Genomic DNA, 113,614 nt, shown 5'->3' with positions numbered 1-113,614 from the left:
AAGAAGCGCTCCACCTTACCAAGGGCCGTTTGCAATGTCTCCACATGGGGCAGGAAGACCAGGCGGAAGTAGCAGCCTTCTTTGAGGTTAAAGGCACTACCGTGCACCAACAGGACCTTTTCCTGACGAAGTAAATCCAGGATCATCATCTCATCATTTTCAATATTGAAGCGTTTGGCATCTACCTTGGCAAAGCAATACATGGCACCTTGTGGTTTGACGCAGCTGATACCAGGGATCTGATCCAATAAGCGCCAGGCAGTGTCACGCTGCAGTCTTAAGCGGCCATCGGCTTTGACCAAATCATTAATGCTTTGATAGCCACCCAAAGCGGTTTGTACGGCATGTTGGCACGGTACATTGGCGCAAAGACGCATGGAGGCCAACATATTTAAGCCATCGATATAGCTGCGCCCCAGTTTTTTATTGCCACTGACCATCAGCCAGCCGACCCTGAAACCCGCAACCCGGTAGTTTTTGGACAAGCCGCTTAAGGTCACGAAAAAGAGATCATCGGCCAGGGCGGCAATGCATTGGTGCTTAGCATCGTCATATAAAACCTTGTCGTAGATCTCATCGCTGAAGATCACCAGGCCATGCTCACGTGCCAGTTCAATAATGTCTAACAACAGGGCTTTGCTGTAGACCGCACCTGTGGGGTTATTGGGGTTAATCAGCACTATGGCGCGGGTATTAGGTGTAATTTTCTTGCGAATATCATCAATATCCGGCATCCAGCCTGCACCCTCATCACAGCGATAATGCACCGGACGACCAGAGGACAGACTAACCGCCGCCGTCCACAGGGGATAGTCGGGACTCGGCAGCAATACCTCATCTCCGGTATTCAGCAGGGCTTGCATGGCCATAACGATGAGTTCGCTGACGCCGTTACCGATATAAATATCTTCGATATCGATATTTTTTATATTTTGTTGCTGGTAATACTGCATCACCGCCACTCGGGCTGAATAGATACCTTTGGCATCACCATAGCCCTGGGCCGTCGGCAGGGTATGAATAACGTCTTTCAGGATGTCTTCGGGGGCTTCAAAGCCAAAAGGGGCAGGGTTGCCAATATTAAGCTTCAGTACCCGGTGGCCCTCATCTTCCAGCCTTCTCGCTTCGGTCAGTACCGGACCGCGAATGTCATAACATACATCATTCAACTTGCTGGACTTTATTATCTGTTTCATGAAAAAGGGGCGACTTAGTGCTGGCTGTAAAAGGCCTTACAGGTTAATACAGCGAGGGGCCTTTTGTCTGCACGCCGAGGGACAAAATTTGTCTGAATGAGACTTGCTTAACAATGCTTTACATTTGCTCGCTGGGCATACAACTGGATGCGTGCTATTGGTAATTCGGGCATATAAATGCGAGGGAGGAACGATGGCATTACCTCTGTTGTGGCTGGGGGCCGGTGTATTGGCTGTAGGCGCGCTTAGCCAAAAACGTCCCGGTCATGTTAAGCATTATCCTGGCGCAAAACTGGCACCGGTGACGCCAAAAGATGGTGCCGTTGTCTGCTGTGGCATTTATGGGCTTTTCGATCACAGCGGTATTTGGTTGGATGGGCACATTCTGGAGCTAAAGGGCAACGGTCTTATCCGCGCTGTCTCTTCGCAGCGATTCGTTGCCGAGCGAAGTGGCAAACAGATTTATGTGGCCTGTGATGGAAAAGGAGGCGTGTTAGCGGATCCCCAGGCTGCTGAGCGCGGCGCAGCAATGCTTTTTCAGTATCGCCATTATCACGTTCTCAACAATAACTGTCATCGTTTTACCTGGTACTGTCTGACCGGGCGCAATGAGCCGTTGTCTTTTTTTTCAGACCTTAATGCCAAGTTATCCAGGCGCTTTCGGACGGTTTTAAGTTGGCATCCTGCCTCTTGATGGATATTTATTGAGCGATTACCCTAAATTTTGCGTAAGTGTGTAAGTTGCCTGCTATTTTTTAAGGTAGCGGTTGTAAACATTTGCACAATTTCGACCAATAAGCCCAAAGGCATAGAGAAGGTGAGTATATGCTGACGGGTGATCATAACCATTGCCGGAGGTTGTATGTCTCATTCTTTCAAAGAAACGCCCCATAATGCGATTACAGACAGCGGGATTGCCAGGGTGATCCCCTGTAAGGAACTGGATGTTGGGGATCCTATCAAATGGCTGTTGCTCGCTTGGCGTGACGTAACCCGAGCGCCGTTGCTGACGTTTTTCTATGGTGTGGTCTTTGCGACTATCCCTTGGTTTATCACTTACTTGGTCGCGCTTACCGGATGGCATCTGATTATATTGCCTTCCATCATCTGTTTTATGCTGATTGGTCCTTTTCTTGCCGCGGGGCTTTACGACGTCAGTTGGGAACTGGAAAAAGGCCATAAACCAACCCTGTGGCACAGTATTAAAGCGATCAAACGTAATGCCGTGAATGAATGGGCCTTTGGTCTGATGCTGATGATTTTGATGATTTTCTGGTTGCGTGTGGCATCCATCATTCATGCACTCTATCCCCCCTACCTGGAAACCAACTTGGAAAATCTAATGCCCTTTTTGGCCTTAGGAACGGTCGTTGGAGCCGGGTTTACCCTGGTGGTATTTTTTATCAGTGCCTTCACCCAGCCGACGCTGATGGAGCGTAAGGTGGATTTGGCTACCGCAGTATTAACCAGCATGAATGCCATTTGGGAAAATAAAGTACCGATGATGATTTGGGGATTCATTATCGCCAGTGCTGTTGGTATTGGATTTTTAACCGGTTTTCTTGGTTTTATTATCCTAATGCCGCTGATTGGCTATGCCACCTGGCATGGATATATCGATACCATTGAAACTAAGCGTGAGCGACATTACCAATAAACATTTATGAGGGGCTCTCAATGAGCCCCTCTTCACCTTGGGGTGTCTGTCCGTAGACAAGTAATATCTAACTACCGCAGGTAATTGTGATGAAAGATGTCAGTTCGTTGGATATCTTGAATCTCCTTAATCACGCCTACATCGGTGTGGTCATTCATGCTGTTGATACTTCGATTGTGTATGCCAATCCCACCGCCCTTAAATTGCTGCGTTTAACCCAAGCTCAGGTGATTGGCAAAGACGCGATGGATCCGCAATGGCATTTCGTTGATGAACAAGGAAGAAAACTACCTGTAGAGGACTATCCGGTTAATCAAGCTAAATCCAGGAATAGCCCTATAGTGAACGAAGTGTTGGGCGTAATTGATAGCAGTCGTAAAGAAGTTTCCTGGTTCTTGGTCAATGCTTATCAGGAGAATGCACAAAGTGACGAAGATGGATTTATCATCGTTACTTTCAACGACATTACGGAAAAAAAGACTCAATTTTCATTCGAGCATATAGTCGAGAATGCCCAAGATATTATCATTGTCACAGAAGCCTCGCCCATTGACGCCCCGTTGGGGCCGAAAATCATCTATGTAAACAAGGCATTTGAACGTATAAGCGGCTATCGGGCCGATGAGGTGATAGGCGAGACACCCCGGATTTTACAAGGAAAGTTTACCGATAAAGAGACAACGGAAAGGATCCATAACGCTCTTGAGCAGAAGCAGCCCTTGACTGAAACCATCCTCAATTACGCGAAAAATGGCCGTCCGTACTGGTTGGAGATGAATATTATTCCCCTAAAAAATAGCTTTGATGAAGTGACACACTTCGCCGCTATTGAACGGGATGTCACAGAAAAGCGCTTCCATGCTGAGCAATTGGAGTCTCGGAATAAGGATTTGAAGTTATTAAAAGAAAATCTTGAAAAAATGGTGCAGGAAAAGACGGATAAGCTGTTGGAAGCCAATTATCGTCTTGAGCGCATGGCTTATTATGACAGTCTTACTGAGTTACCTAACCGCAGAGCCTTTGAACTGCAATCTGATAAAATTTTTGGACTGGCGGTGCGCAAAAAACTAGCACTGGCCTACGGCATTATTGATGTTGATGATTTTAAGGCTGTTAACGATAACCATGGCCACGACATGGGGGATTTGGTGTTAAAAAGTATGGGGCAAGTGTTTCGCGAGTCTTTTCGTGCTGAGGAAGTTATCGGCCGTTTGGGTGGGGAAGAATTTGCTTTTATCGCTATGCTTGATGAGCCGAATGATTCAGCTCATTTTTGTGAGCGCCTGCTGAAAAAGATCGCACAGATACGTTTGGAAACGCCCAATAGCGAAACGATTAGTATCACTGCCAGCATTGGCGTTTGTGTGTTTAAACCTGAGGTCAAACCGAATATAGAACAATTGTACCGATGCGCTGATGCTGCTTTGTATAGAGCCAAGTCCGCCGGAAAGAATTGTTTTGAGACTTCTTCTCTTTAACAAGGTCGCTATGCCAACCGAATCAGCAAGTTCGATAAGGGCTTGCAACAACAAGGCAGGATCTCATCATCATCGATAAAGGCCAGCGGATCGGTGGCATATTCCACCTGGCCTTCTATTAACTTGGTGCGACAGGCACCACAAAAGCCTTCACGGCAATGGTAGTGAACCTCGACACCCTGCTGTTCGAGACTCTCCAGTAGGGTTTTGCTGGTACAGCCTTGAACGGCAGGGCCGTCTTGCACTTGAATGGTCATGCCAATCCCTGGTTTTTCCATGGGATCAAAGATCGAAATCCCCGAAATCACCGGCGCTGACTTCACTGTCTATCTGGCCGACCAGGTAGGAACTGATCTCAGACTCCTGTGGTGCCACTTGCACGTTGTCAGAGTTGAGATAGTTATTCATCCAGGGCAGGGGATTGGACTTGATCTCAAAAGGCGTATCCAAGCCGATGGCCGCCATACGGTGATTGGCAATAAATTCCACATACTGGCACAGGATGTCTTTGTTCAGACCAATCATTGAACCATGTTGGAACAAATAGGACGCCCATTGTTTTTCCTGCTCTACCGCATTCATAAAGATGGCGATAGCCTCATCCTTACATTCTTCCGCGATAGATTGCATTTCAGGATCGTCCTTACCTTTGGCCCACAGATTCAGAATATGCTGGGTTGAGGTCAGGTGCAGGTTCTCGTCACGGGCAATCAGACGGATGATCTTAGAGTTACCTTCCATCAATTCCCGTTCGGCAAAAGCAAAGGTACAGGCAAAAGACACATAGAAACGAATGGCTTCCAATGCGTTTACAGAGTTCATGCAAAGATAAAGCTTCTTCTTCAACTCACGCATGCTGATTTTATGGCTGATGCCATCTACCACGTGGGTCCCTTCCCCTTGGGTTTGCCACAACTGCGTGGCGAAAATCAGATCATCGTAATAGCGTGAAATATCGGTAGCACGACGCTTAATTTCATCGTTGAGGACGATATCTTCAAATACTGCACTGGGATCGGCAAACAGGTTGCGCAGAATATGGGTGTAAGAGCGAGAGTGTATGGTCTCGAAGAATGACCAAGTCTCAATCCAGGTCTCCAACTCAGGCAATGACACGATAGGCAAAAACGCGATGTTGGGGCTTCTGCCTTGTACCGAGTCGAGCAATGTCTGGTACTTGAGGTTGGAGATGAAAATGTGTTTTTCCTGCTCACTGAGTTTCTGGAAATCCACACGATCGCGGCTGACATCGACTTCCTCGGGGCGCCAGAAGAAGCTGATCTGCTTCTCTATCAGCTTTTCGAAGATGCCGTGTTTTTGTTGGTCGTACCTTGCCACGTTGACCGGATTACCGAAGAACATCGGCTCAAGAAGAGGATTGGTGGCCTGTTGATTAAAAGTGGTGTACTTCATCGTTGTTCATTTATCTCGGTTAGCGCACGGCCCCAATCCGGGACCTGTATCTATTGTTGTTATCATATTCGCCAGTTTGTACGGCGTTTGTGTGCAAAAAGAGCAGGGCAGCCATGGCTGCCCTGTGGATTAGATTTTACAGGCGCCGCCTGCACAATCGTCTTCCTCTTCGATAACGGCTTCGACCACAGGTTTTTTGGCCTGCTTGGTGGCAACCAGCTCTTCCTGACTGTCGGTGGCGCCATCACGGGTGTTGTGATAGTAGAGAGTCTTCACGCCCAATTTATAGGCAGTCAGCAAGTCTTTAAGCAGAAGCTTCATGGGCACCTTGCCACCGTCATACTTACCCGGGTCGTAGCTGGTATTGGCAGAAATGGTTTGATCCACAAATTTCTGCATGATGGCGACCAGTTGCAGGTAACCGTCGTTGGATGGCAGTTCCCACAGCAATTCGTATTGATCTTTCAAACGCTCGTATTCAGGAACAACTTGCTTGAGCACACCATCTTTACTGGCTTTCACGCTGATATGACCGCGAGGAGGTTCAATACCGTTTGTGGCATTGGAAATCTGTGACGAGGTCTCAGAGGGCATCAGGGCCGACAGGGTGCTGTTACGCAGACCGTACTTAACCACTTCTTCACGCAGGCTATCCCAATCCAGATGCAGCGGCTCGGCACAGATCTGATCCACATCCTTTTTATAGGTGTCGGTGGGCATAATCCCTTTGGAGTATGTGGTTTCATTAAACTTAGGACAAGCGCCCAACTCTTTGGCCAGGTTATTGGAGGCCTTCATCAGATAGTACTGAATGGCTTCAAAGGTACGGTGCACCAGGCCATTGGCGCTACCGTCTGAATAGCGCACGCCGTTCTTGGCAAGGTAATAAGCAAAGTTGATCACGCCAATGCCCAGGGTACGACGCCCCATGGTAGCGTTGTAGGCGGCCGGTACGGGGTAATCCTGATAATCCAGCAGGCTGTCCAGGGCGCGTACCGCCAAGTCTGCAAGCTCTTCCAGATCTTCAAGCTTTTCGATGGCGCCAAGGTTAAAGGCTGACAGAGTGCACAGGGCAATCTCGCCATTTTCGTCATTGACATGCTCAAGCGGCTTGGTGGGCAGCGCAATTTCCAGGCACAGGTTGCTCTGACGAACTGGCGCCACGGCCGGGTCGAAGGGGCTGTGTGTATTGCAGTGATCCACGTTTTGCAGATAGATACGGCCAGTGCTGGCACGCTCCTGCATAAACAGGCTGAACAATTCCACGGCTTTTACGCGCTTTTTACGAATAGACTCGTCCTGCTCGTACTGAACATACAGCTTTTCGAACTTGTCCTGATCGGCAAAGAACGCATCATATAGTCCAGGCACATCGGAGGGACTGAATAAGGTGATGTAATCATCTTTGATCATGCGCTGGTACATCAGTTTGTTGAACTGCACGCCGTAATCCAGGTGACGTACGCGGTTTTCTTCCACACCGCGGTTATTTTTCAGCACCAGCAGGGATTCCACTTCAAGATGCCACAGCGGATAGAACAGGGTGGCGGCACCACCACGTACACCGCCCTGAGAGCAGCTTTTCACTGCCGTTTGGAAATACTTGTAGAAAGGCAAGCAACCAGTATGGAATGCTTCGCCGCCACGAATAGGGCTACCCAAAGCGCGGATACGACCAGCGTTGATGCCGATACCGGCACGTTGGCTCACGTATTTAACAATGGCACTGGCGGTGGCATTGATGGAATCCAGGCTGTCACCGCATTCAATCAGCACACAGGAGCTGAATTGACGGGTAGGAGTGCGCACACCTGACATAATGGGCGTTGGCAAGGAAATCTTAAAGGTCGATACCGCGTCATAAAAACGTTTGACGTAGTTTAGGCGGGTCGACTTGGGATAGTTGGCAAACAGGCAGGCGGCGACCAGGATGTACAGGAACTGCGCACTTTCGTAGATTTCCCCGGTCACCCGGTTCTGCACCAGGTACTTACCTTCTAATTGCTTAACGGCGGCATAGCTGAAATTCATATCGCGCCAGTGGTCGATATACTTATCCAGCTCATCCAATTCTTCTTTGCTGTAATCATTGAGGATGTGGGCGTCATACTTGCCCTTTTCCACCATGTTGGTCACATGCTCATACAATGCCGGTGGCTCAAATGTGCCGTAGGCTTTTTTGCGCAGATGGAAAATGGCCAACCGTGCCGCCAGATACTGATAATCCGGACTGTCTTTGGAAATAAGATCAGCTGCCGACTTGATCAGCGTCTCATGAATGTCAGATGTCTTGATGCCGTCGTAGAACTGGATATGGGCTTTGATTTCCACCTGAGAGACAGACACATTGTTCAGTCCCTTGGCTGCCCAGGTAATAACCTTGTGGATTTTTTCCAGATCAATGGGCTCCTGTTCACCGGAGCGTTTGGTAACGAGTAGATGATTGTTCATGCCGGTAGCCGTTATATTTTTTATAGGTTTAGCGCAACGTGCAATAGCGAAATGCGCTACTGCGGGTCCTGTTTTGAGCCATTCGGCGGTCGTCGTTGACCACCCAACCAGACACAAGATAGTGAGGTTTGTGATGTTATGCAACCCAACATCTGGTGGTTTAATGGCCGAACGACACTAGTGCTTGTGTTAGGTTAGTAGCGGCTCACCGAAGAATCGCCACAGTGGCTTGGGTGACAGGAAAGCAAGAGAATTTTTCGTCTAAATCCGTACCTAAATTTTTTTCATCTGAAATGTTTTGTATTTATAGATTTTGGTTATATGTGATTTTATCGCCGGAAAGGACGCTTTTTGATTCAGAATTGATGCTTCTGAATGCCGTGTTCGGACCAATCCCATTAGCTCAACAGCTACTGCCAAAAGAACAAGCTAAACACACATAGCGCTGAAGATGACAGCACCATGGCGCCGCCAAGTGCCGCATTGTCATTCTCGCCTAGCAATAATGTATAGAGATTAACGCCTACCGGGGAAGCTGCCAGCAGTGTGATGGCAGCTACTGCTTCCTGGGGAAGCCAGAATATCAGCGCTGAGAATAACCAAACTAAGCTCGGTAATATCAAGAGTTTCATCATTACAGCCAACCCCACCGGTGCCATTTGAGTCAATCTAAGGCTAGCCAGTTGGCTGCCCAACAGGAAAAGCGCAAAGGGCAGGGCGGTGTGTCCCAACTGACTTATGGACTGTGTGAGTATGAGGGGCAGTGAAATATGACAAAGGTTAAATACAAGGCCACTAAGCAAGCTAAGCACGATAGGGTTGGTCAAGGTTCGCCATACCTTGCGCCAGCCTGCGAGATTGCCACTAAGATAGTACAGGAAGAAAATGATTAAGCTGTGAAAAGCAATTACAGGGAATGCATAGGACCATGCCGATGGACCCAGAAATAGTCCGATAACCGGCAAACCGACTAAGACCGTATTGGAGTACACCGACGCAAAAGCACATACTCGCGCGTCGGATTGGTTGGCGTGTCTTCATAGTATGAGCCCATACAGCAGGCATACTGGCAGGTAGTAAGCTAACAGTAATGTAATAGAGGCTTGCTGCGGCAATCCCTGCTGATAGGTGCCGCTAAATAACAGGCATGGCAACAGCAGATTAGAGGTCAATGTTGCCGTTATTTTCTTCAGCCGGGCTGGCAGTAAATGGTGCTTGCTTAGCCCATACCCAACCAAGGTGCTCCCAACCAGCACCGGTAAATTCAACAACACGTTCATGTGATTATGCTTTTACAACGTATTAGTACAGTGAAGCAGGTAGTTTACATCCACATTCTTGTCCGACAAGTAGTACTGACCGGACAATGGATTTAAGTGCAAACCTTGCATATGGCGGGGCAATAAAGGGGTGTTATCAATCCACCCGATGAGTTCGCTGGGGCGGATAAACTTATTGTGCTGATGTGTGCCTTTTGGTACTAGCCCAAGCACATACTCGGCACCAACAATAGCCATCAGATAAGACTTGATATTGCGATTCAGGGTCGAGAAGAATACCTGACCACCAGGCTTGACCAGTTTGGCACAGGCTTTCACGATAGACTCGGGGTCAGGCACATGCTCAAGCATTTCCATACAGGTCACTACATCGAATTGACCACCCTGTTGCTCAGCGAAATCCTCGGCCGTGATGAGTTGGTAGTCCACTTGGATCCCAGACTCCAACCCGTGCAGCTTGGCCACTTCAAGAGAGTCCCGGGCCATATCTATGCCGGTCACTTTTGCGCCTTGTCGTGCCATGCTTTCGGCCAGAATGCCACCGCCGCAACCGATGTCGACTATCTGTTTACCAAACAATCCATCACTATGCTGAGCAATAAAGTCAAGCCGTAGCGGATTGATCTGATGCAGGGGTTTAAATTCCCCTTCCATGTCCCACCAGCGACTGGCGAGGGCAGAAAACTTAGCGATTTCACTTTCATCGACATTGGCGCTTACCTGCGCCCCTTGCGTTGGCTTTGACATGCAATTCGTTAACCTTGGGAAAATGCGAGGCGCTAGTATAAACAGTGGGACCTGCCACGCCTAGGTGCAACTGCCTGTATTCTGGCCAGTCATTGGCTATTTATTTACGATTTTGGATGGTAGAATCCAGCGGTTAATAAAACTAAATCCCATAAGATCCATTCCGTCCAGGCTTTATGCAATGAAGCAGATAAGAAAGCCGGGCTGAAGAAGTGAACGATAACGAAAGGGACAGGGCTGTATATGACCGACCACGCCAAAGAAATTCTCCCCATTAATATCGAGGAAGAGCTGAAGAACTCCTACCTGGATTACGCAATGAGCGTCATCGTAGGGCGCGCTTTGCCTGATGTGCGCGATGGTTTAAAGCCGGTACACCGTCGTGTGCTGTTTGCCATGAACGAGCTCAAAAACGATTTTAACAAGCCATACAAAAAGTCTGCCCGTGTGGTGGGTGATGTTATCGGTAAGTACCATCCCCATGGTGACTCTGCGGTATATGACACCATTGTGCGTATGGCGCAGCCTTTCTCCTTGCGTTATATGCTGGTGGACGGTCAGGGTAACTTTGGTTCGGTGGATGGCGACTCCGCCGCTGCTATGCGTTATACCGAAGTACGGATGGCCAAGATTGCTCATGAACTCCTGGCCGATCTGGATAAAGAAACCGTTAACTTTGTGCCTAACTATGATGGCACCGAGCAGATCCCTGAGGTACTGCCTACCAAGGTGCCAAACCTGTTGGTCAACGGTTCATCCGGTATTGCGGTGGGCATGGCCACCAATATTCCGCCTCATAACCTGACCGAAGTGGTCAACGGTTGTATCGCCCTTATCAATAATCCTGACCTGAGCATCGAAGAGCTGATTGAGCTTATCCCCGGGCCGGATTTCCCCACTGCCGCTATTATCAGCGGGCGTAAGGGCATTGAAGAGGCTTACCGTACCGGGCGCGGCAAGGTTTATATGCGCGCCAAAGCCGATATCGAAACTGAAGATAACGGCAAAGAAACCATTATCGTCACCGAAATCCCTTATCAGGTGAACAAGGCCAGACTGATTGAAAAAATCGCTGAACTGGTCAAAGAGAAGAAAATTGAGGGGATCTCTGCACTGCGTGATGAGTCTGATAAAGACGGTATGCGCATTGTTATTGAGGTTAAGCGTAACGAATCGGCAGAAGTATTGCTGAACCACCTGTATGCCCAGACCCAATTACAGACGGTGTTTGGTATCAATATGGTGGCGCTGGATAACAACCAACCTAAAGTCTTTAACCTCAGGCAAATGCTTGAGGCCTTTATCCTGCACCGCCGTGAAGTGGTGACCCGCAGAACCGTATTTGAGCTGCGTAAAGCACGTGACCGCGCCCATATTTTGGAAGGTCTGGCTGTCGCACTGGCCAATATCGACCCCATTATTGAAACCATCAAAGCCTCACCCAGCCCGGCAGAAGCGAAAATTGCCTTGGTCGCTCAAGGCTGGGAACTGGGTGATGTGGCCGAGATGCTGGAGCGTGCTGGTGTGGATGCCGCCCGCCCGGATTGGCTGGAGCCGCAATTTGGTATTCGTGAAGGCCGCTATTTCCTGACCGAAGCCCAGGCTCAGGCCATTTTGGATCTGCGCCTGCACAAGTTGACCGGACTTGAACATGACAAGATCCTGGAAGAATACAAAGGTCTACTGGATTTGATTGCCGAGCTGATGCATATCCTTGCCAGCCCTGAGCGTTTAATGGAAGTGATCCGTGAAGAACTGGAAAAAATCCGTGATGAATACGGCGATGCCCGTCGTACCGAAATCACGGCGGCCAGCCACGATATCGATATCGAAGATCTGATTGAGCAGGAAGACGTAGTCGTCACCCTTTCACACGAAGGTTACGTGAAGTATCAGAAGTTGTGTGACTATGAAGCACAGCGGCGCGGCGGCAAGGGCAAGTCTGCTACCAAGATGAAAGATGAAGATTTCATTGAGAAGCTGCTGGTGGCTAACACCCATGATCATATTTTGTGCTTCTCAACCCGTGGCCGCTTGTACTGGCTGAAGACCTATCAACTGCCGTTTGCCAGCCGCAACGCCCGTGGTCGACCCATTGTGAATATTCTGCCGCTGGAAGAGGGTGAGCGTATTACCGCCATTCTGCCTATCAAGGAATTTGAGGCTGACAAGTATGTGCTGATGGCCACCGCCTTTGGTACGGTCAAGAAAACGGCGCTGAGTGAATACTCCCGTCCGCGTTCTAACGGCATCATTGCGGTTAACCTTAACGAGGGCGATAAGCTGATTGGCGTGGCCCTGACTGACGGTCAAAGCGATATCATGCTGTTCTCCGATGCCGGTAAAGTCGTGCGTTTCAACGAAAAGCAGCGTGACAGCGAAACAGGTGAAATCAAGCTCGACCCCGAAACCGGTGAAGAAATGCAGGCGCTGCGCCCCATGGGCCGTACCGCTACTGGTGTGCGTGGTATTCGTTTGCAGGACGGTCAGCAAGTAGTGTCCTTGATTGTCCCAAGTGGCAATGGTGCGATCCTGACGGTGACTGAAAACGGTTTCGGTAAACGTACACCGCTGGAAGACTACCCTGCGAAGAGCCGTGCTACTCAAGGCGTGGTTTCTATCAAAGTCTCTGAGCGTAACGGTGCCGTGGTTGGGGCAGTGCAGGTGGATGAGATGGATGAGATCATGCTGATCAGCGATCAGGGTACTTTGGTGCGCACTCGCGTCAGCGAAGTGTCCATGGTCGGCCGTAACACCCAAGGTGTTCGTCTTATCCGCACCGCCTCTGATGAACATGTGGTTGGCTTGCAGCGCATTGAGGAAGTCGCGTCTGAAGACGACTTCGTCGGTGACCAAGACGACAATCTGCCCGAGGCCGGGAAGCAGACGGATGACGTGACAGCGGATTCCTCTGACTCAGAAGAATAAGTAAAGGGCTTCGGCCCTGAGTATTTTTCGCAACGAGCGGCCAGGCCCACAGGGACTCGCCGCTCGTTTGCCTTTTAAGAGAGCAAACATGAGCAAGGTATATAATTTTTGCGCTGGTCCAGCCATGTTGCCTGTGCCGGTGATGGAACAGGCCCAAGGTGAGTTTTTGGATTGGCGGGGGCATGGCAGTTCGGTAATGGAATTAAGCCATCGCAGCAAAGCCTTTGTCGCGGTGGCCGAGCAGGCTGAAGCCGACCTGCGCGAACTGCTGGCCATTCCCGACAGCTACAAGGTTCTCTTTACCCATGGTGGCGGTCGTGGGCAATTTGCTGCTGTGCCTTTGAATCTCAGTACCACAGATCAAAAAGCCGATTATTTGGTCAGCGGCGCCTGGTCGTCGGCTGCTGTGGATGAGGCGCGCAAATACTTAGATGCCAATATTGTTGCCAGCTATCAGAAGAATGATGGCTTGCTGTGTATGCCAAGTGCAGACACATGGCAGGTCAGCGCTAATGCTGCTTACTTCCATTACTGCCCCAATGAAACAGTGGATGGTCTCGAAATTAATGACATTCCCGTGACTGGCTCGGTGCCATTGGTGGCGGATATGTCTTCTAATATCCTGTCAAAAACAATCGATGTGTCGAAGTTCGGCCTGATCTACGCGGGTGCACAGAAAAATATCGGGCCGTCAGGCTTGTCGGTGGTGATTGTGCGCGAAGATCTGCTTAACGGCGCACGCCAGGAAACGCCTTCGATATTTGATTACAAGTTACAGGCCGAGCAAGGCTCCATGTTTAATACGCCGCCCACTTATGCCTGGTATCTGGCTGGATTGGTGTTTAAATGGCTGAAAGCCGAAGGTGGAGTGGCCGAGATGGAGAAGCGCAACGCCCATAAGGCAGCGCTACTCTACGGCTGCATTGACAAGTCAGATTTTTATCAAAACCGTATTCACCCGGCATTTCGCTCTCGCATGAATGTACCTTTCCAATTGATTGATGCCACCCTGGATAAGATGTTCTTACAAGAGGCCGAAGAAGCGGGACTGACTGCTTTGGCCGGTCATCGCAGTGTGGGCGGCATGCGCGCCAGCATATATAACGCCATGCCTATTGAAGGGGTGCAGGCGCTGGTGACCTTTATGCAGGACTTTGAAAGGAGACGAGGATAATGCAGCAGCTAACCCTTTCGCCTGTTGACCGTGTTGATGGTGTAGTCAACCTGCCTGGATCTAAAAGCTTGTCCAACAGGGCGCTGCTTTTGGCGGCACTCAGTGAAGGTGAGACCCATCTGACCAATTTGCTCGATAGTGAAGATATCCAGCATATGCTCGGCGCTTTGACCCAATTGGGCGTGTCTTATCGCATGAATGAGAGCAAAACCCAGTGTTGGGTAGAAGGATTAGGCGGAGCTTTTAAAGTTGCTGAGAAACAAACCCTGTTCCTAGGCAACGCCGGTACTGCCATGCGGCCACTTTGCGCCGCTCTGGCTGCCTCAGAAGGCGAATTTGAACTAACCGGTGAGCCACGTATGGAAGAGCGTCCCATCGGGGCCTTGGTCGATGCCCTGCGTCAGGCCGGTGCCGATATTCAATATCTGAAGAACAAAGAGTTTCCACCGCTCCTTATCAAAGGACAAACTCTTGGCGGTGGTAAGATCCAGGTAGATGGCAGTGTCTCCAGTCAGTTTCTGACTGCTGTGTTGATGGTGGCGCCGCTTTTTGCAGAGGATACCGACATCGAAATCGTTGGTGAACTGGTATCCAAGCCCTATATCGACATCACCTTAGACACCATGGCACGCTTTGGCGTGAAGGTGGAAAATCACCAATACCAGCGCTTTTTCATCGGCAAAGGGCAGAAATACCACTCTCCTGGTACCTTCCTGGTGGAAGGCGATGCCTCCTCTGCATCCTATTTCTTAGCCGCGGCAGCCATCAAAGGCGGCAAGGTGCGTGTTACCGGGGTAGGGCGCGACAGTATTCAGGGTGACAAAGATTTTGCTCTGGTGCTTAAAGCCATGGGCGCCAAGGTCAACTACGGTCCAGACTATGTTGAAGTAGAAAAAGGGGATTTAAAGGCCGTGGATATGGATATGAATCATATTCCCGATGCCGCTATGACCATTGCCACTACCGCCTTGTTTGCCCATGGCACCACGGCCATTCGCAATATCTACAACTGGCGGGTCAAGGAAACCGATCGCCTGGCGGCGATGGCCACGGAGCTTCGAAAAGTGGGGGCCCATGTGGTGGAAGGGAAAGATTTTATTGAGATAACGCCACCTGCAGAGCTTAAGACAGCGGCCATAGATACCTACAAGGACCATCGCATGGCCATGTGCTTCTCGCTGTTGGCCTTAGGGGATATCCCCATCACCATCAACGATCCTGGTTGTACGGCCAAGACCTTTCCTGATTATTTCCAGCGCCTGGATAGCATCAGTCACCGCAACTAACCTATGCAGGACGATAGTGTTTGTCGTCCTGTTACATTTTGCAAAATGGCCTTGCGTTGCTTCTGGCGACTCAAAGCGTATAATTGCGCCCGATTTTTATCACTGAAACCGATTGGGAGAAGCGATGCAGTTAGCCCCTGTCATCACCATTGATGGACCTAGCGGTGCCGGAAAAGGCACCATCAGCGCGATGCTGGCCGCGAAATTGGGTTGGCATTTTTTGGACAGCGGTGCCATTTACCGTGTCCTGGCTGTGGCCTCAATGCATCATCAGATAGATGCGCTGGATGAAATGGGATTGGTTCCTCTGGCTTCCGGTCTGGATGTGAGTTTTGAAACCTCTGCTGAAGGCACGCGCATTGTGCTTGAGGGAGAAGATGTCACTGACACCATCCGTACCGAGGAAGTGGGTGCCGTCGCTTCTCAGGTAGCGTCTTTGCCAAGGGTGCGTGAAGCACTGTTACGCCGTCAGCGTGCTTTCAGGGAAGAGCCTGGTTTAGTCGCCGATGGCCGCGATATGGGAACTGTGGTTTTTAGTAACGCCCAAGCTAAAATATTTCTGACCGCCAGCGCCGAGGAACGCGCCATCAGACGCCATAACCAGTTGAAAGATAAAGGGCTCGATGTTAGCATTGACCGTCTTTTGACCGATATAAAAGCACGGGATGAGCGGGATACCAATCGTTCCACAGCTCCCTTGGTACCGGCTGAAGATGCGCTGGTTCTGGATTCGACCCACCTGAGTATCAACCAAGTGTTTGATACCATTATGCGTTTTGTCCAAGACAAGCTTAAATAACTGAGTAACTGCTCGACGGTAAGGAAGCCACGAGCCAATACGAACAACCCCACATTAGCGGGATTGCTGAGTGGATGTCAACACGTTAGATCATCAACATTATGACTGAAAATTTTGCCCAACTCTTCGAAGAAAGTTTAAAACAGCTTGAGACCCGCCCTGGTGCCATCGTTAAAGGTACCGTTGTTGCTATCGACAAGGACATCGTCCTGGTTGACGCCGGTCTTAAGTCTGAAAGCGCCATCCCCGCCGAACAGTTCAAAAACGCCGACGGCGTAATTGAAATTTCTGTAGGCGACACGGTTGACGTAGCGCTGGATGCCGTTGAAGACGGTTTCGGTGAGACTATCCTGTCTCGTGAAAAGGCCAAGCGCCATGAAGCCTGGGTTGAGCTGGAAAAAGCTTACGAAGAAAAGGCGACTATCAAGGGTATCATCAACGGTAAGGTCAAAGGCGGCTTTACAGTTGAAGTTAACTCTGTTCGTGCGTTCCTGCCAGGCTCTCTGGTTGACGTACGTCCAGTGCGTGATACTACGCACCTGGAAGGCAAAGAGCTGGAATTCAAAGTTATCAAGCTGGATGCCAAGCGTAACAACGTTGTGGTATCTCGCCGCGCCGTGATCGAAGCTGAAAGCAGCGCCGAGCGCGAGCAGTTGCTGTCCAACCTGGAAGAAGGTCTGGAAGTGAAAGGTATCGTTAAGAACCTGACCGACTACGGTGCATTCGTAGATCTGGGCGGTGTTGACGGCCTGCTGCACATCACTGACATGGCTTGGAAGCGCGTTAAGCACCCAAGCGAGATCGTTAACGTGGGCGATGAGATCCAGGTTAAGGTTCTGAAGTTTGATCGCGATAAGTCACGCGTATCTCTTGGCATGAAGCAAATGGGTAGCGATCCTTGGAGCGAAATCGCCGAGCGTTATCCAGAAGGCACTAAGCTGACTGGCCAGGTAACCAACCTGACTGACTACGGCTGCTTCGTAGAAATCGAAGACGGCGTTGAAGGTCTGGTACACGTTTCTGAAATGGATTGGACCAATAAGAACATTCACCCCTCTAAGGTTGTTAACCTGGGTGACAATGTTGAAGTTATGGTACTGGAAATCGACGAAGAGCGTCGCCGTATCAGCTTGGGTCTGAAACAGTGTAAAGCCAACCCATGGGAAGAGTTCGCTAAGACTCACAACAAGGGTGACAAGGTTAGCGGTAAGATCAAGTCTATCACTGACTTCGGTATCTTCATCGGCCTGGACGGCGGTATCGACGGCCTGGTTCACTTGTCTGACATTTCTTGGAACAAGACTGGCGAAGAAGCCGTTCGTGAATACAAGAAAGGCGACGAGATCTCTGCCATCGTATTGCAGGTTGATCCAGAGCGTGAGCGTATCAGCCTGGGCGTGAAGCAAATCGAAGAAGATCCTTTCAATAAGTATCTGACAGATAACAAGAAAGGTGCTATCGTTGTCGGTAAGGTTACCGCTGTTGATGCCAAAGGCGTAACAGTACAGCTGGCTGATGAAGTAGAAGGCTACATCCGCGCTGCTGACCTGATGCGTGACCGCGTTGAAGATGCTTCTGAAGTGGTTAAAGTCGGCGAAGACATCGAAGCTAAATATGTTGGCGTAGATCGTAAGAACCGCATTGTTAACCTGTCTGTTCGTGCTAAAGACGAAGCAGAAGAGAAAGAAGCTATCGACAAGGTTAATCAGCAGGAAGACGTTGGTTTCACCAACGCTATGGCTGAAGCCTTCAAGGCAGCGAAAGGCGAGGAATAATGAGTCGGAGGCTTCGGCCTCCCTATCATCGGTAACTGTGTGATTTTTCCTTGAAAATGAGGTTGCTATGACCAAATCGGAACTAATCGACAGACTTGCTGATAAAGCCCGTCATGTACCAGCCAAGGACGTGGAGTCAGCGATTAAGGAAATGCTGGAACAGATGGCGCAGACTCTGCAAAAGGGTGAGCGCATCGAGATCCGCGGCTTCGGCAGTTTTTCACTGCATTACCGCGCACCACGGGTTGGACGTAATCCCAAAACCGGTGAAACAGTGAAGCTGGACGGTAAATACGTCCCTCACTTTAAGCCCGGCAAGGAATTGCGGGAAAGGGTCAACGACGGGTTGACTCATTGATTTTTCTTGTTGTAAAAACGGCATTCCTTTTGGAGTGCCGTTTTTATTTATGGCGTCGGAGGACCCGTTGAAGCTCGTTCTCAGTCTACTGGTTGCTGTTGCTATCTTTCTTATTGCTCTGGCCTTTGGGGCGCAAAATGATCACATGGTGACGGTCAGCTATCTTATTGCTCAATCTGAAATCCGCTTGTCGAGTCTGATGGCGTTGATGTTTTTTGCCGGTCTGCTGAGTTGCTTATTTATCTGCCTGTTGTGGTTTGCTGTCTTCAAATGGCGTCACCGTAAAAGCCGATTCAGCGAACCCAGCCGGGGAGCCTAGGCTCCATGCTTGAATTATTGTTTTTGTTACTCCCTGTCGCTGCCGGCTATGGTTGGGTGATGGGGCGTAACAGTGTGCGTCAAGCCCAGCGCAAAGAATCCAGTATTCTGTCCAGACATTACTACAAAGGGCTTAACTTTCTTCTTTCCGATCAACCCGATAAAGCTGTGGATACATTGATCAAAATGATCAATGTGGACAGTGGTACGGTGGAAACCCATATTGCCATGGGCAATTTCTTTCGCCACCGCGGTGAGCTGGACCGTGCTATTCGCGTTCATCAGAACCTGGTAGACAAAGAGCAATTATCCGACAGTGAAAAGCAGCAAGCGCTGAAGGAATTGGGCCGGGATTATTTATTAGCCGGCTTTTTAGAGCGCGCAGAAGCAGCCTTCCTGCAATTGTTAGACAGCGACAAACACTTTCTGGATGCGCAGCAACAGCTGTTTAGTATCTATCAAACCACCAAAGAATGGGACAGAGCCATCGAACTGGCTGAACGCATGGTGGACTGTGAAGGCGCCGGCCCGGAATTATGGGAGCGGGTAGCACATTTTTATTGTGAGCGTGCCGCCGTGCAGCTCAGAAAGCAGCAATTTGAAGCCGCTGAAAAGAGCCTGCAGCAGGCCATTTTATCCGATGAGCATGCGGTAAGGCCTTGGCTGATGCTGGGTGAAATGGCCATTGAAATGCAGGACTATCGCCAGGCGCAGGCGTACCTCAAAGAGGTTCCGGTCAGGGATATCACCTGGCTAAGTGAGGCGGTGCCATTGCTGGAAATTTGTGCCGAACATACCAATGACGACGAAGCATTGGGTGAATTGCTCGAGAATTACCATCAGCAATGTGCAACCGCATACTTGGCTAAGGTAAAGCTGATGGCCAAACAGGGCAAACAAGAGCAGGCGGCACAGTTTTTATTGCAACAATTACGTAAGAAGCCGACCATGCGTGGCTTTGAAACGCTACTGCAGTTATTCAGAGCCCAGCAAGACAGCCAGCAGGTTCAGGAATGTCTGACCATGCTGCAAGAGCTTATCCGCGAACAAATTAATCAACGTCCCAAATACCGCTGTACTTCCTGCGGTTTTTCCGGACGTCAGATCCATTGGTTATGTCCCTCCTGTAAGAAGTGGGGGGCGGTTAAGCCCATAAAGGGCTTGGACGGAGAGTAAAGAGTGAAGAACGATCCTAAAGTGGTTATCGCCTTGGATTTTGATAGTGAAAGCAAAGCCATGACCTTTGTGGATGCTATCGATCCCAGCCAATGCCGTCTGAAAGTGGGCAAAGAAATGTTTACCTACTTTGGTCCGGTATTTGTAAGAAGGCTGATCGGCAAGGGCTTCGATGTGTTTTTGGATCTGAAGTTTCACGATATCCCCACGACCGTTGCTAAGGCTTGTGTCGCGGCGGCTGACATGGGCGTGTGGATGGTCAACCTGCATGCCAGTGGCGGTACCAAGATGATGGAAACCAGCCGTGAGGCATTGGAAGCTTTTGGTACGGATAAACCTTTGTTAATCGCGGTAACCGTACTGACCAGCATGTCCGCCTCTGATTTATCAGAAACCGGCATTGCCTTAAGCCCGGAGCAACAGGTACTGCATTTGGCCAAGCTTACCCAAAACGCCGGTTTGGATGGGGTGGTGTGCTCAGCACAGGAAGCGTCTCTATTGAAGAGTCAATTGGGCCAGGCGTTTACATTGGTTACTCCGGGGATCCGTCCTGCCGGCAGTGATAAGGGCGACCAGCAACGGATCATGACTCCAGAGCAGGCTATCGCGGCTGGCGTTGACTACATGGTCATTGGCCGTCCAATTACTCAGGCTGAAAATCCAGCGCAGGCGCTATTAGCTATTAACCGCTCTATTGGACTTGCCTGATAAACTGAAATCTCATAATAAAAAAGGCCGCGATATAGCGGCCTTTTTAGTGACTTGGCTTTTATGCCAGACTTTGTGGCTTAGTCGCCGGTGCTTCTACCTGACGGCTGTAGCTTTGTGCCGCAGCAGCCTTGCCCGAAATCTTCAGGGCTGGGCGTTGGGCAATATCAATGGAGCTGATCTGAATATCGCTAAACTCATCATTCAGGCTAACAGGCTTAGCCATGGGGTGATTGATAAAGCGGAACACAGGCCCTTTGAACTGCACTTCTGAAACGCTTAGCTTCTGTTTAGGGGCTTCAGCTTTTACCGTTTCTGCTTTGACAGGTGCAGATTCGGCGGTTACAGCAACCTGCTCGTCACCCTGGGGCTCTTTTTTCTCGTCTGAAGCTGCTTCATCCAAGGCGATTTCCACTTGTTGTGGGGCTTTGGTGCGGCGTCTGCGTTTAGGTTGGCTCTCTTCGTCCTGGGGGGCTTCGGATTGCTCTTCCGCCACTTCTTTAGCTACCACCTCGGCCGATGCTGGTTCATCCTGTACCAACTCAGGCTGAGTTGTCTCGGTCTGAATGGTCTCGGTCTGAATGGACTCGGCTTCTTGTGATGACTTTACAGACACCTCAACAGGCTGCTCATCGCTAACATCCAGCGCAAGTTGGTCCTGCTGGTTGGTGTTAGCTTCCACATTTTCCTCTTCCTGCTCGCGGCGACGCTTCTGACCAGCAGCACGAATATGACGAGGAGAACGGCGGCTGCGGTTGCGGCTAGTTGAGCCGGTGTTTTCATCTTCCTGATTGTCACTCTCAGTGCTGACCACGTCTGACGGAAGATTTTCGTCGGCTACCGATTTCACAGGTGCAGGGGTTGGATGACGCTCAGCAGTCGTGTCTTCCGCCGCGTTTACAGCCTGAGCAGTTTCTACTGCATTGGTATCCTGAACGCGTACACTGCGGCGACGATCACGGCGCTGGCGTCTTTGCGCCGTTTGCTCCTGACGGGCGCCGGCTTGTTGTTCGCCCTCATTTCTGTCCATGGACTCCGTTTCTTCACGCCTTGGCTTTTGGCGATCGCCACGAGTGTCTTTGCGGTCAGTACGCTGATCCTCGCGTATTTCATTGCGGCCCTGATCCTGACGCTTGTCTTGGCTACGAGGACGGCGATCGCCACGGCCACGCGAACTGTCAGCTCTGCGTCCGTCTTCACGGCGTGCATCTTCACGGGCGCCTTCGGCTCTGTTATCGCGATTTCCCTCGCTGCGACGTCCGCGACCACCTTGTTCATGGCGAGGCTTACGACGTGAAGACTGCTGGCGCTCTGAAGAGGCCTTCTTCGGTTTTTCTTCTTCCTGCTTAAACAGGTCGCCCAGCCAGTTACCGATACGTGCAAACAAAGATGGCCCCTGAACGACCTCTTTCGCTACAGGTGCGGCCTTGGCTGGCGTGGCCAACGTCTGCAGAACTGGCACTTCTCTTGGCGTAGGCTCTACAACATTGCGTACACTGTTATCTTCCGCTTTTTCATCCAGGCTAACCTGGTAGCTGACTTCGAATTGTTCGTCATCCAGCTTGTGGCGGGTTACCCGATAGGCCGGCGTTTCCATATTGGGATTGGGCAGAACCAGCAATCTCACACCATGGCGTTCTTCGATACTGCGTACCGCGCGGCGTTTTTCATTCAGTAAATATGTAGCAACACTGACTGGTACCTGTGCTTCGACCAGGTTGGTATGCTCTTTAATTGCCTCTTCTTCCATGATACGCAGCACGGAAAGGGCCAACGATTCTGTTCCACGCACTGTGCCATGGCCGTTACAACGAGGGCACACATGGTGAGCAGACTCACCCAGAGAAGGACGCAGACGTTGACGAGACATTTCCAACAGACCAAAGCGGGAAATGCGGCCAAGTTGCACACGGGCTCTGTCATGACGTACGGCATCGGCCAGGCGTTTTTCTACTTCGCGCTGATGACGTACCGGGGTCATATCAATAAAGTCGATAACCAACAGGCCACCTAGGTCACGCAGACGCAATTGACGGGCAATTTCATCGGCAGCTTCAAGGTTGGTGTTAAGTGCCGTTTCTTCGATGTCACCGCCTTTGGTCGCCCTGGCGGAGTTAATATCGATAGAGGTCAGCGCTTCGGTCTGATCGATTACGATAGAGCCACCAGAGGGCAATCTTACTTCGCGCTGGAAGGCGGATTCGATCTGAGTCTCAATCTGGTAATGGCTGAACAGGGGAACATCACCCTTGTAAAGCTTTACGCGGCTGGCAAAATCGGGGCGAATAAGATCAATATGCTGCTTAGCGAGATCAAAAATCTCGGTATCATCAATCAGGATCTCGCCGATATCGCGACGCAGATAGTCACGAATGGAGCGCACGATTACATTGCTTTCCTGATGGATCAGGAAAGGGGCAGGGCGGGTTTTGGAGGCTTCTTCAATGGCCTGCCAATGGGTCAGTAGTACCCCTAAGTCCCATTCCAGCTCTTCATAAGATTTACCCACACCGGCGGTGCGTACAATCAGGCCCATGCCGTCAGGCAGGCTCAACTGATTCAGGGCGCTCTTGAGTTCAGTGCGCTCGTCACCCTCAATACGACGGGAAATGCCACCTGCACGGGGATTATTGGGCATCAACACCAGATAACTGCCGGCCAGACTGATAAAAGTGGTTAAGGCCGCGCCTTTTTGACCACGTTCTTCTTTATCTATCTGAACAATAACTTCCTGACCTTCCTTAATGGCGTCTTTGATATTGGGACGGCCTTCGAAGTTGTATCCTTTGGGAAAGTAGGTGCGGGCGATTTCTTTGAGGGGGAGGAAGCCGTGGCGGTCAGCGCCGTAATCTACGAAGGCCGCTTCTAAGCTGGGCTCTACCCTCGTGATTTTACCTTTATAGATATTGGCTTTTTTCTGTTCGTGTCCTGGACTTTCGATATCCAGATCGTAGAGTTTTTGGCCATCTACTAGGGCCACACGCAACTCTTCATGCTGAGTTGCGTTGATCAACATTCTTTTCATATTGTGACTCGATAAACATATCGATCACTATCGACGGACAGAGCGCCACCAGGTTTGCGGTGAGCATTCTGCAGTCTCCCGACTGTAGGCTTGCCTAGGGATGGCTGCGCCATATACAACGTTTACATTTTTTAAATACTAATTTTTACATCTGCACGGCACCTGGCCATGCAGATTTCAAACTGGTCTTTATCTGTGCTTCGATAGCAATCTTTTGAAAATAATTGAGGATGCTGTGGCTCTGCTGTACCTGTCATCACGAACTTTTACACTCTTCGTGGCTGGTGCAGTCGCAGATCGGGAGGTAACTCAAACCGTCTCGCGTTCAGGCCCATGCATCATAATTTTTTGGCTCCTTCTTAGGGCACTTAAAAAGCCATAAAAAGCAGCTGGTTGGATTATCGCACCAAATCTCGCAAACAGGCAAGGTAAACTGGCTGTGAAAGCCTGCCAATTCAACCTTGTTGATGACTTTATTGGCGAATGGGCTTTAAAACCCAATAAATGGCGTAAAAGTGAAGAAAAATCTCGCCCTCACAGGCTGGCTTTGAGGTAGAATGACGCCACTATGACAGAGACCAATCCAACAAAAGTACAGCTTGTACAAGTCGATCCTGAACTTGAAGGGCAGCGTATCGATAACTTTTTGCGCACTTTCCTTAAAGGTGTGCCGAAGAGTCTGATTTATCGTGTTTTACGCAAGGGTGAAGTACGGGTCAACAAAAAACGGGTAAAGCCCGACTACAAACTACAGGCTCATGACGAGGTCAGGATTCCACCGGTGAAGGTGGCTGAGCCGCAGGAATTGCCTTCGGTGAAGCTCAATAAGGTGGCAAACCTTGAGCAATATATCCTGTTTGAAGACGACCAACTGATTGCCATCAATAAACCGTCAGGCATGGCCGTTCATGGTGGTAGTGGCCTGAGCTTCGGGGTGATTGAGGCTTTGCGCGCCCTGCGTCCAGAACAAAAGTTCTTGGAACTGGTTCATCGATTAGATCGTGATACCTCCGGCTGCCTGTTGGTCGCTAAACGCCGCTCAGCATTAAAGTCTCTGCATGAACAATTACGTGAAAAGCAGGTCGACAAGCGCTACCACGCATTGGTGAGTGGACACTGGCCCGCCAGCCGCAATAAAGTCAAAGCTGCATTAAGAAAAAACATTCTTAAATCAGGCGAGCGCATGGTCTCGGTGGCTGAAGACGGTAAGGAATCGGAAACCCGCTACCGCGTGTTACAAAGCTTTGAGCAGGCCACTTTGGTTGAAGCCTTTCCGGTGACCGGGCGTACTCATCAAATTCGTGTGCATTGCCAGTATGCCGGTCATTGCATCGGCGGCGATGATAAGTACAACGACGAGGTTTTTAACCTTGCTATGCAGGAAAAAGGATTACACCGACTGTTTTTGCATGCCTACAGTTTGTCATTTATGCACCCCAAAACCGGTGAGAGACAAACATTGATCGCGCCGTTAGATCCGCAGCTCTCCCAGGTACTGAAAAATCTCAGCCATGCATAAGTTGGTCATCTTCGATTGGGACGGAACCTTGATGGATTCCGGTGCACGTATCGTTTCTGCTATGCAAACTTCTGCCCGTCGCGCAGGCTTGCCTGTGCCTTCAGAAGCAGCGGTAAAGGATATTATCGGTATCAGTTTGCAGCCGGCGATGGTCAGATTATTCGGTGCACTTTCAGAGACTCAAGCCGCTTTGTTGTTGGATTGTTACCGTGAAGAATATGTGGAGCGGGATAGCACCCCAACACCCATGTTCGCAGGCGCTTATGATCTGCTGGATAACCTCAAAAGCAAAGGGGTCTTGATGGCGGTGGCGACCGGTAAGGCGCGACGCGGCTTACATCGGGTATGGCAGGAAACGGCTACCGGCCATTACTTTGTGACATCCCGTTGTGGCGATGAAACTGCTTCTAAGCCACATCCTCAGATGTTATCGGAGATCTTGCTGGAGACCGGGATTGATGCCCGGCATGCGGTGATGATTGGCGATACCACATACGATATGCAGATGGCCGAACAACTTAAAATGGATCGTATTGCAATGAGTCATGGCGTCCATGAAGAGGCCAGACTCGCCGCCCATAGTCCTTTAACCATTGCCGATTCGCTGACCGAACTGCAAGCCTATTTACTGGGTTAGAGGATCGACACCGAAGCGCGCCAGCAGGTCGACTAACCCCATCAAAGGTAAGCCAATCAAGCTATTGGGATCACGTCCCTGCATTTTTTCAAACAGGCAGATCCCCAGCCCTTCACTTTTAAAGCTGCCCGCACATTGATAAGGCTGCTCACGCAGCAAGTACTGTTCTATTTGCTGTTCGGTCAATGGGCGAAAGGTGACCTCAAAGGGCTCTACTAAAATTTGTTGCACGCCGCTTGTGGTATCCATCACACAGAGTCCGGTATGAAACTGCACAGTATTGCCACTGGCAAGGCGTAACTGTCGCAGCGCATTTTCATGAGTATGAGGTTTGCCGAAGATTTGCCCGTTTAGCTCGGCCACTTGATCAGAGCCTATAACCAATGCGCCGGATACTCTTGCTGCCACGGCTTCGGCCTTGAGTCTTGCCAACCGGGCAACCAACTGATCTGCAGGTTCCTTCTCTTTTGCAGTTTCATCCACCTCTGGAGATACACATCTAAATGGTATTCCCAAACGGCTTAATAGCTCGCGTCGAAAAGGGGAGGTAGAGGCAAGAATCAATTCCATGGCAAGGTCTCGACGATATCATGGGGTCATTTTATCGATAGATTTGAAGAGGATAAAAGCCTGCTGACTGATGAGGCTTCAGAAAAAGTCGTTTCAATCGTATTTTTGCATGGTTTGTTTAAAAACCATGGCGGAGGCCTATAATCACCCAGATTCAAGGCGTTATAGGGCCTGGCGCTATAGAATTTCTTTGACTCAAGGCCTAAGTGGCTATATCATGCGCGCCCTATGCAGAAAGTGAAACTGCCCAAGCAGCTCGATCCTATCAAAAATGCTATCAAACGCTCTTATTTCAGGGGTGTGATGATGACATCAGATATGGAACGGTTGCAGCAAGTAGTGGCTGCAGTGGACGACGAAGTCAACGTTGAACTCCGGTTCGATAAAGACGCGCAGGGACTGGTTTTCTTCGAAGGCAACTTGTCCACCACAGTATCGCTTATCTGTCAGAGATGTAATGAGTCCTTTGTTCATTCTTTGGACGTCTCCTTCAGCTTCTGCCCCGTCAAAGCCGAAGAAGATATTGATGAACTACCGGAAGCTTACGAACCGGTCGAGGTTAATGACCATGGAGAAATCGATCTCCTCCAGCTTTTCGAAGATGAGCTGATTTTGGCACTGCCTATTGTAGCCTTCCACGCAGAAGAAGATTGCAAGCGAAATAGTGACGAAATGAGTTTTGGAGAGATTGAACCGGCCGTTGAGCGTCCAAACCCCTTTGCGGTGTTGAAAGAACTTAAGCGAGAGCAGGAGTAGGTAATGGCGGTACAACAGAATCGTAAAACCCGTTCTAAGCGTGGCATGCGTCGTTCACATGACGCCCTGACTGCGGCAACTTTGTCTGTAGATTCCACCTCAGGCGAGACGCATCGTCGTCATCACGTCACAGCAGACGGTTTCTACAAGGGCAAAAAAGTCATTTCTCTGTAACCCTCGGGTTGGCGGATAGACTTTGTCCAATCTAACCATAGCGTTAGATATGATGGGGGGCGATAATGGCCCCCCTGTTACTATTGAAGCTGCAATTCTTGCGGTAAAAGAAAACCCAAATCTTAAATTGTTGCTTTGTGGCGATCAGCACATGCTGGCGGCAGAGCTGCAACGTTATCCCAATGCCCCACTTAAACGCATGCAAATTGTGCATACCGATCAAGTGGTGGGCATGAGTGAAAAACCCAGTTCAGCCCTTCGCAATAAATCCCATTCTTCGATGCGTAAAGCGTTGGAGTTAGTGGAAGAAGGTGATGCGGATGCCTGTGTCAGTGCCGGTAATACCGGTGCCCTGCTGGCCATGGCCTATTACGTGCTCAAAACCTTACCCGGCATCGATCGTCCCGCGCTGATATCTTCATTACCCACCACCAGTCATAAAAAAGTTTTTTTGCTGGATCTCGGTGCCAATGTCAGCTGCGATTCTGAAATTTTATTCCAATATGCGGTGATGGGCTCGGTCATGGCGGAGTCCGTAGAAGGCATCGACAAACCCCGGGTCGCACTGCTTAACGTGGGTGAAGAGCAGATCAAAGGCAATGACCAGGTCAAGAATACGGCACAGTTACTTAGCGCTGTCCCCAGTATTAACTACATCGGTTATATAGAAGGCAATGATATTTTCACCGACAAGGCCGATGTGGTGGTTACCGACGGTTTTGTTGGCAATATTGCCCTGAAAGCTTGTGAGGGCTTGGGTAAGCTTATCATTAACGAAGTAAAACGGGTGTCGCAGCAGAATTTGCTGTCAAAGCTGATGGCGCGCATGGCGCTTCCCATACTGCGGAAGATCTATGGCAGGGTGAACCCCGACCAGTACAACGGAGCGAGTCTGATAGGATTGCGCGGAATTGTTGTAAAGAGCCATGGAAATGCCTCCTCTGAGGGATTTTTATACGCCATCCGAGAGGCCACGCAAGAGGTTTCCAGGCAGGTTCCAACCAAAATAAAGCACCGAATAGAAAAACTTCTAATGGAAAGGCCTTAACCCATGTATTCGAGAATTATAGGCACCGGGAGTTATTACCCAAGCCAAGTGCGCACCAATGCCGATTTAGAGCAAATGGTGGAGACCAATGACGAATGGATCACCGATCGCACTGGCATTAAAGAAAGACGTATTATCGGCGCCGACGAGACTGTCGCGACCATGGGCGCTGAAGCTGCCAGAAAAGCCATTGAAGCGGCTGATATCGATCCTAAAAGCCTGGATATGATTATCTGTGCCACCACCAGCCATGAAAAAGCCCTCCCCAGTGCCGCCTGTGATATCCAGAAATTATTGGATCTTGACGGAATTCCTGCATTTGATGTGGCGGCGGCTTGCGCTGGTTATTGCTTTGCCCTGAGTGTGGCCGACCAGTACATCAAGACCGGTATGTGCAAACGTATTCTGATCGTCGGCTCCGATTGCTTAACTCGTCTGGTTGCGCCATTTGATCGCACCATGGTTATTCTGTTTGGCGATGCCGCTGGGGCCACTATTATTGAAGCCAGCGAAGAGCCCGGCATCCTTTCCACCCATATCCATTCTGCCGGCTCCTTTGGCGATTTGCTGTACGTGGGCAACCCGACCCGCGGCGTGGCCGAGTCGGTGCATGAAAACTGGGGCGTCATGAAAGGCAATGAAGTCTTTAAAGTAGCGGTAACCAAACTCAGCGAAGTGGTTGAGCAGACCCTGGCCGCTAACAATATGCAAAAATCCGATTTGGATTGGCTGGTTCCTCACCAGGCCAATTTCCGCATTATCAAAGCCACGGCCAAGAAGCTGGATATGCCCATGGAAAGGGTGGTGCTGACCTTACAACACTTTGGCAATACCTCGGCAGCCACAGTGCCAACAGCACTGGACACAGCCATCCGTGACGGACGCATTCAGCGCGGGCAAAATCTGCTGCTTGAAGCCTTTGGCGGCGGCTTTGCCTGGGCCTCAGCCCTGGTGCGCTACTAACTCTCTATAACGGAGCGAATAAAGCCTTATAGAAAACAAAGGCCGGCCCAATTGATCTGGCCGGGCCTTTTGTTTTGGCAATGGCTGCTATTATTCTGTTTTTCTTCTATCCCATTCGCTCCTCAATAACAAAAGAACATCTAACAGGAGAACAATAATGGCGAATTTGGCGTTTGTATTTCCCGGTCAAGGCTCGCAAAGTGTGGGTATGCTTTCTGAGTTGGCCGAGACATTCCCCATCATTAAACAAACATTTGATGAGGCAGGCGAAGCCCTGGGTTACGACCTGTGGCAGTTGGTTCAGCAGGGGCCTGAGGCTGAGCTGAATGCGACTCACAGAACCCAACCTGCGTTGTTAGCTGCCAGCGTTGCCCTATGGCGTTTATGTCAGGCCCAAGGCGCAGCGCAACCCCAAGTGCTGGCCGGGCACAGCCTCGGAGAATACTCTGCTTTGGTTTGCGCTGGTGTGATGAATTTTGTGGATGCGGTGAAACTGGTTGAGCTGCGCGGTCAGCTAATGCAGGAAGCCGTGCCTATGGGCGTTGGCGCCATGTCTGCCATTATTGGCCTTGATGATGATAAGGTGATTGCCGCCTGCGAAAGTGCCGCACAAGGGCAAGTGGTCTCTGCGGTTAACTTTAATTCCCCTGGTCAGGTGGTCATTGCCGGTAATAAAGACGCTGTGGAGCGCGCCGGTGAAGCCTGTAAAGCCGCCGGTGCCAAGCGCGCCTTGCCGTTGCCGGTAAGTGTGCCGTCGCACTGTGCGCTGATGAAACCTGCAGCCGACAAACTGGCCAAAGCACTGGCTGATATCCAATTTAATCAACCTGTCATCCCGGTGATTAACAATGTTGATGTGGCCATGAACAATGATGCCACTCAGATCAAGGATGCTTTGGTTCGTCAGCTCTATAGTCCGGTTCGCTGGACACAAAGTATCGAGAAAATGGCTTCCATGGGCATCACAGAGGTGATGGAAGTGGGGCCAGGTAAGGTGCTAAGTGGTCTGATTAAGCGCATTGATAAGAATTTAAATGCGGATGCCATCAATACCCCGGCATCTTTGCAATCTTTTATGGAAAAAGGTGAGTAAATGACAAATTTCAACGGCAAAGTCGCTCTGGTGACCGGCGCAAGCAGAGGCATAGGTAAAGCCATCGCGCAAATGCTGGCAGAGCAGGGCGCCAAAGTAATTGGTACCGCTACCTCTGAAAATGGGGCCCAGGCGATCAGTGATTATCTGGGTGAACATGGTGCCGGTCGGGTGCTGAATGTGACCGATGTGGCGCAGATGGAAGCCTGTCTGGATGAAATCAAAGCCACCTTCGGTGATATTGACATTCTGGTGAACAACGCCGGGATTACCCGCGATAACCTGTTGATGCGCATGAAAGACGACGAGTGGCAGAGCATTCTGGACACTAACCTGACCTCCGTATTCCGTCTGTCAAAAGCCATGCTGCGCAGTATGATGAAAAAGCGTTATGGCCGTATTATCACCATCGGTTCGGTGGTGGGCAGCTCCGGTAACCCCGGACAGGCCAACTATGCAGCGGCGAAAGCCGGACTAATTGGCTTTTCCAAGTCCCTGGCTCGTGAAGTGGCTTCTCGTGGCATCACTGTCAACGTGGTCGCGCCTGGCTTTATCGATACCGATATGACCAAAGCCCTGACCGACGAGCAGCGCGAAGCCATTTTCAAGGATATTCCGGCCAACAGGCTGGGCGATCCCAAGGAAATTGCTGCGGCAGTGGCTTTCCTGGCCTCCGATGGCGCGGCCTATATCACCGGTGAAACACTGCATGTGAACGGTGGTATGTTGATGGCCTGATTTGGATCAGGCTTTAGTAATTATGTCGCTATCTTCGTTGAACAGACGAAGATATGAAGTGAAAAGTTGAAAAATTTTTATTGTTGAAAAACTGTGCTAGATTGTGGTTTGACCAGAGAAAAACTTGATGGTCTTGCTTGCAAGGCCTGAAGTTGCTGAATACACTACTCGCAAATTTACATCTAGCCTCACTAATAAGGGAAAACTAGAATTATGAGCAACATCGAAGAACGCGTAATAAAAATCATCGTAGAACAATTGGGCGTGAAAGAGGAAGAAGTCAAGCCTGAAGCGTCCTTCGTTGATGATCTGGGTGCAGATTCTCTGGACACTGTAGAGCTGGTGATGGCGCTGGAAGAAGAATTCGATACCGAAATTCCAGACGAAGAAGCTGAAAAAATCACTACAGTTCAATCTGCCATCGATTATATCAACGCCCACAAAGACGCCTAATTGGCGGCAAAATCAAGCACTCGCTTGATTTCGCTCGGGTTGTTATTAATCCGGTTTGAAAAGTTGAATTAGCAGAACTTAAACGGCTCTTTATGGAGCCGTTTCTTTTCCTGCCTATTAATTATTCCTCGCGGAGGCCATTGTGTCGAAACGTCGTGTTGTTGTAACTGGTCTTGGCATGCTATCGCCACTGGGACTTGATGTTGATTCCACCTGGAAAGCCTTGCTTGCCGGTGAGAGCGGCATTGGCAATATCGATTCCTTTGACGTCAGTCAGTTTTCCACCCGTTTTGCCGGTGCAGTAAAAGGTTTTGATGTTGAGCAGTATGTACCCAAAAAAGAGACCAAAAAAATGGATCTCTTCATCCAGTATGGTATTGCCGCAGGTAAACAAGCCTTGGCAGATTCAGGTATACAGGTGAATGAGCAAAATGCCGGTCGCATCGGTGTCGCCATCGGCTCAGGCATTGGCGGCCTGGGGCTGATTGAAGAGAACCACAGTAAGTTACTCTCTGGTGGCCCACGCAAAATTTCGCCTTTTTTTGTGCCCTCGACCATCACCAATATGATTTCCGGTTTCTTGTCCATTATGGAAGGGCTTAAAGGTCCTAACCTGAATATCGTCACCGCCTGTACAACGGGTGTGCACAATATCGGTGTGGCTGCACGTACCATTGCCTATGGTGATGCCGATGCCATGCTGGCCGGTGGCGCAGAAGCTTCAATTACACCATTGGGACTGGGGGGCTTTGCTGCGGCTCGAGCCCTGTCTTCCCGTAATGACGACCCTAAAGCGGCCAGCCGCCCCTGGGATAGAGATCGTGACGGCTTTGTCATGGGCGAAGGCGCCGGTGTAATGATGCTCGAAGATTACGAGCATGCCAAAGCCCGTGGCGCCAAAATCTACGCCGAACTGGTCGGTTTTGGTATGAGTGGCGACGCCTACCATATGACCTCACCACCGGAAGATGGCTCAGGTGCTGCAGCCGCCATGCGTAATGCTATCCAGGATGCCAAAATCAACCTGGAACAAGTGGGTTACATCAATGCCCATGGCACCTCAACGCCAGCAGGCGATTTGGCCGAGGCCACGGCGGTTAAATCCGTGTTCGGTGCCCAGGCCTATAAGGTACCGGTCAGTTCCACCAAGTCTATGACCGGTCACTTACTGGGTGCTGCCGGTGCGGTGGAAGCCATCTTCTCCGTACTTGCCTTGCGCGACCAGGCCATCCCGCCGACTATCAATCTGGAAAATCCGGGCGAAGGCTGTGATTTGGATTTTGTGCCCCATACCGCCCGCGATGTGAAGATGGAGTTCAGTCTGTGTAACTCCTTCGGCTTTGGCGGTACAAACGGCTCCCTATTGTTTAAGCGTTCTTAATAACTTAACAACTGTTAAAAAGCCTGGTATACCAGGCTTTTTTGTTTTTATTGGCACCCATGGATCCCATTATCAACGGCAAAGTTAGCAACAGCCTGTCGGTGTCTGACAGGGCACTACAGTATGGTGACGGTTTGTTCAGCACTGTTCGTATTGCCGAAGGACAGCCGCAGCTTTGGCCTTTGCATAAAGTACGTCTGCAAAGCGGTCTGAAAAGACTGGATATTGCCTTTGATGACTGGCAGGTCCTTGAGCAGCATGTGCAGGATTACTGCATGCAAGCCAACCACGGGGTGCTTAAGGTCTGGATCAGCCGTGGAGAAGGGGGCAGGGGCTATACGCCGCCCAAACCTTGTCAGCCCAATTGGGCCTTGAGTCTGCATAGCTTGCCTGTGCATTATGCCAAGTGGCGTGCTCATGGCGTGGTATTGGGGTTAAGCCCGGTGCGCTTGGCCAAACAGCCGCTTTTGGCTGGAATAAAACATCTGAATCGATTGGAGCAGGTGCTGATAAAGCAAGATCTGGTTAAACGTGATTGGGATGATGCCCTGGTCTGTGACACCGATGAGATGCTGGTTGAAAGCTCTGCCGCTAATCTGTTTTGGCGCAGCCATGGGCGCTGGTTTACCCCGGATCTTCGTTATGCCGGGGTTGAAGGGGTGATGCGCCAATACCTGCTGCAGCAATTTTCCGAAGCCGGACACAAGGTGGAACAAGTACGCATGAAAGTGCAAGGGGTACATCAGGCCGACAGCTTGTTTATCTGCAATAGCCTGATGGGAATAGTGCCGGTGCGGCAGTTCGACAATACAGAATATGATGTGAAGCTTGCCAAGCAGTTTCAGGAGCAGTGGACTTTTGCCTAAAGCGATTCGAATTGGCCTGTTAGTACTGGTCAGCCTTATTTTTATTGCCGCCCTTAGTGCTTTTTTTGGATATCAGTATTGGACCAAGGAAATTCAAAAGCCCCTGAGTGTTGACGCAAAAACGCTTTTTACCCTGGAAAAAGGGGAAAACGCCCATCAACTGCTAAAACGACTCCAGAAGCACGGCTGGATAGCACAACAGTGGCCCATGAAGCTGCTAATAAAAAGCCAGCCACAGTTGGCCAATATCAAGGCCGGCACCTATGAAATCAGTCCCGGTATGCGGCCTTCAGAGCTGCTTCAGATGTTGGTTGAGGGGCGAGAGAAGCTTTTTGCGATTCCGTTGATTGAAGGTCTGCGCTGGCAAGACTGGCTGGAGCGTCTTCGCCAACATCCGCATTTAGATGCCAGCACCCTATCCACTGAATCCCTGCTTGCCCAGTGGCAGCCAGAGGGACAAAACCTGGAAGGTTGGTTGATGCCTGATACCTACCATTTTCGTAATGGGACCAAGGCTGAAGTCATTGTCAAACAGGCTTACGAACGCCTGCAGCAAGCCTTAGAGGCAAGCTGGCAGGGCAGAGAAAGCGATTTACCCTATAACTCGCCCTACGAAGCGCTGATCATGGCCTCCATTATCGAAAAGGAAACAGCGGTACCTGAGGAGCGGGCAAGGATCGCCGCGGTGTTTGTGAACCGGCTGCGTAAGAATATGCGTCTGCAAACCGACCCCACGGTGATCTACGGCATGGGCGAGGCCTTTGACGGAGATATTCGCAGCAAAGATCTGAAAGAGCCCACCCCCTATAACACTTATGTGATCAAAGGCCTGCCGCCAACGCCTATTGCCATGGTGGGAGTGGCTTCCCTGGAAGCGGCGCTACACCCCCTGCAAAGTGATGAACTTTACTTCGTGGCGCGAAATGACGGCACCCATGTGTTTTCCACCAACCTTGATGATCACAACAAGGCGGTGAGACAATACCAGCTGAAACGATAATGGCATTGGCCCTGGGAAAGAGAGAGGCATGAGCGGTAAATTTATAGTCATCGAGGGCCTGGAAGGCGCCGGTAAAAGCAGCGCCATCGAGGTGGTAAGACAACATATCGCCGCTGCCGGCCATCAGGTGGTCTGTACCCGCGAGCCGGGCGGCACGCCCATGGCCGAAGCCATTCGTGAATGTGTGAAGCAGCCCTGGGACGAAAAGGTCACCATCGAGGCTGAATTGTTGCTGATGTATGCCGCGCGCTGCCAGCTATTGGAGAATGTGATTAAGCCCGGTTTGGCCCAAGGCAAATGGGTAATTGGCGATCGTCACGATCTTTCTTCCCGTGCCTATCAGGGGGGCGGCAGACAGCTGTCCGACAGTCTGCTGGATGCCATTCGCGCCATCAGCTTAAAAGGTTTTACCCCGGATTTGACCCTCTATCTGGATATTGATCCTGCGCTGGGATTAGCGCGCGCCAGAGGGCGCGGCGCACTGGATAGGATTGAACAAGAGAATCTTGGTTTCTTCGAACGCACCCGCGCCAAGTACCTGGCGCTGGCCAATGGTGACAAGCACATTCGCATCGTCGATGCCGCGCAGTCCATGGACAAGGTGCAAGAGGATATTATCGCCATTGTGGATGAGTTTTTGCGATGAATACGCAGCCACAAGCCCAGCTGAAAGTTCAGCTGAAAGCCTGTTATCCCTGGTTTGACACTTTCCTGGGCCAGATGCTTTCGCGTATGGACGCGCAAAAGTGCCATCACGGTATGTTGCTGCTGGGGCCTGAGGGCTTAGGTAAAGCCGACCTGGCTGTGCAGTTAGCCCAGGCCTTGCTATGCAAAACCCCGGGACAAAGAGGCTGTGGTCAGTGCCAGGCCTGTCTTTTGTTTGCTGCCGGCTCCCATCCGGATTTTCATCAGGTGCAAAGCGAGAAGCAGATTGGGGTGGACGATATCCGCCAGGCCATCGAAAAGCTGCAGGGCACCGCGCAGCTATCCGGTGCCAAAGCGTTGATTATCCATCAAGCCGATAGCATGACGGAATCAGCAGCCAATGCGCTGCTAAAAACCCTGGAAGAGCCTACCAGGCAAACTTATCTGATCCTGACCAGTGCCAAGCCACACCGCTTATTGCCGACTATTTTAAGCCGCTGTGAAAAGCTGCTGTTGCCACAGCCCGACAAGGCCGATTGTGGCCGCTGGCTGGCGTCTGAGCAGATTGTGGCTGAGCCTGCCTTGCTGGAGATGTATTACGCCTCTCCCCTGATTCTAAGGCAAATGGCCAATGCTGAAGCGGGCTTAGGGTACCAGGATTTTATTACGGCGCTAGATGGGCTTCGCCAGGGGAGTACCAGCGCGGTGCAGGTGGCCGGTCATTGGCAGGAGCAGGCTGCACGTTTTGTGCATTGGTTACAGCATTGGCTGTTAAGTCAAAGCAAGCCCCCAGGGCCGCAATTCAACCAGTGGTGGCCCTTGTATCAAGCAAGTTTGGTGGCCAGTAAGCAATTAACCCATCCTGGTATTAATAAAGCATTGTTGCTTAGCGGGCTGTTAAGTCAGCTAGCCGGTATTTCGAGTAGGAGTGTTTAGTGTTTGTCGATTCCCATTGCCACTTAGACAGGCTGGATTTGTCCCAAGCCGAGCTGAATAGGGCGGTAGAACGGGCTCGTGAGCGCGGCGTTGAGCATTTCCTCTGTGTTTGCGTATCGGTACGTGAGTTTGATGCCATGGCCGATACGGTGGCAAGCTTTGATGATGTGTCACTCTCCTGCGGCGTGCATCCGCTGCATCAGGAAGATCGCTGCGATTATCAGGAACTGCTGGACAAAGCCGCCCATCCCAAGGTGGTAGCCATCGGCGAAACGGGGCTGGATTATTTCTACAGTGCCGACTCCAAAGCCTTGCAGCATGCCTCTTTTATCGACCATATCAAGGCCGCCAACGAGCTTAGCAAGCCATTAATTATTCATACCCGCGATGCCCGCGAAGACACCATTGCCTTGCTTAAAGCCCATAAAGCCGCCCATACCAAAGGCGTGCTGCACTGCTTCACCGAAACCCTGGAAATGGCCCAGGCTGCTATGGCTATGGATTTTTATATTTCCATCTCCGGTATTGTGACTTTTAACGGTGCCAAAGAGCTTCAGGAGGTGGTCAAAGCCTTACCCTTGGAGCGTTTACTGATTGAAACCGACTCCCCGTGGCTGGCGCCGGTGCCTTATCGCGGTAAGCCGAATGAGCCGGCTTATGTGAAAGAAGTGGGTGAGTTTATTGCCAAACTCAAGGGTATTCAGGTGGAAGAGCTGGCTAAAATCACCACTGATAACTTTTATCGTTTATTCGAAAAGGCCAAAGGCATCGTATGACAGCAGCACAGCAAACCACCTCGACCCTACTGATGGTGCCGCCAGTACATTTTGCGTTTAACGAGCAAACCGGCGAGGACAATAGCTTTCAGCAGCATCTGGATTTGAAAACCCAGGAAATCCGCACCCTGGCCATGGCCGAATTCGACGCTATGGTGGAAAAACTGTGCGCATTGGGGGTGAATATCCTGACGTTGCCAGTGGAAAAAGACGGTCCGAAAACCCCGGATGCGGTGTTTCCCAATAACTGGTTTAGTACCCATGATGATGGCGAATTAGTGCTCTATCCGATGGCGGTGGAAAACCGTCGTATGGAAGTACAGCCACAGCGACTGCGTCAGTGTCTGACCGGGGCAGGCTTTAATATCCAGTCGGTTTGGGATTGCCGGGATAACGCCCAGGACGAGCATTATCTGGAAGGCACCGGCGCCATGGTGCTCGACAGGGTCAATGGCATAGTTTACGCCGCCTTATCCCAGCGCTGTCATGCCGATGTGCTGGAAACCTTCTGTGCCCATCGCAACCTGCGGGCTGAAGCCTTCGATACCCGCATGCAAAATAGCCAAAGCGTGTACCACACCAATGTAATGATGGCTGTAGGCAAACACTTTGCCATTATATGCACCGATGTCATCGTACCGGGTGATCAAAAACGTGTGAAAAAGGCCATCTCTGCAACCCACCAGATCATTGAAATCAGTGAAGCGCAGCTGCATGCCTTTTGCGGCAATGTGCTGGAAGTGCAGAATGACAAGGGCGAGGCGCTGATCCTGATGTCCTCTTCAGCCTTTGCAGCATTTAGCGATGAACAAAAAGCCCAGTTAGAGCAGTTCGGCCAACTGGTGCCACTGGATATCCCTACCATTGAAACCATCGGCGGTGGCAGCGTGCGCTGTATGCTGGCCGAGATTTTTCTGCCCCAAAACCTGACAAAGCCTTAAAAATTTTATGGGATTGGATTAGAATGCGCGCCGAATTGGCAGGTTAACGCCTGTCTGGTGTTTTGCTCTGGTTTTACGTTCCAGATCGCATAGAGGAAAATCTGATGTCATCTTTTGTCGTTTGTGCTCTGTACAAATTCGTCACCCTGGATAATTTTGAGGCCCTGCGCCAACCCCTGTTAAATGAAATGGAAGCCCAAGGTATTAAAGGTACCTTGTTGCTGGCCAAAGAAGGGATCAACGGTACCGTCTCCGGTACCGAAGAGGGTATCAAAGCTTTGCTGGATTGGTTGAATACCGACGAGCGCCTTAACCCCATCAGTTTTAAAATTTCATACGACAAAGAACAGCCTTTTCATCGCACCAAGGTCAAGCTGAAAAAAGAAATCGTTACCATGGGCGTGGAAGGTATCGATCCTCGCCGTGTAGTGGGTACCTATGTCAAACCCAGCGAATGGAATGCGTTAATTAGTGATCCCGAGGTCGTGGTGGTGGATACCCGCAACGACTACGAGATTGAAATTGGTACCTTTAAGCATGCCATCAATCCCAATACCAAGACATTCCGTGAATTCCCACAATATGTGGCCGAGAACCTGGACCCGGCCAAGCATAAGAAAGTGGCCATGTTCTGCACCGGCGGCATTCGCTGTGAGAAATCCACTGCCTATCTAAAAGAGCAGGGTTTTGAAGAGGTTTATCACCTCGAAGGCGGCATTTTGAAGTACCTGGAAGAAGTGCCTAAAGAGCAGAGCCTGTGGCAAGGGGACTGCTTTGTGTTTGATAACCGCGTGGCGGTCAATCACGATTTACAGCGTGGCGACTTTGACCAGTGCTATGCCTGTCGTCTGCCGATTACCGATGAAGATAAGCAAAGCCCGCTGTTTGAGCAGGGCGTTAGCTGTCCTAAGTGCCATGGCACCCATAGCGACGAGCAAATTGCCCGCTTCCGTGAGCGTGAAAAGCAGGTTCGCCTGGCCAAAGAGCGTAACGAAGAGCATGTGGGCAGCGACGCCCATAAGGCCATGGTTAAACGTCGTCAGATGAAACAGGCCGATCGCCGCGCCAAAGATCAGGCTGCCAAAGCCGGGCAAGCCGTCAACTAAGTCAGTTCAGGCTAGACAACCAGGCCCCTGAGAGTAAACTGGGGGCCTAGGAAATTTGCCTTCACCGTAGGATGCAGTATGTCTGAACAAGTATTGAGCGAAAGCCAAGTGGCTGAGGTTCGTAAGGAATTTGATTTTTTCGATACCGATCATAATGGCATGATCGATTTGGGTGAGTTTATTGAACTACTTACCGCCTTATCCCCTAAGACCAAGGTCAAAGTGGTAGAAGAAGCCTTCGCCATGATCGATGAAAACAATGACGGTCATATCGACTTCGAAGAATTCCTGGCCTGGTGGCAACAGGGCTGGTGGGAATACTAAGCCGAAGCGCATCACCGCGTTGCTTTAAATTGTTGAAACGCCAGCCCTTGGGCTGGCGTTTTGCTTTTTGATTGCTGGTTTTTCACCACAGAGACACAGAGAGCACGGAGATTTTAAAGGGTGTATTTTACTACTTGGGCCTTTTGGGTGCTGATTCCATCCTTTGACCACAAAGGGCGCGAATAGGTGCGTTTTTGAAAGTCTCAGACCGTGATACAGACATTGGACTGTTTGGCCTTGCAAGGTAAAGTAACTGCAAGGAACAAGACCTTGTATGGTCGGTATAATAAGTTGTTAGTCGCTAAAGGAAACATCGGATGTTAAATCGAATTCTCTCTCGTTTCGCTTCAGTGTTATATGTGCAGATTTGGGAGAACAGAATCAAGGTAACCGATGTTTCGAACAATGAGAGCTTTGATGATTTACCTATCGTCGTTATTCAGACTGCTGAGAACGGAGCCAAATCAATCACAGGAATTGGCAAGAAAGCCAGCCAGGTTCTGAGGCCTAATGAGGTGGCGGTTAACCCCTTTTCTCATCCAAGGGTGTTACTTTCTGACTTTTACGTGGGCGAAAAATTACTTCAACATGCTTTTAAACAATTAAGCAAAATCAAGTCGTTGCGTCCAAGGCCCAGGGTCATTGTTCATCCAATGGAGAAAACAGAAGGGGGCCTTACAATGATTGAGAATAGGGCTTTCAGAGAGCTAGCAATGGGCGCAGGGGCCATAGAGGTTAAGTTGTATACTGGCAATCCTCTTTCAGTTGCAACCTTCGATTTTGACAAAATCAAAGACGAGTCAGGCTTCACACAAGCAGCGCCTCAAAGCGATAGTTCGGCGTCCAATCTTGTTGTTTTCGCATTCTATCTCGTGGTTATATTTTTGGCGTTCTGGCATTTTGGCAACTAACAAGGGACTGTGGTCCAAAACCAATTATCTAAGCCCAATTTGGCGCTATTGTACTTTGTTTTTTAACAGCGTGATGAAATTCAGAGGTGAGCTGTTGATACCTGTTCATGGTTCATCCTGCTTTCCCAAAAAGCCTAAAATCTGAAGTATGACAGGTTGCGTTGCGCCTATTGTGCGCTGTTGTACCTGGTGTATAAATCCAGTTCTTCACAAAGAATAAGTAGTAGAAAATCGGTCGCTATAAAATCGGCAGCACTAGGGTAACGAAGCAGAAGGAGAGTGCGTAATATGAGTCGTCGCTTTTCGGGTTGGACGATCGCTTCTGGGTTTCCGGGACTGCTCAGCCTATTTAATCTCCAGGCTGCCGATGTTCCGTCGTTTCCCCTAAGCGAAGACGAGACCGTCGTGTTTTTTCCTTCCGATGCCAGCTTTGATGCCAACAGAGATCAGTGGCAGATCCCGATTCACGGTTGGGTCTACCAGAATCCTCAAAGCGTGGCCCGCAAAGCACTGGCGGCAAGCTTGCTTGAGGGGAAGTATCAGCTGCGTCTGACGGCCGAGATCGAGCCCATTTTTTCTGAGCGAATCAATCTGTTGTTTGCCGACAATGAAAGGGGAAAGAGCTTCTGGATTAGGCTTTGCAACAAAGATTTGCCATTGGCTGCGTCGGCGCCAAATGGTCACTTTCAAAGCATGTTGACCATTCCGGCCTATGAAGTTGCCCAATGCGCAAGTGAAGGCTATCTGTCATTCCATCTGCTGACTGCGCCTGATGATAAGCGGCAATTCTTTGGTCGTGTGCGATTACTGGCGCCTTTGGGGACGTCGATAATCAGCGATATCGACGACACGGTGAAAATCACTGAAGTTACAAATCGTGCGGCATTAATGAATAATACCTTTTATCAGCCGTTTCAAGCCGTGCCGGGTATGCCAGAAGCCTATCGGCAATTGGCCCAGTTGGGCCTGCAGTTTCATTTTGTTTCATCCAGTCCCTGGCAGTTGTATCCTGTGCTGGAAGCCTTTCGCCAGCAGTCCATGCTTCCCCCGGCCAGCTACGCACTAAAAAATGTCCGCTTTCGGGATACCGATTTTTTTAATCTGTTCAAATCCGGCAAAGAAACCAAGCCGGCGCAGATCGAATCTATCTTGCAGCGCTTCCCCCAGCGCCACTTCATTCTAATTGGTGACAGCGGCGAACAAGATCCAGAAGTTTACGCACAGATGCTGCGCCGATATCCGCAACAGGTACTTGGCTTCGCTATTCGCTTATTAGATGGAGCGAACCAGCAAGCACGTTTTGATGCCTTGCTGCAGGGGCTGGATACAAGGCGGATACTGTTGTTCAACGACCCGGTACAACTGCCAGAATTTGTTGCCGCTTTGCAACGGTCGTGATGTCGCTTTGGGAGATTGTGCCGTCATTACATCGCTTGGGTGAATTCCCATCACATTTAGATCCGGTGTTTGAATAGACGCCAGCGCGGACACTCTACCTTCACATCCGTTCCATAAGAAACTAGAGTTACCAAACATCAGAGTGTTACCCCGGATGGTGATCAATTCATGAATGAGGTTTGGCCTAAGGCAGTCGCTGTTTTCAGGCAGCTCCTGGGAAAATGTGTAGAGGAACCCATCCTTCAAGTGGCATACGGTCCGCATGGCTCCTGCGTTACGCAGCTGAGACGCCGGGCTTAACCTAATGCTCGCTAACCCCCCTTGCCGATTGCGGCAGCAATCATGACAAACGAGCAAATACTGATACTGATTATCCTGTTCGCCACGGTGGGTATGTTCCTGTGGGGCCGCTGGCGCCACGACATGATAGCCATGGGGGCGCTGTTGGCCTGTGTGTTGGCCGGGTTGGTGCCCTCACATGAGGCGTTTTTGGGGTTCGGTCATCCGGCCGTTGTCACTGTCGCCTGTGTACTGGTGCTTAGCAAAGGCCTGCAGAACTCCGGTGCGGTGGGGGCGCTGACGCGCGCCGTGTTGCCTGCGCAAGCGGGCGTTACGCCAAGCATGGTCGCGCTGCTTGGGCTGGGGGCGCTGCTGTCGAGCTTCATGAATAACGTTGGCGCGATGGCGCTGTTGATGCCGGTGGCCATGCAGTTGGCCGGTCGCCTGGAATTGGCACCCGGTCAGGTGCTGATGCCGCTGGCCTTCGGGACAATCCTGGGCGGTATGACGACCTTGATAGGCACGCCGCCAAACATGATCGTCTCGGCTTTTCGCACTCAGACCGGCGCCGGTACTTTTTCCATGTTTGATTTCACGCCGGTAGGATTGGTTGTTGCCGTGGCCGGAGTGGCTTTCGTCGCCTTGCTTGGCTGGCGCCTGGTGCCAAAGCGTAAGCAAACCGGGGTCGAAGGTTTCGAATCGAGCGCGTACATCACCGAGGCGCATGTGCCCAAAGACAGCAAGGCCGAAGGGATGACCCTGCGTGAGATTGAAGCAGCGCTTGATGAAGTCGATGCGCAAGTCATTGGCATGGTCCTTAATGATGTTCGTCTTACCACACCCAGTCCCTGGCGCAAGGCGCGTGCCGGCGACATCCTTGTGCTCGAGGCTGATGCTGAAACCCTGGCCGATGCGCTATCCACACTGAACCTGACGCTGGAACAATCCGCACAATCGAACGAGCAGGACGACACAGCAAAAAGCCATAGGGAAGACAACAAGAACGCGGGCGAAACGGGCACCAAGGGTGAGAAGGAAGAGGGCGCGACGTCGAGTGAGATTGTGCTACTGGAGCTTGCCGTACTGCCGGGATCCCCGCTGGTTGGGCACTCGGCCAGCGATATCCTGCTGCGCACCCGCTATGGGCTGAACCTTTTGGCCGTGTCACGCCAGGGCCAACTCTCGATGAAGCGCCTGCGCAAGATCAAGTTCAAGTCGGGGGACCTGCTGCTGCTAAATGGCTCGCCCGAAGCGATTTCGGAGTTTGCTGCCGACAACGGCTGCGTGCCGCTGGCCGAGCGCGATCTGCGCATCCCCAACGCCCGCAAAGCCTGGGTGGCGGGCATCATCACGGCACTGGCCCTGGGCTTTGCCGCCTTCAACCTGCTACCAACGATGATTTCCTTCGCCATCGGCGTGCTGGCATCGATGGTGTTTCGGACGGTTTCGCCACGCGCGGTATACAAGGCCATCGACTGGCCGGTGATTGTGCTGCTGGCGGCATTGATCCCCGTAGCCGGCGCGATGGAGTCGACCGGCACTGCCGACCTGATCGCCCACTTTATCCTGACAGAAGTGTCCCAGGGCCACGCCGTTGTCTCCCTGGCGCTTATCTTGATCGTCGCCATGTTTCTCTCTGACTTGATGAACAATGCCGCTACCGCGGCAGTAATGTGTCCGATAGCCATCGGTACTGCGGCGGCGCTGGGGGTTAGCGCCGACACCTTTCTGATGGCGGTGGCCATTGGTGCTTCCTGTGCATTCCTCACTCCTATCGGACACCAGAACAACACCCTTATTCTGGGTCCGGGCGGCTTCCATTTCGGCGATTACTGGAGGCTGGGTCTGCCAGTGGAAATCCTTGTGGTCGCGATCAGTATTCCGCTGCTGCTGATTGTTTGGCCGCTGTGACGGCTTGGCGGGAATACTGAGCTGCTGATATCAAATGGTTGATAGAACGCCAGCCCTGGGGCTGGCGTTTTGCCTTTTTCTTCGCTGGCTTTTCACCACAAAGACGCAGTGGGCTCGGGGAGTTTTGCAGTGCAGCATTGAGCGAATACCGGCTTGTGGCAATAACTCATAATGAAGATTTAGTGCTTTTTGTGTCTTTATTGGTTTCTCACGGTTTAAAACACAATACCCAAAGAGGCACTGACCAAATCCAGCCCCTCATTCGGAGGGGAGATGTCAAAGTTAGAGTAATGGGTATAGTCCAAGGAAAGGCGATACTTATTCTGATAAAGAAAGCCAAAGGAAAGTCTGTCCTCAAACTGGAAGCGGCTACCATAATCTCTGTACCAATAGGGTTGGCTTTGTATTTTGCTGTCTGAAAAATAGGAAATGCCGATACCTAATTCGGCAAAGGGCGCTAGGCCATTGGCAAAAGGCTCCCGGCTAAAGCGAAAAACAGGCGTGGCTGCTATCCCGGTAAGGGTAGAACTTGCGAACTTTCGTTTCACGTCCACATCGGCGAGCAGGCGAATAAGCGAAAATTCAACATGTGCCTTTAACCGCCAGTTTCCATAATGATAAAGGGTATTGTCCCAATCTCTTGTATAACTGACTCTATAGAAGTCCATAGGCACGTGATCACCGCGGCCTACGTTGGTGCCTGCTCCTAAAACAAAGCCTTGCTGAGCATAGAGGTTAAACGGTATGGCCAACACCACTCCAAGCCATGTTTTAGCTCGCATTTCGTTTTCCTGATTATTTTTTGTTTTGCTGAAGATGTGTGCAATTAGCGACAAGATCTCAACTGACTATAGGCAATATTATTAAGTCAGCCAAACTGATAGAGAGTTGAACAGGTCAACATAGTAAAGACCATGAATTGCAACTAGGTACGAATTTATATACCTTCTAAAACGAATTTGTTGGTTAGGATAAAGTGTAAGTGGCTCCCTCCTTGGCAATAATTATTGCTCAGAAGGGTGGAAATAATTTTTTGATAAGGACATTGCTATGCTCGAAGATGAACAGGGATATCAAACGGGTTGCCAACTCGCCGATGAAATACGTTCCACACTGGCAGAACATGCTATTGCAGCAGACAATCCAGAACACCTTTCTTTCCGACTGTTTTTTCAGCGACAGCCTGACAGCCAGGCAGTTGTCGATGAACTTCTGTCCGATGGTTATGAAATTGATGCACAGATTGAAGAAGCCTTCCCCGGGTTATGGTTGTGTGATTTATTTATCCAGCTGATTCCCGCCTCCGAACACATGACGCAATTTGCTGAAGCGCTGTTGCAACTCGCAAAAAAATACGAAGGTGAAGTGGATGGCTGGGAACTTGTCCATTCAGAAGCACCAGACTATCAACAGATAGCGCATAACATCCTTGAAACGGTCAGAAGTGGATATGGGGAGAAGCATGTCCTCATTCAGGCAAATTGCGAAGACTTTGTTGATTTGGATATGGATTTTTATCAGAAAACCCAGCATGAATTTGAGCATCTGGGCTTTGTTTACTTGGCCGATATGGAAGATGAAACCATTAGCCGTAGCGGCGAGGTTCGCACCTTTATTCGTACTATGTATCGGGAAGGGTGCCAGACAATTGGCGCCTTCTACTATGTCCCGCAATTGCAGGCTGGCATTATCGACATAGAGACATTGATGTCTGATGGAACAGTGTTGGTTTCTACAACTTGTGACCAAAAGAATAGTATTTCAGAAAGTCCCAGAATCCTTTCGCAATATTTTGCCTCAGATCTGAGCCCCTCGAGTCTTTACAAGGCGCATTTAGAGCATCTTGATAACGTCTGTAAAGCAAATCCAATGCTACATAGCACCCCTGTCACAACTTTCGATGAGTTGTGCCAAATGCAACATTTGATGCAGGAATATAAGGGTGAGCATCTAAAAAGCATCGGTTGGGTAACACTAGAGCACCTGGTCAATCAGTCGGGGGGTGATAAGGAATTGGCTCTGGGGGTTTATGAGGCGATTCAGGATATTCTTAAGAATGAGTGAATGAGGTTTTGTAACACTCGGTCAGATAGATAGTGAGGATAAATTGCTGGGGATAAGATCGATATCTGGTGTTTTTCGTGTTTTCCTCAGCCTATCGTCTTGCTCTGATAAAGCCAGCCGTGGCGCATCATCCATTTTTCCACTTCTACCACTACCAGTACCAAGGAAGAAACGCCGATACAGCCCAGCATCACATCCAGTGGCAGGGGTTGGGTATAGAAAATATCGTTGAGCATGGGGTGATAGATCACAGCCAATTGCAGCAAGAACGCCGCTGTTACCGCGCCAATCATATACAAATTGCTGAAAAAGCCGATTTGTAAAAGGCTCGCGCGCTCGCTTCTGACCGCCATGGAGTGGAATAGCTGTGACAGGGTCAGAACGGTAAAGACCACGGTCTGCCAATAGGGCATGTCGTTGGACATCGCCCAGGCCTGTGAGGCAATGGAAATGCCGCCCACAAAAAGTCCAAACCAGACAATATGCTGCCACATACCATGGGCGAAAATGCTCTCATCGGGCGGACGCGGACGACGTTTCATCACATCCGGTTCGGCCTTTTCGGCGCTAAAGGCAAGGCCCGGTAAACCGTCGGTCACCAGATTTATCCAAAGGATATGGATGGGTAACAACGGAATAGGCAGGCCCATTAAAGGCGCCAGCAATAGGGTCCATATTTCCCCTGAATTGGAGCTCATGGTGTCTTTGATAAATTTGCGGATATTGTCAAAGATCCTGCGCCCGGTTTTCACCGCCCGCACTATGGTGGCGAAGTTGTCATCCAAGAGCACCATATCCGCTGCCTGGCGGGCCACATCGGTGCCTTTTTGGCCCATGGCCACGCCAATACCGGCTCGTTTAAGGGCAGGGGCATCGTTCACCCCATCACCGGTCATGGCCACAAATTGGCCCTTGGCCTGTAGCGCTTTGACGATACGCAGCTTCTGCGCCGGACTTACCCTGGCATAGACGCGGATATCCATGACATGGCTGGCAAAATCCTGCTCGCTGAGTGTGTCCAAATCAGTACCTGTGACCACCTTGTCGGTTTCACAGATGCCAAGGCGCTTGGCGATGGCCAGCGCCGTGCCGGGATGATCGCCGGTGATCATTACTGGCTTGATACCAGCAGTAAGACAATCTTGTACCGCATCGGGCACTTCCGGGCGGGGCGGGTCAATAAGGGCCACCAAGCCAATAAACTGAAGCTGCTGCTCGATAGCTGTGGCGTCTTTGTCATCGGGTTTGTGGGTGAATTCCCGACAGGCCAGGGCCAGCACCCGGTAGCCCTCATTGGCCAATTTCTCGGCTTGTTGAAGTGCATCTCCTGCCTGCCAGGCGCCGCCTTGCGCTGACAATAACGCCGATTCACAAAGTGCCAGCACCACCTCCGGCGCCCCTTTGCTATAGGCCACCACTTTCTCACCGTCCTGATGCAAGGTGGTCATCATCTTGCGATCGCTGTCAAAGGGCACCGCGCCAATCCGAGGCAGGCTTTGTTCTAATGACGGGCGGTCATAGCCTTGCTTCTTGGCTGCCTGATACAAGGCAAGTTCAGTAGGCTCTCCTTGTGTCTTTTCATCTTGCTTGGTGACATCGTTGTTCAGTGCCATGGCCTTGCCAAGGGCCTGACCAATATCGTTATCGGGGAAGGCGCTTTGTTCAAAAAGTTGATTGTCGGCAAAGACTTTTTCCACCGTCATTTGGTTAAGGGTGAGGGTACCGGTTTTATCGGTGCAGATATAAGTCACTGAGCCTAAGGTTTCTACCGCCGGCAGATTGCGCACCAAAGCATGGTGTTTGACCAGGCGTCTGGCACCCATGGCCAGGGCAATAGTGATCACCGCCGGCAGCGCTTCGGGAATGGCGGCCACGGCAAGACTAATGGCGGTCAGCAGCATTAACAGCACAGGCTGGCCCTGCAGCAGGCCGGCCACAAACACCACCGCGCAGATGGCTAGTACCGCCAGGGCAAGATGGCGACCAAAGGTGGAAAGTCGCTCCTGAAGTGGGGTTTTGGCTTTTTTCTCTTCGGCCAGCAGGCTGGCTATCTGACCAAATTCGGTCTCACGACCGGTGGCAATCACCACCCCCTCGCCTTTGCCACGGGTGATGAGGCTGCCCTTAAAGGCTAGATTCAACCTGTCGCCTATGGGCAATTCTTTGTCTTTAAGTGCCTCGGTGTGTTTGGTTACGGCCTGGGATTCACCGGTCAGTGCCGATTCATCCGCTTGCAGGGTTTCACTTTGGATCAGACGCACATCGGCAGGCACCAGATTACCGGCTTCGAGTAGCACTATATCGCCGGGTACCAACTGTGATGCTGCGATTTTTTTTACCTGGCCGTTTCGGCGCACCAGGGCTTGCTGGGCGGCCAGGGCTTTAAGGGCTGACAGCGCCTGCTGCGCCCGGTATTCCTGTACCGTGCCGATAATGGCGTTTAATAGCAGGATCACCACAATGGCGAGGGTGTCTTTAAGATCGCCAATCAGGCCCGAGACCAGCGCGGCCCCCAGCAGCACCAAAATCATAAAGTCACTGAACTGACCAAGAATAATGGCACCAAGACCCCGGCGTTTGCCTTCGGGTAAACGGTTTGGACCGTACTGAGTTAGTCGCGCTGCTGCCTCGCTGTCGGCCAGGCCATCCTCACTGCTTTTTAGTTCTTCGAATGCAGTTTTGCTATCCAGGTGAAACCAGCGGGGGTTCTGCATCTTAGTCTCCTGCCAGAAGATAAATCAGCACTACGGTCACCCCCGCCACCAATGCGGTTTGCAAACCGCTTTTAAGCCAGGACGCCTTGGTTAATCTCGCAAGATAGACTCCGAGGAAGAAGATCAGTACAAAAGCGATGGCGATAGCGATAGTCAAGGGGGAGGCCGGCAGTTGAAGCCCATGGTTGGCTAAAAACAGTGGCAGCAGGATACAAAGAGACAGGCAAAAGGGGGCAAAGCCATTGGCCAGCGCCACAACCAGCGGTACCCAGCGGGCGGCCTGGCCATGGGCCGTATCCTGCATATTTTTGGCCATGGCTTGTTGTAGTTCGTTTAACGCATGCTGGCGCTCGGCCGATTCACTGATATAGGCGCTACTCACGCCACTGACCCCTAAGGCCACGGCTGCACCGAGGCAGGCGCTGATCACCACTTTGAGATCATGGGTGGGACTGATAACAAAGCCGATAAGCAGTCCCAGCATGGTCAATGCACCATCGAAACCGTTGACCACCATGTAGCGGCGAATAATACCCTGGGTGCGGGTCAGCTCCAGCAAAAAGCCGATTTTCTGCAGTAATGTCACAGCAAGTTCCGCTTAAGGCTGTTCATCACTAAACACATCCACCTCATCAATGCTGTGCAATGAACCGCCCATCTCTTTGATCACGCTGAACAGGCTGTCACACTGAATATCTGTCCCTTGAACCTCTACTTGCAGGGTTTCGGTTTTTTCGTCCACCTCCAGCACCATCAGGTATACCCGATAGTCTTTACCACTTGCTGCCAGTCGGCGGGAAAAGTCCAGGGCATTGGGTTCATGGGGTTTAAGCACATCCAGCACGATTCGCTTTACTGCCGGCATAGCCGCTTCCTTGAGCTTAATTGGTTGTATTATCTACATTAACGCAAAATAAAAATTTGGCGAAACCATCCTCGGTATTTGCGTATTATGCAACGCCTTAGGCTATGGTTGGCGCAGTGGACTCAGCATAAGAGAACAGGCGTGAAACGCATTATGAGCAGTATCTTGGCATTATTGGTCTTGCTTGGCGGATTGCTTTGGCTGATTTACGCCTTTCAAGGGCACTTGCTTTATCCGGCTCCCCAAACCCCGCCTCCGGCTACTTTGCCGTCCCATGCTCAGAAATTGGCGCTTGAACAAAGCTATGCCTATTTAATGTTGCCTGCTGTTGACCACCAACCCGCTGCAGCGGTGATTTTTACTCATGGCAATGCGGAAACCGCCGAGATGTGGCTTGGTGAGTTTGAAACTTTGCGCGAGGCGGGTTTAGCCGTGTTGTTGGTGGAATATCCCGGCTATGGTCATGCGGGCGGCTCGCCCAATTTGTCTTCCATTAAAAACACCATGCTGGCGGCCTTTGATGCCATCAGCGAACATCCGGCGATTGATAGGAAGCGCATTATTGCCTATGGCCGCTCCATCGGCGGAGGGGCTGCTGCGCTGCTGGCAAAGCACCGGCCGGTGGCAGCACTGGCACTGGAGTCAACCTTCTCTACCCTGGCACAGTTGGTTAAAGAGAAGGGTTTCCCCTCATTTTTGCTGAAAGACCGATACAACAACCTGGAGGTAGTAGCCGCCCTTGAGGTGCCACTCTATCTCTATCATGGTAAAGAGGATGATCTGATCCCCTTTGCTCACGCACAGCAACTGGCGGCTGTGGCCAAAGATCTTACTTTTCACCAGGAAGCCTGTGGCCATAATGATTGCCCCAGGCATTGGGGGCGCTTTTTGGTCTTTGTGGAACACAAGGTAAAGTAATATCCAATTGATTTAATTAGCCATTTAGGCCACAGCTTTGCTAACGTTAATAGGGTTTGGGTAAACATCAGATATGGGAAAAACAGGGAACACCTTATGTCGAACCTTATCAAGATTCTGTTTTTAGTAACGTGTTTAATTGCCAGTCAGGTCAGTCTGGGTGCCATCAACAACAGATTTCAGCATCGTCTGGAGTTTTTAACCATTGGTGCCCAAGAGGCTACTGGTGAGTTACCGCTGATCGACCCGTCGGCGTTGGTAAAATTGTATGATCAGTTAGGTCCGGTGCCTTTATGGATTGATAAGGAAGGACGGCTTAATAGTACAGGAAAAGAAGCGTTATCCCTGATTGAAAAGGCCGATGCGCTGGGTTTAACGGCGGCACATTATCATAATGATAATGTGGGGCGGCTGTTAGCAAGCGATCTGCGCGCCGATGAGGGCAAGCAGATTGACCTTGAACTGATGCTAAGTGACGGACTGCTGGTCCTGGCCACCCACTATCAATTCGGCAAAGTGAATCCGCAGAGCTTAGAAAGCCAGTGGAAAGTGCGAGACGAGGTGCTGAAATCATTGCTGGCCAGCTTTGCTGCCAAAACGCCGTTAAGCGAGTGGTTTGCGAGCCTGGGGCCCCACCAAGAAGCCTATAAGTTATTAGAAGCGGAGCTTGCTAGGGTAAAAGAACGTAAGTCGCTGAAAACCTTTATCATGGACAAAAGCCTGAAAGTCAAAGATGTGCACCCACAAGTGGGGCACTTAAGCCGGATCTTAGCGGAGTTTGGTTATCTCGCACCTGAGCTGGTGGGTGAAGAATTTACTGCCGATATCAAAAATGCGGTGGCCAAATTTCAACAGGAGCACTCACTGGCTGCCGATGGTGTTGTGGGACCTGCCACCCGGCAAGCGCTGATGTACACCTATTTCGGTGATGAAAACACCCTCAAAGTGAATATGGAGCGTTGGCGCTGGAATCCTGAGCAGTTTGAAGATTTCTATGTTTCGGTGAATATCGCCAGCTTTAACCTTCGCTATGTGTTTAAGGGCCAGACACAGTTGCTGATGAAGACCATCGTCGGCAAAACCTACCGCAAAACGCCGGTGTTTTCGGACAAAATGCGTTACTTCGTGGTTAACCCCAGTTGGAGTGTCCCCCCTTCCATTGCCCGCAAAGATATTCTGCCCAAACTTAAATCCAATCCCTTGTACTTAAGTGAAATGAATATGTTGTTGTTAAAGGGCTGGGGGCAAGATCAGGTGGTGGTCGATCCCACCCAGGTGGATTGGAGTGCACTGAGTGCCAGCAACTTCCCTTACCATATTCGCCAGCTTCCAGGGGATAAGAACGCCCTTGGTAAGATCAAATTTATGTTTCCCAATGAGCATAATGTGTACTTGCATGACACCAATGATCCTACCTTGTTTATGCAGTTTTCCCGGGCCTTTAGTTCTGGCTGCATCCGACTGGAAAAACCCATGGAGCTTTTGGAAGTGATTGCCAGAAACCACACCACCATGGATGAAGCCAAAATCCAGGCAATGCTCTCCAGCGGTAAGGAAAGTACGGTGGTATTAAGAGAGCCGGTACCAGTGCATATTCAGTATTGGACCGCTTGGGCAGACGATGACAAACGGATTCATTATCGTCATGATCTTTACGAGCGCGACCCGGCCATTTCCAAGGCATTGGCTGATACTTTTATAAAGGGATCTTGATGAAACGCTGTCTTTGGCTGCTGCTTCTGCTCAGCCTGCCGCTCTTTGCATTTGACGATGGTCTGAGTGGATTGGAAGTGCAGGTGGGAGAGTGGCGCTCAGAGTACCGTTTAATGAGCTTCTTTGTGCTGCCACAGCAAAAGCTGCCCATCAGCGTATTTAAAGGTAAAAAGGCTATTCCTTTTACCTTAAGTGGTATTAATGAGGCGCCACTGTCGGTGCTAAGCACCCATAACTACATTGCGCCTATTGCGCCCGGCGATTATCAGCTCACTGTCACCACCGTGGACAATCAGAAGGTTGAACTTCGGATCTTTGTGATGTACCCCGCGGCCCGTGTAAAAAACGGTAAGCTCAATGGCTATACCATTGGCCAGTATCCGCGGGATCCATACAAGGGATTGAATATTTATCAGCCGCCAGAAGGTTATGTGGAGGTCACTCCACACAATCAGGATCTATGGATTTCCCCAAACTACCAGCTGAAACAGTTTTTATGTAAGCAGGCGGAAGGCTTTCCGAAATATGTGGTACTGCAAACCCGCTTGTTACGTAAGCTCGAATATCTGACCAAGGTGGCGGTGGATCAGGGCTATGCCACGCAGGGCTTTGTGATCATGAGCGGCTATCGTACGCCTTATTACAATAAATCCATTGGCAATACCAAAAACTCCCGGCATCAATGGGGTGGGGCGGCAGATATTTATATCGATGAATCCCCCAAAGACGGCACCATGGATGATTTAAACAAGGATGGCAAAATCGATGTCAAAGATGCCCAGGTGTTGTATGACCTGGTAGAAGGGCATTTTGATGTGCCCGGCTATCGGCCAATGATTGGCGGGTTGGGCATTTACCGCGCTAATGCCTACCGTGGGCCTTTTATTCACGTTGATGTTCGTGGTGCCAAAGCCAGATGGTAGTTTGCGGATAGGGACAGGGTAGCGCCAGGCTTAATCCCACATAAAAGATGTGCAGAGGACCGGCTAAGCCGGCACAGGCAACCCAGGGTACCTTCGCTCAGGGAGCCCAATTTGTCTATCAAACAGCTTTGCTATCAGCTTTAGGTCTAATGACAGCCTGAGCGAGGGCTATAGTTACTCTTCCTCTCGCGTATGGAAGAAGAAAAATGAAATTAGTCAAATACTTGCTCATCTCTTTGTGCAGTATCTCTACTATTGCCCTGGCAGACACCGTTGCCGAGGTCAAACAAACCATCGAAATGGCCAATGCCGAGACTAAGGCAAGCATGCAGTCGCAGCCAGACACCGTGGCAGCCGCAGGCGCCCTGGAATTTTGGTCAAGTGGTGGCTTGATGCAAAGGGTACCGGCTAACAGTGCGGTGCAGAAATTCGAACATTTCGGTTTAACGGCAAAACATATCGAGGTTATTCCCTTGGAGGAAGGTAAGTCGGCCGTGGCCATGTATTATTCGGAAGGCTATATGAAGCCGGTTGGCTCCCCTGGTACATCCCATTATTTGACCAGGGTCACGGAGGTGTATGTTAAAGAAAAAGGCAAGTGGAAGGTACGCGCCGCCCACTTTTCACCGGTGACCGGAGGGGAAGGCACTAAGCAGACTTCCATAGACTGAGCCAAGTAAAATAAAAAAGCGCCCCGTTGGGCGCTTTTTTAGCGTTTGTGCTTAGGCACCAAGCGCGGTGCGCGCATCGGCGTAGGTCAGATTGAGCTTGCTGCCCAAGGTATCGACCACCGCTTTGTAGGTAACCTTGCCTTCATGCACGTTCAGGCCGTTTAGCAGGTGAACATCGTCGAGCATGGCTTTCTTGGGACCTTTGTTGGCCAGAGCCAGACCAAAGGGCAGGGTAGCGTTGTTCAGCGCCATAGTAGAAGTGCGAGCGACGCCACCTGGCATATTGGCTACGCAGTAGTGCACTACGCCGTCAATCACATAGACCGGATCCTGGTGCGTGGTGGCGCGAGAAGTCTCGAAGCAACCGCCCTGGTCGATGGCCACATCCACTACCACTGAACCTTCTTTCATATTGCGGATATGTTCGGCGGTTAGCAGCTTAGGTGCGGCGGCACCAGGGATCAACACAGCGCCAATCACCAAGTCTGCCTTAGTGGCATAGTATTCAATGGCATCGACGGTAGAGAATACGGTTTTCACCTGACCACCGAAGATATCGTCCAGTTCACGCAGGCGTGGCAAAGAACGATCCAGCAGAGTGACATCGGCGCCCATACCCAAGGCCATCTTGGCAGCATTGGTACCGACCACGCCACCACCGATAATCAAGACTTTACCGGGGGCGACACCAGGCACGCCGCCGAGCAGAGTGCCGCTACCGCCATGGGCTTTTTCCAGGTAGTGAGCACCGGCTTGGATAGACATACGGCCGGCTACTTCACTCATGGGAGCCAGCAGAGGCAGACCATTGCGGCTGTCGGTTACGGTTTCATAGGCGATACAGGTGGCGCCGGAGGCCACCAGCAATTCTGTTTGTGTTGGATCGGGAGCCAGGTGCAAATAAGTATAAAGGGTCTGACCTTTGCTCAGCATTTTGCATTCGTTCGGCTGTGGCTCTTTGACCTTAACGATCATCTCAGCCTTGTCAAAAATGCTCTTGGCATCGTCGGCCATGGTGGCACCGGCAGCAATGTATTGTTCATCCAAAAAGCCGATGGCAGTACCGGCATCTTTTTGCACCATCACCTGGTGGCCATGGGTAGTAAATTCTTTTACCGCTGCAGGGGTCAAGCCAACGCGGTATTCGTGGTTCTTTATCTCTTTGGGTACACCGATCAACATGTTCTTCTGGCCTCTAACGGGGTTTAAAGCGCGAAGTATAGGCAAAGATTGTCAGAAGAGTGTGCTGAAGTCATAACGCTTGCAGGATATAATCATGCAAAAAGCTGGAATGGCGATATAAAATAATGCTGGTTAAAACACCCAAACACCTCGATCGAATCGATCGCAACATACTGGTAGAACTACAAAAAGACGGCAGATTGTCGAATGTGGAATTATCCCGACGTGTAGGTTTAAGCCCCACGCCCTGCCTTGAACGAGTGCGTCGCCTGGAGCAGCAAGGCTATATCCAAGGCTATCATGCGAGGGTTGACCCCAATAAACTCGGCGCCGCAATGCTGGTGTTTGTGGAAATCACTCTAACCAAGACCTCGGCAGACATCTTTGCAGAATTTTCTGCTGCTATCCGAAAACTCGACGATATTCAGGAATGTCACCTGGTGGCCGGGGATTTCGATTTCCTGTTAAAAGCGCGGGTAGCCGATATGTCCAGTTACCGGAAGCTACTTGGCGATACACTGTTAGGCCTGCCGGGGGTGAGTGAATCCCGTACCTATGTGGTGATGGAGGAGGTAAAACACACAGGTGTGGTAAAAATTAACCTCAAGCCCTGATAAATGCTGCTTTGCCACACTCTTTGGCTAGGATTTTGACACAATGGCTGATATCTTTGGCCCCTGTTAGCAGTTGAACAATTCTTATAATAATTATTAATGACTATGGCGCGTCTCTCCGGTCTCCAACGGATTATGGAAGTGGGTATGATCATCAGCAGTGCGTTTGCACTCTATGTTCTGCTCGCCTTGGCTTCTTTCGACCCCGCTGATCCCAGTTGGAGTCAGGCTGGCTATCGTGAAGAGGTTCACAATGCGGCCGGTGCCATCGGTGCCTGGTTGGCCGATATTCTCCTTAATAGCTTCGGCTACATCGCCTATATGTTCCCCTTTGGTGCAGCCTTGTTGGGCTGGTTTTTATTTCAGCAAACCAAACATGTGTTAGAGCTGGATTATCTGACCATCGGCTTGCGCCTGATTGGCTTTATTCTCCTGCTGGTAGGGGCAACGGGCCTTGCCAGCCTGAATTTTGACGATATTTATATTTTCTCTGCGGGTGGCTTTGTGGGCGATGCCATCAGTGGCCGTTTGCTGCCGTATTTCAATCTGGCCGGCACCATTTTGCTGCTTTTATGCTTCTTCTGTACCGGCTTTACGCTGATGACCGGGATTTCCTGGCTCAGCATTATTGACGGACTCGGCGCTGGTGCGATTAAAGGCAGTCAGTGGCTCATTGACTTACCGACCACCTTAACCGGCTTATCCTTACCTTCGTGGCTCAAGCGTGAAGGGGACGATGAGCTGCAGCAAAGCGGCCAGTTAGAAGAGGACGCAAGCGAAAAATCCAAATGGTTCTGGCGCCGCGGTAAGTCTGATGAGCCTGCTTTGCCTGAGGATAAGCTGGAGCCTGAAGTAAAGACGCAGGCAAAGGTTAAAACCGAGCCTAGGATGGAGCCTCGTCTTAACCCCGTGTGGGAAGCCGACGCGCCGGATGTGGACTTGCCGTGGGACGATGAGCCGGTGATGACTGCCACTAAGGCTGCGCCGTCCAAACCTGCGGTTAAGGCCAAGCCCGTAGTTCCTGCCAAAGCATTGAAAGCAGCCTCTGATGGCGAATTACCCTCCGTTGCCTTGCTGGACAGACCCGATAAGGTCAAAAACCCTATTTCCCCCGAAGAGCTGGAAGCCGTCTCCCGTTTAGTAGAAGAAAAGCTGGCGGATTTCAGTATCGAAGCCAAGGTAGTGAATGTGCAGCCAGGGCCGGTGATCACCCGTTTTGAGTTGGACTTAGCTCCTGGGGTAAAAGTCAGCAAAATATCGACGCTGTCTAAAGACCTGGCCCGAGCGTTATCGGCTATTTCGGTGCGTGTGGTAGAAGTCATTCCCGGGAAGTCTGTTATCGGCCTGGAGCTGCCCAACAAGCATCGTGAAATGGTCAGACTATCCGAAGTGATTGAGTGCGAGTCTTTCCAAAATTCCGCCTCCAACCTGACCATGGTGCTGGGCAAAGACATTGCCGGAAAGCCGGTGGTGGTGGATCTGGCCAAAATGCCCCATTTGCTGGTGGCCGGTACGACTGGCTCGGGTAAGTCTGTTGGCGTTAACGTCATGATCTTAAGCCTGCTGTATAAATCCAGCCCCGAAGATGTGCGTCTTATCATGATCGATCCCAAGATGCTGGAGTTATCGGTCTATGAGGGCATTCCGCATCTGCTCGCCGAAGTGGTCACCGACATGAAGGAAGCGGCCAATGCCCTTCGTTGGTGTGTGGGTGAGATGGAGCGTCGCTACCGCTTAATGTCGGCCCTTGGGGTCAGAAACTTAAAAGGCTACAACGCTAAGATTAGAGAGGCCAGAGAGGCCGGTGAGCCTATCAAAGATCCTTTGTGGAAACCTGAGCAGAGCATGGAGCCTGAGGCGCCGGATCTGGAAAAGCTGCCGAGCATCGTTGTGGTCGTAGATGAATTTGCCGATATGATGATGATTGTCGGCAAGAAAGTGGAAGAGCTTATTGCCCGTATCGCACAAAAGGCGAGGGCGGCCGGTATTCACCTTATTCTGGCCACTCAGCGTCCTTCTGTGGATGTGATCACTGGTCTGATTAAGGCCAATATTCCCACCCGTATTGCTTTCCAGGTGTCTTCAAAAATCGACTCGCGGACCATTTTGGATCAGCAGGGCGCAGAGGCCTTATTAGGTCAGGGCGATATGTTGTATTTGCCGCCCGGTACCGGTGTACCAACCCGTGTGCATGGTGCCTTCGTAGACGATCATGAAGTACATGCCGTGGTAGCCGATTGGAAAGCCCGAGGCGAGCCTAACTACATTGAGGAAATCCTCAGCGGCGAGGGCAGTGGCGAAGTACTGCTGCCGGGTGAACAAGCTGAAGGCGACGATGGTGAGTCTGATCCGCTGTACGACGAAGCGGTGTCTTTTGTCACTCAGGCTCGCAGGGTGTCGGTATCCAGCGTACAGCGTCAGTTCCGCATTGGCTACAACCGTGCGGCGCGTATCGTTGAGCAGATGGAAATGAGCGGAGTGGTTAGCGCCCAAGGCCATAACGGCAACCGTGAAGTGCTGGCACCACCGCCGGTGTGATATTGCAAAACCGTCTGCTGTTCAGCTTATTGTCAGGCCGCATTGGCAAACTGGTCTTGGTAAAAACTTTTGAGAGCACTATGAAAAAACTGCTGATTCTTTGTCTGGGCCTTTTTACTTTTGCCGGCATGGCACAAGAGGCCGCGCCTGAGCTTAAAGCTCGGCTTAAGAGCTTATCCAGCTTTGATGCGGTATTCAGTCAGACGGTGACGGATGGTAATGGCGAACAATTACAAAACGCGACCGGCCGTATTCGCTTAAAGCAGCCCAATCAGTTGCATTGGCAAGTGGATGCGCCCAATGAAACACTGCTGATTGCCGACGGGAATGCTGTGTGGCATGTGGATCCTTTTGTGGAGCAGGTGATTGCCATCGATCAGCAGCAAGCCATCGACAACAACCCATTGATTTTACTGGCCGAGCCTGACAGCAAGCACTGGCAGGATTTCAAAGTGGCCAAAAAAGGCGAGCAATACACCATTACCAGTACCCAGGATGACAGTCAGATCGTCAGCCTGACCTTGCATTTTAAAGGACAGACGCTGGTGGGTTTGGATATGCTCGACAGACAATCGCAAAACAGCAAACTGCTGTTTAAAGAGATTAAACAAAACCAACCCCTTTCTGCTGATTTGTTCAGGTTTAGCTTGCCACAAGGTTATGAATTAGATGATCAACGTAGCATCCAGGCCGAGGGGCTGAATCAGCCATAGGCCACTATGACCCAGGATCTCTTCGCCCAGTCACAGCCTTATATTCCTCTTGCAGCCAGGCTCAGGCCCACAAGCCTGGAGGATTATGTGGGTCAAAGCCATATCCTGGGGCCAGGTAAGGCGCTGCGACAAGCATTGGAGCGGGGACGAGCGCACAGCATGATCTTGTGGGGGCCGCCCGGTACCGGCAAGACCACACTGGCTGAATTGGTGGCTAACTACAGTAATGCCCACGTTGAGCGCATTTCGGCAGTTACCTCTGGCATTAAAGATATTCGCCAGGCCATCGATAACGCCCGCCATCAGGCCCAATCCCGGGGCAAGATGACGCTGTTGTTTGTGGATGAGGTACATCGCTTCAATAAAAGCCAGCAAGATGCCTTCTTACCGCATATCGAAGATGGCACGGTGATCTTCGTCGGTGCCACTACTGAAAATCCCTCTTTTGAACTGAACGGGGCCTTACTGTCCCGTGCTCGTGTTTACCTGTTAAAAGCCTTAAATGAAGAGGAAATGGCGCTGATTATCCAACGTGCTCTGCCACTTCTGGGTGATGGGAATTTAGTTTTGGATGACGATGCCAAGCAGTGGCTAATCACACAAAGCGGTGGGGATGCCAGACGCTTGCTCAATTATCTGGAATTGGCCGCCGACTTTGCGCAAGGGCAAGTGCTTGACTTGGCCACAGTGCGCGAGGCTGCAGGCGGCAAAGTGACAGCCTTTGATAAAGGTGGTGACCGTTTTTACGATATGCTGTCAGCGCTGCACAAATCGGTGCGTGGTTCATCACCCGATGGCGCCTTGTATTGGTTCGCCAGGATGCTCGAAGCCGGCTGCGATCCGCTGCAAGCTGCCCGGCGCTTGTTGGCCATTGCTTCTGAGGACATTGGCAATGCCGATCCCCGTGCCTTGCAGATTTGTTTAAATGCCTGGGATATTTTTCAGCGTGTGGGCCCGGCAGAGGGCGAACGGGCGATTGCCCAGGCCATTATCTACTGCGCCTGTGCGCCTAAGAGTAATGCGGTGTATATGGCCTTTAATCAGGCACGTCAGGATGCCCGCGAACGGCCTGACTATGAAGTGCCAGTGCATCTTCGTAATGCGCCTACCAAGTTGATGAAGTCTTTAGGCTACGGTGAAGAATATCGCTATGCCCACAACGAGCCAGGTGCCTATGCCGCCGGGGAATGCTATTTGCCAGAAGATCTTAAGGACAATCAGTATTATCATCCCAGCAGCAGGGGATTGGAAAAACAAATAGCAGAGAAGCTTGCTTATCTGCGTGAGCAGGACAAAAGCAGTGAACGGCGTCGCTATAAATAGTCTTACGCTTTATGCCACCATCGCCCTGGGCGGTGCTTTGGGCGCTTGTCTGCGCTACTTTATCTCCGAGCAGACGCTGCAATGGTTTGGTAAAGGATTCCCATTTGGTACACTCACCGTCAATATTTTTGGCTCTTGTTTTTTAGGCATCATGTATGGCCTGATCGAGAGCGAAGCGGTGGCCGGTCACCCCTGGCGTACTTTTGTGAGCATTGGTTTTATTGGCGCCCTGACCACCTTCTCCACGTTTTCCCTGGATACCCTGTTGTTGTTACAGCAAGGTGCATGGATAAAGGCGGCGCTGAACATATTATTGAATTTGCTATGTTGCCTGGTGGCAGCATGGCTAGGTATCCAATTGATTTTGTATAAAGGTTGACGAACTAGCATGTTAGATCCCAAGTATCTGCGCACCGATATCGACGAGGCGGCCAAACGCCTTGCTACCCGTGGCTTTACCCTTGATGTGGCCACCATCAGTGCTCTGGAAGAAAAGCGCAAAGAACTACAGGTGCGTACACAGGAATTGCAGAACGAGCGTAATGTGCGCTCCAAGTCCATTGGTCAGGCCAAAGCAGCCGGTCAGGATATTGCACCCTTGTTGGCCGAAGTGGGTAAACTCGGCGATGACCTCGATGCCGCCAAGCAAGAACTCACCATACTGCTTGAAGAAATTGAGCAGGTTGCCTCTACGCTACCAAACCTACCTCATGAATCGGTGCCGGTGGGCAAAGATGAAAATGACAACGTGGAAATCAGCCGCTGGGGCACGCCTCGTCATTTTGATTTTGACGTCAAAGATCATGTGGATCTGGCGACTAATTTGGACAAAGGCCTGGATTTTGAAACTGCCGTTAAGTTGACTGGTTCTCGCTTTGTGGTGATGCGCGGCAGAATTGCCCGTCTGCATCGTGCATTGACCCAATTTATGCTCGACTTGCATACCGGTGAGCATGATTACCAGGAAATTTATGTGCCTTACTTGGTTAATGCCGACAGCCTTTATGGCACAGGACAGTTACCCAAGTTTGGTGCCGATCTCTTCCATACCAAACCGGCCACAGAAGAAGGGCAGGGCTTGTCGCTAATTCCAACGGCAGAAGTGCCGCTGACCAATATTGCCAGGGATGAGATTTTCCCCGCAGAACAACTGCCTATCCGCATGACTGCCCATACCCCTTGTTTTCGCAGCGAGGCAGGCTCTTACGGTAAGGACACCCGCGGTTTGATCCGTCAGCATCAATTCGACAAGGTGGAACTGGTGCAATTGGTGAAGCCTGAAGACAGCTTCGATGCGCTGGAAGAATTGACTGAGCATGCGGAAAAGGTCCTCAAGCTGTTGGGTCTGCCTTATCGTAAAATGCTCTTATGTACCGGTGATATGGGGTTTGGCGCTTGTAAGACTTACGATCTGGAAGTGTGGTTGCCGGCCCAGGATTGTTATCGTGAGATTTCATCTTGCTCCAATATGCTGGATTTCCAAGCCAGACGTATGCAGGCAAGATACCGTAATCCGGAAACCGGTAAACCAGAGTTGCTGCATACCTTAAATGGCTCTGGTTTGGCTGTGGGCCGCACCCTGGTGGCCATTCTGGAAAACTACCAGCAGGAAGACGGCAGCATTGAAGTGCCGGATGCGCTGCGCTCTTATATGGGCGGTATCGATAAGATTATGTAAGCGAGAAAACGCTTTAGAAGTAGAAACGGGCCACTATGGCCCGTTTTGCTTTTTTTTGCTTTAATAACAACGATTAACCTGTGGAGATTCAGGCCTTGATGAAAGTCACTTCTGAAGTGCGCTTGTTGATGAAACTGCTGTACTACGCAGCGATGGGAGTTTCCATTGGCTTAGTATTGTATTTGTTATGGCAGCTTTTTGTGACGGTTTACGGCGGACTTGTATGATATCAAAGTATCAGAGGCACTTAGCTGGCTTTGGCAGCCCTGCCAGTTTGGTGGCTTGCTTAGCCGGACCGTCGGGAAACAGGCGCTGCAGATAGCGACTGTTGCCTTTATCTTCGCCCAGACTTTGCGCCATGGCCTTCACTAGGGCACGTATAGCAGGACTGGTGTTAAATTCCAGATAGAAATTGCGCACAAACCTGATCACTTCCCAATGGGCATCGCTCAGGACTATACCTTCACGCTCTGCCAGTATCGGCGTTAATCCTTCATCCCAGTCTTGATAATTAATCAGGTATCCTGCCTTATCCAAGGCAATCTGGCGGCCGTTGTAATTCAAGGTGTTTTCCATTACCAACTGATGACCTTGTCAAATTGCAGGGTTAAATCGACGAAGCCTGGATAGTCCAGCATGGTGCAGCCAATGTAATTGTTTTGTAGGCCTCGGGCCTTACAATCGTCTGACAACACAAATAATGCACCTCTTTGGGCCAGTAAGGCGAGGTCTTTATTATCCTGACTCAGCGCCAGAACAGCGTCTTGCATCAGCAGCAATGCATCGCCATCGGCCATTCGTTGCATGCACTGTTTCAGATGGTAAGAAGAGTAGGGGCTTTGTTTTACCAAATGCAGGATCATATTAAAAACTCAGAATATGCTGGCAGTCAGCCACTTTTTCTTGCCATTGTTCGCTCGTTAGCACCTCAGCCTCGATACAAAGATCGGCACTATGTAGTCCTCGCTCGTTAAGGCTAACCTGGCACACATAAATCTGATTGATATCGTAAAATTCCAGGGCGGCAAAGGTACGGCTATAGTTTTTGCGGCCAATGTGCTCTGGATGCTGGTCTTTCATCAGCTGAAACACGCCGTCATCCAGAAAAAACAGCGCCACATCCTGCCCGAAGGTGCCGGCGACCAAGGCTAAATCCAGTGCTTCCTGACCATTAGCATTGCCATGGGGAGCGCTTCTGAAAAGCAGACCAAATTGCGCTGACATCAGAATTGCACCACCCGGTCACAGTCTTCGCAAAGCTCCACTAATTGCCCCAATCCGCTGGCTAAGAAGGGCGACAGCAGGTTATGTCCCTCTACCACTTCATTGTCTTCTTCCAGCAATCCACGGCGATTAGCAGCGGTAATGCAAACATGCAGGGGAAACCGATACTGTGATGCCAAGGCTGACCATCGCTTAAATGGGTTCATCTCATCATTAGGGGGCGTTTGCCAACCATTGGCGTGATGAACGCCTGCTTGATAAAAAAACACGCCATTGAGCATATGGCCTTTTGCCAACAGTGCGTCGGCAAAAGACAAGGCGCTTTCGCTGCCTTGATTGTCAAAGGGGGGAGAGGTAACAACGAGAGTGAAGTTGGCCATAGTCAAACAGAAGAGACTCCGGTACCCGATTTCAGTTATAACGAGAATCGGGGACCGGGCTGTGTGTTAATTACTCGTCGCCGCCGAAGGCGCCAAGGAGATGCAGAATAGAAACAAACAGGTTGTAGATATTCAGGTACAAGCTGACGGTGGCACGCACATAATTGGTTTCGCCGCCATGAATGATACGGCTGGTATCAAACAAAATCAGGCCAGACATAATCAACACAATACCGGCGCTGATGGCCAGGCTCATGGCCGGGATCTGAAGGAAAATATTGGCGATCGCAGCCACAATGGCAACGATAAGACCAATCATCAAAAAGCCGCCCATGAAAGAGAAATCTTTCTTGGTGGTCAGCACATAAGCCGACAAACCAAAGAACACCAGGGCTGTGGCGCCGAAGGCTTGCATAATCAGTTCGGGGCCGTTTGGAAGGCCGGCATAAAGGTTCAAGGTGAAGCCCAAAGAGCCACCCAACAGACCGGTAAAGGCAAATACCCAGAAAATGCCTGCCGCGCTGTCAGCAGTTTTATTGACCACAAACAGCAATACAAAAGCACCAATACTCATGCCCAGGGAAGCGAGCGGAGAAATGCCGATGGACATGCTGATACCGGCGCACACGGCACTAAACAACAGGGTCATGGCCAGTAGCATATAGGTGTTACGCAACACCTTGTTGGTTTGCAGTGCCGACGTTTCAGTCGTACTGCGATAAAGGGTATTCTGTTCCATTTTTTGCTCCGATTTGTGAACAGTCACTAAAAAATGACCGCTTATTCCAATAGTGTATTTTTATGGGCTTTGGTTCCCTTTTTCAAGGAATACCGGTGGCGGCACCGAAAAGATCTTAGGTTTCGGTTTAAAAAAAGCCAAACTGACTAAACATGCGTCAAACAAACAAAAGTGGACTAAATACCCCTTTACAAGGTGGGAAAAGCTCATTAGTATGCAGCCCACTTCACGGAGAGCTGGCAGAGCTCGGTTGAATGCACCTGACTTGAAATCAGGCGACGGGTTAAACCGTCCGGGGGTTCGAATCCCTCGCTCTCCGCCATATTAAAAACAAAAAGGCCCACGCGACAGCGTGGGCCTTTTTGTTTTTAACCCCGGCGAAAGCCCCGGGGGTGAGAACCCCCGTGGGTTCGACAAAAAACGCCAGGAGCGTTTTTGGACAGCCGAACGGCTGGCCGCGAAGCGGTGAAACACAGGAAGTGTTTCACAATCCCTCGCGGTACAGCCTTAGGCAAACAGCAACATCCCAACCTTCTTTGTTTAACACCCCCGCGGGTTCGACCAGTTTGCCAGGAGCGTTTTATTCGCCATATCCCTATGGCTCACCTGCAAGCAGGCCAGCTAAAGCTGTTCCAATGGGTTCCATACCCATTGGTGGAACATCGCGCAGTCCGCGATGGCCTGAAGGGCGAGGGCATGGACAGCCCGAGTAATCCCTCGAATTAGCATTTCAAACGATGCGACGATGCGACGATGCGACGATGCGCGGGCCACGTTTTTTTATTCTTAACGCGGCAGACGAGAAATTGGTTTGAGCCGCCTAGCTGGCCGCGAAGCGGTGAAACACAGGAAGTGTTTCACAATCCTCTACTGTTATTCCGGTTTTCCGTACCGTACTTCCCCTAATCTCCCAAAAAACCAAACCCCTAACCAACTGATTAAGAACCAAAATCCCTTACAAAAGCCGCATAAAACCCGAAATCTTTACATTTCATGCTGACTTTTTAACAAGGCTGGGTAAAATACACCCAACTTAGAAGTCGCCACCATCAACTATCAATCAATAAAATTCCATTTGATGTGTGTGCAGTAGGCTAGTTTCAGGAAAAAGGGATTTTCAATGCAGAAAATGGATGTGGCGTTGCTTGGCGTCGTGAGTATGTCTTTAAGTCTGGCAAGTTTTTTCGACTTTCTGCATGACAGCTTTCATCTTTCCAAGTTCTATGTGTTTAACGCGTTGTTTGTGTCGCTGGGGATCTCCGGATCATTTTTGGCCATACTGCGTAAAGACATGTCCAAATGGCTACTTTACCCCTTCTACCTGATGCAATGCGTTCACGTGCAGGCGCAGGACTTCTGGCTGACCTTGCATGCTGGTTTCCATTATTCTGTGCCACTGGAATTCCTTAATAAACACCAAGATGACATGGTCTTTGCGATTAATCTGTTTGCCCTGGCAATAACGCTGATTGCTTGTCTGGTATTGGCCCCTCGTCAGTGGAAGTTAAGGTGGTTAGCCAGGGGCTAATGCGTTGTTAGGAAAAGGGGCCTTAAGTTCGCATCGTTTCAAAAAAGCCTGCCACCATTGCACGTGTTTCTGCCATTGGTCCTGGTAGTTACTGAAATCCTGTTGGTATCGCGCAGCTATCCAAAGTTGTAAAGGTCCCAGATTGGGATTGTCAGCAGTCAGCTTCTTTAAAACGGGAATGAGTTGGTGGTGATAGTGATTCAATTTGCCGGCCATAGGTTGCAGGCTGTCAATAAAGAAAAGTTTGAATACATTCACTAAATACTCCGCTTTTTGCTTCTCCTGAGGAGTTGAACATTGCGGTGCTTGTTCATGTAACATGGCGGTGATGCGCTCAAGTTGTTCCGATATTAACAAAGACGAGCGAAACATTCTGGCAGGAAGCGCCTGTCGTTGAAGTTGCTGTAGGTGAGTTTCCAGCTTGTGGTTGTTTTCCCATCCAGGCCCTGGATCTCTCAGTGATTGTAAGTACTGATATCCGGCCATGCTCTGACTTAGACCATCTTCTTCACCATCAATATAGCCATTTCCCAACGCCAAACTGTGCCTGATTTCAGTACTGTGCATCAAATTGGCAAAACTCAGCGGTAATTGTGTTTGCTTTTGCTCTATCCAGGTGTCTATCTCTGCCTTGATATTGTTGTCGTTCAATTGACTCTGACAACGCGCTAATCCCTGCAGCAAAGCCAGTTCGTAGAGGTAGCGTTGTGATGGACTTTGCAGCTTACCAAGGGCAGTGTTTCGCTCTGCCACTAAACTGTAAACATCGCAATGACGCAGCGCATAGAAGGTACGGAGCTCAATGGTCACTTCTTTTGCACTGTTTTCCAAAGTAGGAATTGACGGTAAAGAGGGAGTATTGCAGCAGGGTGGGGCATTGGCTTCCAGGAGGGTCGCTAGCCGTGTGCCATAGGTATTCAGGAGTTTAGGTAAGGCCGGTTCAAAAAAACATCCGCTTAGAGCCCATACTCCTGCGCACATCAGCAAACAGGCACAGACTCTGGAATACCCTTTTAATCTCAATAATATTGCTCGTCGTCAGCGTTTATCCTAAGGGCCAACCTCTTATGCTCAACATCCACGTGCATAGCAATATGGATGGGATGGCAGCAGTTACTGCAATCCTCGTAGTAGTCCTGGTCGCCCTGGCTGTAATCCAGTAACAGATGCAAGGAATGTCCGCATTGTGGACAATCTATCTGTACATTTTTGGTTTTCATGCCTCCTCCGAAATGGTTGGAATAGTCTGTTCCTTTGCTTGAATCTTCTGTTAATGGTGCTTTGAGTCTGGGTCAGGATCGGCAAGGGTGCAAGATCAGACCTTGCCACTGCCATGCAAACTTCGTCCGCCATCCACTTTGAGGATCTGTCCGGTGATGTAGGGGGCATCTAATAAAAACGCGACTGCCTGCGCGATATCCTGCTCCGATCCTAAGTGTTTTAGTGGGATTTGATTGATCACCTGCTGCTTTTCCCCGCTTTCAAGCGCATGCTCAGGCCAGAGTATGGCGCCGGGCGCAATACCATTCACGCGGATCTCAGGGGCCAGTTCAACCGCCATAGAGTAGGTCAGAGAGACCAATCCGGCTTTCGCCAGGCAATAGACAGAGTGCTCATACAGAGGCTTTTCAGCATGAATATCAACCATATTGATGATCACGCCACCTTGCGCTCGCAGATAGGGAACAAGGTATTGGCTGAGAAAAAGTGGGGCCTGAAGGTTAGAGCCGACCAACTGCTGCCAATCTTCCAGGCGGATCTGTCCCATGGGCGTTGGGTAAAAACTGGAAGCATTGTTAATAAGACCATCGAGTCGTCCAAAGCAGGCGACGATCTGCTTTGCCAGGTTGGCCAGATTACCCATATCACACAGGTCGGCCGACACCACTTTCGCGCTGTTGCTCCTGAGTGTATTCAGATTGGTGGCTAACGCTTCGGCCTGCTCGGTTGACTGTCGACAATGCAAAACCAGATTGTAGCCAAGACTGTGTAGGTGTTTGGCCATGGCTGCACCTAAACGCTTGGCACTGCCACTGATAAAAATGACCTTATTTTCCATAGAGTTATACGTTGTATGAGAAGACTGTCCTTATTATGCGGACAGCAGATACAGTGATCCAGTCGTTAGCCTTCAAGATTCTGCAGTTGGCTTTTGGCACTTTGCAGATATTGCCCACCAAAGAGCAGGGCATGATTCAGGGTATGGTAAAGCTGGTAGACCGGCCGACGATACTGATACCCCTCTTCGAGGGGCCAAATCTCCTCATAGCCATCATAAAAGGCCTGCGGAAAACGTCCGAAGAGTTCGGTCATGGCCAAATCAGTTTCGCGATCCCCATAATAAAAGGCCGGATCGAAAATCACTGGGCGGTGACGGCAAAATCCGGCGTTGCCTTGCCACAAATCGCCATGCAATGGAGAAACTGGTGGCAGGTAACCGGCAAGCAATTGGCGGATGGACTCCACTACCTGATCAATTTTTACCTTAAGAAGCTGTTTTTCGGCCAATAACTGCAATTGGTAACCAATCCGCTGTTCCGCAAAAAACTGGCACCATTTCTTTTGCCAGCCATTGGGCTGTAGGGTGGTGGCTATGTAATTGTCCGACTGCCAGCCATACATTTCCTGTTGTTGCAACCCGTGAAATCTGGCCAGGCAGCGCCCGAATTCCAACCAATTGTCTGTGGAGCCTTCCTGCAGATGAAGGTATTCCAATACCAAGAAGCTGTGCTGAGAGACGGTACCAAGGCAAATCACCTTAGGCACGATAAAACCTTCGGCCTGACGCAAATGATCCAGACCCTCGGCTTCTGTTTCTAAACGTGGTAGTGCGGACTGCTCGGCGACTTTGACAAAAAAACGTAACCTTCCGTCTGAGATACGAAAGTTTTGCGTGTGTGAGGCCCCGTTAATCTGGCGGGTATCATCACAGATAAAATCCTGACCTAACTGCTCACTGATTTGTTCGCTGATAAAATGCCACATATCCAAACAGCCATGGTTCATTTTTTAGTTAGTATGGATCAGAACTAGGGTATCGCCGCTGAATTTTGGGTGTTTATCACTAACTCTCTGATATCTCTGAAGGGTTTATTCTGATACTGGGGTAAAGGCAGCATTTTTTTGAGGTTTGCAAAGGTTTCAAAGGTGCTGCTAACCAGTATTTGTTGCGCCAACCAATTAGGAATATTGCCGCCAGGATCGCCTTCTCCCTGATAGCGTATGGCCACCCAACCCTCTTGCAAAGGGGTCAACTCCCATACTCCCCGAACATTATCCATTCGCACCGTATTGGGAGAGGGAGGTAATGCATCTGGTACGGAGTGTACCTGCAGGGTTAATACCAGGCTGTCAGCATCTTGCTGATATTGCGAGCGTGTCACCAGATCGCGGTCTTGGACCGGCCAGGGCGAATCAAAAATACTGTGTACCACATCTACATTATGTGCAGGACGCTCCAGTAGGGTGACGCGATGGGCATTGGCTATCCACTGCGGCGCATGCTCGGTGTCACGTAGTAGCAGAATAAATGCGCTAAGTTGTGTTCTCACTGCGGTTGATGCACAGACTTCCAGTTGGCCGTTAGCCAATTGACGCTTACTGACGGTCACGCCTTGCGCTTTTTTTGCCTGTTTCCAACCATCAAAGCCTGCCACACAATCGGCAAACGCCATAGAGGGCATGAGGCTGGCTAAAACCAGCAGAATCAGAAATTGCATCCGTGTGTCCAAATGGATATAGTTGCGGGGTCTGATGGTAACAGACATTTTACTGGATTGTGTGAACACCCGCCCGGGTGTTTTTTCGTTATAAAGACAAGTGGCGCTTGGTTTGTGTCACCACTGTTGAGGATTTTTCATGCCTGTTATTACGCTTCCCGACGGCAGTCAACGTCAATTTGCAAACCCTGTTTCTGTGCTGGACGTGGCCAACGATATTGGTCCCGGATTAGCCAAGGCTACCATCGCAGGTAAAGTGGATGGTCGATTGGTGGATGCCTGCGATCTGATTGATCAGGATGCCAAGTTGCAAATTATCACTGCCAAGGATGAGGAAGGATTAGAGATTATCCGTCACTCCTGTGCACACCTGCTTGGCCATGCCATTAAACAGCTATGGCCTAACACCAAGATGGCCATCGGTCCGGTCATCGACAATGGCTTCTATTATGATGTCGATATGGATCATGCGCTGAGTCAGGATGATTTGGAAAAGCTTGAGAAGCGTATGCAAGAACTGGCCGATACCAGTTATGACGTGGTCAAGAAGGTAGTTAACTGGCAAGAAGCACACGATACCTTTGAGAAGCGTGGTGAATTCTACAAGATGCAAATTCTTGATGAGAACATCGAGCGCGACGACAAACCGGGCCTGTACCATCACGAAGAATATATCGATATGTGCCGTGGTCCGCATGTACCTAACATGCGCTTCTGCCAGCATTTTAAAATTATGAAGGTAGCAGGGGCCTATTGGCGTGGTAACAGCGACAATAAAATGTTGCAGCGCATTTATGGTACCGCCTGGGCCGATAAGAAGCAGTTGAAAGCCTATCTGCAGCGCCTGGAAGAAGCTGAAAAGCGTGACCACCGTAAAATTGGTAAAACGCTCGACCTGTTCCACTGGCAGGAAGAAGCACCTGGCATGGTGTTCTGGCACAACGACGGTTGGACCATTTACACCGAGCTGGAAAAATTTGTTCGCGAGAAACTGCGTAACTTCGATTATGACGAGGTGAAAGGGCCATTGATGATGGACCGTACCTTGTGGGAGAAATCCGGTCACTGGGATAAATATGCCGAGAACATGTTTATTACCGAATCGGAAAAGCGCATGTACGCCATCAAGCCGATGAACTGTCCCGGTCACGTGCAGATTTTTAATCAGGGCCTCAAGTCCTACCGCGACCTGCCACTGCGTATGGCCGAGTTTGGTTGCTGTCACCGCAACGAACCCTCTGGTGCCTTGCATGGCCTGATGCGGGTACGTGGTTTTACTCAGGACGACGCCCATATTTTCTGTACCGAAGAGCAGATCCTCGAAGAAGTCAGTGGCTGCATTCGCATGGTCTACGAGACTTATCAAACCTTCGGTTTTGACAAAATTGCGGTAAAGCTGTCCACTCGCCCCGAGAAGCGTGTAGGTTCGGACGAAGCCTGGGATAAGGCCGAGAAAGCCCTGGCTGATGCATTGGATGCCAATGGTATCGAATTCCAGTATTTGCCGGGAGAGGGCGCCTTCTACGGGCCCAAGATTGAATTTACCCTGCATGATTGTCTGGATAGGGCATGGCAGTGCGGCACGGTGCAGCTCGACTTCTCTATGCCCGGACGCTTAGGCAGTACTTATGTGGCGGAAAATGGTGAGCGTAAAGTGCCGGTGATGATCCACCGTGCCATCTTGGGTTCATTGGAGCGTTTTATCGGTATTTTGACCGAAGAATATTCTGGCTATTTCCCCTTGTGGTTAGCTCCCATGCAGGCCGTGGTACTGAATATTACCGATAATCAGGCTGATTACAGCAATGAAGTTGTGAAAAAGTTGCGAGAATCGGGGCTTAGAGCGAAGTCTGACTTGAGAAATGAAAAGATTGGCTTTAAAATCCGCGAGCACACTTTAAGGCGTATTCCTTACATGCTGGTTGTCGGTGATAAAGAAATGGAAGCCGGCGAGGTTGCAGTAAGGACTCGCAGAGGCGAAGATTTGGGCAAATTCAAAGTTGAAGACTTCATCGCTAAGGCGTTGGAGCAAGTCCGGTCTCGCAATATCGATTAATTTTCCTGGAGGAATCACATATTAAAGCCGCTAACACTAGAGGCCAAGACTCGGCAAAAGCCCGCATAAACGAAGAGATAAGAGAAAAAGAAGTTCGTTTGATTGGAGTGGAAGGGGAGCAGATTGGCGTCGTTTCCATTTCTCAGGCACTGAGTGCAGCGGCTGAAGTGGAATTAGACTTAGTCGAAATCAGTCCAAATGCAGAGCCACCGGTCTGCAAAATAATGGACTACGGCAAGTTTATCTTCGAGAAAGGTAAGGCTCAGAAAGAGCAGAAGAAGAAACAGAAGCAAATTCAGGTCAAGGAGGTTAAATTCCGCCCTGGCACTGATGAAGGCGATTACCAGGTAAAACTGCGCAACCTGCGTCGCTTTCTAGAAGGGGGTGATAAGGCCAAAGTCACAGTTCGTTTCCGCGGACGTGAAATGGCTCACCAAGAGATTGGTATTGAGCTTCTCAATCGCGTTAAAGGTGATTTGGAAGACGTATCAAGCTGCGAGTCCTTCCCCCGACAGGTGGAAGGCCGTCAGATGATCATGGTGCTCGCCCCAACCAAGCGGTAAGCAACGGCCTACAAGTAACAGATGACTGCGCATCTGTTCGCCCTGCTACCAAGTTGTAACTTAAACAATGCGGAGTTTTAGCAATGCCTAAAATGAAAAGCAAAAGCGGTGCTGCGAAGCGATTCAAGAAATCAGCTTCAGGCCGCTTCAAGAGTAAACAGTCTCACTTGCGTCACATTCTGACCAAGAAGAGCTCCAAGCGTAAGCGCCATCTGCGTGGCAAGAAACTGGCCCATGACTCGGATACTGCGTTGATCCAACGCATGTTGCCGTTCGCTTAAGCTTAGGAGACTGAATAATGGCAAGAGTAAAACGTGGTGTGATCGCCCGCGCGCGTCACAAGAAGGTTCTGAAGCAAGCTAAAGGCTACTACGGTGCACGTTCACGTGTTTACCGCGTAGCGGTGCAGGCGGTTACTAAAGCAGGTCAATATGCCTACCGTGACCGTCGTCAGCGCAAGCGTCAATTCCGTCAACTGTGGATCGCCCGTATCAACGCGGCCGCTCGTCAGAATGGTCTGTCTTACAGCCGTTTCATCAACGGTCTGAAGAAAGCCTCTGTCGAGATCGATCGTAAGATCCTGGCCGATATCGCGGTTCACGATAAAGCGGCATTCAGCGCACTGGTCAACGCGGCCAAAGGCGCACTGGCTTAAATTCAACCTTTAAGCTTAAGTTCTTTCGGGAAACGGGGAGCCGGATGCTCCCCGTTTTCTTTTTCTGAATATTGGTTTTTCAAAAAGCTGGGTAACTTCCTCCAAAAACAACAGATAACCTAAGATTTTTGCTGTTTTAAGCCTGTTCCTAGGTTTCTAGGATCGTGTAGAATTCAAGGCTTTGTTTGATGCCTAGTCGATTGAGCAACAGATTCTCACTGAGCACCCGGCTGTCACTCGTTGAATCATTCAGCGTGGAGCCAGAGGGTTTGTTTAATCGAGTCGGTATTTACTGAAATCATTATAAATAACACTGGGGAAAGCATGGATCTTGAAGCCATTTGCAAAGAGGCTGAACAGCGGGTTGCCGCAGCAGCCGATCTGGTCGCCTTGGATCAGGTTCGAGTGGAATTTCTCGGCAAGAAAGGCCACCTGACAGAACTGCTGAAAGGTCTGGGCCGGTTGTCGGCAGAAGAACGTCCTGCCGCAGGCGAGAGAATCAATAAAGCCAAGCAGCAGGTGCAGGCGATGATCCACGCTCGTCAGGAATTCCTGCAGCGTGAAGAACTGAACGTCAAACTGGCTCAGGAAAAGGTAGACGTGACCCTGCCTGGTCGCGGTAAAGCCACCGGTGGCCTGCATCCTGTAACCCGCACCATCGCTCGTATCGAGCAGTTTTTCGGCGAGTTAGGATTTTCTGTTAAGGCCGGTCCTGAAATCGAAGATGGTTTTCATAACTTCGATGCTTTGAATATCCCGGCGAATCACCCGGCCAGGGCCGATCACGATACGTTCTACTTCAATCCTGATCTGATGTTGCGTACGCAGACATCCGGCGTGCAAATACGCACCATGGAAACCGAGAAGCCGCCACTTCGGATCATCTCCCCGGGAAGGGTGTATCGTAACGACTACGATCAGACCCATACGCCCATGTTCCACCAGGTAGAAGGCCTGATGGTGGATAAAAATGTCAGCTTTGCCGAACTCAAAGGCATCTTGCACGACTTTTTGAATAACTTCTTTGAAGCCGAACTGTCGATCCGCTTCCGTCCTTCGTATTTCCCTTTTACCGAGCCGTCTGCCGAAGTGGATGTGATGGGTAAAAACGGTAAGTGGTTGGAAGTTCTGGGCTGTGGCATGGTGCACCCCAATGTACTTCGGGCAGTGAATATCGATCCTGAGGAATACACAGGTTTTGCCTTTGGTATGGGCGTAGAACGCCTGACCATGCTGCGCTACGAGGTCAACGACCTTCGTGCCTTCTTCGAAAACGACCTGCGTTTCCTGAAACAGTTTAAATAGGAAGAGTTTGCTCAATGAAATTCAGTGATAAGTGGTTAAGAGAATGGGTAAACCCATCCATTTCACCAGCACAATTGGCCGAGCAGATCACCATGGCCGGTCTGGAAGTGGATGCCGTGGAGCCAGTGGCACCGGAGTTTAGCGATGTATTGGTAGGGCATGTGGTGGAATGTGGACAGCATCCTGATGCCGATAAGCTTCGCGTGACCAAAGTGGACGTGGGGCAGGGCGAGTTGTTGGATATCGTTTGCGGTGCGCCAAACTGCCGTCAGGGCCTTAAGGTAGCTGTTGCTGTCGTCGGCGCGGTATTGCCCGGAGACTTCAAGATTAAGAAGGCTAAGCTACGTGGTCAGCCTTCCCATGGTATGTTGTGCTCGGCGTCTGAATTGGGGCTTTCTGAAGATCACGATGGCATTATTGAACTGCCCTTTGATGCACCCGTTGGTCAGAATTTACGTGACTATCTGCAACTGGATGATGTCAGTATTGAGGTGGACTTAACCCCTAACCGCGCCGATTGCCTCGGTATCAAAGGATTGGCCCGTGAAGTGGGTGTGCTAAATCAGCTGACTGCTTGTGGACCGGCTATTACTGAATCACCAGTGACTATCGAAGCGCATCGCGACGTGATTTTGGATGATGCAGCCGCCTGTCCCCGCTATCTGGGGCGAATCATTGAAGGCATCAATATGGATGCCAAAACCCCGGTATGGATGAAAGAGAGATTGCGCCGCTGTGGTGTGCGTAGTATCGATCCGGTGGTGGATGTGACCAACTATGTGTTGCTTGAGCTTGGTCATCCTATGCATGCTTTCGACAATGAGGTGCTTGAAGGGGCTATCCATGTGCGCCTTGCCAAGGCGGGGGAAAAACTGGTGCTGCTCGATGGTGACGAAGTTACCCTGAGCGACAATACGCTGGTGATTGCCGATGAGAAAAAAGCCCTGGCTATGGCCGGCATTTTCGGGGGCAAAGCCTCTGGTGTGACCGAACAGAGCCGTAACATCTTCCTGGAAAGCGCGTTTTTTGCCCCTGACTTTATGATGGGCAAAGCCCGCCAATATGGTTTGCATACCGATGCCTCGCATCGCTACGAGCGTGGCGTGGATCCGACGTTACAGCGTGAAGCCATGGAGCGAGCCACTGCGCTGCTGCTTGAGATCGTTGGCGGTAAAGCCGGTCCCATCGTGGAAGCCAAGAGTGATGAACACTTGCCTAAGGCCAAGTCCCTGCGCCTTCGTCGTAAACGTCTGAGCCGTTTGCTGGGCATCGAAGTCAATGCCGAACAAGTTACCAATATCTTCAGTAAGATGGGCTTTGAGGTCAGCGACGATGGTCAGCAATGGTCAGTGAACGTCCCTGCCTATCGCTTTGATATCACGATTGAAGAAGATCTGATAGAAGAGGTGGCGCGCGTATTTGGTTACAACAATGTACCGGTAGTGTCGCCAACCGCGAGCCTCAAAATGGCCACCCACCAGGAACAACAGACGCCGCTGATGTTGTTAAAGCAGCGTCTGGTCAGCCTGGGCTTCCAGGAAGCGATCACCTATTCCTTTGTGGATCCCAAGGTTCAGCAAAAGCTGTTCCCACAATATGAGGCGCTGGTGCTTCCGCATCCTATCTCTGTGGAAATGTCTGCTATGCGCGTCAGCTTGTGGCCGGGATTACTGCAGTCGGTCTCCTACAACCAAAAACGCCAGCAGAGCCAAATTGCTTTGTTTGAGACAGGGTTAAGGTTTGTGCCTGACAGCTCTGCCGAGGCGGCCGTGCGTCAGGAGTCAGTCATCGGTGGTGTGCTGGCTGGCCTGCGTCAGTCAGAGCATTGGGATCTGCCCAGCACAGCGGTGGACTTCTTCGATGCCAAAGCGGCTGTCGAAGCGCTACTTTCCAGTACCGCGCAGATCGGGTCTTTCAGCTTCAAAGCAATGGAGCACAGTGCTTTGCACCCCGGTCAGTCAGCGGCCATTCTGCGTAACGGCGAAGTGATGGGGTGGGTAGGGGCATTACATCCGCAGTTTGAAAAGACATTGGGCCTCAACGGCCGTACTTTTGTGTTTGAACTGTTGTTGGATGCGCTAAGTCAACGTGCTTTGCCACAGGCCAAAGAAATCTCTAAATTCCCGTCTAACAGGCGTGATATCGCGATTGTTGTTCAAGAAAATGTAGAGGTCGCAAATATTCTGTCTTGCATAGAAAAATTTGGCGGAAATCAACTAGTTGGCCTAAACTTGTTCGACGTGTACAGGGGCAAGGGAATTGACCCAGGCAGCAAGAGCCTGGCGATCTCTTTAACCTTACAGGACCCAGCGAGAACCCTTGAAGAGCATGAGATTCAAGCTGTGGTAGATAAGATTCTGGCAGCCTTGTCAGATGAGTTTGGGGCATCTCTGAGGGATTGACGTTTATGGCGCTGACGAAAGCCGATATGGCGGAACATTTGTTCGAAAAGCTTGGCATTAACAAGCGTGACGCGAAAGATCTGGTCGAGTCCTTTTTCGAAGAAGTCCGGGAAGCACTGGAGTCCGGTGAGCAGGTGAAATTATCCGGTTTCGGCAATTTCGATCTGCGCGAGAAAAATGAGCGTCCGGGCCGAAATCCGAAGACGGGGGAAGATATTCCCATCAAAGCCAGGCGGGTAGTGACTTTCCGCCCTGGACAGAAGCTGAAAAGCCGGGTGGAAAATACCAAACCGGCTTCATAATAAGAACGCACCGTAAGGTGCGTTTTTTGTATGTATGGCCGTGTTAGTTATGTGCGTATATACCAACGCATAAAGGATGATACGCGAAGCCCATTTCGTTTTTTACGGCTTACTCTAAAATTCTTAACCAATGCAGCTACTCCAACAGCAGAATAATCTGTTGTGAATTGCAGAAACCTTATTCTGGGGATTCTTCTGCATTAGAGGTCATCATGCCAGCGGCAAAAGATTTTGTCTCTGCACTCTCCCAACCGGGCAACCTGACCGGTCGTCATGTCTTTATTAAACGCGGTGTACATCAAGGTAAAATAGCCAAAGTACTGCGTGTCCTCGAGGGTAATAAGCTACAACTGGGTAAAGGTGATTTGGGCCTGAGCCTGATTGTTCTGCCTCGGGAAGATGTTATCTATGGCCTTACCCGCACCCCTAAAGGGAATGTGACTCGCCGAGCAGGGTGATCCTGATCCTTATACATATCGTATCCAAAGCAGTTGAAATTTAACTAGAATCTTGGTCATAAGGATTCAAAAAACTGTTGGAGTATGCGATGCCCAAAATAGGGATAAGTGCTTGTGTGATGGGGAGTAAGGTTCGTTACGATGGCGGCCACAAAAGGTCTAGTTTCGTGATGGACAAGCTAGGCTCGTACGTTTCTTTTGTGCCCCTTTGTCCGGAAGTGGGTATGGGCATGTCGGTGCCAAGACCTACCATTCATTTGCGTGAAACCGCCCACGGCATTCGTCTGACCGATTCGAAGGACGGTTCCATCGATCACACAGACAAAATGCAGCGCTTCTTTTCACAGCACCTCGAACAGCTTGCCCCTTTAGATGGGTATATTCTGGCCGCCAAGTCACCCAGTTGTGGCATGGAGCGCATTAAAGTCTACTCAGAAGAAGGGGAGTTACAGCGCAAGGATGGCCAAGGGCTGTTTGTGCAACTGCTTAAGCAGCATTTTCCCCATCTGCCAATGGAAGAAGATGGTCGGCTCAACGACGCCGGGCTCAGGGAAAGTTTTGTTACGCGTATTTTTGCCTACCAGGCATTTCGTGAACAGGTGGCATCAAACCCGTCTGTGTCGTCTTTGGTCGCATTTCATAGTCGTTACAAGTTACTTATCATGTCCTACAGCCCGGTTGTCTATCGCCAATTAGGCAGGCTTGTAGCCAACGCTAAGGTGCACCTGGAAAGTGCCATTGAGCAGTATCTGGGTTTGATGATGCAGGCGTTGTCAAAAGTCCCTAATCGCAAGAAACAGACAAATGTGCTGATGCACATCCAGGGGTATTTTAAATCTCATCTTAATAAAGCGGATAAGCACGAACTTTGTGAACAAATTGAAGCTTTCCGGTTGGGACACCTGCCCCTGATGGCGCCACTGACGCTACTTAAGCATTATCTGCGTCGTTATCCAAATGACTATTTGCAGCAGCAAGCATTCTTTGACCCCTACCCGTCGACTCTCGGTTTAAGAGGCTGATATGTCCGCGTTGGTATGGCTGCGCAGCGATCTGCGCACGGGCTGGCATAGCCCGCTACATTACGCCTTGGAAAATCATCAGCAGGTAAAACTGTTGTTTATCCTGACCCCAGGGCAGTGGGCATCTTATGGTTTGGCTAAATGTAAGTTGGATATGCTTGCCAGACGATTGCAGTTTCTTCGTGGGCAATTCGCAGAAAAAGGCCTGCCTCTGCATTTGTTGACGGTAGAAAGCAACGCCGATATCCCAGATACACTGGCTGACTTTTGTCTGGCTCAGGGGATTCAAGATCTTTACTTCAATGCAGAATACGAACTCGATGAAAGACGTCGTGATCGTGCCGTTAAAGCCAGATTACAGAAAAATGACATCAATATCGGCGTTTTTCACGACACGTGCATGGTGCGGCCTGATCAGGTGCTTAATCAGCAAGGGGCGCCCTATAAGGTATTCACTCCATACTTCAAGGTATGGCTGGAACAGTTACAAACTCAAGGAATTCCACCTGGCAAGCCGTCATTTCCTGGCAAGCGAATAGATGCGCCTGCAGACGATGAAGTGTTAGCCTCCTTCCTGCTTGAAGAGCGTGCAGAGGATTGGCCAGTAGAAGACAGTGTCATCGATGCAAATACACAAGACTTTATGCAGATTGTGTCTGCTTATAAGGAGCAGCGTGACTTTCCTGCTGCAGAAGGAACCAGTCGCCTTTCGCCTTATTTTTCCCTTGGCATCGTGTCGCCCCATCAGCTCTATCAAGTCATGCTCAATCGCTTCGGCCAAAAAGTGCATGAGAGCGGAAATGGGGCCTTCTTATGGTTAAGAGAACTAGCCTGGCGGGACTTTTATCGTTATGTGATGTTTCACTTCCCCCATGTCTGTCGTTTTCGTTGCTTTAATGAGAAATACGATGACTTTGCCTGGGATGATGACAAGGCCCTTCTTCAGGCTTGGCAAGAGGGGAAAACCGGCTATCCCATTGTCGACGCTGCCATGCGCTGTTTGAATCAAACCGGGTGGATGCATAACAGGCTTCGCATGATCACCGCCAGTTTCCTGTGCAAGCATCTGCTTCTGCCATGGCGTTGGGGGGAAGATTATTTTATGTCACAGCTTATCGATGGCGATTTTGCATCGAATAATGGGGGCTGGCAGTGGAGTGCTTCGGTAGGTACCGATGCCGCACCTTATTTTCGGATCTTTAATCCCACCATTCAAAGCAAAAAGTATGACGAAAAAGGTCGCTTTATCAGGCGTTGGTTACCCGAGCTTAAGAGCGTACCGGATAAATTTATCCATGAGCCGTCGCAATGGAAAGAATTTGCGGGTACCGGATACCCGAAACCGGTGGTTGACCATCGTCAGGCGGTGACCAGAACCAAAGAGCGCTTCTCTCAGTTTTTAGAAGTTGAGAAACAGGCCTCTTAAAAAGCAAAAAAAGCGGCATGACGCCGCTTTTTTCATAACCGATAAGGCTTATCGAGGTTGGCGACCGCTTTGGCCTCTCTCGGCTAACTGTTCCGCCCAATATGCTTTTACAGAGAAACTGCCACCGGATTTCTTCTTGGCCGCTTTTGCTGGTTTGGCTGCAGCAGGCTTTGCTTTCTTCTCAGCCTTAGCAGGAGCTGCCTTGGCGCCCCCTAGCTCTGCAATCATCTCTTCGAGCTGTGCCAGGCGTAGGTTCTTTCCACCATCGACACTATACCAGCCACCTTTGGCTTCAATTTGTGGCGCTTTGCCGTGGGCGGCTTTATATGCCTCAGTAAACTGGGCGACTACCTGATCTTTGTCCAACTTGCTCATACGTGGTTTTTTACCTTTCTTTTTTAAGTGATTGGAAAAGCAGAAGAGCTTGTTATACCTTGTTTGCCCTTCAAAGTCTAACTTTCGGCCAGTGTCGCCGTTGAACAGAGATGCACCATGAGTTTAAGCCGCGAAAGCCTGTTGTCATTCTTAAATGAAACCCTCAAACCTGAGCGCATCAAAGATTATTGTCCTAATGGTTTGCAGGTTGAGGGCAAATCGCAGATTAACCGCATCATTACCGGTGTAACAGCCTCGCAAGCCCTGATTGATGCGGCCATTGCTCAGCAAGCTGATGCCATCTTTGTGCATCATGGCTTTTTCTGGCGTGGGGAAGACCCCCGCGTAGTAGGGATGCGCAAGCGTCGCCTGCAGGCACTGTTGGCTCATGATATCAGTCTGTTTGCTTATCATCTGCCTTTGGATATCCATCCGCAGCTGGGCAACAATGCGCAACTTGCAAAGCTGCTGGATATTGAGACTGAAGGGGGACTGGAGACAGATAATCCCCAGAGTGTGGCCATGCGCGGACGCTTTAAAACAGCATTAACGGCTGCGCAACTGGCCCTTCGGATTGAAGAAAAGCTTGAGCGAAAACCGTTGGTCGAAGGGCATGGCGGTACTATCCACACCGTTGCTTGGTGTACTGGGGGCGGCCAGAGTTTTATCGAACAAGCGGCAGAGCAGGGCGTAGATGCATTTATCAGTGGTGAGGTCTCAGAACAGACTATTCATGTGGCCAGAGAATGCGGCATTCAGTTTTTTGCCGCTGGCCATCATGCTACCGAGCGCTATGGCGCAAAAGCCGTGGGCGAATTACTGGCCCAAAAGTTCGATGTTGATGTGCGTTTTATTGATATCGACAATCCAGCCTGAGTCAGCGTGATGAATAAACAAACTCAGAAAGACCAGAGTTTCGACCAGATTGCTGAGAAGTTCGATCGCAATATCTACGGGACCAGTAAAGGAAAACTGCGACATGAACTGCTGTTACACCATCTGAGTAAACATCTTCCTGTTTCGCCTTTAAAAGTGCTGGATGCGGGCGGTGGGACCGGCGTGATGACACAATCCATGCTCGAACTGGGTCATCAGGTGCTATTGAATGATGTGTCAGAAGATGCGCTGACCTTGGCCAAAGACAAACTGAGTTCAGCGGGGGATGTGCGCTTTCACTGTGGTCCAATAGTGTCGTTGCCAGAGACAGAGCAGTTTGATCTGGTGATTTGCCATGCGGTATTAGAGTGGCTGAGCGAACCCTTTGACACAGTCGATCATTTGCTCAAGCTGGTGGCGCCAGGAGGTTGTTTATCCTTAAGTTTCTTCAATCGCGATGCGCACCTGTTCAGCAATCTGATCTATGGCAATTTCGATTACATCAAAAAAGACTTTATTGTGCCTAATCGTGTGCGTCTGAATCCCAATAATTCGCTGTATCCAGCAGAGGTGATTGGTTATTTTGAAAAGGCCGGTTGGGACGTCTTTCACAAGGCTGGGATCCGTTGTTTCCATGACTATGTCAGAGACAAGTCATTACAGCAAAGTCACTATGAAGAGCTAAAGGCCAGCGAGCTGGCCTATGGCGACAAACATCCCTATCTGTGGCTTGGCCGGTATTTCCATCTGCTGGCCCGCCCGGTCACTGGCTAATCAGGAAGGTATTAGGATCTGACTTGCCTTTGGCAAAGGCATCGAGATTGTTGAGGGTCACGTTGGCAATTTGGGTCAGGGCTTCATGAGTGAAAAAGCCTTGGTGCCCGGTGATCAGAACATTGGGGAAGGTGGCTAAGCGTAAAAAGACGTCGTCCTGAATGATTTCATTGGATAAGTCCCGGAAAAACAAGTCACCTTCCATTTCATACACATCCAGTCCGAGATAGCCGATTTTGCCGGATTTCAGGCCTCTGATCACCGCTTGGCTGTCGATCATAGCGCCTCTTGAGGTATTGATTAGCATTACCCCTTGTTTCATTTGCGCAATACGCTGATCGTTGATCAAATAGTGGGTATCAGGGGTCAGCGGACAATGCAGGCTGATAATATCCGCTTCTGCAAAAAGCCTGTCCAAGTCCACATACTGGGCGCCTATCGCGCCTATATCGGCCTGTTCCTGGATGTCATGGCACAGTACCCTGCAGCCAAAGCCTTGTAATAGTCGGCAAAATGCCATACCAATCTTGCCGGTGCCGATGATGCCAATGGTCTTCCCATGCACATTGAACCCCAACAAGCCATCGAGAGAGAAGTTGCCCTCTTTGACTCTGTTGTAGGCTTTATGCAAGCGTCGGTTTAAGGTCAGGATCAGTGCCAAAGTATGCTCAGCCACCGCCTCCGGGGAATAGGCAGGAATGCGTGAGACACTGATGCCTGCTGCTTTGGCGGCGTCTAAATCCACGTTATTAAAGCCGGCGCAGCGAAGGGCAATATGCCCGACCTGATGCGCTTTAAGCCCTTCAATGACTGTACTGTCCAGCCGATCGTTTACAAAAACACACACAGTATCAATATCTTTCACCAGAGGCAGGGTGTCAGCCTGCAGGCGAGTGTCCAGAAAAAGTAACTCATGCCGTCCCTGGTTAGCAGCTGTTAAGTATTGTCTGTCGTAGACCTTACTGCTGAAAACACCGACTCTCAGAGGCTTGCTGGTCATACTTATGCCTTAAGCAACGCTTCGATATCTTTGCGGATTTCTTCGGGTTTGGTTATGGAGCCATAACGCTTAACCACTTTGCCCTCTTTGTTGACCAGGAATTTGGTGAAGTTCCACTTGATACTCTTGCTACCCATAAAGCCAGGAGCCTGCTCCTTGAGGTAACTGAAGAGGGGGGCAGCGTTCTCGCCGTTCACATCCACTTTTTTAAACAAGGGGAAACTGACGCCAAAATTTACCGAGCAAAACTGCTGAATTTCCTGCTCATTACCCGGCTCCTGAGCACCAAATTGATTGCAGGGAAACCCCAGTATTTCCAGTCCTTGTGGTTTGAGGTCGCGATACAGGGCTTCCAGTCCCTCATACTGCGGTGTGAAGCCACATTGACTGGCGGTATTAACAATAAGGAGAACTTTACCATTAAAATCTGCCAGCGACTTAGATTCACCGGTATTTAAGGGCATTTCAAAATCATAGATAGATGACATAGGCTTCCTGCTATAAAGTGTGGCGGCTGAATAAATGCGCTGCGAACTCAAGAGGATACTAAATCCTCAGCGAAAAAAGATAGGAGAAAAGGGGTATGAAAGTCAGTTTTATTGGTTTGGGCGTGATGGGTTATCCCATGGCGGGGCATCTGCAGCGTGCCGGCTACCCAGTGACGGTGTATAACAGAACCCAAAGCCGCGCCAAAGACTGGGTTGTGCAATATGCTGGTCAGTTTGCCGCTACGCCTAAAGAGGCGGCGAAAGACTGTGATTTCGTCTTTGTGTGTGTGGGCAATGACGATGATTTGAGGGCTGTTGTACTGGGTGAGCAGGGTGTTTTGGCGGGCATGAAAGCCGGGGCTGTGTTGGTGGATCACACCACGGCTTCAGCAGAAGTTGCTCGCGAGTTACAGCAGAAGGCAGCACAACAGCACGTTGGATTTTTAGATGCCCCGGTTTCCGGCGGTCAGGCCGGAGCGGAAAACGGCAAGCTCACCATTATGGTGGGCGGAGAAGCGGCTACCTACGCCAAAGCCGAGCCGGTAATGGCTGCTTATGCCCGTTTTTCACGCTTACTTGGTCCTTGTGGCAGTGGGCAAATGGCCAAGATGATGAATCAGATTTGTATTGCCGGTGTAGTCCAGGGCCTTGCAGAGGCGCTGCATTTTGGACAGGCCGCGGGCCTGGATTGTGAGGCCGTAGTTGAGGTGATCAGCAAAGGTGCGGCGCAGTCGTGGCAGATGGAAAACCGTTATCAAACCATGCTTAAAGGGGAATATGAATTTGGCTTTGCGGTGGACTGGATGCGTAAAGATCTGGATATTGCTTTGCAGCAGGCCAAAGCGTTGAATGTCAGTTTGCCCTTAACCGCCTTAGTGGATCAGTTCTACGCCGATGTTCAGGCGATGGGCGGCTCTCGTTGGGATACGTCGAGCCTCAAGGCACGGCTGAAGCGCTAAAGCGAATCGAAGGCCAGCCGTTCGCTGGCCTAGTTACCTTCAAAATGCCACTGGTGCTCAAAGTAGTGGATATGGCCGCGATTGTATTCGCGATCCGTTTTCCAGGTTCGGGTATTGAGTTTTACCACCACACCGGCATGGATCTTTTTACTGGCTACCAACCTGGACATATCCAAATATTGTTCTCTGGCCTTGCTCAGATGCTCAATTTTACCATGTAGCCAGCCCAGGATTTGCTCTTCACTCTTATAGAGTTTTAGTGCCTTACTGACTTTTTGGGCGATATCAGGCGGCATCTTTTTCTTCTGAATAATATCTATCTTGCCTTTGTGGCGCAGAAAGTTATTGGTGATGACCTTAAGCAAGTCATCGAGGATGTCCTTACGCTCAACCAGATAATTGTATCCGTCGCTGAAGTCAACATACAGACTGGAGCCAGATACCGCGCCAATGGTGCCGGCACGTACCGAGTCGCGACATTGAATTTCACAGCCGAACAGGTTGCCATTGGGATTGTCGATAGGACCTACAATCACACCTCCACGGCAGACAATACGGCTATGGGCCAATTGTTTACCCACAGTGACATTGCCTGCACAGGCAATGTCGAGACCCTGCCCATGTTGGATATGGACGCTGCCTTGAGCGATCAACTTGGTGCTGTACTCTTGTTTACCCACTTCATTCTGCTTACCCATAGCACCTTGGGTGATGATGATATCGCCCCCTGACTTAATGGTGGCAGATTCAACAAAACCGTTAATGGTGACATCGCCTTTGGCTTCGATAATCATCTTTTCGGTGACATCACCATTGACGATTACGGCCCCTTCATAGTTCACATTCCCGGTACCGACATTGACCCCTTTGCAGATGTAGGTCTGATCGACGGTCATCACGTCATCACGAAACTTCGGCATCCCGGCAATTTCAGCTAATAGCAGGTTCTCGTCATGAGGACTGAGTTTGGTGCCTTCACCGGGAGAAAACTTCACCCATTCGCCTGCTGTGGCAGGGATCTTTTCACCCCTTAGGGTATAGCCGGAACGTCCCTTACCGGGCGCGAGCCTGCGAAGCACGGGAGCGCCTGCTTTGACGCAGATAACATCGCCAAGGTTACGCATGTCCACGCGACTGACGCTAAGCTCCTGCGGCCTGAGAATACGCTCAAGGGCATTAGGTACAAGGGGATGTAATTTGGAGTTTCGGCCATTTCGCGCGGGTAGGCCTTTGGCAACGATGCGCTTGATTTCTGTGCCGGGGGCCGCGAACTTGGCTTCTTTAACGATAGCCATTAACTGGCGTCGACCCAAACCACGTTTGATACCCATCTGCTGGGCTTGCTTAATCAGTTGGGCAAAGTTGGGGTTGCTGCCGCCAAAGGCGGTAATGACGGTGAGTTCAGCCACCATATCCGCATCTTGGATCTTGAACTTGACCTCGGCGTCACGTCGTTCGCCAACTTTTTCTTTGAACTGCTTAACAAGGTTAGAATCTTTGGCTTTTTGCGAGTCTTTGGCCAATTTCTTGATGTTGTCATCGAACAGGAAATAGCTGCCATATTGGCTACTTTTTATAAAACTCAGCAACGCCTGTCCATCCAGCTTTTCTTGCAAAAGCTGAGTATCGATGCCAAGCATCAGAAATTTTCCATTTTCTTCAAGAGAGAGAGTTACGCCTTTCATGCTCCAGCCCAACTACTGCGACTATTAGGTTATCGTCCAATTTGACATAAGGATTACCTAAATATTCTTCGCATATTGATACAGTGCCCGCAAAATTGCCAGTTTATTGCTGTCTTGCTGGTGTTCTTGCCCAAGATGTTCAATTTCCAAGAGAAATTCTTCAAGATGGATGCTGGCCGGGGAATCGTTGTCCAGCAGTCTGTATTGTCTGTGTCGCTGCCATTTTTCCAGTTCATCCTGATTGAGGGTTGCTGGATAGTTTCTGGCCCGGTAACGGAACAATAATGTATTGAGGCGGGGATCCTGAAATTGCCATTCACGCGCGCCTAACTGCTGTGGCGCCAATTGGCGGATTTGTTCACACTTTGCCCTGTCTGCATCGCTAAGAAAGCCGCCTGTGTAGAGTGCATGGTCGGCATCAAGCTGTCGCTCCATGGCTTCTTCTTCAAAGACTTCCTGAAGTTTTTGCACTAACCCCGGCGCCTCTTTTAACAATTTAAGGTTATCCAGACATTTTTGCCGGTCGATGCCAAGACGCTCTGCATTTTCTGCTGTCAGGGTTTTGGCAGGGGCAATCACCGGGCACTTGTTTATATGCAGCAGTTTAATGGGCAGGCGCTCTTCGCCTTCATCCAATTGACTGGCAGGGGTATAAAGTCGCTCGCGCAGACGCTGGGCGTCCCATTCCAACAATGGGCCGGGATCCAACATCAGATTCAGCACCACCACTGCATTTTTATTCTTGGGATGCTGACAAACCGGCACTATCCACGTGCAGCAGCCCTGACTGGCCGGCAGTTTGGATGAAATATGCACCAATGGTGTCATGTTAAAACAATCAATCTGTGCCTGAACTTGCTGTTTGCTGCGCAGATTAAAAAGATATTGGTAGAGCTTGGGTTGTTTGTCTTTGATGAGTTTGGCCAAGGCGATGGTGGCCCTGACATCGCTGAGTGCGTCGTGTGCTTGCTGATGCACTAAGTTATTGGCCTCGGTCAGGGTTTCCAATTTAAAACTGGGGCTGCCGTCTTCCCGAAGCGGCCATTCTATACCCTCAGGGCGCAGGGCATAGCAGGCCCTGACCATATCAATGATGTCCCAGCGACTATTGCCCTGTTGCCACTCCCGCTGATAAGGGTCGTAAAAGTTGCGATAAAAACTGTAACGCATGACTTCGTCATCGAAACGCAGGCTGTTATATCCCGCCACACAGGTATTGGGCTGACTGAATTCCTGATGGATACGTTTGATAAACTCGGCTTCCACCATGCCATCGCGCAAAGATTGCTGCGGAGTAATGCCGGTTATCATGCAGGCCATGGGATGGGGCAGGTAATCGCTGGGGATCTGGCAAAACAGATTAAGTGGTTTACCGATCACATTCAGCTCAAGATCGGTCCTGATCCCGGCAAACTGAACAGGGTGGTCCTTTTGAACATTGGCGCCCCAGGTTTCAAGGTCATACCAAAAAAGACTTTCTGTAGACAAAGATATTTCCGAATCAATGCGTTATTGGCCCGCATCAAAACAGATCCAAGGGCCAAACTCAACCTTTGCTCTGAATCATTTACTTCTGCTAGTCTGAGAGCCTTACCCGCTGTCTTCTGGTGAAAATAATGAAGAAAAACATTCCTTTAGTTCCTCTGATCCTAGCCAGTCAATTGCTTTCAGGCCAAGTAGTGGCTGAAGACGTGTCGATCGCCATCCATGGTGGGGCCGGTACTTTAAAAAGGGAGCATATGAGCCCACAGCAGGAAGCCGTTTACCGGCAAAAGTTGGAAGAGGCAGTCACGCTCGGACATACATTATTGAAACAGGGCAAAAGTGCTGTCGAGGCGGTCACCGAAACTATCAAGATTTTGGAAGACAGCCCACTTTTTAATGCGGGTCGCGGCGCAGTGTATACCTACAACGGTGAGCATGAATTAGACGCCTCGATTATGGACGGGAAAGATCGTGCCGCCGGTGCCGTAGCTGGCGTTAAACATGTAAAGAATCCCATTACACTGGCACGCTTGATCATGGAAAAATCCGATCATGTGTTTTTAAGTGGTGATGGGGCTGAACAATTCGCCTGGTTACATGATATTGAGCGTGCTTCTACGGGCTACTTCGACAATGAACAGCGCTACAAGCAATTGCTCGATGTTAAGGAAAAATTGGCATTCCAACAGATTTCACCAGTACATACCGATTATAAATTCGGCACAGTAGGCGCGGTTGCCCGGGACAGTCAGGGTAATCTTGCTGCTGCCACCTCCACTGGTGGCATGACCGCCAAACGCTATGGCCGCATAGGCGACTCGCCGGTGATCGGGGCCGGTAATTTTGCCGATAACCAAAGTTGTGCGGTGTCAGCCACTGGCCATGGCGAATTTTTTATTCGCTACAACGTGGCCGCCGATATTTGTGCCCGGGTGAGATACCAGAATATCGATGCCAAGACCGCGGCAGATACAGTGATCAACCAAGTGCTAAAAGAAGCCGGTGGTGAGGGCGGCGTGATAGTGGTCGATAGTAAGGGCGCTGTGAGCATGCCGTTTAATACCAGCGGTATGTATCGTGCGTCTATTGATACCAAAGGCAAACTGACGGTGGGGATCTTTGCCGGCGAATAAATCGCAGAAAAACCATTGGAGATCACTGCCATAGGCTATCTTTAGGGTGAGGAGATCTCCAAGGCAGCAACATCAGAAGGAGTCCAAATGGAATCTTTGAAAGTCGGCGATTACATGAATCACAGACCTGTTACCTTCAATCCGGATATGACCGTGGCAGAAGCGGTGGAAAGATTGCTTAATGGACATCAAACCGGTGGTCCTGTGATTGATGAGCAAAAGCGCCTGTTGGGTTTTCTATCGGAGCAGGATTGCCTGACTAAAATGTTAGAATCAAGCTATTACCGAGAGCAGGTCGCCAGGGTTAAGGATGTGATGCGCAAGGATGTGTTATCGGTAAAGCCTTATGCGTCCATTATTGAACTGGGCCAGCAGATGCTTGGGGTTAAACCCAAGGTTTACCCTGTGGTGGACGATGATGGTCTGTTACTGGGCGTTATTACCCGCGCCAATGTGCTTAAAGCCATTGATATCCAGCTGCACGCCGGTTACGAGCGCGCTGGTTAAGGGCAAGTTTTTCAACCTCTTACAATGGTGGAAATCTTCTCCGCCTTCTTCTAGGATCTGCGCCTTCGCAAATCGCTGCAGGTCCTATTCGTTTGCATAAAGATTCTCTCAAGGCACAGATATCACGCTGCATGAGCGCAGAGCGTCATCGCTTTTGGCGCCACTTACGTCAACTGCAAGGCAAAGACGATGCCCAGGCCATCTCCAAGCTCGAGGCCCAAATAGCGCAGTCGGTTGCACGTTATGAAGCCAGATTAGCGGCCAAACCAAAGTTTGAGTATCCGCCTTTACCGGTTAGCGAACACAAAGACGAGATTGCCAAGGCTATTGCCGATAATCAGGTAGTGATTATTGCCGGGGAGACCGGATCGGGGAAGACCACGCAGTTGCCCAAAATCTGCCTGGAACTGGGACGCGGAGTCGCCGGGCTGATTGGGCATAGTCAACCCAGGCGACTGGCGGCCAGAAGTGTTGCCAACCGGATTGCAGAGGAGCTGAACACCGAACTTGGCCAGGCTGTGGGCTATAAGGTGCGCTTTACTGATCAGGTCAGCGACAGCACCTATGTGAAGTTAATGACTGACGGTATTCTGCTTGCCGAGATACAGCAGGACAGATTTCTTAATCAATATGACACCCTGATCATTGATGAGGCTCACGAGCGCAGCCTCAATATCGATTTTATCTTGGGCTACCTTAAACAACTCTTGCCCAAACGTCCGGATCTGAAGCTTATCATTACCAGCGCCACCATCGATCCTGAGCGCTTCTCTAAACATTTCGAAAATGCGCCCATTATCCAGGTGAGTGGACGAACCTATCCGGTGGAGATCCGCTATCGCCCTGTGCAGGAAGATAACGACAGCGACAGAGATCAGTTGCAAGCCATTATTGATGCAGTGGATGAGCTCGGTCGGGAAAGTCAGGGCGATATTTTGGTGTTTTTGGCCGGTGAGCGGGAAATTCGCGATACCGCAGAAGGGCTTAAGCGTCAGCAATGGAAAGCAACTGAAGTGCTGCCACTTTATGCCAGATTATCGGCAGCAGAGCAGAACCGGATCTTCGCACCTCATGCCGGCCGGCGCATTGTACTTGCCACCAACGTGGCAGAGACCTCATTGACGGTGCCTGGCATCAAGTATGTGATCGACCCCGGTTTTGCCAGGCTGTCGCGCTATAGCTATCGCAGTAAAGTACAGAGACTTCCTATCGAGGCAGTCTCGCAAGCCTCTGCCAATCAGCGGGCCGGACGCTGTGGCCGGGTATCCGAGGGGATTTGTATTCGCTTGTATAGCGAAGAGGATTATCTGGGCCGTCCGGAATTTACCGATCCCGAGATCCTGCGCACCAATCTGGCATCGGTCATTTTGCAGATGCTGTCCCTGGGGTTAGGCGATATGGAAGCTTTTCCCTTTGTGGAAGCGCCGGATTCGCGCCATATCAACGACGGTTTCACCCTGCTGCAGGAGCTCGGTGCTACCGCTGCAGGTAAAGGACGTCAGCGCGCCGTATTGACGCCCATTGGTCGGCAGATAGCAAGATTACCGGTCGATCCACGCTACGCGCGAATGATGGTGGAAGCAGCCAGGCTCAATTGTTTGAGCGAGCTGATAGTGATTGGGGCGGCACTCAGTATTCAGGACCCCAGAGAAAGGCCACATGATAAACGTCAGGCCGCCGATGAAGCCCATAGCCAGTTTCAGGAAAAAGAGTCAGATTTCCTCTCCTTTTTGCGCCTGTGGCAACTTTTTCGTGAACAACAGAAGCAGCTAACGGCCAATCAGCTGAAAAAATGGTGTAAGACCCATTATCTGAATTATCTGCGCATGCGCGAATGGCAGGACATTGTCAGTCAGCTTAAGCAAGCCATTGTGGATTTGGGCTTTAGGGTGAACAGTGAACCTTCTGATTATGATGCTATTCACCAAGCCATCGCCAGCGGCTTGCTCTCACATATCGGCTTTAAAGATAAGGAGCGCGAATACCTGGGCGCGCGTAACAGTCGATTTTTGATATTCCCGGCGTCGGGATTGGCTAAGCATCCGCCCAAATGGGTGATGGCGGCAGAGTTGGTGGAAACTTCGCGTCTTTTTGCCAGAAGTGTGGCTAAGATTGATCCCGCCTGGTTGGAAGCCTTGGCTGGGCATTTAATCAAGCGTCATTATTCAGAGCCCCATTGGTCGAAAAAGCAAGGCGCGGTGCTCGCCAACGAACGGGTGAGCTTGTTTGGATTGGATATTGTGACCAGCCGAAAGGTGCAATATGGTCGCATCGATGGCAAAACCAGCCGTGAAATCTTTATCCGCGAAGCGCTGGTGCATCTGGATACCAAGCTGAATTTCGATTTTCTGACCCACAATGCGCTTCTGATGGATGCCGTGGAAACCCTCGAAGCAAAATGTCGGCGCCGGGACATTCTGGTCGATGAAGAAGATCTGGTGGCCTTTTACGAGCATCGGCTGCCCCATGACATTTGTTCAGAAGCAAGCTTTCGTAAGTGGTGGCAAAAGCAAAAAGACCCAAGCCTGCTGCAGTTTAGTGAACAAGACCTGATGCGCCAGGATGCCAGTCATATCAGTGAACTGGATTACCCGGAAAAATGGCGGCAAGGCAACCTGACATTGGCGTTAAGTTATCACTTTGAACCCAAGGATGAGGATGACGGGGTGAGCCTGTTAGTGCCTCTGCCGATTTTAAATCAATTGCAAGCCAATGGTTTTGATTGGTTAGTGCCAGGGCTTCGTGAAGAGTTGATTGTGCATTTGATCAAATCCTTGCCCAAAAGATTACGCAAGAATTTTGTCCCGGCACCAGATTACGCCAAGGCTTGTGCATCTTCATTGTCGCAGGATGAGAGTCCCTTTTTAGAGTCACTGAGCGCCAAGTTAAAGAAAATGACCGGTGTTGAGATCACCGCCGATGAATGGGCTTTGGCCGAGCTTCCTGCCCACTTAAAGATGAATTTCAAAGTCCTGGATGAAAAGGGCAAGATGGTCGCCCAAGGTCGAGATTTACACCTGCTGCAACAAAAACTGCAGGGTAAGGTGAAACAAACCCTGTCGCAGGCAGCAAGCCCTGAGCTGGAGCAATCTGGCCTGGACGACTGGAGCTTTGGTGCCCTTGAGCGTGAATACATCAATAAGCAGGGCAGCTATGAGGTAAAAGCCTATCCGGCGCTGGTGGATGATAAGGGCAAGGTGGCTATCCGTCTGTTTGACCAGCCGCACTTAGCCGATGATGCCCACGGCAAAGGGCTTCGGCGCATGCTGTTATTGAATCTGCCCTCACCGATTAAGTACCTGCAGGATAAATTACCCAACAAGGCCAAGCTGGGGTTGTATTTTAATCCTTTTGGCCAGGTGCAAGCCCTTATCGATGACTGTATTGCTGCCGCGGTGGATGCCCTGGTCGGCGAAGCGGCATTAATTAGAGATCCTCAGGCTTTTAATTCGTTAAGGGATAAAGTGCGTGCCGAGCTTAACGAGCAGGTGTTGTCTATTGCGCTTAAGGTGGAAAAGGGCCTGACTCTGGCCCACGAAATCCATAAAAAGACCAAAGGTAACGTGCCGCTGAACATGATTAACGCAGTGGGGGATATTAAAGCCAATCTGGCGCAGCTGGTGTACCCCGGATTTGTCAGCGACATCGGCGTGAAACGCCTGGATGATTGGAATCGTTATCTGCAAGCCATTGCCAAGCGCCTGGAAAAACTGCCTATCGATCCAAACCGCGATCGGCAACACCAACTGGTTTTGCAAAAGGTGGAAGCCGCCTGGCAGGCAAAGTTGAATAAATTGCCAAAGGGTCAGCCTGTGCCTGTGGCTCTGGCAGAGGTCAAATGGATGTTGCAAGAACTGCGCGTATCCCTTTTTGCTCAGCAATTGGGTACAGCATACCCAATATCGGAAAAGCGTATCCAAAACCATTTGGAACAGTGCTAGAGTTTTGTTTGACATCGGCAATGGGCCGCAATATAACAGATGGCAACCAAGCCAGAAGCAAGGGGAAGCAAATGCTCGGCTATGATGACAAGCGTGATTTTTTTAGGATGATGGTCAATGCGGCCTGCGAACTGCGCCTGACAGACGATGAGTCAAGTCGCAGTCTGTCGGCGATTTGCAGAGATCTGAGTGCCACTGGCATGTCCTTTGAGGTGGAAGAGTCCATAGAGCCCGGTACTTTGGTGCAGGCATCGCTGGAATCTACCAACAGCCAGATCCCGTCTCTCAATGCCAAAGCGCGGGTGGTTCGCTGCACGCCCGGCACCGACAACAGTTACCTGGTCGGTGTCGAGATCATTGAGATGAGTTAAAGCACCCTGCAAACCAAGCCTTTCAGGTAATAACCTTCAGGGTAGCTGCTGGCCACCGGGTGGTCGGGGGCCTGGCTTAATCTTTCCAGAAATTGCACGTCGCGGCCTGCGTCCAGCGCCGCATCTGCTACCACTTTATGGAAAAGTTCGGTCGGCATCAGTCCTGAGCAGGAAAAGGTGCAGAGGATACCGCCGGGCGACAGGATCTGCATCGCATACAGGTTAATATCTTTATAGCCACGACAGGCGCGGGTCAAATTAGCCTTACTTTCCACAAACTTCGGCGGGTCGAGGATAATCTGATCGAACTGTTGCCCATCCTGATGGTACTTGCGAAGGGCATCAAATACATCGGCATTGATAAAGTCACTGCGACTTTCGTCCAGTTGGTTGATCTGAAGATTACGCCTGGCCAGGGTAAGGGCGCTGTCTGACACGTCCAGATTGGTCACATGGCGGGCACCGCCTGCCAGGGCGTAGCTGCCAAAAGTGCCGGTGTAACTAAAACAATTTAACACCCGTCTGTCTTTGGCATAGCGCGCGGCAACCGCACGGTTATCGCGCTGATCCAGATAAAAACCTGTTTTATGGCCCTGCGCCGGATTAACCAGGATCTTTACGCCGTTTTCTTCAATAATCACTTCTTCCGGCAACTTGCCTTTGTGCATTTGCACCAGTAGCTCCAACCCTTCTTTTTGCCTGACGGCCACATCGGAGCGCTCATAAATGGCACATTCGGGGAACAGCTTATCCAAGGCCCAAAGGATCTTGTCGCGATGCTTTTCTGCCCCGGCGCTTAATAGCTGGCAGACCAGCAAGTCGGCGTACTTGTCGATAGTGACTCCTGGTAGTCCGTCAGATTCCGCAGCAACCACGCGACAGCCTGTGAGTCCCTGGCGGGCAATCAGTTCCTGACGGCCTTCCCAAGCGCTTTGAATACGGCGCAGGAAGAAGGCGTTGTCGATCACTTCGTCTTCTTTGAAAGTCCATACCCGGGCCTGGATCTGTGAGTGTGGCGACCAGGCGCCCCGGGCCAACCATTTACCCTCATGATTGAGAATATCCACCGTATCGCCTAATCGAGCCCGACCTTTTTGCGATTTGATGGCGCTGGCAAAAATCCAGGGATGACGACGCAACAGGGATTTATCGCGCTCGGGATGCAATATCAAAGTGGATGGCATAGCATGATCCAGGTAATCCAAAAAAACGGCGGGCATTTTACCCTAATTGCGAAAGGATATGAGTCCCCGGTTGGTTTAATAACATAAGAAAACGTGTTACTGAGGCCACAAAGGAGGTCGCCATGGCGAAGCAGTGCATCAAAGTAAGAGTAAAAGGCAAGGTGCAAGGGGTGTTTTTTCGCAAAAGTACCCAGCAACAAGCCCAAGCTCTGGGCATTAGTGGTTATGCCAAGAATCTGTCTGATGGTTCGGTGGAAGTACTGGCTTGCGGTGCCAGGGATCGACTCGACAGTTTGCTGCAGTTTCTTAAAGAAGGACCGCCTAATGCTGAAGTAACACAACTGGCCGTTGAGGAATTGTTCCAGGAAGAGCCGCTTGGCTTTGTGGTGAAGTAATGCGTTTTATTGACTATCAGTCAGGGACACTTCGAATTGAACAGATGCCCGCACCTGAAGCAGGTGTGGAGGAAGTGATTGTTGCCGTTGAGGCGTTCGGCATTAATCGCGCCGATCTGTTGCAACGGGAAGGCAAGTATCCTCCACCTAAGGGAGAGAGCCCTGTGTTGGGCTTGGAAGTCGCCGGTACTGTGGCCGAATTGGGGGCTGGCGTGACGGGGTGGAAACCAGGAGACAAAGTCTGTGCCTTGGTTCCCGGAGGCGGCTATGCCGAGTTGGTCAGGGTCAAAGCCGCTCAACTGATGCCCATTCCTGATGGCATGTCCATGCAGAGTGCGGCCGGGCTGCCGGAGATTTTTTTGACCGCCTATGGAGCATTGATTCGAAATGGACAGCTGGTGGCCGGTCAAAAAGTGCTGATTCATGCCGGCGCCAGTGGCGTGGGCAGCGCCGCTATTCAGCTTTGCAAGGTATTGGGTGCGAAGGTGGCTGTGACTGCCTCAAGTCAGGAAAAACTGGCATTTTGCCAGTCCCTGGGAGCTGACCTGCTGGTCAACTACCGCACTGAGGATGTGGTTGAAAAAATCCTTGGTCAATGGCCAGGTGTTGATCTCATTGTCGATATTGTTGGTGGTAAACAAACCAACAGTAATCTGAAACTCCTAAATTTGGACGGTCGTATTGTGCAGCTGGCGATGCTGGCCGGACGCTTAGTGCAAGAGTTTGATATGGGCAGACTGTTGCAGAAACGGGCGACGCTGATGGGGTCAACCCTCAGAAATCGCAGTGATGAGTATAAAGCGCACTTGGTTGCCGATTTGCTTGCGCAGCATGGGCCGGATTTTGCCCAGCAAAGATTACAAGTCCCTCTTGACTCCACTTATAAGGTGAGCGATTTGGAACAAGCGCACCAACGTATGGTGCGGAATCAAAATCTGGGCAAGATGGTGGGATATTGGTAGTAATTTTTAGGGCTGGACAGGAACGAAGCCCTTATCCTCGATGAGGTTGTCTCCCTGTGCAGCCACACGCGCCAATTCATCACAGCGCTCATTTTGTGGGTGACCAGCGTGACCTTTTACCCATAACCACTCGATTTTGTGCGATTGCACCAGCTGATCCAGTTGCTGCCACAGATCGGCATTTTTCACCGGTTTTCTATCGGCGGTGCGCCAGCCATTTTTTCGCCAGTTGTGGATCCACTGACTGATCCCCTGGCGCAGGTATTGACTGTCGGTAGACAAACGGATGTCACAGTTTTCCCTGAGCGCTTGCAAGGCTGCAATTGCCGCCATCATTTCCATACGGTTATTGGTGGTCAAACGGTAACCCTGACTCAGCTCTTTTAGGTGTTTGCCATACTGCATGACCACGCCGTAGCCGCCAGGACCAGGATTTCCCAGACAGGAGCCATCGGTATAAATATCAATTTTCTTCATGCATTAGCGTCCAATGGCTGCCTGTGTGATGTTGCTGAGTGAGACTCATCCATAAAGGGCGAGACAGAAATGATGTGGGCAGTATAATGATCACAAAGACGATGTACAGCATTCGAGCCTAAAGCATGAGACAGATAGTACTGGATACCGAAACCACCGGTATCGATCCCAGGCAGGGACATAAAATTATCGAAATCGGTTGTGTTGAACTGATCAATCGCCGCCTCACCGGTAGCCATTTTCATGTGTACCTTAATCCTGAACGTGAAATCGAGCAGGAAGCGATAGAAGTTCACGGCATTACCAATGAGATGCTGACCGACAAGCCGTTGTTTAAAGATGTCGCCCAGGACTTTATCGAGTTTATCCAAGGCGCGCAGTTGGTCATCCACAATGCGCCCTTTGACGTGGGCTTTATGAACCATGAATTCGCCCTCATAGGTCTGCCTGTTAAGCACACCGAAAGTCTTTGTACGGTGCTCGATACCCTGCAATTAGCCAAAGATTTACATCCAGGACAAAAAAATAACTTGGATGCCCTGTGCCGGCGCTATGGCATCGACAACAGCCATCGCACATTGCACGGCGCCTTGCTCGATGCCGAGATCCTCGCCGATGTCTATTTGCAGATGACCGGTGGGCAGACGGCGCTGAATTTGTCCGGTCAGCAAAACGCCGGACAGGAATCTCGACAACAAAGCATTATTCGTCTCAATAACAATCGTCCGGCACTAAAGATTATCCGTGCCAGCGCCGATGAAATGGAACAGCATGAGCGTCGTCTCGATATTGTCGAAGGAAAGGGAGGTCCCTGCCTTTGGCGTCAATAATGGGAAAATGATGAACAGATTTGCCCTCGTTGCCTTTTGCTTATTGATAAGCGCCAATCTTGCCGCCCAAGAGGGCACAGCAGCGCCCGCTAAGGAGAAGGCAGAGCAGCCATCGCCCATCAGCATGCTTGATCAAGGCTATTTGAACAGTATTCAGCTGCTGAAAAATCGTTTTCGTATTGATCATGAAATCGATGAGGTGTCACTGATTTTTTTTCGTGAATATGGCAGCAGTCCTATTGTTTTAGTCAGGCCCGATGGCTCCAAGATTTTCCAGGGACGGGACTATGGCGATAAAGTGGATTGGTATGACGATGCCACCTTTGATCTGATTAAACTGAAAAAACCTATGCCCGGGCCCTGGCAGGCTATTGGGCCGATATTGCCGAACAGCCGGGTAATGGTGATGAGCGATATCGAGTTGCATGTGGATCCCTTGCCGGATTTACTACTTGCAGGCGAGATCCTTAAGCTTAATGCGCACCTGACCAATGGCGGTAAGCCCATCGAAAACAATATGTTCAGAGATGTGGTGCAACTGACGGTGGAATTTGTCAGTACCAATAATCATGATTACACCAATTTTGGTGCAGACTCGCAGATGGTGGCGCAGTTTGAGGATAATGGCATGGGCATGGATGAATACCCTATGGACGGCGTATTCAGTGGCCAGTTCAATCTCGCTATCGCCGATGGGCAATGGAAACCGATTTATCGCTTGATCACTCCCATGTACACCAGAGAGGTGGTAGGCGAGCCGTTGGTACTGCATAAGACACCCATTAATTGGTCAGTGGTACTGGATGATGGCGAACAGGGCCGTCATCAACTGATTATCGATGCCGACCGTGACTTGGTGGACATTACAACCTTGCTTATTGATGGAAAGTTGCGCTATCCCAATGGCGATGTCATGAGTTTCTCCATTACCGAAGTCAATGATAAACCTCGTATTTATGAGGTCATTAACTACGAGTACGGTGTATTTCGCGCCAAAATCACGGCCTATGGCAGCACCGTCAATGGTCGGGAATTCATTTTGGATGTCCCCGAGTTTAGTTTTCTGTCTGAGGAACCAGGCTTAAGAGGACTGACAGAGGAAACTTCTGCGGCGGGGCAGGAGGGCGAGGCTGCTCTTAATGATGCCGAAGCCGATTCCGCGATGATGGATAATGCCCAAGCCATTGATGAAGCCATGCCTGAGGATCAGGGTATGGCTGAGTTTGCTCAGGCTCCTCCAGAAGAGAAAGTGGACGTAGTACAAATCGTGCTGTTAGCGAATGCCTTAGTACTGTGCGTGGGGGGCGGTCTGATATGGTGGTTTATGCTGCGTAAGCGCAAGCCGGTGAAAAAAGCCAAAGGTGAAACCACGCTTAAGAAACCCACAACAGGGGTATTGAGTAAGATTGTTCGCTTGCTTCCAAGCAAAAAGAAGAAGGAAAAAGAGGCTGCGTAGCGCCTTTTTTCATCATCTTGCGCAATAAAAGTGCAAACGATCTATTGAGGGGGATAAATAGCCCCGATCCCGCCAAAAAGAGGTTGACTCACTATGGGTGAACCCGTATCATCTGCGCCGCAGTTGAGCACAGGGGTATCCCGGTGTTAACTGGTTGATTTATATGGAAAACTGGAGCGGTAGTTCAGTTGGTTAGAATACCGGCCTGTCACGCCGGGGGTCGCGGGTTCGAGTCCCGTCCGCTCCGCCACTTCCATTGAATCGACAATATCCCATGCTGGAGCGGTAGTTCAGTTGGTTAGAATACCGGCCTGTCACGCCGGGGGTCGCGGGTTCGAGTCCCGTCCGCTCCGCCACCTGGGATAATCTCAACACCTTTATAAGGTGTCTGCGAAAGCAGAAAATCTACCGTTGGAGCGGTAGTTCAGTTGGTTAGAATACCGGCCTGTCACGCCGGGGGTCGCGGGTTCGAGTCCCGTCCGCTCCGCCATCTCTATTCAGTTATCTTTTCGTCCCAGAACAAACTTTTTCTGCACGACCTTGTCGTTTCGCGACACATCAATGCTGTTTTAATTGCCTACCTACGCTGCTGGACAACGTATTCTATGGCACCTTCAATCGCAGCGACTTGGGCTTTAATGCAATTTTCAGGATCGGTTTTGGGGCTGTCCGGATAGACCTCAGTGGTCGTACGCCATCTTGCCTGAGTTAATCCCATGCACAATCCCAACGGCACCGCATCGTAGTCAATAACGCCCGGTTGCGTGACAGGAACGCCAATGATCTTCCCCCCGGCATCTGCAGGGGCGATATGGGTGACGGTGCTGACATTTTTAATAATAGCGGTCTGAAAATCTGGCTCTGGATGCTGACTGTCGGCTACCAGGTAAAATCCATCAGGAATATCCCATACGGCTTGCTCAATGCCATCTCTTGCTGAGAGCGCCGGTCGAAATTCACTGTTATCGGTGTCAGTGGTTTCATGCAGGTCGATATGCATTGCGAAAGAAACGCCCAGTGATTCTATATAATTCATTAATAGCGCAGACTCCCGACAAGGACTGGCTTTATAGAATGAGCGATTGGGATCCAGGGCGCTTGGATTCCAGCGATTGATGGTTTCATAGGCCCAGGGACTGACGCAGGGGGTAACCACAATATTAACTTGCCTAAAATAGTCACTCGCCTTGGATGTCATAAAAGATAGGGCACCATGTACGCCGCTGGTTTCGTACCCGTGGACACCACCTGTCACCAATATGGTAGGCAAATTGGGATCCCAATCGCTGGATTTAATGGCAAACAGCGGGTAATGCTCCTGTGCGTAATCCAACTCACCATACTGCTCTACCTCATAGGAATGCCGCAGGTGGACAATCTGCGAAAGGACGTCTTCGTGGTAACTGCGCTTCTGGGACTGCATTGCGAGCCACTGCTGCTTTTCTTTTTCCTGCCATGGCTGACCAGGAACACCGATAGGGTAGTGTTGTTGCATATGAGTATGGGCGAAATGCTATTTGCTAATAGCGTCGCAGCAAGTGTGCGGTAAGTCTAGAAAAAAGCCCTGCAGGTGCAGGGCTTTAGGTAGGATTAAGCGGCTTTATCGGCCTTGCTCGATTTTTTTGGTTTCTCGAGCAGGCTTTTATCCGCCATCAACTCAGCAGAATCAAAGTCATCCACGTTGATTGTTCTCAAACGACCTTGCTCGGCGCGACGCATTAACTCGGCTTCTTGCTCAGATAACACGCCCAGTTCCAGTCCTTTGGCAGCAACCCTATCCAGTTGCATAAAGGGCAGACGCTCTTTGGCCGCTTTGCACACTTTGTCGTACAGAGGCTCTGCGGCCAATATATCGTCCAGCGCCTGCTCTAGCATGCCCAGAGGATTGTTCTCTTCGCGAGAGAGGTACTGGCCTTTACCCAAACGATCGCGGCTGTCACAAGGGGTTTGCAGAATATTGGCAATTTGGTGATCCAGCTTGTCGCCCGGACGGCCAAAGCTCTTTCCAAACGGCATGACAATGGCTCGCAACACCCAACCAAGTGCCTTTGAAGGGAAGTTGTCCAACAATTCGTCGATGGCCACTTGCGCACTGTAAAGGCTGTCCTGCATGGCCCAATGCACCAAAGGCAGGTCGGCCTTTTGGCGTCCTTCATCGTCGTAACGCTTGAGCACTGCTGTTGCCAGGTACAGATAGCTGAGGATATCGCCTAAACGCGCTGACAGGCGCTCACGGCGCTTCAGCTCACCACCAAGCAAGCCCATAGACACATCGGTTAAAAACGCCAGGTTAGAACTCAAACGCTCCATCACTTGGTAGTAGTGCTTGGTTTCGTCCTTAAATGGCGCGCCAGCAAAGCGGGCACCGGTTAAGGAGAACCACAGGCTGCGGAACAGATTGCTGATGGTAAAGCCGATATGACCAAACAAGGCGCTATCGAACTCATCCAGTCCTTTTTGTGCATCGCTGTTTTTGGCCGCATACAGTTCTTTAAGAACATAAGGGTGACAGCGCATGGCGCCCTGACCAAATATCATCATGTTGCGGGTCAGGATATTGGCACCCTCCACAGTGATGGCGATGGGTGCACCCTGATAACCGCGACCGATGTAGTTGTTAGGGCCAAGGATAATGCCTTTACCGCCATGCACATCCATGGAGTCATTGACCACCTGACGCATTTTTTCGGTCAGATGATATTTACAAATGGCGGAGATGACGGAGGGTTTTTCACCCATATCCAGGGCTTTGGTAGTCATGCTGGTCACCGCATCCATCAGATAGGCACTGCCGCCAATGCGGCCCAACATTTCCTCAATCCCTTCCATTTTACCCACTGGCAGTTTGAACTGACGGCGAATACGGGCATAGGCCCCGGTTGCCAGAGCCACAGACTTAGTGCCGCCGGCTGAGTTAGAGGGCAGGGTGATGCAGCGTCCTACTGACAGACACTCCATCAGCATACGCCAGCCTTGGCCGGCCATCTTGGGGCCACCGATAATGAAATCCAACGGAACGAAGATGTTTTCGCCGCGGATAGGGCCGTTCATAAACGGAATATTCAGCGGGAAGTGGCGACGGCCGATATCCAAGCCTTCTACTGTTGATGGGATCAGCGCGCAGGTGATCCCCAGCTCTTTTTCCTTACCCAGCAGACCCTCGGGGTCCTGCAGTTTAAAGGCCAAACCAACTACAGTAGCCACAGGTGCCAGAGTAATATAGCGCTTGTTGAAGGTTAACTTCATACCCAGCACTTCTTTGCCTTCCCAGGTGCCTTTGCAAACGATCCCGACATCGGGGATCGCGCCGGCATCAGAGCCTGCTTCCGGGCTGGTCAAGGCGAAGCAGGGGACTTCTTCACCCTTGGCAAGGCGCGGCAGATAATGATCTTTCTGCTCTTGCGTACCATAGTGCTGCAGCAATTCACCGGGGCCCAATGAATTAGGTACACCGACAGTGGACGCCAGCACGATACCTGAGCCAGACAGCTTTTGCAGCACGCGTGATTGCGCATACGCAGAGAAGTCCAGACCACCGTATTCTTTTTTGATAATCATGGCGAAGAACTTATTGTCCTTCAGGAATTGCCACAGTTCAGGGGAGAGATCCGCGCGCTTGTGGTTAATATCCCACTCATCGGCCATACGGCATGCTTCCTCAACGGGGCCATCGAGGAAAGCTTGTTCTTCAGGTGTCAAACGGGCCTGAGGAATGCTGTGCAGCTTCTCCCAGTTTGGATTGCCACTGAATATTTCGCCGTCCCACCACACGGTGCCGGCATCAATGGCTTCTTGCTCGGTACGTGACATTTCCGGCATGATTTTTTTGTATAGCTTGAAAAGCGGAGCTGTCAGGTATTGTTTGCGAACGGCGCTGAGGTTGATTGGCAGTGCAATCACAAGAAACAGCAGCCAGCCAAGATAGCCAATTTCACCCGCGACGGTACCGGCTGCCATGACAGCAGCAACCAGTAGGGTCGCGACGTTAAGTTTTAACCGCCAGTAGCTGGCAACGCCTAAGGCGCCCAGTACCAACAGAATCCAAATAGCACTTTGCATGATGACTCCAGTTGTAAGAGGTCTGACCAGATTACGAAAAAATAGGCTGTTCGGATCAAAAAATCAAGAGGGCATGCTCATATTTGGGGCGAGCTTGCACTGTCCGGACAGATTTACAGCAAACTGCGTGTTCCACGTACAGTATAGGTGAGTGAGGGCAAGACGATTTGCACTAAAATGGCGCATTGAGACCGGTGTCGGAGGGAAAATCCTTACGGGCTTTGACTGGGCTCAGGTTGCGCAGATGGAGCTAACAACTGGTATCGCTGTAACTGAATGTCTCCTTGTTCACTACCGTCTTTAAGTTGCAACAGTCTCACCATCAGGTAGTCAAGACTCGGTGCCAGCCAAATGTAGGTTTCACGGGAACTGTTTTCTCGCACTTTTTCCAGTTTCAGAGTGTCCAGTTTTCCATACGGGAGTGACAGGGTTTCTTTGCCAAGCACCCGAAAACTTTGTTCTCTTAATTCGCCTCTGTCATTGATGATGCGAAAACTGAACTCAGTTTCCCCCGATGCCAGGCCATCTCTGACTAAGAGTTGATAAAGCTGGTTATCGATTTCACCTTGCCAGGGCAGCGAATTGTCATTTTCGACCAAGATCTTCTGCGACTGGTTATCGAAAAGTAGATTCAAGGTTTTGTCTTTGCCTGTGCCAGTGCGCTGAAAGCTGTATTTGTAGGGGATGATGCGATCATCATTCACCGAAAACAGGCTCTCTTCCTTTCGGTGATCAGAGAGAAATAAAAACGAGGCATCTGACTGATAAGTCAATTTGTAACGGCAACGACCCAAATGGGAAAGTTGTTGTTTGGCCTCGCCCAGCGTCATTCCTGAGCGATAGGCCACATATTCTGCCTGGTAGGGTGACAGTTCCAAAGCCAGTATAGATGCGCTAAAGAGGAGCATCCAACTCCCCAACAGCACTTTCGCTCCAAGCCTGGTCAAGCCAAACATTTTTAAAATCATCAACTCAGTCAGCGGCGTGCCCTTGTTGAGGGACTCGCTCATTGTCCAGATATACGCCATCTTCTCGTAGTTCCAATCTATCCTGACAAAACCACTTTACGACCAGCGGATACAAGCTGAGTTCCTGATGGCGCACTCGTTGGGTCAAATCTTCTTCGTTATCATCCTCAAAAACCGGCACTTTGGACTGAATGATAATCGGTCCTCCATCCAGCTCGGCGGTAACATAATGTACCGTGGCGCCGTGCTCTGTTTCACCGGCCTCAATGGCCCGCTTATGAGTATGCAGACCACGAAACTTGGGCAACAAAGAGGGGTGGATATTGAGCATGCGCCCCTGGTAGTGGGCAACAAAATCCTCGGTAAGGATGCGCATAAACCCGGCGAGTACCACCAAGTCCGGCTGATATTCATCAATCTTGGCCATTAAGGCCTGATCATAGCTTTCTCGATCGGCGAACTGCTTGTGATTCAGCACCAAGGCCGGGACTTCTGCAGCGCGGGCGCGCTCAAGACCATAAGCATCGGCACTGTTGGATATCACAGCGCTAACCTTACCGTTGATCTGTCCACTTGCCACGGCATCCAAAATGGCTTGCAAATTGGAGCCGTTGCCAGAGATTAACACCACAATAGATTTCATGGATTAGCGCATCTCTACTTGCGTATCGCCGCCACGAGCTTCCACTTGTCCAATCACCCAGGCTTGTTCACCCTCGGCATTGAGCAAGTCCACTGCTTTTTGCGCCAGTTCCTGTGGTACCGCGATGATCAGGCCCACGCCACAGTTAAAGGTACGGAACATTTCATGGGTGCTGACATTGCCCTGTTGTTGCAACCAATCGAAAATGGCAGGCCACTGCCAGCTGTTTCTATTGATTACGGCCTTGGCATCATCGGGCAATACCCGGGGAATATTTTCCCAGAAGCCGCCACCGGTGATATGGGAGATAGCATTGACCTGGAGTTGTTCAATCAGCTTTAAGACAGACTTAACGTAGATTTTGGTGGGGGTCAGCAGATGATCGATAATAGGTTTGCCGTGCAGATCGGCCTGCGGGTCGGCTTTACTGACCTCCAGAATTTTACGCACCAGTGAATAGCCATTGGAATGGGGGCCAGATGAGGCAACGGCCAACAAGGCGTCGCCAGCTTTCACTTTACTGCCGTCGATAACATCATCAGCTTCAACTACGCCCACACAGAATCCGGCAATATCGTAATCTTCGCCATGATACATCCCGGGCATTTCGGCGGTCTCACCACCGATCAGTGCACAGCCTGCTTGCTCACATCCTTCGCCGATGCCGGTAATAACGGCAGCGGCAGTGTCAACATCCAGTTTGCCGGTGGCGTAGTAGTCGAGGAAAAACAGGGGTTCAGCTCCCTGTACAATCAAATCGTTGACGCACATGGCAACCAAATCGATACCGACGCCATCGTGACGTTTGTGATCCATCGCCAGTCTCAGTTTGGTACCAACACCGTCGGTGCCAGAAACCAACAGTGGCTTACGATACTTTTGTGGAATGGCACATAATGCACCAAAGCCGCCTAAGCCACCCCTGACTTCCGGACGTTGGGTTTTTTTGGTAACAGACTTAATACGTTCAACCAGTTGGTTACCTGCATCGATATCAACACCGGCGTCTTTGTAACTCAGGGAAGTTTTTGATTCGCTCACTGTGGGCCTCAAGGTTGCTATGGCGGGAAAATTGGTGCGGATTTTAACAGTAAATCTGTCTTGGGTGAATGACGCAGGTGCAATATAAGCAGCTTGCTGCAAGATTATTCGGATACCAAAGAAATGATGAAATTTCTCTAGTTTTCAATAACAATAGCGGCTTCGATTGCGGATCATGGACCTGTTATGAAGAGATGTTGGCGTTTCGCTTGGTTGTTGTGCTGCTTGATTGGCAGTGCCCAGGCGGCGGTAGTGCAGGATCTTTATGAGGCCAGTATTGCTATCGACAGCCAGCGAAATAGCGCCCAGCAGCAGGCCCAGCGTGAGGCCATGCGACAAGTACTGGTCAAAGTCAGAGGCAACCGCGATGTGCTGCAAAGCCCAGCCGTTACAGGAAAGCTAAGTCAGGCCGAGGACTTCTTGCGTCAATATCGCTTTGAAACTATCGACGGGCAATTGCATTTTCATGCCATATTTGACCAGCAAAAAGTGGATGAGCTGTTACGTTCAGCGGGTTTCCCCATTTGGGGCAGTCGAAGACCCTCCACCTTGCTGTGGTTTGCCACTGAAAACCCTGAAGATCAGCAAAGAAGCCTGCTTTATGAGCAGCGTCCTAACGACTACAGTCTGCTCATTCAAAAAGCAGCAAAACAACGGGGGATCCGCATCAATTACCCGCTTTTGGAGCTGGATACCTTTAATAATGTTGGCATTTATGATGTCTGGGGCCGGTTTGTGGACGTGTTACAGCAGGCCAGCGAGAAATACCAAGTTGAAGCCATTATCGTGGCGCGTTTATATCAAATGATGCCCGAAAAAGAAGAGATCCAGCCACAGTGGCAGTTGGATTGGAACTTTGCGCTCGGTCAGGACAGGGAAATGGGAAGCTTGAACGGCGACTCCCGCGAGCAACTGTTAACGCAAATGGTAGAGCTACAGGCCGATTTGCTGGCCAGTCGATTTGTTATTGGTGGGCAAGGCGCCGCCGACGTTCAAGTCGTCTTCTTGCAATTCAATAACCTGGAAGACATCAAAACCTATGTTGAGGTAGACCGCTTGCTCACCAGTTTGTCTGTAGTCTCTTCAGTGACACTAAAAACTTTACAAGGAACGCAGGGTATTTTTGAAGTACGCTTGATGGGCAGTGAACAGGATCTGCTCAATGCCATTTCTTTGGAGAGGCATATTCAACGCTATCTCGATCCCTTTGGTCAGCCGGTGTCAGAGCTGCAATTTATTTGGGCGCCCTGATGAATCGGCAATTGTTTCTGCCTGTGCAAATGCCTGACGATGAAACCTTTGAAAGTTTTATCGCCGGTGAAAATCTGCAATTGATTAAACATTTGCAGCATTGGCTTAGCACACCAGAGCCGTTTTTGACTTATGTCAGCGGTGAGTCAGGCAGCGGCAAGAGCCATCTGCATTATGCGCTTTGTACAGAATGTGGCGTGAGGCAGCTTTCTTTTGCCTACATCAGTTTTAAAGACTTGGGAGAATTGCATCCCGATGTGCTCAATGATTTAGAGCAGCTTGATCTGATATGCCTCGATGATATTCACCTGCTGGCTGCCAAAGCCGACTGGCAGCGCGCCGTATTTGACCTGATTAATCGGGTCAAGGAAAGTGGCCATGCCAAGCTGTTGGTCAGCGCCTTGCAAGGTCCTGCCCAGTTACCGGTTGAACTGGCCGATCTGCGCTCGAGGCTGAGCTGGGGGCTGAGCTTTCACCTCAAGTCTTTAAGTGATGAGTTACGAACCGAAGCTCTGATTGTCAGGGCCCATCGTCGCGGCATGTTAATGTCGCTGGATGTAGCGCGCTTTTTACTTAATCACTGTCATCGGGACATGCCGACTCTGCTGAAAGTGTTGGATAAGCTCGACAATTCCAGTCTTGAAGCGCAGCGACGCTTGACCATCCCCTTCGTCAAAAAAGCCCTGGGGCTCTAATTATCGGCGCTTAAGCCTGGTGGATGCCACAGGTTTGGTCCGTTCATGGGTTGGGTTATTTTATTTTCTCCCACCTCTCTTGAACGTTGAGGCGCATCCTCTAGGACAAGATTATCCCACCAACTCTCATTGCGTCGCATCAATTGAGGACCTGGAAGCTGCAGTTGAATGGTCGTGGCATCTAGCTCAGGAAAAATGCTTTCCACCACTGCCTTTACTCTCGGACGAATAGCATCGCTGTTGTGGCGATTACGTTGTCCCCAACTGACCAGTGCCTGCGGGTTATTAAGGCTTGCCAGAATTCCTACATCAGCCTCTGCGCCTAGTCTGAGGGCCATCATGAAATGCTGAAAAGCCAGTGCAAAGTCCTCTCTTTCAGAGGTGTAGCTGTAGTAATCGGTAGCCACATCAGGGACGAAAAACTGCTCGATATCCATGGGCAGATAGGCTTTTTGGGTGGCAGTCGCCGCTTGCCCGGAAAAGCTGACCTGGGCCAGGCTGCGCATGGCCTCTGACTGCAATGCATATTGTTGACTGACGTGGCGCGAGGAGGGGGCGTTGGCATTACTGAAAGACAATGGGTTGTCACTCTCGCGAAGCCCCGCCCAGCGATGCCAGGCAAAATAATCGTTGGCATGGGCTAACTCGTGATACAGCAACCAGGTTAATTGCGCTTCCATATCCCTAAAGGCACGAGTTTGCCGAAGTGCGGCCGGGTAACTGACCAAAAAACTCTGCTGGTTCTTTACATACCGCCAGGGCATGGTAAAGGCCAAGTCCTTACCAAAATCCGTGCGGTAATCCGGCTGATCATTGAGCACATCACGTTGTGTTGGCGTTAGCCACAGATTAGCCGCGTCAAGGTAGATTGCACCTGTGGCCGTCCAATAAAAAGAGGGCCTGGTATCATAGGTGATGACAATAGCGGTGGTGGCTGCCAATAATTTAAGGATATCGGGCGCCGTTTCACTTTGCTCTAAAAAGCGTTTGAAGTTATCCCCCATCCAACGATGAGAAACCAGCAGCCTGTCCAAAACATCATCTATGCTGGGGTTGGGCTGTTTTGTACCAAGAAGGGGTAGGCGGGCGAAGCTGCAAGCGCTGGCCAGACGGTTGTTGTAAACACAGTCTTTTAAGGCGGCTGCATAAGGGCTGTCTGCACGATAAGGATGTACTTCTGAGGTGACGATACGACTGGCGTATTTAGGGAAAAAGCCCTCGCTGTTAATGTCGAGGTTCTTAACCAGTACATAGGCATTGTCGCTGACCTGCGAGCCATCATCTAAGGTGAGAGTGGCTTGCCACTGCATCAGGGTGTCGGCAGTGACCCTTGGCGCATCATAAAACAGCAAATGCTGAGGCCCACCATCTTGATTGTGGCTGGTTGTCACTGCGGGGCCGGAAACACGCTGCCAGGTAATAGCGGTGACCTGTTGGGGACCCGTGTAGTCGGCTCGTAAGGAAACTTTTGCGCCCTCGGCAACCACATGATCTAAGCGAAGATTGGCACTTGGCGTACTGGCCTGTTGTGCACTGAAGGAATATTGCGCATTTAGCTGCTGCCCACTTTGGCTTTGCAACTGTACTTCGAATACATAATTTCCGGCTTCTGGTATTTCAAAAGCGAGCACCTGACTTTGAGACGTCTGCATATCCACGGAGGGCCCGGCGTTTTGACGCCATGAAATGGATGCAAGTTCACCCTCAGAGAGTGCAATCAAGGCCACTGACTGGCCTTGTGTGACATCGGTTGGGCCCTGAATGCTAAGGCTGGGGGGAGGCGGTGGCTGCGAATCCCCGTCGCCACTACCGCTGTTACCGCCGCCACAGGCGGTGAGAATAAAAGGCAGCGCTATGGCAAACAGCCCGATTTTTTTCATGCTCTTATGACTCGCTTTCTTTGAGTTTCTTTAACCCCAGCCCCAACTCCCGGCCCCGCAACCTGGCATAAAAGGTACAGCCGATAAAGGCCAGTGAGGACAATAAAATTTCCAGTGCTGCATACCAGCGCTCACCTTCAACCGCATAAATACTGGTCAGGCCATGCATCAGATACAGCATCAGCACAAAATTGGCCCAGGCGTGAGTGTACGGCTTACCGGTAACAATCCCCCGCAGCGGCAATAAAAGAGGGAGTACGTAAATCAAGGCAATAAAAGTGACCGAGTAACCGATGCCCTCACTCAATAAAAAGTGCCACAGCGGCACCCAAATCACGAGGCCCAAATAAGAAAAAAGGGCCAGAAATCGCAAAAATTTAGTCAGTGGTGCCATGCTCATTGTTTCTCCAAATTTTTTGCGATGTTTGCCAGCCTTCTACCTAAAGCGAGGCAAATACGTTGTTCATCATGTTCAAGCGCCGGGTTATCTTGCAATCCGGCAACGTGGGAAGCACCATAGGGACCGCCTCCACTATGCGTACTGTTGACCTCTGGAACGCTGTAAGGGACGCCCAGAATCAGCATGCCATGGTGCAGTAATGGCAGCATCATGCTCAATAGTGTCGACTCCTGTCCGCCGTGCAGACTGCCTGTCGAGGTAAATACGCAAGCAGGTTTGCCGGTCAGGGCGCCTTGTAGCCATAAGTTACTGGTGCTGTCCCAAAAATATTTCATGGCACTGCACATATTGCCAAAGCGGGTTGGACTGCCAAAGGCGAGGGCGCAGCAGTGGCGTAAATCCTCCTCGCTGACATAAGGGTCGCCATCATTGGGCACGGCAGGTTGCGCTTGACCGATGTGATCGCTCACCGGCGCAACGGTGCGAAGTCTCGCTTCTAACCCTGACTCCTCGATGCCCTGAGCGATCTTATAAGCCAGGTTGCGGGTGCTGCCGCCGCGGCTGTAATAAAGAACCAATACATAGGCCATCAGAGGATTTCCAGCACCTGTTCAGGTGGACGCCCAATGCGTGCTCTCTTGCCATTGATCACCACTGGACGCTCTAACAGAACAGGGTGCAGAACAAGGGCTTCCAGCAACTGCTCTTCACCGGCATCGGCAAGGGATAACTCCTTATATAAATCTTCTTTGGTGCGCATCATTTCCCTGAATGAGGCCAAGCCAAGGTTATCCCTAAGAGCCTCTAACTGCGCCTTGTTCAGTGGCGACTTTAAGTATTCCACGACTTGCGGGCTGATGCCTTTTTCTTCGATTAGTGCCAGTGTTTGGCGGCTTTTAGAGCATCTGGGGTTATGCAGAATTTGAATTTGTGACATGCTTTTCACCAATTAAACGTCCGTAGTGACGGCATTTTAGCGATTGGACCGGATGGAGGACAGACTTTGCGGCAAAATCTCATCGCCTTGACCATAGGTTTATTGGCACTAGGCGCCGGCCTGGTCAGTTATGATTGGCATAAAGCAGACTTTTCCACCCTCGGGGGAGAGCAATACCACTGGTCAGAACTGCAAGATCACTACGTGGTCATCAATTACTTTGCCGAATGGTGTGCTCCCTGTTTACGAGAGTTGCCCGAACTCAATGCTTTTGCAAAGGGTATTGGTGACAAACCGGTGAAGTTATTTGGGGTGAGTTTTGATCCTCTTAACAAAGAAGCGCTGCAGGATTTGGCGACACGCTACAATATTGAATTTGAACTGGTGCTTCCAGAGCCGCTACCCAATCTTCCTAATCCAATGCCCAAGGGGTTACCTGCCACTTTTATTATCGGGCCTGATGGCAAAGTGGCTAGGCAACTCTTAGGGGAGCAAACCAGTGACGGTTTGTGGCAAATCCTGACCCAGTTACAAGCTCTTTAAGCGATTTTCTTCTTCGCGTAGTTGCTCAATGCGGGCTCTGATACGCTGCTTTTCCAGAGTGCTTTGGGCAGTGTAATTATATGCCGTTTGAAGTTCATCGATGGCTCGGGGATAAGCCGCTACCAGGGCATATAATTCGGCTTTGGTTTGGTGCATCTCCATCATTTTTCGACTCTCACCGTAAGCATCGGTAAGAAGCTGATAGGTCAGCAGGTGTTCTGGATTGACCAGCAAATAGTCTTTAAGCAGACGGACAGCTTCATCATGTTGTTTGTTTTTGATCAAAGCATTGGCCAGGTTTAGCACCAGCACGCGATTTCTTGGCTGACGCTCTGACTGAGCCTGAAGCGCCTCGATAGCTTGTTGATATTGTTTTTTCTCGATCGCGATATCGGTGAAGGTATCCAGGTAGAACAGATTTTCAGGTGCCTCTTGCCTGAGTTCAGAGATCAGCATTTCGGCTTCATCCAATTTTTCGGTCGCCAGCAACGACAGGGCGAGTCCGTACTTGGCTGCTTGCACGGTTACCGGATGCCTGGCTTCTTTAAGCCAGTCACGGAAACGTTGGATGTTAAGTTCCTGATTTTCACCATAGCGTGCCTGTAGCCTGGCTTTTACCAACTGAAAAGACAAACTAGGGCCAAGATTGACATCAGGATAGTCGCTTTGGCGTGCTCTGACATCGGCAACTCGGCTCTCAGGTAAAGGGTGAGTCATTAAAAAAGCGGGTGGTTTGGATTGATGACGGTACTTGGCCGCCAATTTTCCAAAAAAGTTGGCCGAGGCGGCAGGATCATAGCCGGCTCTGTAGAGAATATCGATGCCAACCCGATCCGCTTCTTTTTCATTACTTCTGGTGTAATTGATGGCCGCCTGCTGTGCTGCGGCAGAGCCTGCACTGATAGCGGCTATACCTGCCTCCGGGTTAGACATGGCCAGCAATATTCCACCCAAAGCCGACACTAACTGCAGGGGAGATGCTTTCTGCTGGGCTTCAATGCTACGCGCTATATGCCTTTGCGTAACGTGTGCAATTTCGTGGCCAATCACCGAGGCTAACTCGCTCTCGGTGTCGGCCTCAATAATCAACCCTGTATGCACGGCAACATGCCCTCCAAAGAAGGCGAAGGCGTTAATTTCTTTATTGGCTATCAGGAAAAACTTAAATGGAAACTTAGCGTTGTCGGCCTGAGCAACCAAGCGATTGCCCAAATCCTGGATATATTCTTCTAAAAGCGGATCGCCTACCAACGGGGCACGGGAGCGCAATTGACGCATCAGGGCCTGGCCGATTTGCAGTTCCTTGTCGATGCTGATGGCATTGGAGGCAACCACACCGATTTCCGGCAAGGTGTTCTTATCATTTGACACTTTAACTTGTGCAACAGAAGGAAGGCTTAGCAGACAACAGATCAACAAGGGGCGATACATAGATTCACTTATTCCGTCTAGGGACTGTTTTGAGACAGCGGGTTAGCTTTTAGTTCCGCTTTGAGCTTTTGTTCTATCAAGTGGGCGAAGTCATCGCCGAAATTACCGGCAATTTCGCTGATGCGCTGACCATCGTCTTTGACAATAAGAACATGGGTGGAGAGTTCCAATACCACCCTTTCTATCACGTAATGGGCAAATTTGACTAGTGCGCGGTCCGCTTTGTCGCCCTGGGTATAGGCATAGTGAACGAACTCGACCAGTTTGGGCACCCTGAGCAATATACGCATGCCGTTGGGATCCCACACCTTGAACTCCATTAGTGGATGGTCTTTAACGTACTGATCCACCTCTTTATCCAAAGCCAGGGGGAAACAGCGGACTTCATAGCCCATCGTGGATACGCGGCGGTACAGTGCCAGACGAGGATGATGTTTTACATTAATGGTGCCGTCAGGGAGTTCTTCGCCTTGCAGTCGCTCGAGTTCCCAATTACGTCTGTCAATAATGCGCCGAAAAGCATTATCAAAGCCATGGCTGAACAAGCCGTCCAGTTCACCGAGTGTGCTGGAAACCATATGAAAAAAGGGGGGCAGCTCTCCCCAGTTAAGTTCCTTCTTGATGCGGATAATATCCTTCAGTGCTGAATCTGTCATACTGTGCCGAATTGCGTTCCTTATACAGACATCATACTGCCATTTTGCCCTTTAAGGTATGTCCAGTCATCGCCTGTTAATGTGATACATCACATTAACAGGAACAGTTCCCTTGATCATGGTGCTGGCTAGGGCAGATAATGGCGCAGACTTTATTAATGCACATTTTGGTGCGCCATAGTCTCAAGACACACCACCACAAAACCTAAATATCTGCACTTTGAGGAAACATGTTAGAGCTATTCAGCGGATGGTATAAGCGTAAATTTTCTGACCCCGATGCGGTGACACTGCTGCTTATCCTGGTGTTTTCATTTGCCTTG

112 protein-coding genes and 4 tRNA genes (2 of these 116 only partly in view) are annotated in these 113,614 nt (G+C 50.5%); 74 read left to right on the top strand and 42 right to left on the bottom strand.

The features are described from left to right. Positions 1–1,196: the 5' portion of a pyridoxal phosphate-dependent aminotransferase gene (locus P2G88_RS05340; RefSeq protein WP_275794699.1), read on the bottom strand. 31 nt of this gene lie to the left of the window's left edge; the window shows 1,196 of its 1,227 coding nt (coding positions 1–1,196); the start codon lies at positions 1,194–1,196; its stop codon lies off the left edge, out of view. Between the two features lie 193 nt (positions 1,197–1,389). Between P2G88_RS05340 and P2G88_RS05335 the strand changes: the two genes are divergently transcribed. The 3 genes from P2G88_RS05335 (at position 1,390) to P2G88_RS05325 (ending at position 4,331) form a co-directional block, all read left to right on the top strand. Next, positions 1,390–1,890, top strand: a complete 501-nt coding sequence (locus tag P2G88_RS05335) for a hypothetical protein (protein WP_275794698.1) — start codon at positions 1,390–1,392, stop codon at positions 1,888–1,890. Positions 1,891–2,058: 168 nt separating this feature from the next. Beyond that, a complete protein-coding gene (locus P2G88_RS05330) occupies positions 2,059–2,853 on the top strand; it encodes a DUF2189 domain-containing protein (RefSeq protein WP_275794696.1) in 795 nt (264 codons plus the stop codon). An 89-nt stretch (positions 2,854–2,942) separates the two neighbouring features. Further along, positions 2,943–4,331 carry a diguanylate cyclase gene (locus P2G88_RS05325; protein WP_275794695.1) on the top strand — a complete coding sequence of 463 codons (1,389 nt, stop codon included), beginning with the start codon at positions 2,943–2,945 and terminating at the stop codon, positions 4,329–4,331. Positions 4,332–4,339: 8 nt separating this feature from the next. On the opposite strand, the gene yfaE is transcribed toward P2G88_RS05325, so the two are convergent. From yfaE to ubiG, 6 genes are all read right to left on the bottom strand, one after another. After that, entirely contained in the window at positions 4,340–4,588 is a 249-nt protein-coding gene (gene yfaE / locus P2G88_RS05320) for a class I ribonucleotide reductase maintenance protein YfaE (protein ID WP_275794693.1), read from the bottom strand. A gap of 25 nt (positions 4,589–4,613) precedes the next feature. Continuing rightward, positions 4,614–5,744, bottom strand: coding sequence for a class Ia ribonucleoside-diphosphate reductase subunit beta (gene nrdB / locus P2G88_RS05315; protein WP_275794692.1), 1,131 nt, complete (start codon positions 5,742–5,744; stop codon positions 4,614–4,616). A 129-nt stretch (positions 5,745–5,873) separates the two neighbouring features. Continuing rightward, positions 5,874–8,195 (bottom strand): class 1a ribonucleoside-diphosphate reductase subunit alpha, encoded by a 2,322-nt coding sequence (gene nrdA / locus P2G88_RS05310; RefSeq protein ID WP_275794688.1) that lies wholly within the window; start codon positions 8,193–8,195, stop codon positions 5,874–5,876. A 410-nt stretch (positions 8,196–8,605) separates the two neighbouring features. Continuing rightward, on the bottom strand, positions 8,606–9,022 hold the full coding sequence (locus P2G88_RS05305; protein ID WP_275794687.1) for an AEC family transporter: 417 nt from the start codon (positions 9,020–9,022) through the stop codon (positions 8,606–8,608). Between the two features lie 210 nt (positions 9,023–9,232). Beyond that, positions 9,233–9,475, bottom strand: coding sequence for a hypothetical protein (locus P2G88_RS05300; RefSeq protein WP_275794686.1), 243 nt, complete (start codon positions 9,473–9,475; stop codon positions 9,233–9,235). A 12-nt stretch (positions 9,476–9,487) separates the two neighbouring features. Beyond that, positions 9,488–10,222, bottom strand: a complete 735-nt coding sequence (gene ubiG, locus P2G88_RS05295; protein ID WP_275794685.1) for a bifunctional 2-polyprenyl-6-hydroxyphenol methylase/3-demethylubiquinol 3-O-methyltransferase UbiG — start codon at positions 10,220–10,222, stop codon at positions 9,488–9,490. Between the two features lie 243 nt (positions 10,223–10,465). Between ubiG and gyrA the strand changes: the two genes are divergently transcribed. From gyrA to pyrF, 9 genes are all read left to right on the top strand, one after another. Continuing rightward, complete coding sequence (gene gyrA / locus P2G88_RS05290; protein ID WP_275794684.1) at positions 10,466–13,150, top strand: DNA topoisomerase (ATP-hydrolyzing) subunit A; 2,685 nt, start codon at positions 10,466–10,468, stop codon at positions 13,148–13,150. 88 nt (positions 13,151–13,238) lie between these two features. Continuing rightward, entirely contained in the window at positions 13,239–14,324 is a 1,086-nt protein-coding gene (serC, locus tag P2G88_RS05285; protein ID WP_275794683.1) for a 3-phosphoserine/phosphohydroxythreonine transaminase, read from the top strand. After that, complete coding sequence (gene aroA, locus P2G88_RS05280; RefSeq protein ID WP_275794682.1) at positions 14,324–15,610, top strand: 3-phosphoshikimate 1-carboxyvinyltransferase; 1,287 nt, start codon at positions 14,324–14,326, stop codon at positions 15,608–15,610. The genes serC and aroA overlap by 1 nt, the downstream gene beginning before the upstream one ends. A 124-nt stretch (positions 15,611–15,734) precedes the next feature. Further along, a complete protein-coding gene (gene cmk, locus P2G88_RS05275) occupies positions 15,735–16,409 on the top strand; it encodes a (d)CMP kinase (RefSeq protein ID WP_275794681.1) in 675 nt (224 codons plus the stop codon). A gap of 101 nt (positions 16,410–16,510) precedes the next feature. After that, a complete protein-coding gene (rpsA, locus tag P2G88_RS05270; RefSeq protein ID WP_275794680.1) occupies positions 16,511–18,184 on the top strand; it encodes a 30S ribosomal protein S1 in 1,674 nt (557 codons plus the stop codon). A gap of 67 nt (positions 18,185–18,251) precedes the next feature. Further along, a complete protein-coding gene (gene ihfB / locus P2G88_RS05265; protein WP_275794679.1) occupies positions 18,252–18,542 on the top strand; it encodes an integration host factor subunit beta in 291 nt (96 codons plus the stop codon). A 67-nt stretch (positions 18,543–18,609) separates the two neighbouring features. Next, positions 18,610–18,861, top strand: a complete 252-nt coding sequence (locus P2G88_RS05260) for a lipopolysaccharide assembly protein LapA domain-containing protein (protein ID WP_275794678.1) — start codon at positions 18,610–18,612, stop codon at positions 18,859–18,861. Positions 18,862–18,866: 5 nt separating this feature from the next. Further along, positions 18,867–20,036, top strand: coding sequence for a lipopolysaccharide assembly protein LapB (gene lapB / locus P2G88_RS05255; protein WP_275794677.1), 1,170 nt, complete (start codon positions 18,867–18,869; stop codon positions 20,034–20,036). 3 nt (positions 20,037–20,039) lie between these two features. Further along, entirely contained in the window at positions 20,040–20,744 is a 705-nt protein-coding gene (gene pyrF, locus P2G88_RS05250; protein ID WP_275794676.1) for an orotidine-5'-phosphate decarboxylase, read from the top strand. A 61-nt stretch (positions 20,745–20,805) separates the two neighbouring features. On the opposite strand, the gene rne is transcribed toward pyrF, so the two are convergent. Next, positions 20,806–23,769 carry a ribonuclease E gene (rne, locus tag P2G88_RS05245; RefSeq protein WP_275794675.1) on the bottom strand — a complete coding sequence of 988 codons (2,964 nt, stop codon included), beginning with the start codon at positions 23,767–23,769 and terminating at the stop codon, positions 20,806–20,808. Positions 23,770–24,337: 568 nt separating this feature from the next. Here rne and rluC point away from each other — a divergent pair. Both rluC and P2G88_RS05235 read left to right on the top strand, forming a co-directional pair. Next, positions 24,338–25,288 (top strand): 23S rRNA pseudouridine(955/2504/2580) synthase RluC, encoded by a 951-nt coding sequence (gene rluC, locus P2G88_RS05240; RefSeq protein ID WP_275794674.1) that lies wholly within the window; start codon positions 24,338–24,340, stop codon positions 25,286–25,288. After that, the gene (locus tag P2G88_RS05235; RefSeq protein ID WP_275794673.1) at positions 25,281–25,925 is read left to right on the top strand and encodes an HAD-IA family hydrolase; all 645 of its coding nucleotides are present in this window, start codon (positions 25,281–25,283) and stop codon (positions 25,923–25,925) included. The genes rluC and P2G88_RS05235 overlap by 8 nt, the downstream gene beginning before the upstream one ends. Here the strand turns inward: P2G88_RS05235 and P2G88_RS05230 are convergent. Beyond that, positions 25,914–26,495 (bottom strand): Maf family protein, encoded by a 582-nt coding sequence (locus P2G88_RS05230; protein WP_275794672.1) that lies wholly within the window; start codon positions 26,493–26,495, stop codon positions 25,914–25,916. The genes P2G88_RS05235 and P2G88_RS05230 overlap by 12 nt on opposite strands. Before the next feature lie 228 nt (positions 26,496–26,723). Here P2G88_RS05230 and yceD point away from each other — a divergent pair, with 228 nt between their 5' ends. From yceD to P2G88_RS05135, 19 genes are all read left to right on the top strand, one after another. Then, positions 26,724–27,251, top strand: coding sequence for a 23S rRNA accumulation protein YceD (gene yceD / locus P2G88_RS05225; protein WP_275794670.1), 528 nt, complete (start codon positions 26,724–26,726; stop codon positions 27,249–27,251). A gap of 3 nt (positions 27,252–27,254) precedes the next feature. Beyond that, positions 27,255–27,425 carry a 50S ribosomal protein L32 gene (gene rpmF / locus P2G88_RS05220; protein WP_275794669.1) on the top strand — a complete coding sequence of 57 codons (171 nt, stop codon included), beginning with the start codon at positions 27,255–27,257 and terminating at the stop codon, positions 27,423–27,425. A gap of 22 nt (positions 27,426–27,447) precedes the next feature. Further along, positions 27,448–28,473 (top strand): phosphate acyltransferase PlsX, encoded by a 1,026-nt coding sequence (gene plsX / locus P2G88_RS05215; RefSeq protein ID WP_275794668.1) that lies wholly within the window; start codon positions 27,448–27,450, stop codon positions 28,471–28,473. Between the two features lie 3 nt (positions 28,474–28,476). Beyond that, a complete protein-coding gene (locus P2G88_RS05210; RefSeq protein ID WP_275794666.1) occupies positions 28,477–29,436 on the top strand; it encodes a beta-ketoacyl-ACP synthase III in 960 nt (319 codons plus the stop codon). Positions 29,437–29,593: 157 nt separating this feature from the next. Next, a complete protein-coding gene (gene fabD / locus P2G88_RS05205; protein WP_275794665.1) occupies positions 29,594–30,529 on the top strand; it encodes an ACP S-malonyltransferase in 936 nt (311 codons plus the stop codon). Continuing rightward, entirely contained in the window at positions 30,530–31,267 is a 738-nt protein-coding gene (gene fabG / locus P2G88_RS05200) for a 3-oxoacyl-ACP reductase FabG (RefSeq protein ID WP_275794663.1), read from the top strand. Positions 31,268–31,480: 213 nt separating this feature from the next. Further along, positions 31,481–31,720 carry an acyl carrier protein gene (acpP, locus tag P2G88_RS05195; RefSeq protein ID WP_102795318.1) on the top strand — a complete coding sequence of 80 codons (240 nt, stop codon included), beginning with the start codon at positions 31,481–31,483 and terminating at the stop codon, positions 31,718–31,720. 142 nt (positions 31,721–31,862) lie between these two features. Next, positions 31,863–33,101: a beta-ketoacyl-ACP synthase II gene (fabF, locus tag P2G88_RS05190; RefSeq protein ID WP_275794662.1), complete on the top strand. Its 1,239-nt coding sequence runs from the start codon at positions 31,863–31,865 to the stop codon at positions 33,099–33,101. Between the two features lie 59 nt (positions 33,102–33,160). Continuing rightward, entirely contained in the window at positions 33,161–33,967 is an 807-nt protein-coding gene (pabC, locus tag P2G88_RS05185) for an aminodeoxychorismate lyase (protein ID WP_275794661.1), read from the top strand. Continuing rightward, complete coding sequence (gene mltG, locus P2G88_RS05180; protein ID WP_275794660.1) at positions 33,960–34,967, top strand: endolytic transglycosylase MltG; 1,008 nt, start codon at positions 33,960–33,962, stop codon at positions 34,965–34,967. The genes pabC and mltG overlap by 8 nt, the downstream gene beginning before the upstream one ends. Positions 34,968–34,995: 28 nt before the next feature. Continuing rightward, complete coding sequence (tmk, locus tag P2G88_RS05175) at positions 34,996–35,613, top strand: dTMP kinase (RefSeq protein WP_275794659.1); 618 nt, start codon at positions 34,996–34,998, stop codon at positions 35,611–35,613. After that, positions 35,610–36,548 (top strand): DNA polymerase III subunit delta', encoded by a 939-nt coding sequence (holB, locus tag P2G88_RS05170; RefSeq protein WP_275794658.1) that lies wholly within the window; start codon positions 35,610–35,612, stop codon positions 36,546–36,548. The genes tmk and holB overlap by 4 nt, the downstream gene beginning before the upstream one ends. After that, entirely contained in the window at positions 36,548–37,324 is a 777-nt protein-coding gene (locus tag P2G88_RS05165; RefSeq protein WP_275794657.1) for a TatD family hydrolase, read from the top strand. The genes holB and P2G88_RS05165 overlap by 1 nt, the downstream gene beginning before the upstream one ends. After that, positions 37,321–38,265, top strand: a complete 945-nt coding sequence (locus P2G88_RS05160; protein WP_275794656.1) for an arginine deiminase-related protein — start codon at positions 37,321–37,323, stop codon at positions 38,263–38,265. Before P2G88_RS05165 ends, P2G88_RS05160 begins: the two co-directional genes overlap by 4 nt. Before the next feature lie 104 nt (positions 38,266–38,369). Continuing rightward, positions 38,370–39,371, top strand: coding sequence for a rhodanese-related sulfurtransferase (locus P2G88_RS05155; protein ID WP_275794655.1), 1,002 nt, complete (start codon positions 38,370–38,372; stop codon positions 39,369–39,371). A gap of 78 nt (positions 39,372–39,449) precedes the next feature. Then, positions 39,450–39,695, top strand: a complete 246-nt coding sequence (locus tag P2G88_RS05150) for an EF-hand domain-containing protein (protein WP_275794654.1) — start codon at positions 39,450–39,452, stop codon at positions 39,693–39,695. Positions 39,696–40,012: 317 nt separating this feature from the next. Continuing rightward, entirely contained in the window at positions 40,013–40,606 is a 594-nt protein-coding gene (locus tag P2G88_RS05145) for a rod shape-determining protein (RefSeq protein ID WP_275794653.1), read from the top strand. Between the two features lie 288 nt (positions 40,607–40,894). Then, positions 40,895–42,004, top strand: coding sequence for a phosphatase domain-containing protein (locus tag P2G88_RS05140; RefSeq protein ID WP_275794651.1), 1,110 nt, complete (start codon positions 40,895–40,897; stop codon positions 42,002–42,004). A gap of 342 nt (positions 42,005–42,346) precedes the next feature. After that, complete coding sequence (locus tag P2G88_RS05135; RefSeq protein WP_275794649.1) at positions 42,347–44,194, top strand: SLC13 family permease; 1,848 nt, start codon at positions 42,347–42,349, stop codon at positions 44,192–44,194. Between the two features lie 215 nt (positions 44,195–44,409). On the opposite strand, the gene P2G88_RS05130 is transcribed toward P2G88_RS05135, so the two are convergent. Next, a complete protein-coding gene (locus P2G88_RS05130) occupies positions 44,410–44,976 on the bottom strand; it encodes an acyloxyacyl hydrolase (RefSeq protein ID WP_275794648.1) in 567 nt (188 codons plus the stop codon). Positions 44,977–45,244: 268 nt separating this feature from the next. Between P2G88_RS05130 and P2G88_RS05125 the strand changes: the two genes are divergently transcribed. Continuing rightward, the gene (locus P2G88_RS05125; RefSeq protein WP_275794646.1) at positions 45,245–46,258 is read left to right on the top strand and encodes a ribonuclease E inhibitor RraB; all 1,014 of its coding nucleotides are present in this window, start codon (positions 45,245–45,247) and stop codon (positions 46,256–46,258) included. Positions 46,259–46,344: 86 nt separating this feature from the next. On the opposite strand, the gene P2G88_RS05120 is transcribed toward P2G88_RS05125, so the two are convergent. From P2G88_RS05120 to P2G88_RS05110, 3 genes are read right to left on the bottom strand one after another with little or no spacing between them, the layout of a single operon-like run. Further along, positions 46,345–48,972 carry a cation-translocating P-type ATPase gene (locus tag P2G88_RS05120; RefSeq protein WP_275794644.1) on the bottom strand — a complete coding sequence of 876 codons (2,628 nt, stop codon included), beginning with the start codon at positions 48,970–48,972 and terminating at the stop codon, positions 46,345–46,347. A 1-nt stretch (position 48,973) separates the two neighbouring features. Continuing rightward, a complete protein-coding gene (locus tag P2G88_RS05115) occupies positions 48,974–49,558 on the bottom strand; it encodes a hypothetical protein (protein WP_275794643.1) in 585 nt (194 codons plus the stop codon). Positions 49,559–49,570: 12 nt separating this feature from the next. Continuing rightward, positions 49,571–49,837, bottom strand: a complete 267-nt coding sequence (locus P2G88_RS05110; RefSeq protein ID WP_275794642.1) for a DUF211 domain-containing protein — start codon at positions 49,835–49,837, stop codon at positions 49,571–49,573. A 141-nt stretch (positions 49,838–49,978) separates the two neighbouring features. Here P2G88_RS05110 and P2G88_RS05105 point away from each other — a divergent pair, with 141 nt between their 5' ends. The 4 genes from P2G88_RS05105 to P2G88_RS05090 all read left to right on the top strand — a co-directional run bounded on the left by P2G88_RS05105 (position 49,979) and on the right by P2G88_RS05090 (position 54,062). After that, a complete protein-coding gene (locus P2G88_RS05105) occupies positions 49,979–50,755 on the top strand; it encodes an alpha/beta fold hydrolase (protein WP_275794641.1) in 777 nt (258 codons plus the stop codon). Positions 50,756–50,851: 96 nt separating this feature from the next. Next, the gene (locus tag P2G88_RS05100) at positions 50,852–52,468 is read left to right on the top strand and encodes a L,D-transpeptidase family protein (protein ID WP_275794640.1); all 1,617 of its coding nucleotides are present in this window, start codon (positions 50,852–50,854) and stop codon (positions 52,466–52,468) included. Further along, positions 52,468–53,391, top strand: a complete 924-nt coding sequence (locus tag P2G88_RS05095; protein WP_275794639.1) for a D-Ala-D-Ala carboxypeptidase family metallohydrolase — start codon at positions 52,468–52,470, stop codon at positions 53,389–53,391. Before P2G88_RS05100 ends, P2G88_RS05095 begins: the two co-directional genes overlap by 1 nt. Before the next feature lie 206 nt (positions 53,392–53,597). Beyond that, entirely contained in the window at positions 53,598–54,062 is a 465-nt protein-coding gene (locus P2G88_RS05090) for a hypothetical protein (protein WP_275794638.1), read from the top strand. Between the two features lie 51 nt (positions 54,063–54,113). Here the strand turns inward: P2G88_RS05090 and ald are convergent, their stop codons facing one another. Then, a complete protein-coding gene (gene ald / locus P2G88_RS05085; RefSeq protein ID WP_275794637.1) occupies positions 54,114–55,244 on the bottom strand; it encodes an alanine dehydrogenase in 1,131 nt (376 codons plus the stop codon). Between the two features lie 125 nt (positions 55,245–55,369). On the opposite strand from ald, the gene lrp reads away from it, so the two are divergent. The 6 genes from lrp (at position 55,370) to serS (ending at position 62,110) form a co-directional block, all read left to right on the top strand. Continuing rightward, positions 55,370–55,858 (top strand): leucine-responsive transcriptional regulator Lrp, encoded by a 489-nt coding sequence (gene lrp / locus P2G88_RS05080; protein WP_275794635.1) that lies wholly within the window; start codon positions 55,370–55,372, stop codon positions 55,856–55,858. Between the two features lie 105 nt (positions 55,859–55,963). Next, positions 55,964–58,396, top strand: coding sequence for a DNA translocase FtsK 4TM domain-containing protein (locus P2G88_RS19435; protein WP_345798874.1), 2,433 nt, complete (start codon positions 55,964–55,966; stop codon positions 58,394–58,396). An 80-nt stretch (positions 58,397–58,476) separates the two neighbouring features. Further along, positions 58,477–59,109 carry an outer membrane lipoprotein chaperone LolA gene (gene lolA / locus P2G88_RS05065; RefSeq protein ID WP_275794634.1) on the top strand — a complete coding sequence of 211 codons (633 nt, stop codon included), beginning with the start codon at positions 58,477–58,479 and terminating at the stop codon, positions 59,107–59,109. A 6-nt stretch (positions 59,110–59,115) separates the two neighbouring features. After that, positions 59,116–60,432, top strand: coding sequence for a replication-associated recombination protein A (locus P2G88_RS05060; protein WP_275794633.1), 1,317 nt, complete (start codon positions 59,116–59,118; stop codon positions 60,430–60,432). Then, positions 60,425–60,811 carry a fluoride efflux transporter CrcB gene (gene crcB, locus P2G88_RS05055; protein ID WP_275794799.1) on the top strand — a complete coding sequence of 129 codons (387 nt, stop codon included), beginning with the start codon at positions 60,425–60,427 and terminating at the stop codon, positions 60,809–60,811. Before P2G88_RS05060 ends, crcB begins: the two co-directional genes overlap by 8 nt. 9 nt (positions 60,812–60,820) lie before the next feature. After that, positions 60,821–62,110 carry a serine--tRNA ligase gene (serS, locus tag P2G88_RS05050; RefSeq protein WP_275794632.1) on the top strand — a complete coding sequence of 430 codons (1,290 nt, stop codon included), beginning with the start codon at positions 60,821–60,823 and terminating at the stop codon, positions 62,108–62,110. 237 nt (positions 62,111–62,347) lie between these two features. Here serS and P2G88_RS05045 read toward each other — a convergent pair whose 3' ends face one another. The 5 genes from P2G88_RS05045 to P2G88_RS05025 form a co-directional block, all read right to left on the bottom strand. After that, the gene (locus tag P2G88_RS05045; RefSeq protein ID WP_275794630.1) at positions 62,348–62,686 is read right to left on the bottom strand and encodes a TusE/DsrC/DsvC family sulfur relay protein; all 339 of its coding nucleotides are present in this window, start codon (positions 62,684–62,686) and stop codon (positions 62,348–62,350) included. Further along, a complete protein-coding gene (gene tusB / locus P2G88_RS05040) occupies positions 62,686–62,973 on the bottom strand; it encodes a sulfurtransferase complex subunit TusB (RefSeq protein ID WP_275794629.1) in 288 nt (95 codons plus the stop codon). Before tusB ends, P2G88_RS05045 begins: the two co-directional genes overlap by 1 nt. A 1-nt stretch (position 62,974) precedes the next feature. After that, the gene (tusC, locus tag P2G88_RS05035; RefSeq protein WP_275794627.1) at positions 62,975–63,334 is read right to left on the bottom strand and encodes a sulfurtransferase complex subunit TusC; all 360 of its coding nucleotides are present in this window, start codon (positions 63,332–63,334) and stop codon (positions 62,975–62,977) included. Then, positions 63,334–63,714 (bottom strand): sulfurtransferase complex subunit TusD, encoded by a 381-nt coding sequence (gene tusD, locus P2G88_RS05030; protein ID WP_275794798.1) that lies wholly within the window; start codon positions 63,712–63,714, stop codon positions 63,334–63,336. Before tusD ends, tusC begins: the two co-directional genes overlap by 1 nt. A 70-nt stretch (positions 63,715–63,784) precedes the next feature. Continuing rightward, a complete protein-coding gene (locus tag P2G88_RS05025) occupies positions 63,785–64,453 on the bottom strand; it encodes a Bax inhibitor-1/YccA family protein (RefSeq protein ID WP_275794625.1) in 669 nt (222 codons plus the stop codon). 230 nt (positions 64,454–64,683) lie between these two features. Here P2G88_RS05025 and P2G88_RS05020 point away from each other — a divergent pair. Both P2G88_RS05020 and P2G88_RS05015 read left to right on the top strand, forming a co-directional pair. Next, positions 64,684–64,775, top strand: a tRNA-Ser gene (locus P2G88_RS05020). 798 nt (positions 64,776–65,573) lie between these two features. Then, positions 65,574–65,981 (top strand): hypothetical protein, encoded by a 408-nt coding sequence (locus P2G88_RS05015; protein WP_275794624.1) that lies wholly within the window; start codon positions 65,574–65,576, stop codon positions 65,979–65,981. Here the strand turns inward: P2G88_RS05015 and P2G88_RS05010 are convergent. The 5 genes from P2G88_RS05010 to P2G88_RS04990 all read right to left on the bottom strand — a co-directional run bounded on the left by P2G88_RS05010 (position 65,967) and on the right by P2G88_RS04990 (position 69,700). Next, entirely contained in the window at positions 65,967–66,962 is a 996-nt protein-coding gene (locus P2G88_RS05010; RefSeq protein WP_275794796.1) for a DUF3080 family protein, read from the bottom strand. The genes P2G88_RS05015 and P2G88_RS05010 overlap by 15 nt on opposite strands. Before the next feature lie 38 nt (positions 66,963–67,000). Continuing rightward, entirely contained in the window at positions 67,001–67,201 is a 201-nt protein-coding gene (locus tag P2G88_RS05005; protein WP_275794623.1) for a CPXCG motif-containing cysteine-rich protein, read from the bottom strand. A gap of 95 nt (positions 67,202–67,296) precedes the next feature. Then, positions 67,297–68,040, bottom strand: coding sequence for a pteridine reductase (locus tag P2G88_RS05000; protein ID WP_275794622.1), 744 nt, complete (start codon positions 68,038–68,040; stop codon positions 67,297–67,299). A 65-nt stretch (positions 68,041–68,105) separates the two neighbouring features. Then, positions 68,106–68,966, bottom strand: a complete 861-nt coding sequence (locus tag P2G88_RS04995) for a fructosamine kinase family protein (RefSeq protein ID WP_275794621.1) — start codon at positions 68,964–68,966, stop codon at positions 68,106–68,108. A 44-nt stretch (positions 68,967–69,010) separates the two neighbouring features. Further along, on the bottom strand, positions 69,011–69,700 hold the full coding sequence (locus tag P2G88_RS04990) for an START domain-containing protein (RefSeq protein ID WP_275794620.1): 690 nt from the start codon (positions 69,698–69,700) through the stop codon (positions 69,011–69,013). Positions 69,701–69,839: 139 nt separating this feature from the next. On the opposite strand from P2G88_RS04990, the gene thrS reads away from it, so the two are divergent. The 10 genes from thrS to phrB all read left to right on the top strand — a co-directional run bounded on the left by thrS (position 69,840) and on the right by phrB (position 79,889). Then, the gene (gene thrS / locus P2G88_RS04985) at positions 69,840–71,756 is read left to right on the top strand and encodes a threonine--tRNA ligase (RefSeq protein ID WP_275794619.1); all 1,917 of its coding nucleotides are present in this window, start codon (positions 69,840–69,842) and stop codon (positions 71,754–71,756) included. Between the two features lie 5 nt (positions 71,757–71,761). Further along, positions 71,762–72,319, top strand: a complete 558-nt coding sequence (infC, locus tag P2G88_RS04980; RefSeq protein WP_275794795.1) for a translation initiation factor IF-3 — start codon at positions 71,762–71,764, stop codon at positions 72,317–72,319. An 83-nt stretch (positions 72,320–72,402) separates the two neighbouring features. Further along, a complete protein-coding gene (gene rpmI / locus P2G88_RS04975; RefSeq protein ID WP_275794618.1) occupies positions 72,403–72,600 on the top strand; it encodes a 50S ribosomal protein L35 in 198 nt (65 codons plus the stop codon). Positions 72,601–72,617: 17 nt separating this feature from the next. Further along, entirely contained in the window at positions 72,618–72,974 is a 357-nt protein-coding gene (gene rplT, locus P2G88_RS04970; RefSeq protein ID WP_102795354.1) for a 50S ribosomal protein L20, read from the top strand. Positions 72,975–73,298: 324 nt separating this feature from the next. Next, positions 73,299–74,279 carry a phenylalanine--tRNA ligase subunit alpha gene (pheS, locus tag P2G88_RS04965; protein ID WP_275794617.1) on the top strand — a complete coding sequence of 327 codons (981 nt, stop codon included), beginning with the start codon at positions 73,299–73,301 and terminating at the stop codon, positions 74,277–74,279. Positions 74,280–74,293: 14 nt separating this feature from the next. Further along, positions 74,294–76,681, top strand: a complete 2,388-nt coding sequence (pheT, locus tag P2G88_RS04960; protein WP_275794614.1) for a phenylalanine--tRNA ligase subunit beta — start codon at positions 74,294–74,296, stop codon at positions 76,679–76,681. 5 nt (positions 76,682–76,686) lie between these two features. Beyond that, positions 76,687–76,983, top strand: a complete 297-nt coding sequence (locus P2G88_RS04955) for an integration host factor subunit alpha (RefSeq protein WP_275794613.1) — start codon at positions 76,687–76,689, stop codon at positions 76,981–76,983. A 212-nt stretch (positions 76,984–77,195) separates the two neighbouring features. Continuing rightward, a complete protein-coding gene (locus P2G88_RS04950) occupies positions 77,196–77,441 on the top strand; it encodes a DUF3912 family protein (protein WP_275794612.1) in 246 nt (81 codons plus the stop codon). Between the two features lie 89 nt (positions 77,442–77,530). Further along, positions 77,531–78,463, top strand: a complete 933-nt coding sequence (locus P2G88_RS04945; protein WP_275794610.1) for a DUF523 and DUF1722 domain-containing protein — start codon at positions 77,531–77,533, stop codon at positions 78,461–78,463. A gap of 1 nt (position 78,464) precedes the next feature. Then, positions 78,465–79,889: a deoxyribodipyrimidine photo-lyase gene (gene phrB, locus P2G88_RS04940; RefSeq protein ID WP_275794609.1), complete on the top strand. Its 1,425-nt coding sequence runs from the start codon at positions 78,465–78,467 to the stop codon at positions 79,887–79,889. Positions 79,890–79,937: 48 nt separating this feature from the next. On the opposite strand, the gene P2G88_RS04935 is transcribed toward phrB, so the two are convergent. Beyond that, positions 79,938–80,264: a hypothetical protein gene (locus P2G88_RS04935; protein ID WP_275794607.1), complete on the bottom strand. Its 327-nt coding sequence runs from the start codon at positions 80,262–80,264 to the stop codon at positions 79,938–79,940. Positions 80,265–80,381: 117 nt separating this feature from the next. On the opposite strand from P2G88_RS04935, the gene P2G88_RS04930 reads away from it, so the two are divergent. Beyond that, the gene (locus P2G88_RS04930; RefSeq protein ID WP_275794606.1) at positions 80,382–81,140 is read left to right on the top strand and encodes a Nif3-like dinuclear metal center hexameric protein; all 759 of its coding nucleotides are present in this window, start codon (positions 80,382–80,384) and stop codon (positions 81,138–81,140) included. A 9-nt stretch (positions 81,141–81,149) separates the two neighbouring features. Continuing rightward, on the top strand, positions 81,150–81,914 hold the full coding sequence (locus P2G88_RS04925) for a methyltransferase domain-containing protein (protein ID WP_275794605.1): 765 nt from the start codon (positions 81,150–81,152) through the stop codon (positions 81,912–81,914). Here the strand turns inward: P2G88_RS04925 and P2G88_RS04920 are convergent. Continuing rightward, positions 81,904–82,914, bottom strand: coding sequence for a 2-hydroxyacid dehydrogenase (locus P2G88_RS04920; RefSeq protein ID WP_275794604.1), 1,011 nt, complete (start codon positions 82,912–82,914; stop codon positions 81,904–81,906). The two genes, P2G88_RS04925 and P2G88_RS04920, sit on opposite strands and share 11 nt — an antisense overlap. Before the next feature lie 2 nt (positions 82,915–82,916). Further along, complete coding sequence (locus tag P2G88_RS04915) at positions 82,917–83,402, bottom strand: glutathione peroxidase (protein ID WP_275794602.1); 486 nt, start codon at positions 83,400–83,402, stop codon at positions 82,917–82,919. 95 nt (positions 83,403–83,497) lie between these two features. Between P2G88_RS04915 and P2G88_RS04910 the strand changes: the two genes are divergently transcribed. Next, the gene (locus tag P2G88_RS04910) at positions 83,498–84,361 is read left to right on the top strand and encodes an NAD(P)-dependent oxidoreductase (protein WP_275794601.1); all 864 of its coding nucleotides are present in this window, start codon (positions 83,498–83,500) and stop codon (positions 84,359–84,361) included. 29 nt (positions 84,362–84,390) lie between these two features. Here the strand turns inward: P2G88_RS04910 and P2G88_RS04905 are convergent, their stop codons facing one another. Both P2G88_RS04905 and sbcB read right to left on the bottom strand, forming a co-directional pair. Further along, the gene (locus tag P2G88_RS04905; protein ID WP_275794600.1) at positions 84,391–86,046 is read right to left on the bottom strand and encodes a FapA family protein; all 1,656 of its coding nucleotides are present in this window, start codon (positions 86,044–86,046) and stop codon (positions 84,391–84,393) included. A 57-nt stretch (positions 86,047–86,103) separates the two neighbouring features. Further along, on the bottom strand, positions 86,104–87,534 hold the full coding sequence (gene sbcB / locus P2G88_RS04900) for an exodeoxyribonuclease I (RefSeq protein WP_275794599.1): 1,431 nt from the start codon (positions 87,532–87,534) through the stop codon (positions 86,104–86,106). Positions 87,535–87,662: 128 nt separating this feature from the next. On the opposite strand from sbcB, the gene P2G88_RS04895 reads away from it, so the two are divergent. The 4 genes from P2G88_RS04895 (at position 87,663) to P2G88_RS04880 (ending at position 93,483) form a co-directional block, all read left to right on the top strand. Further along, positions 87,663–88,664 carry an isoaspartyl peptidase/L-asparaginase gene (locus P2G88_RS04895; protein ID WP_275794598.1) on the top strand — a complete coding sequence of 334 codons (1,002 nt, stop codon included), beginning with the start codon at positions 87,663–87,665 and terminating at the stop codon, positions 88,662–88,664. Between the two features lie 87 nt (positions 88,665–88,751). Then, positions 88,752–89,171 carry a CBS domain-containing protein gene (locus P2G88_RS04890; RefSeq protein WP_275794596.1) on the top strand — a complete coding sequence of 140 codons (420 nt, stop codon included), beginning with the start codon at positions 88,752–88,754 and terminating at the stop codon, positions 89,169–89,171. Between the two features lie 86 nt (positions 89,172–89,257). Next, positions 89,258–93,112, top strand: a complete 3,855-nt coding sequence (gene hrpA, locus P2G88_RS04885) for an ATP-dependent RNA helicase HrpA (RefSeq protein WP_275794794.1) — start codon at positions 89,258–89,260, stop codon at positions 93,110–93,112. A 71-nt stretch (positions 93,113–93,183) separates the two neighbouring features. Further along, positions 93,184–93,483, top strand: coding sequence for a PilZ domain-containing protein (locus P2G88_RS04880; protein WP_275794595.1), 300 nt, complete (start codon positions 93,184–93,186; stop codon positions 93,481–93,483). Here P2G88_RS04880 and P2G88_RS04875 read toward each other — a convergent pair. Further along, positions 93,480–94,667, bottom strand: a complete 1,188-nt coding sequence (locus P2G88_RS04875; protein ID WP_275794594.1) for a class I SAM-dependent methyltransferase — start codon at positions 94,665–94,667, stop codon at positions 93,480–93,482. The two genes, P2G88_RS04880 and P2G88_RS04875, sit on opposite strands and share 4 nt — an antisense overlap. A gap of 122 nt (positions 94,668–94,789) precedes the next feature. Between P2G88_RS04875 and P2G88_RS04870 the strand changes: the two genes are divergently transcribed. Next, a complete protein-coding gene (locus P2G88_RS04870; protein ID WP_275794593.1) occupies positions 94,790–95,062 on the top strand; it encodes an acylphosphatase in 273 nt (90 codons plus the stop codon). After that, a complete protein-coding gene (locus tag P2G88_RS04865; RefSeq protein WP_275794592.1) occupies positions 95,062–96,024 on the top strand; it encodes an NAD(P)H-quinone oxidoreductase in 963 nt (320 codons plus the stop codon). The genes P2G88_RS04870 and P2G88_RS04865 overlap by 1 nt, the downstream gene beginning before the upstream one ends. 6 nt (positions 96,025–96,030) lie before the next feature. Here the strand turns inward: P2G88_RS04865 and rnhA are convergent, their stop codons facing one another. Continuing rightward, positions 96,031–96,501, bottom strand: coding sequence for a ribonuclease HI (rnhA, locus tag P2G88_RS04860; RefSeq protein ID WP_275794590.1), 471 nt, complete (start codon positions 96,499–96,501; stop codon positions 96,031–96,033). Positions 96,502–96,626: 125 nt separating this feature from the next. Between rnhA and dnaQ the strand changes: the two genes are divergently transcribed. The 5 genes from dnaQ to P2G88_RS04835 all read left to right on the top strand — a co-directional run bounded on the left by dnaQ (position 96,627) and on the right by P2G88_RS04835 (position 99,277). Then, positions 96,627–97,331: a DNA polymerase III subunit epsilon gene (gene dnaQ / locus P2G88_RS04855; RefSeq protein ID WP_275794589.1), complete on the top strand. Its 705-nt coding sequence runs from the start codon at positions 96,627–96,629 to the stop codon at positions 97,329–97,331. 10 nt (positions 97,332–97,341) lie between these two features. Further along, positions 97,342–98,787 carry a TIGR03503 family protein gene (locus tag P2G88_RS04850; RefSeq protein ID WP_275794588.1) on the top strand — a complete coding sequence of 482 codons (1,446 nt, stop codon included), beginning with the start codon at positions 97,342–97,344 and terminating at the stop codon, positions 98,785–98,787. Positions 98,788–98,960: 173 nt separating this feature from the next. After that, positions 98,961–99,037 (top strand) — tRNA-Asp (locus P2G88_RS04845). 29 nt (positions 99,038–99,066) lie between these two features. Beyond that, a tRNA-Asp gene (locus P2G88_RS04840) sits at positions 99,067–99,143 on the top strand. A gap of 57 nt (positions 99,144–99,200) precedes the next feature. After that, positions 99,201–99,277, top strand: a tRNA-Asp gene (locus P2G88_RS04835). 87 nt (positions 99,278–99,364) lie between these two features. Here the strand turns inward: P2G88_RS04835 and P2G88_RS04830 are convergent. The 5 genes from P2G88_RS04830 to purM all read right to left on the bottom strand — a co-directional run bounded on the left by P2G88_RS04830 (position 99,365) and on the right by purM (position 105,498). Beyond that, the gene (locus tag P2G88_RS04830) at positions 99,365–100,282 is read right to left on the bottom strand and encodes a M14 family metallocarboxypeptidase (protein WP_275794587.1); all 918 of its coding nucleotides are present in this window, start codon (positions 100,280–100,282) and stop codon (positions 99,365–99,367) included. 95 nt (positions 100,283–100,377) lie between these two features. Next, complete coding sequence (gene fadE, locus P2G88_RS04825) at positions 100,378–102,846, bottom strand: acyl-CoA dehydrogenase FadE (RefSeq protein ID WP_275794586.1); 2,469 nt, start codon at positions 102,844–102,846, stop codon at positions 100,378–100,380. Positions 102,847–103,058: 212 nt separating this feature from the next. Continuing rightward, complete coding sequence (locus P2G88_RS04820; RefSeq protein ID WP_275794585.1) at positions 103,059–103,856, bottom strand: DUF3108 domain-containing protein; 798 nt, start codon at positions 103,854–103,856, stop codon at positions 103,059–103,061. Further along, entirely contained in the window at positions 103,819–104,457 is a 639-nt protein-coding gene (purN, locus tag P2G88_RS04815; protein WP_275794584.1) for a phosphoribosylglycinamide formyltransferase, read from the bottom strand. The genes P2G88_RS04820 and purN overlap by 38 nt, the downstream gene beginning before the upstream one ends. A gap of 3 nt (positions 104,458–104,460) precedes the next feature. Beyond that, entirely contained in the window at positions 104,461–105,498 is a 1,038-nt protein-coding gene (gene purM, locus P2G88_RS04810; RefSeq protein ID WP_275794583.1) for a phosphoribosylformylglycinamidine cyclo-ligase, read from the bottom strand. A 186-nt stretch (positions 105,499–105,684) separates the two neighbouring features. Here purM and P2G88_RS04805 point away from each other — a divergent pair, with 186 nt between their 5' ends. Together P2G88_RS04805 and hda are read left to right on the top strand one after the other, a co-directional pair. Continuing rightward, positions 105,685–106,749 carry a DUF2066 domain-containing protein gene (locus tag P2G88_RS04805; protein WP_275794582.1) on the top strand — a complete coding sequence of 355 codons (1,065 nt, stop codon included), beginning with the start codon at positions 105,685–105,687 and terminating at the stop codon, positions 106,747–106,749. Next, entirely contained in the window at positions 106,749–107,444 is a 696-nt protein-coding gene (gene hda / locus P2G88_RS04800) for a DnaA regulatory inactivator Hda (protein WP_275794581.1), read from the top strand. Before P2G88_RS04805 ends, hda begins: the two co-directional genes overlap by 1 nt. Here the strand turns inward: hda and P2G88_RS04795 are convergent. From P2G88_RS04795 to arsC, 4 genes are read right to left on the bottom strand one after another with little or no spacing between them, the layout of a single operon-like run. After that, positions 107,441–109,324, bottom strand: coding sequence for a hypothetical protein (locus tag P2G88_RS04795; RefSeq protein WP_275794580.1), 1,884 nt, complete (start codon positions 109,322–109,324; stop codon positions 107,441–107,443). The genes hda and P2G88_RS04795 overlap by 4 nt on opposite strands. Positions 109,325–109,328: 4 nt before the next feature. Further along, on the bottom strand, positions 109,329–109,718 hold the full coding sequence (locus P2G88_RS04790) for a DUF2069 domain-containing protein (RefSeq protein ID WP_275794579.1): 390 nt from the start codon (positions 109,716–109,718) through the stop codon (positions 109,329–109,331). A 2-nt stretch (positions 109,719–109,720) separates the two neighbouring features. Beyond that, on the bottom strand, positions 109,721–110,314 hold the full coding sequence (gene wrbA, locus P2G88_RS04785) for an NAD(P)H:quinone oxidoreductase (RefSeq protein ID WP_275794578.1): 594 nt from the start codon (positions 110,312–110,314) through the stop codon (positions 109,721–109,723). Continuing rightward, positions 110,314–110,661 (bottom strand): arsenate reductase (glutaredoxin), encoded by a 348-nt coding sequence (gene arsC / locus P2G88_RS04780; protein ID WP_275794577.1) that lies wholly within the window; start codon positions 110,659–110,661, stop codon positions 110,314–110,316. Before arsC ends, wrbA begins: the two co-directional genes overlap by 1 nt. A 66-nt stretch (positions 110,662–110,727) precedes the next feature. On the opposite strand from arsC, the gene P2G88_RS04775 reads away from it, so the two are divergent. Then, positions 110,728–111,204 (top strand): TlpA disulfide reductase family protein, encoded by a 477-nt coding sequence (locus P2G88_RS04775; RefSeq protein WP_275794575.1) that lies wholly within the window; start codon positions 110,728–110,730, stop codon positions 111,202–111,204. Here P2G88_RS04775 and P2G88_RS04770 read toward each other — a convergent pair. Together P2G88_RS04770 and P2G88_RS04765 are read right to left on the bottom strand one after the other, a co-directional pair. After that, complete coding sequence (locus tag P2G88_RS04770) at positions 111,190–112,635, bottom strand: M48 family metalloprotease (RefSeq protein ID WP_275794574.1); 1,446 nt, start codon at positions 112,633–112,635, stop codon at positions 111,190–111,192. The two genes, P2G88_RS04775 and P2G88_RS04770, sit on opposite strands and share 15 nt — an antisense overlap. A gap of 17 nt (positions 112,636–112,652) precedes the next feature. Further along, positions 112,653–113,291 (bottom strand): hypothetical protein, encoded by a 639-nt coding sequence (locus P2G88_RS04765; RefSeq protein ID WP_275794573.1) that lies wholly within the window; start codon positions 113,289–113,291, stop codon positions 112,653–112,655. A 230-nt stretch (positions 113,292–113,521) separates the two neighbouring features. Between P2G88_RS04765 and P2G88_RS04760 the strand changes: the two genes are divergently transcribed. Next, positions 113,522–113,614 carry the 5' end (the start) of an AI-2E family transporter gene (locus tag P2G88_RS04760; RefSeq protein ID WP_275794572.1) on the top strand. It continues 984 nt past the right edge of the window, so 93 of the gene's 1,077 nt are visible here — the first part of the coding sequence; the start codon lies at positions 113,522–113,524; its stop codon lies beyond the right edge, outside the window.

Source organism: Aliiglaciecola sp. CAU 1673, from assembly GCF_029223185.1.
In the GTDB taxonomy this organism is placed as follows: Bacteria; Pseudomonadota; Gammaproteobacteria; order Enterobacterales; family Alteromonadaceae; genus Bowmanella.
This window is presented reverse-complemented; position numbering and strand designations above follow the sequence as displayed.

What these genes read in the sequence shown, in the direction of transcription:
- P2G88_RS05045 (WP_275794630.1), bottom strand. Translation starts at nt 62,686, where the DNA reads ATGGAAAACACCTTGAATTACAACGGCCGCCAGATTGCCTTGGATAAG.
- lapB (WP_275794677.1), top strand. Translation starts at nt 18,867, where the DNA reads ATGCTTGAATTATTGTTTTTGTTACTCCCTGTCGCTGCCGGCTATGGT.
- rnhA (WP_275794590.1), bottom strand. Translation starts at nt 96,501, where the DNA reads ATGAAGAAAATTGATATTTATACCGATGGCTCCTGTCTGGGAAATCCT.
- pheT (WP_275794614.1), top strand. Translation starts at nt 74,294, where the DNA reads ATGAAATTCAGTGATAAGTGGTTAAGAGAATGGGTAAACCCATCCATT.
- P2G88_RS05015 (WP_275794624.1), top strand. Translation starts at nt 65,574, where the DNA reads ATGCAGAAAATGGATGTGGCGTTGCTTGGCGTCGTGAGTATGTCTTTA.
- pabC (WP_275794661.1), top strand. Translation starts at nt 33,161, where the DNA reads ATGGATCCCATTATCAACGGCAAAGTTAGCAACAGCCTGTCGGTGTCT.
- ihfB (WP_275794679.1), top strand. Translation starts at nt 18,252, where the DNA reads ATGACCAAATCGGAACTAATCGACAGACTTGCTGATAAAGCCCGTCAT.
- rpmF (WP_275794669.1), top strand. Translation starts at nt 27,255, where the DNA reads ATGGCGGTACAACAGAATCGTAAAACCCGTTCTAAGCGTGGCATGCGT.
- P2G88_RS05090 (WP_275794638.1), top strand. Translation starts at nt 53,598, where the DNA reads ATGAAATTAGTCAAATACTTGCTCATCTCTTTGTGCAGTATCTCTACT.
- serC (WP_275794683.1), top strand. Translation starts at nt 13,239, where the DNA reads ATGAGCAAGGTATATAATTTTTGCGCTGGTCCAGCCATGTTGCCTGTG.
- P2G88_RS05135 (WP_275794649.1), top strand. Translation starts at nt 42,347, where the DNA reads ATGACAAACGAGCAAATACTGATACTGATTATCCTGTTCGCCACGGTG.
- fadE (WP_275794586.1), bottom strand. Translation starts at nt 102,846, where the DNA reads ATGCAAAGTGCTATTTGGATTCTGTTGGTACTGGGCGCCTTAGGCGTT.
- fabD (WP_275794665.1), top strand. Translation starts at nt 29,594, where the DNA reads ATGGCGAATTTGGCGTTTGTATTTCCCGGTCAAGGCTCGCAAAGTGTG.
- P2G88_RS04805 (WP_275794582.1), top strand. Translation starts at nt 105,685, where the DNA reads ATGAAGAGATGTTGGCGTTTCGCTTGGTTGTTGTGCTGCTTGATTGGC.
- P2G88_RS05155 (WP_275794655.1), top strand. Translation starts at nt 38,370, where the DNA reads ATGTCATCTTTTGTCGTTTGTGCTCTGTACAAATTCGTCACCCTGGAT.
- rpmI (WP_275794618.1), top strand. Translation starts at nt 72,403, where the DNA reads ATGCCTAAAATGAAAAGCAAAAGCGGTGCTGCGAAGCGATTCAAGAAA.
- P2G88_RS04765 (WP_275794573.1), bottom strand. Translation starts at nt 113,291, where the DNA reads ATGACAGATTCAGCACTGAAGGATATTATCCGCATCAAGAAGGAACTT.
- P2G88_RS04870 (WP_275794593.1), top strand. Translation starts at nt 94,790, where the DNA reads ATGGCGAAGCAGTGCATCAAAGTAAGAGTAAAAGGCAAGGTGCAAGGG.
- rne (WP_275794675.1), bottom strand. Translation starts at nt 23,769, where the DNA reads ATGAAAAGAATGTTGATCAACGCAACTCAGCATGAAGAGTTGCGTGTG.
- P2G88_RS19435 (WP_345798874.1), top strand. Translation starts at nt 55,964, where the DNA reads ATGGCGCGTCTCTCCGGTCTCCAACGGATTATGGAAGTGGGTATGATC.
- P2G88_RS04935 (WP_275794607.1), bottom strand. Translation starts at nt 80,264, where the DNA reads ATGAGCAAGTTGGACAAAGATCAGGTAGTCGCCCAGTTTACTGAGGCA.
- pheS (WP_275794617.1), top strand. Translation starts at nt 73,299, where the DNA reads ATGGATCTTGAAGCCATTTGCAAAGAGGCTGAACAGCGGGTTGCCGCA.
- P2G88_RS04915 (WP_275794602.1), bottom strand. Translation starts at nt 83,402, where the DNA reads ATGTCATCTATCTATGATTTTGAAATGCCCTTAAATACCGGTGAATCT.
- gyrA (WP_275794684.1), top strand. Translation starts at nt 10,466, where the DNA reads ATGACCGACCACGCCAAAGAAATTCTCCCCATTAATATCGAGGAAGAG.
- P2G88_RS05125 (WP_275794646.1), top strand. Translation starts at nt 45,245, where the DNA reads ATGCTCGAAGATGAACAGGGATATCAAACGGGTTGCCAACTCGCCGAT.
- P2G88_RS05120 (WP_275794644.1), bottom strand. Translation starts at nt 48,972, where the DNA reads ATGCAGAACCCCCGCTGGTTTCACCTGGATAGCAAAACTGCATTCGAA.
- tusB (WP_275794629.1), bottom strand. Translation starts at nt 62,973, where the DNA reads ATGATCCTGCATTTGGTAAAACAAAGCCCCTACTCTTCTTACCATCTG.
- rluC (WP_275794674.1), top strand. Translation starts at nt 24,338, where the DNA reads ATGACAGAGACCAATCCAACAAAAGTACAGCTTGTACAAGTCGATCCT.
- P2G88_RS04995 (WP_275794621.1), bottom strand. Translation starts at nt 68,966, where the DNA reads ATGTGGCATTTTATCAGCGAACAAATCAGTGAGCAGTTAGGTCAGGAT.
- arsC (WP_275794577.1), bottom strand. Translation starts at nt 110,661, where the DNA reads ATGTCACAAATTCAAATTCTGCATAACCCCAGATGCTCTAAAAGCCGC.
- P2G88_RS05110 (WP_275794642.1), bottom strand. Translation starts at nt 49,837, where the DNA reads ATGCCGGCAGTAAAGCGAATCGTGCTGGATGTGCTTAAACCCCATGAA.
- yfaE (WP_275794693.1), bottom strand. Translation starts at nt 4,588, where the DNA reads ATGACCATTCAAGTGCAAGACGGCCCTGCCGTTCAAGGCTGTACCAGC.
- P2G88_RS05140 (WP_275794651.1), top strand. Translation starts at nt 40,895, where the DNA reads ATGAGTCGTCGCTTTTCGGGTTGGACGATCGCTTCTGGGTTTCCGGGA.
- P2G88_RS05210 (WP_275794666.1), top strand. Translation starts at nt 28,477, where the DNA reads ATGTATTCGAGAATTATAGGCACCGGGAGTTATTACCCAAGCCAAGTG.
- P2G88_RS05230 (WP_275794672.1), bottom strand. Translation starts at nt 26,495, where the DNA reads ATGGAATTGATTCTTGCCTCTACCTCCCCTTTTCGACGCGAGCTATTA.
- P2G88_RS04950 (WP_275794612.1), top strand. Translation starts at nt 77,196, where the DNA reads ATGCCAGCGGCAAAAGATTTTGTCTCTGCACTCTCCCAACCGGGCAAC.
- P2G88_RS05235 (WP_275794673.1), top strand. Translation starts at nt 25,281, where the DNA reads ATGCATAAGTTGGTCATCTTCGATTGGGACGGAACCTTGATGGATTCC.
- P2G88_RS04770 (WP_275794574.1), bottom strand. Translation starts at nt 112,635, where the DNA reads ATGTATCGCCCCTTGTTGATCTGTTGTCTGCTAAGCCTTCCTTCTGTT.
- P2G88_RS05325 (WP_275794695.1), top strand. Translation starts at nt 2,943, where the DNA reads ATGAAAGATGTCAGTTCGTTGGATATCTTGAATCTCCTTAATCACGCC.
- fabG (WP_275794663.1), top strand. Translation starts at nt 30,530, where the DNA reads ATGACAAATTTCAACGGCAAAGTCGCTCTGGTGACCGGCGCAAGCAGA.
- purN (WP_275794584.1), bottom strand. Translation starts at nt 104,457, where the DNA reads ATGAAATCTATTGTGGTGTTAATCTCTGGCAACGGCTCCAATTTGCAA.
- P2G88_RS04930 (WP_275794606.1), top strand. Translation starts at nt 80,382, where the DNA reads ATGAGTTTAAGCCGCGAAAGCCTGTTGTCATTCTTAAATGAAACCCTC.
- P2G88_RS05335 (WP_275794698.1), top strand. Translation starts at nt 1,390, where the DNA reads ATGGCATTACCTCTGTTGTGGCTGGGGGCCGGTGTATTGGCTGTAGGC.
- phrB (WP_275794609.1), top strand. Translation starts at nt 78,465, where the DNA reads ATGTCCGCGTTGGTATGGCTGCGCAGCGATCTGCGCACGGGCTGGCAT.
- P2G88_RS04905 (WP_275794600.1), bottom strand. Translation starts at nt 86,046, where the DNA reads ATGAAAGGCGTAACTCTCTCTCTTGAAGAAAATGGAAAATTTCTGATG.
- ubiG (WP_275794685.1), bottom strand. Translation starts at nt 10,222, where the DNA reads ATGTCAAAGCCAACGCAAGGGGCGCAGGTAAGCGCCAATGTCGATGAA.
- hda (WP_275794581.1), top strand. Translation starts at nt 106,749, where the DNA reads ATGAATCGGCAATTGTTTCTGCCTGTGCAAATGCCTGACGATGAAACC.
- holB (WP_275794658.1), top strand. Translation starts at nt 35,610, where the DNA reads ATGAATACGCAGCCACAAGCCCAGCTGAAAGTTCAGCTGAAAGCCTGT.
- P2G88_RS04875 (WP_275794594.1), bottom strand. Translation starts at nt 94,667, where the DNA reads ATGCCATCCACTTTGATATTGCATCCCGAGCGCGATAAATCCCTGTTG.
- P2G88_RS05005 (WP_275794623.1), bottom strand. Translation starts at nt 67,201, where the DNA reads ATGAAAACCAAAAATGTACAGATAGATTGTCCACAATGCGGACATTCC.
- P2G88_RS04895 (WP_275794598.1), top strand. Translation starts at nt 87,663, where the DNA reads ATGAAGAAAAACATTCCTTTAGTTCCTCTGATCCTAGCCAGTCAATTG.
- P2G88_RS04945 (WP_275794610.1), top strand. Translation starts at nt 77,531, where the DNA reads ATGCCCAAAATAGGGATAAGTGCTTGTGTGATGGGGAGTAAGGTTCGT.
- P2G88_RS04925 (WP_275794605.1), top strand. Translation starts at nt 81,150, where the DNA reads ATGAATAAACAAACTCAGAAAGACCAGAGTTTCGACCAGATTGCTGAG.
- P2G88_RS05060 (WP_275794633.1), top strand. Translation starts at nt 59,116, where the DNA reads ATGACCCAGGATCTCTTCGCCCAGTCACAGCCTTATATTCCTCTTGCA.
- P2G88_RS05000 (WP_275794622.1), bottom strand. Translation starts at nt 68,040, where the DNA reads ATGGAAAATAAGGTCATTTTTATCAGTGGCAGTGCCAAGCGTTTAGGT.
- nrdB (WP_275794692.1), bottom strand. Translation starts at nt 5,744, where the DNA reads ATGAAGTACACCACTTTTAATCAACAGGCCACCAATCCTCTTCTTGAG.
- P2G88_RS04910 (WP_275794601.1), top strand. Translation starts at nt 83,498, where the DNA reads ATGAAAGTCAGTTTTATTGGTTTGGGCGTGATGGGTTATCCCATGGCG.
- P2G88_RS04990 (WP_275794620.1), bottom strand. Translation starts at nt 69,700, where the DNA reads ATGCAATTTCTGATTCTGCTGGTTTTAGCCAGCCTCATGCCCTCTATG.
- P2G88_RS04795 (WP_275794580.1), bottom strand. Translation starts at nt 109,324, where the DNA reads ATGAAAAAAATCGGGCTGTTTGCCATAGCGCTGCCTTTTATTCTCACC.
- P2G88_RS05330 (WP_275794696.1), top strand. Translation starts at nt 2,059, where the DNA reads ATGTCTCATTCTTTCAAAGAAACGCCCCATAATGCGATTACAGACAGC.
- serS (WP_275794632.1), top strand. Translation starts at nt 60,821, where the DNA reads ATGTTAGATCCCAAGTATCTGCGCACCGATATCGACGAGGCGGCCAAA.
- P2G88_RS05150 (WP_275794654.1), top strand. Translation starts at nt 39,450, where the DNA reads ATGTCTGAACAAGTATTGAGCGAAAGCCAAGTGGCTGAGGTTCGTAAG.
- P2G88_RS04830 (WP_275794587.1), bottom strand. Translation starts at nt 100,282, where the DNA reads ATGCAACAACACTACCCTATCGGTGTTCCTGGTCAGCCATGGCAGGAA.
- wrbA (WP_275794578.1), bottom strand. Translation starts at nt 110,314, where the DNA reads ATGGCCTATGTATTGGTTCTTTATTACAGCCGCGGCGGCAGCACCCGC.
- P2G88_RS05025 (WP_275794625.1), bottom strand. Translation starts at nt 64,453, where the DNA reads ATGGAACAGAATACCCTTTATCGCAGTACGACTGAAACGTCGGCACTG.
- P2G88_RS05145 (WP_275794653.1), top strand. Translation starts at nt 40,013, where the DNA reads ATGTTAAATCGAATTCTCTCTCGTTTCGCTTCAGTGTTATATGTGCAG.
- cmk (WP_275794681.1), top strand. Translation starts at nt 15,735, where the DNA reads ATGCAGTTAGCCCCTGTCATCACCATTGATGGACCTAGCGGTGCCGGA.
- ald (WP_275794637.1), bottom strand. Translation starts at nt 55,244, where the DNA reads ATGTTGATCGGTGTACCCAAAGAGATAAAGAACCACGAATACCGCGTT.
- P2G88_RS05100 (WP_275794640.1), top strand. Translation starts at nt 50,852, where the DNA reads ATGTCGAACCTTATCAAGATTCTGTTTTTAGTAACGTGTTTAATTGCC.
- P2G88_RS04920 (WP_275794604.1), bottom strand. Translation starts at nt 82,914, where the DNA reads ATGACCAGCAAGCCTCTGAGAGTCGGTGTTTTCAGCAGTAAGGTCTAC.
- lolA (WP_275794634.1), top strand. Translation starts at nt 58,477, where the DNA reads ATGAAAAAACTGCTGATTCTTTGTCTGGGCCTTTTTACTTTTGCCGGC.
- tusC (WP_275794627.1), bottom strand. Translation starts at nt 63,334, where the DNA reads ATGTCAGCGCAATTTGGTCTGCTTTTCAGAAGCGCTCCCCATGGCAAT.
- aroA (WP_275794682.1), top strand. Translation starts at nt 14,324, where the DNA reads ATGCAGCAGCTAACCCTTTCGCCTGTTGACCGTGTTGATGGTGTAGTC.
- P2G88_RS05130 (WP_275794648.1), bottom strand. Translation starts at nt 44,976, where the DNA reads ATGCGAGCTAAAACATGGCTTGGAGTGGTGTTGGCCATACCGTTTAAC.
- P2G88_RS04850 (WP_275794588.1), top strand. Translation starts at nt 97,342, where the DNA reads ATGAACAGATTTGCCCTCGTTGCCTTTTGCTTATTGATAAGCGCCAAT.
- tusD (WP_275794798.1), bottom strand. Translation starts at nt 63,714, where the DNA reads ATGGCCAACTTCACTCTCGTTGTTACCTCTCCCCCCTTTGACAATCAA.
- P2G88_RS05095 (WP_275794639.1), top strand. Translation starts at nt 52,468, where the DNA reads ATGAAACGCTGTCTTTGGCTGCTGCTTCTGCTCAGCCTGCCGCTCTTT.
- rplT (WP_102795354.1), top strand. Translation starts at nt 72,618, where the DNA reads ATGGCAAGAGTAAAACGTGGTGTGATCGCCCGCGCGCGTCACAAGAAG.
- acpP (WP_102795318.1), top strand. Translation starts at nt 31,481, where the DNA reads ATGAGCAACATCGAAGAACGCGTAATAAAAATCATCGTAGAACAATTG.
- P2G88_RS04890 (WP_275794596.1), top strand. Translation starts at nt 88,752, where the DNA reads ATGGAATCTTTGAAAGTCGGCGATTACATGAATCACAGACCTGTTACC.
- P2G88_RS04880 (WP_275794595.1), top strand. Translation starts at nt 93,184, where the DNA reads ATGCTCGGCTATGATGACAAGCGTGATTTTTTTAGGATGATGGTCAAT.
- P2G88_RS05300 (WP_275794686.1), bottom strand. Translation starts at nt 9,475, where the DNA reads ATGAACGTGTTGTTGAATTTACCGGTGCTGGTTGGGAGCACCTTGGTT.
- P2G88_RS05160 (WP_275794656.1), top strand. Translation starts at nt 37,321, where the DNA reads ATGACAGCAGCACAGCAAACCACCTCGACCCTACTGATGGTGCCGCCA.
- P2G88_RS04865 (WP_275794592.1), top strand. Translation starts at nt 95,062, where the DNA reads ATGCGTTTTATTGACTATCAGTCAGGGACACTTCGAATTGAACAGATG.
- P2G88_RS05010 (WP_275794796.1), bottom strand. Translation starts at nt 66,962, where the DNA reads ATGTGCGCAGGAGTATGGGCTCTAAGCGGATGTTTTTTTGAACCGGCC.
- nrdA (WP_275794688.1), bottom strand. Translation starts at nt 8,195, where the DNA reads ATGAACAATCATCTACTCGTTACCAAACGCTCCGGTGAACAGGAGCCC.
- lrp (WP_275794635.1), top strand. Translation starts at nt 55,370, where the DNA reads ATGCTGGTTAAAACACCCAAACACCTCGATCGAATCGATCGCAACATA.
- tmk (WP_275794659.1), top strand. Translation starts at nt 34,996, where the DNA reads ATGAGCGGTAAATTTATAGTCATCGAGGGCCTGGAAGGCGCCGGTAAA.
- P2G88_RS04820 (WP_275794585.1), bottom strand. Translation starts at nt 103,856, where the DNA reads ATGAGCGAGTCCCTCAACAAGGGCACGCCGCTGACTGAGTTGATGATT.
- P2G88_RS04790 (WP_275794579.1), bottom strand. Translation starts at nt 109,718, where the DNA reads ATGGCACCACTGACTAAATTTTTGCGATTTCTGGCCCTTTTTTCTTAT.
- yceD (WP_275794670.1), top strand. Translation starts at nt 26,724, where the DNA reads ATGCAGAAAGTGAAACTGCCCAAGCAGCTCGATCCTATCAAAAATGCT.
- P2G88_RS04955 (WP_275794613.1), top strand. Translation starts at nt 76,687, where the DNA reads ATGGCGCTGACGAAAGCCGATATGGCGGAACATTTGTTCGAAAAGCTT.
- thrS (WP_275794619.1), top strand. Translation starts at nt 69,840, where the DNA reads ATGCCTGTTATTACGCTTCCCGACGGCAGTCAACGTCAATTTGCAAAC.
- rpsA (WP_275794680.1), top strand. Translation starts at nt 16,511, where the DNA reads ATGACTGAAAATTTTGCCCAACTCTTCGAAGAAAGTTTAAAACAGCTT.
- dnaQ (WP_275794589.1), top strand. Translation starts at nt 96,627, where the DNA reads ATGAGACAGATAGTACTGGATACCGAAACCACCGGTATCGATCCCAGG.